The organism is Vicinamibacteria bacterium (assembly GCA_035570235.1).
GTDB lineage: Bacteria > Acidobacteriota > Vicinamibacteria > Fen-336 > Fen-336 > DATMML01.
In genome coordinates, this window is sequence record DATMML010000073.1 from 1 (window position 1) to 106,839 (window position 106,839).

The following is a 106,839-nucleotide window of genomic DNA, read 5'->3' on the forward strand; positions in this document are numbered from 1 at the left end:
CTGCCTGGGTCGAGAGGAACGCCTTGAGGTGGTCCACGTCCCTCTTCGACCCGACCATCTCTGCTGCCTCCGCGATCCACACGCCGGTCGTGTGCTCTATCGTCTCCTTCGAGGACTTGTCGAGGGTCAGGGTCTGGGAGAACCACTCGCCTTTAGGGCAGAGGGCTTGGACGGCGTTGCTCTTGTCGAGACCCTGCTCGGACTCCAGGACGACCAGCTCGTCGAACTTGGAGCCGGGCCTGCGGATCCGCCTCACCGCGGCCACGAGGAACAGCAGCCCCACGGCGCGGACGTACTCCGTGTCGGCGGCCTTGCCGTAGGTGACCAGCCACCTCTCTGCGCGCGGCGTGCCGTCCCACGTCAGCGAGTCGAGGTAGTCGCGGACCGGGTGGAAGTCGTCCGTCGCGGCCATTAGGTGGACGACGTCTGAGAACAGGCTCTTGTCTGGCCGGAACTTGAGACCGTCGTCGAAGCCGAGCCAGAGGCGGAGCATCATCTCGTCATCGAGTGGGACTCTCTTGCCGTCCCCGGTCTCCACGATCCTGCGGTTCGAGAATCGGTCGAGGCGGGGCCGCGTCTGGACGATCCTGAACGCCCGGCGGATGTTCTCGGGGGACTTGCTGATCTTGCCGTCATCGCCGGCGAGCAGCTTCTCCTCGGGCGCCTTCTCGACCGCGCGCCTCGCGAGGTCCTCCAGGTCCCGCTCCCCCCAGGGCTCGCGGCCCGGCTCGTCCGGGCACCGGAGCACGTCCACGCGGAGCTGGGCGAGCACGTCCTCGTACTGGAGTCCTCGGCACGCGTGCATCCACGCGCGGTTCCGGAGCCACACGTCCTGGTGTCCGGGCCGGATCGGGGCCCCGTCCTCTGGCAGCGCGGCGGTCCTCGTGCGGTCCTTCGGCTTCTCTTGCGGTTCCTGCCCGAGGAGTCCCAGCACCGCATCCGCTAGCCCCGGCAGCTCCTTCGTGGGGTCCCCCTCGGCCGCCGTCCCGGTCAGGGTGACGAAGAGCCCGAGGCTGGAGACCTGGGGCGGGGAGTGTTTGAACGACACCTCCAGGGACCGCGGGCCGCGGAAGAGGGCGCGGAGTCCTCTTCCGGAAGGGGACGTGTCGGTATAGCATCCCGCCGACGTTACGAGGTCGACAATCTTCTTGGCGTCGTCGGAGACCGGGGTTCCGCCGTCCTCCTGGAAGCACCCGTCGAGGTCGAGGGCGGCGTATCCTTCTCCAAGTACGAGGACGAAGCCGATCCCGCCGCCGATCTTCGAGGCAACCTTCCTGGCCTCGTCGAGGGTCAGGTACGGCGGTTCCTGCCAGGCTTCGAGCTTGCGGCCCTCCTCCCCGGTCGGCGGTTTTCTACCCGGCTCGTCGTCGTGACGCTTCCACGCGAGGAACCGCGCCGGGAGTTGGGAGAGTTGGGGGAGGGCTGCGGCGGTGGGGTCCGGAAAGGTCTCTAACGGCCCGGACCGTTTTAGTTTAGCACGAGGCGCGACCGGATTCGCGGGGACTTGCGCGGGGTGCGGGGCGCTCACCGGCCTCCCGGGGGTAACGACAGGGTTCGGGATCATGACCCGAGGCACTTCAGCTTCCGGTCAGTAGTCTTCGTTTCCGGCACGTTCCACCTCTTGTGTGTTGGGGCGCGCCTGCGCCCGTGTTTTAGCGGTTCGCCTCGACGCGCGGCACGAGCCGCACCGCCGTGGCAGTTGGTACTCCAGCTTCGCCATCCGCAGCTGTTCTCCCAAGTTGATCGAGAACGCCCGGCCGCAGTCGAGGCACAGGCGCACGAGGTCCAGGGGCCGGGCGCACTTCTCGCAGCACTCGCTCACGGCCTCTCCCTCAGCGCCTCCCGCGCCCGGGCGACCGCGTCCTCGAGGCTGGTGCGGCGGCGCGTCCCGGAGAGCGCGTAGCCCCTCATGGCCTCGCGCCACGCCGAGGCGCAGCGGCCCCGATGCACGACGTACGAGCGCGCGAACGTGGTCCATGCCTCTTGGTCGGCCGGGGATGTCGGCCGGTCGCAGACGAGGCAGCGAGGTTGGCGCGCGGTCACGACTTCACCGGCGCCCTGCCGCCCCCGACGGGGCGTGACGCGACCCAGGCCGTGAGCTCCGACTCCAGCCAGGCCACGCGGTTCTCGGTGACGAGCCTGCGCCTGGGCGCGAGGCCCGCCCTCTCCAGGAGGTGCCAACGGGTACGCGACACGGAGGTGATCCGACGCCGCTCTGCCTCCGGCACGAGGCGGTCAGGAGTCATCGGGCGTCCTCGGGCTTCCGCCGGGCGGCGACGTACTCGTCCGCCGACTCGGCGTAGAGCGTGAGGAGCGGACCATCGTACGAGACGTACTTCGCGAGGGTGGCGAAGTTGATGAGGGTCGCCTCCGTCAGGCGGAAGGCTCTCCCCATAAAGGCCTGAGCGAGTGGTCCGGCACCGAGCCGGGAGGCGAGGGTCCCTTCGCCTACGAACTTGAAGTCGAGGACCGCCTGCTTGAAGGGTCGTGCGACCTTGACGAGTGGGGAGAAGACCGGATTGACGGAGCCTTCGGCCACGTGGCGCGCCTCCAAAACAAGTGCGACGTTTCGGTTAGCGCGTGGCCGAACGGGGTTACGCGGCGACGCTTTAGAGAGGCGGTCGAGCCAATTTTACCCTTGCCCCAGGCGTACGAAAGGCTAGGTCTACTGTGCCGCTTTTTTCAATGCGACCGTAGGTTGCTAGCCCCGCCGGCCTCTCTACGACTCTTCCCCGGGCGCTGCACCCGGGGTTAACTACATTATATAACCTCTGGGCGGCGTGCGGGGTCTTTCTTGCCGGTTACGCGCGCCGGAGGGCCTCTGTACCCAAACACCTCCTCCTTCTCCTTCCTCGAAACGGCCGGCGGGGTAAAAAACGGGCCCGCAACCGGCTGAGCCCTAGAGTTCCGTTAACGAAACTCTGTTACACTCGCCCGCATGGGGACGGGCAGGCCGCGGCGGGACGAGACGCCGACGCTGGTCCTCGGGGTCAGGCTCAACCGGCGGGAGCGCGAGGTCCTAGAGCGACTCAGGGCCGCCCGGCGAGGCACCCGCTCGCACCTGGTCAGGGAGGCGATCGCGCGGGGCGTCGCGGCGATCTTGGAGGACGAGAGCCACCCCGGGGCCGTGCGGGTCCCACTCACCGCGCGCCAGGTGGAGAGCCTGAGGCGGTTCGCCCGGGGCCGTCCCCTGGCTGACGTGGCCAGGCGCGCGGTCCAGCAGGGCCTCGTTGAGATGAGGGCCACGGAACGCAGGACCCGGGGCGCGTTCCGGGGGAAGAAGAAGCGCCGGAGATTGCCGGGGGCATGAGTGGGTCGTCTGGGCTCCGTGTCCAACGATTCGCGGCCGTAGCCTACCGGTACGCGCGCGCGAGCGCCTCCTGGACCAGGGCCACGTCGACGATGGCGTAGCGGCGGAACGTCTGCGCCGACTTCCAACCGCAGACGGCCATCACGACGTGCTGGGGAACGCCGAGCCGGACCATCCTCCGCGCGGACGACCGCCGGAGGTCGTGGACCGTCTTCCCCGGCTGCCCCGCGGCCCGGCACGCGCGCGCCCAGGCCCGGTGGCCGATCCGGGCGGGGGTCCCGTCCTCCCGGGAGAAGACCCAGGGTGAGACCACGCCCCTCGCCCTCAGGTCGTCCCTGGTTCCCTGCCGCCGCCGGATCAGGGCGACCAGGCCGGGGATCGGGCCGTAAGGCACGACTCGGGCGGTGCCCGTCTTACTCGTCTCGATCCTGACCGTCTGCGCGGCCGGGTCAACCCCGTCCCAGGTCAGGCCCTCCGCCTCGCTCCGGCGCCAACCCGACCACCAGAGGAACTCCACCAGGTCCGCCGCGTCCTCCGGCAACCGGGAGCGCACGGCCTCGAACTGCTCCTCGTCGAAGAACACCCGCCGCGCGTTGTCCAAGCGGAGCGACTCGAAGTCGGGGACCACCGGGAGGAGGCCCCGGCGCCGGGCGAGGCGCAGCGCGCGACGGAGCCACGCCAACTCCAGGTTGACGGTCCCCCTGGCCGCTCCTTCCCCGAGCCGAGCGGCGGCGTACCGGGAGACCGTGTCGGCGGTGACGTCCCGGACCCTGGTCTTCGCGCCGAGGCCTCGCTCTAGGGAGGTGAACCGGGGGCCGACCTTGGAGGACGCGCGGCCGTTTGCTGTGTGGTCCTCCTCGACCAGGCGCCGGAGGTCGGACACCAGGAGGGGCGCCCCGGAGAGGGCCCCCTGGCCCGACGCGCGGACCCGTTCGAGGAGCAGGTCCCCGGCGTGCTTCTTGACGGAGGTGCGGGCGGACTCCCGGACGGTCCGCCCCCCGGCCCGGTACGCCATCCACCAAGTTCGGCCCCTCTGGTAGAGACCGCCCGTCCCACGAGGTCGCCTCACCGCTCACCTCCCTAACCCTATTCTAGCACTAGTTTACAGGTAGGTTACGTGAGCGTCTCTAAACTGTTAAAATCAAAGGTATTATATCTATAGACAGATTATGAATTATACACTACCCCGGACGCAAGCCCTCTCTTCCGACCCTCGCTCCTGGCCGGGGAGGATCGCACCCGGGCCCGGATCTTCCTGTGCCACCTGGGTTTGGTCTGCCCCCCTCGAGTCGGTGTCATCGACGAGCCTCTGATGATTCCCGCGCCGCGTCCGCCAAAACTCGGGGCGCATTCCCTACGCTTCACGTGCTTGTGCCACCGGTCCAGCGCCCGCCAAGTGTGGACGAGTCCGCGTGGGAAGGTACTACGAACGCACGCCGAGCCAGGTCCCAAATTGCCCCGGCGAGCTGGTGCTCGGCCAGAGCTGCCGGGGTTCGGGGGTGGTCGGGCGATCCCACGAGTGCATACGGGAATCGGGAGGGCCGCCCGTATGCCAAGGCCGCTCTGCGAGTATCTCCTCGAATTCAGCACCTCGGGAGCGCCCTGGTCGTTCCCACCCAGAGTAGCCTGGAACGCCTCCTCGGGGAGCAGAGCCCGGGCCGTGATACTCTGGCCACTGAGCATGCGCGGGAGGGAGTGCGGGAGCAAGCGCCCCGGCGCGGGCACGGAGCGGCCTCCGAGTTGACGCGGCGGAACGCGGTCTTGGGGGGCCTGTTGGTCCTCGTCTTGGCCGCCGGGCTCACCCTCTGGCTGCGCGACACCTCTCCCCCCCCTCCCCACGCGTCCACGCCTCCGTCCGGGGAGGAGCTGCCGCTCATCGATCTCGCCCGCCTTCAGGCCGACCGCCCGGCGCCGCGCGTGCGCCGGCGCGACCTCTTCGAGTTCGGTGCGCCCCCCACACCCCCCCCGACTCCCCGCCCGGTGGCCCCGCCCACTCCGGAGACGCTGGGCCCCTCCTCGCCCACCGCGCCGCCCTCTCCGCGCCTCCCGCCCTTGAGCCTCCGCTACATCGGCTCCCTCGAGAACGCGCGGGGGCTGAGAGTCGCAGTCCTCCTCACGGATCGCAACGAGGTCCTGACCGGCCAGGCGGGGGAGGTCCTGGCCAACCGCTACCGGATCGCCCGGATCGGCTTCGAGTCCGTGGACCTCGAGGAGGTGGGCACGGGCCAAGTGCGCCGGCTGCCCTTGCGGGGGAACTGACCTCGGTATTTGAAGCCTAGATCTCGATCGTCCCTTCCAGATAGGGGACGACCCTCCCCGCGATCTTTACGCGGTCACCCCGGTCCTCGCAAAGCAGCTCACCTCCCCGCGGTGAGACCTGCAGAGCATGAAGCCGCGGCTTGCCCAGGCGCCGGGCCCAATAGGGCACCAGAGTGCAGTGAGCCGAGCCCGTTACCGGATCCTCGGGGACGCCCTGACGAGGGGCGAAGAAGCGCGAGACGAAGTCGACCTCCTGGCCGGGGGCCGTCGCGATCACCCCGAAGTACTCGAGCTCGGCCAGCTGGTCCTGGTTGGGCCGGAGGGCACGGACCTCCTCCTCCCCATCGAATACCGCCATGACGTCCCGCGCCTTCCACACCTCGCGCGGCTTGCGGCCGAGGGCCATAACCACGGCCTCGGGAGCGGGAAGGGACTGGGGGGGCCGGGCCGGAAAATCGAGGGCCAGGAGGTCCTCGTCCCGGGTCACCATGAGGGGCCCGCTCTTGGATTGGAACGAGACGGCCGTCGACCCAGGCTCGAGGGAGGTCATGACAACGTGGGCCGAAGCCAGGGTGGCGTGCCCGCAGAGATCCACTTCGGTGGCGGGGGTGAGCCACCGGATCTCGTACTGACCGCCCCCTCCCACCAGAAACGCGGTCTCCGAGAGGTTGTTCTCCGCCGCGATGGCCTGCAGAGTGTGAGTGTCTAGCCAATGTTCCAGGGGCACGACCGCCGCGGGATTGCCGGCAAAGACCCGACTGGTGAAAGTGTCAAGATGGTACAAGGCGAGCTTCATTTCTCTATTGTGCCCCCGCTCACGATGCTTTCGCCCATGTTCAATTCCAAGAAGAGCGCTCCTTCGATGGGGTTCGGCCGGTAGGGCGCGATCCGCCGAAAGCCCAGGCTCTGGTACAGGCCGATGGCTCCCTTCATCGACGGCACGGTGTCGAGCCGCATGCGGGCATAGCCGATCCTTCTCGCCTCCGCGATGATCGCGAGGGCCAGGCGCCGGCCGATGCCGGAGCCGCGGGCCTGGGGGCGCACGTAGAGACGCTTCATCTCCGAGGTCTGGCCGTCGAGCCGGCGCAGAGCCACGCAGCCCTCCGCCCCCCCCTCGCCCACGGCGAGAAGCAAGCAGCCGGTGGGCGGAGCGTACTCCCCTGGTAGGTCGCGGAGTTCCCGCTCGAAGTCCTGGAAGGCAAGGTCAAACCCCACGGTCGCGGCATACTCCGTGAACAGAGTGCGCACCTCCAGCAGTCGGTCGCCCCCGTGCGCGGACAGGATCATGCCCCAGTATCTCACCGCCGGATCGGGGGGTCGTAGATAATACGTGCGTCATGAACCAACCCCCGCTCAAGGAAGCCGGCGATGCCTTCGCCCGCTTCGTGCAACTCATCGCCCGCCTGCGGGCCCCCGGGGGCTGCCCCTGGGACCGGGAACAGACCCACGAGAGTCTGAAACCCATGACTCTGGAGGAGGCTTACGAGGTGGTGGAGGCCATCGACCACCGCGACGACCAGGAGCTGGCGGGCGAGCTCGGAGACCTCCTGCTCCAGGTGGTGTTCCACGCCCAACTCGCCACCGAAGGAGCTCGTTTCACGATCGCAGATGTCATCGAACGGGTTTTCGAGAAGATGGTCCGCCGCCACCCCCACGTCTTCGCCGACCATCCCGCGGCCACCCCGGGTGAGGTCCTCCGCAACTGGGAAGCCATCAAGGAGGAGGAGCGCGCGGGCAAAGGCAAGGGCAGCGACGCTTCGATGCTGGATAGCGTTTCCCGAGGCTTGCCCGCGACGATGGAGGCCTTCCAGATGACGACCAAGGTCTCCCGGGTGGGCTTTGATTGGCCAGACGCCACCTCTGTCCTCTCTAAGCTGGAGGAGGAAGTGGGGGAACTGAAGGAGGCGGTCGCCGCGGGGGAGGACCCGGCCGCGGTGGGAGAGGAGATCGGGGACCTGCTGTTCGTGATCGTGAACCTCTCCCGCCGCCTGGGGGTGGACCCGGAGAGCGCCCTCAAGGCCGGCAACCGGAAGTTCCGTCGCCGTTTTCGGTATGTGGAGGAGCAGCTGCGCGCGCGGGGCAAGAGACCCGCGGATTCCAGCCTTGAGGAGATGGACGGCCTTTGGAACGAAGCCAAAGGGCTGGAGGAAAAGCGAGCGGGCGACCACAGCGGGGCGAGGCCCCGCGGGGCAGATTAGGAGGTCGAGCTCCTCGGCGTGGCTAGCCTCGCGTCGTCCACGCCCGAATCCGCTCCTCCAGGCGCTGCCGGAGATCGGCGGGCAGCTTCGGCGGGTCACACTCCCGACAGAGACGGGCCAGATCCGCGAGGTCCCGATCGAGCTCGGAGCAGGGCGAGCAGTCCTTGAGGTGGGACCGGATCTCCTCGCACAGGTTCGGGGGCAGAGCGCCCTCCGCGAATTCGGTCAGCCGGCGCAGCAATTCGTCACAGCTCATGTCCGCCCCCGCCGGAAATGCTCACCAAGAAGGGACCGCAGCTTCAGGCGCGCCCGATGCAAGTGGACACGCACGGTGCCCGGCGGCATCCCCAGGATCGCCGCCACCTCCTCCGTCGGCCTCCCTTCCGCCTCCTTGAGCTCGAAGATCGCCCGCTGCGCGGGGGTGAGCGCGCCCAGGGCCTTTTCCAAGGCGACGCGGGTCTCTTTCCCTAGCAGGAGCGCGTCCGGCGGGCGGGCCCAGGAGGGCGCGCGGCCCATGTCCCCACCCTGGGGCGGCCGCGCCTCCGGATCATCCTCCGGCAGGGGGCCCTCGCGACCGCGCCTGCGAAGCAGGTCGATAGCCTTCGTAAAGACGATCCGGTGGAGCCAGGTGGCCAGGCTCGACTCACCACGAAAGCCGCTCTCCCGTTCGAGAGCCGTGGCAAAGGCCTCCTGAACGGCGTCCGCGGCCAGGTCAGGGTCGCGGGTGACGCGTAGGGCAAGGGCGTACAAGCGGTCGCCTTCCTCGAGCAGTGCCTTGGACAGGGCCTCCCGCCGAGAGGTCTCGGGAGCGGCCCCGCCCGGATCCATCAGCCGCGGACCGGCGCGGCGGCGAGCTGGCGGTCGAGGAGAGGGACCAGCTCCGATCGCGGCAGCGCCCCCACTCGTTGATCCACCACTTTCCCCTCCCGGAAGACGAGGAGGGTGGGAATCGATCGGATGTCGTAACGGGCCGCCAGCTCTTCGTTATCGTCCACGTTCACCTTCGCAACCTTGACCCGGCCCGCATACTCCACGGCCAGGGCGTCGATGGTGGGAGCGATCATCCGGCAGGGGGGGCACCAGATGGCCCAGAAGTCCACCAGCACTGGCTCCTTGGACCCGAGGACTTCCGCCTCCCAGTTCTCGCTCGTTAGCACGCACACATTTTCGCTCACCTTCAATACTCCAAGGGGAGCCCGAAAGCTCATGCCTTCGGCGGACTTCCCCCTACTTGGACGGGGACGGCCGCCCGTCGTTACAGTCTCCCGAGTCCGTCTGCGTCCCCCGGGCCTCGGCCCCGCCCGGAACGGGGCGCCGCCGAGCCCGCCTCCCCCACCCCATAGGCTGAGGGTCCGTCCTCCCCTGTCGGCCGTGCCCGAGTTCACCTTTGGAGGCTCTCCACTTCGCGGAGAGCCCCCTCCCGACCGGCCGCCCGTCCATTCGCCGGCGTCCCAGGACTCTTGACGCAGGGTAAGATCGTGCGGGAGGTAGCCATGGCGAAAGAGTTCACGACCGACATCAAGACCTTGCGCGAGCGGGCTCGAAAGCACATCGAGAACGGGGCGGTGACCGAGGGGTACAAGGCCGACCGCCAAACCGTCATCCATGTCCTCAACGAGTCCCTAGCCACCGAGATCGTCTGCGTGCTCCGCTACAAGCGCCACTACTTCATGGCGGTAGGGATCCATGCCCAGGCTGTCGCCGCGGAATTCCTGGAGCACGCGAACGAGGAGCAGGGCCACGCCGACCAGATCGCCGAGCGTATCACCCAGCTGGGGGGCGCGCCCAACTTCAACCCGGAAGGGATGCTCACCCGCAGCCACTCCGAATACAAGGAGGGAGAAACGCTGGTGGACATGATCAAGGAGGACCTCGTCGCGGAGCGGATCGCCATCGACTCCTACGCGGAAATCGTGCGGTACCTGGGCAACGACGACGTCACCTCCCGACGGATGATGGAGGGAATCCTAGCCATGGAGGAGCAGCACGCCGACGACCTGGCCAAGCTCCTCGTTACCCTCGACCCCACCAAGCAGGGCTGACCCTCAACCGCCGCACGGCGTCAGACTCCGGCGGGTTGCGCTACTCGACGTCCGTCGCCAGGCGATTCGCGAGGATCGGCGCCAGCGGCGGAAATCCAAGTCCAGGGAACAGCGCGATTCTTAGCCCGGGGTCCTGCTTCATAGCCCCTGCGCCTCTCCTTCGGACTCGCGTGGATGGGCCGCGAAGTCGGTGCGGATTGGCCATCCCGCTCCGTGCCGGGGGGCGGCACTAGGCCAAGCGTCGGAGCCTGCCGCTATACTCTGGCTCGTGGCCCGTTGGATCCAAGACCCCCGTCAACTCTCTGCGCTAGTCTCCTCGCTCGGGGAGTGCCGCGCGCTGGCCCTCGACACGGAGTCGGACAGCCTCCACCACCACTTCGAGAAGGTGTGCCTTATCCAGCTCGCCACCGACAAGGGGGAAGCGTGCCTCATCGACCCCCTGGCCTTGCCCCAACTCGCGCCCCTGGGGGCCATCCTGGCCGACCCCGCCGTCGTGAAGGTCCTCCATGGTGCCGACTATGACGTGACCACCCTCAAGCGCGACTTCTCCTTTTCCTTTGCCTCCCTATTCGACACCATGATCGCGGCGCGCTTTCTGGGCCTCCCCGAGATCGGCCTCCAAGCCCTCGCCCGGAAAGAGCTGGGCGTGGCCCTGTCCAAGGAGAGTCAGAAAGACGATTGGTCGCGACGGCCGCTCACCCCCCAGCAGGAGGCTTACGCCCTGGCCGACGTCCAGCACCTCTTGATCCTGCGCGAGCGGTTGGCGGAGCGTCTGCGCGGCCTCGGCCGCCTGGACTGGGTGGACGAGGAGTGCTCGGCGGTGGCGGCGCTGCCCCCCGCGCGCCGGGGCCCGGAGCCAGAGGGCTACCTCAGGATCAAGGGGGCACGACGTCTGCCTCCCCGGGGGTTGGCCGTGCTCCGCGAGCTCGTGGCCTGGCGTGAGGGGAGGGCCGCGTCCACCGACATCCCCGCCTTCAAGATCTTGGGCAACGAGACGCTGCTCTCCCTCGCGGAAAGGGTCCCGCACACGCCCGCCGAGCTCGGCGAGGTGCGGGGGGTTCTCCCGCGCCTGCGGGATCAGGCGGGCGCCCTGCTCGCGGCGGTCGGCCGGGCCCTTGAGCTCCCGGAGGGGGAACTTGTCGTCCTGCCTCCCACCCGGCGCCCGCTGGTCCCCGACGAGGTCCGACGGCGGGTGGAGCGCCTCAAGGCCTGGCGGGCCCGCGAGGCGGTGCGCGCGCAGCTCGATGTCTCGGTCATCCTGCCCCAGCGACTCATCGACCGCCTGGCGGAGGCCGCCCCTCGCGAGACCGCCGACCTCGAGGTGGTGGCGGGGTTGCGGCGCTGGCGGATCCTGGCCTACGGGGCGGAGCTGGTGAGCGCCCTCCGGGCCTGAGGGCGCGTCCAACGCGCGGGCGCCCAAGCGTTTATCATAGGCACCCGTCGGGAACGCTCTCGGGAGGATGCCTGCTGACCACCATCGGCAAGTTTGAGATCCTGGCCGAACTGGGCCAGGGTGCCATGGGCAAGGTTTACCGCGCCCGTGATCCCGTGCTCGACCGTTTCGTGGCCCTAAAGACGGTGGCCCCGGGGCTGCTCGCCAACCAGGACACCCTCGCCCGCTTCCAGCGTGAGGCCCGGGCCGCGGCCAAGCTCCAGCACCCGAACGTGGTCACCATCTTCGAGCTGGGAGAGACGGGCTCCACGGTGTACATCGCGATGGAACTGCTGGAGGGCATGGACTTGTCCCAGGTCATGGTCCCCCCGGACCGCTTCTCCCTGGAGCAGAAGATCCGCATGATGGTGGACGTCTGTCGCGGACTGGACTATGCCCACAAGCAAGGGGTCATCCATCGCGACGTGAAGCCGGCCAACATCCGGGTGGGGGGGGACGGCACGGTGAAGATCCTGGACTTCGGGATCGCCCGCCTGGTGGACTCCACCATGACCCAGACCGGCCTCGTCCTCGGCACCCCGAGCTACATCGCGCCCGAGGTGCTCCAGGGCGGCCGGGTGGACCACCGCACGGACATGTGGGCGGTGGGCGTGATCCTCTACGAGATGCTCGCGGGCCGACGGCCATACGAGTCGAAGACGATCACGGGCCTCGTCTACCAGATAGTCCACGCTCCCCTCCCCCCCATAGACGCCAAGGGCTTGCCCGAGGCCCTCCTGGGCGCGGTGACGAAGGCGCTGGCGCGGGACCCGGGGGCAAGGTTCCGGGACATGGCCGAGATGGGTCGCGCACTCCAGTCCGCGATAGGGCTCTCGGGTCCGGTCGAGCCCGACCTCGACCCCGCGGTCCGGCAGCGTGCCTACGAAGTGAACTACGAGGATGCCCGACGGCGGTTGGCGGAGAACGACCTGACGGGGGCGCTGGCGGCGGCGCGGCGCGCCCAGTCGCTCGATCCCACCCGCACCGCGATCGTGGCCCTGATCGAGGCCATCGAGGGCCTCCTCCTCTCCGGGGAGACGATGTCTCACGCCCCACCCGACCGCGACGCCGCGGCTACGCGCCTCTCGGACGGGACCCTCCTGGCGGGAGCGGCGCCCCTCGCCCCGGCCTACCCCGCCGAGCCCCTCGCCGAGAAGCCGCCGCCCACCGCCGCCCTCTCCGAGCTGCGGCTGCGGGGGGCCGCGGTCTTCCGTGAGCTCGCCACATTCGGCGAGCCACCGGCCACCCAAGCCGTGGCCCTCTCCCCGGTCAAGGACGTGCTCGCGATCTCGGGCTCGGACGGGGCGATTCGCCTATGGGACCTTTATTCGCGCACGAAGGCGCTCACGCTGCGCACCGAGATGCACCGTCGCAACGGCCATGACGCCCTCGCCCTCTCCTTGGCCTGGTCTCCCGACGGCGCCCTTCTGGCCTCGGGCCATGTGGACGGGGGCGTCCACGTTTGGGATATGGAACGGGGTGAGGAGGTCCCGGTGAAGCTGCGCCATGACGCGCTGGTGGGGGCCCTGGCCTTTTCCCCTGATGGCTCCACCTTGGCCACGGGCTGCATGGATTCGAGCCTGCGCCTTTGGGACGTGGGCGCCGCCCTCGCCGGTGAGGCCCGGCGCGAGTTGCTGCGCCAGCCCGCGGGCGTGACCGCCCTCGCCTACGCGGGGGGTGGCGAGTGGCTGGTGACCGGCCACGTCAACCGCATCCTGCGGATGCTGGATGCGACCACGGGCCGGCTCCTGGCCACCCTGCGCGGGCCCGAAGCCCTGGTGAGCCTGCTCTGCCTATCCCCCGACGGCCACCACCTGGCGGTGGCCAGCCACGACCGCTCGATCCGGCTCTTCGACCTCGCGACCCGGGAACAGGTGGCGGTCGTGGCCGGCCACCGCAAGCCGGCCACCTCCCTCTCCTTCTTCGCGGACGGGACTCACCTCGCCACCGTGGCCCAGGACAACAGCGTCCAACTCTGGGACCTGGAGGCCCACGCCCCTCTGGCCGCGCTCTGGGGGCCGGCGGAGGAGAGCTTCACGGGTGTGACTCTCTTCGGAGGCGGTCACCACATCGCGGTAGCCCTCGGCGACGGCCGCATCCGCGTTTGGGGCCCCACGGCCTGAGCGGCTTTCTGCCCCCTTACAGGGGCGCCTTGGCCTCCAGGGGAGCGGGTGGTGGTGAGGGTGGCCAGGGCGGCACGCCTCTCCAGTACGATCACCCGCAGGCCGGGGCGGGAGGCGAGGAGGGCGGTGGCCGCGCCCACGATTCCTCGCTCACGATCACGATGTCAGCCGGGAAGTCGACGGCCGAGGGCGGGCGATACGGGCGCCCACGCGGCTATTCTGTCTTCCCCCCGCGCCGGAAGACCAAGGATCGGATCTCGCCCTCTCTCTTCCAGAGGCCCATGCGGTGAAAGGCGAAGTCGTACTTCACGGGATCCTCGGGGTCCAGGCGTCGGAGCCGGCGGGTGATGTCCGCGGCCATGGCCCAACCCGGTGACTTGTAGCGGGTGAGGCGCACGCGGCGGGCAATCGCGTAGACGTGCGCATCCAGGGGGATGACGAGGACCGAGGGCTCCAACGTTCGCCACACCCCGAGGTCCACGCCTCCGCGGCGCACCATCCAGCGCAGGTAAAGGTTCAAGCGCTTGCAGGCGCTGCCATCCTCCGGGGAGGGGAAGAAAAACCGCACCCCGGCCCGAGCCGGCAGCCCGCGCCCGCGGTAGAGGCCGCCGTGGTCAAGGGCAAGGGCCCGGGCCGAGAAGGAGGCCAGGGCGGGACCCACGTCGGGGTGGGCGGCATAGCCCTCCGCGAAGAAGGCCTCCACCGACCCGTGCGACTCGATCATCTGGCGGGCGAAGAAGAGCAGGCAGGCCACGTCCCGCCCGTCGTTGAAGCGGTGGCGAAAGCCGGAGAGCCGTCGCGCGGAGGCGAGCGGGTCAAGGTGGCGTACGGCTTCCGCGGGCCGGGGGCCCAGCAGGGCGAGGACGGCGGCAATGCTCTTCTTGATCTGGGCTACGTTTCCATAGGCCAGGGAGGAGGCCAGGAGCCCGACCACCTCTTGGTCCGCCGGGGTCTTCTGCGCACGCACAAACTGCAAGGGATCGGGATCCACGAAGCGCGGGTCGTATTGTAGGTAGAGGGCTTCGAGTCGCCGGCGCAGGTCGGCCTCCCGCATGAACTCAATTCTAGGCTCCCGCCGAGGGTCACCACCACCCGAAGCCGCCGCTCTTCCGCCGCGGGGAACGGCTCCTTGCGCACCTCCCTCCCCCCGCATACCATCGCCTCCATGACGCAGTCACGCCAGTTCCACGACGGTCGTGCGGACGGCCTCATCCCCTTGGAGAGCTTGGACCTTGATCAGGTCACGTCGTTCGCGTCCCTGCTGCGCGGCATGTCCAGGACCGCCTTCAGCGGCCGCGCGCTGGGCGAAGCTTTGGACGTGACCCTGGCCATGGTCCGAGACCCCGAGTGCAAAGTGGTGCTGACCCTCTCCGGGGCCATGACCATCGCCAAGATGGGCAAAGTCATCGCCAAGATGATCGACACGGGGATGGTACAGGCGGTGGTCTCCACCGGCGCCCTCATGGCCCACGGCCTTTCCGAGGCCGTGGGCATGGTCCACTACCGTCACGACCCCCGCCTGAGCGACGAAGAGTTGTTCGACAAGGGCTACAACCGGGTCTACGACACCCTGGAGATGGAGGCCAATCTCAACTACGTGGAGGAGTTTTCGTCCCGGGCCCTGGAGGGCGTGCCCCCGGAACGGGAGCTGTCGAGCGAGGTCGTGTGCCGCGCTCTGGGGCGCGTCCTGGCCGCGGAGCCGGAGGGCACGGGCGTCTTGCGCAGCGCTTACTTGAAGCAGGTGCCGGTGTACGTTCCCGCTTTCACCGACTCGGAGCTCGGCCTCGACCTCTCCACCTGGGCCATGAAGCAAGCCCAGGCCCGCGGGGTAAAGGACCCCCTGGCTCTGCTCTCCCACACCCCGCGCTACAACCCCTACCTGGACCTCAATAGCTTTGCCCGCTTCGCGTTGGACGCGAAGCGGCTTGGTATTTTCACCATCGGGGGCGGGGTGCCCCGCAACTGGGCCCAGGAAGTGGGCCCCTACATCGACATCACCAACCACCGGTTGGGCCTCGATCTGAAGCCGCCCCGCTATCAGTATGGAGTGCGCATCTGCCCGGAGCCCGCGCACTGGGGCGGGCTCTCCGGTTGCACGTATTCGGAGGGCGTGTCCTGGGGGAAGTTCGTGCCCTTGTCGGAGGGGGGACGCTTCGCCGAGGTCTACGCGGACGCCACCACCGTCTGGCCGTTGCTGATCAAAGGCGTGCTCGAGGAGCTGGACGCGCGCTGATCCCTAAACCGCGCCACGCCCGGAAGCGGCCAGGGGCGCTCCTCACGGAGCGCCCCTGCCCTTGCCCTCACTTCTGCTTGGCGATGATCTGGTCCTTGATCTTGTCGTAAGTGGCCTGGGGAATGATCTTCTTGTCCACCAGCTCGTTCTTGCCCCGGTAGGGACGCCCCTCGACGATCTTCTTCGAGTAGGCCTCGCCGATCCCGGGTAGCGTCTGCAGGTCCTTGGCGCTGGCGGAGTTGATGTCCATCAGCTCCTTCTTGTCCGCCGCCTTCTTCTCGGTCGCCGCCGACTTGTCCGTCTTCGGATTGTCGGCCCGTACGGGAATGGCGGCCAGGGAGACCACGGCCAGAGCCGCCAGGAGCGGCAGGAGCCTCTTCAGAATTCGCATAGCGATCATCTCCTCGTCTAAGGAAAAACAGCCGGAGTCTAGGTCCACCATACCCTTCCTCCGCTCAGCCGTCCAGCCCGCGCCTTGCGGCTCCGCGGGGGCCCCCATAGAATGCCCGCGACCATGGCCAGCCAATACGACGCCATCGTGGTGGGCGGAGGGCACAACGGCCTCGTGAACGCGGCCTACCTGGCGCGGGCGGGCAAGAAGGTGCTGGTGCTCGAACGCCGGCACCTCCTGGGGGGGGCGGCGGTGACGGAGGAGGTATTCCCGGGGTTTCACTTCTCGGTCTGCTCCTACGTGGTCTCCCTGCTGCGGCCCGAGATCATCCGTGAACTGGACCTGCCCCGCCACGGCCTGGAGATCCTTCCCCTGGACGGCACCTTCACCCCCATGCCCGATGGCGACTACCTCTGGCGCATGGGCGACCACGCGCGTACTCGGCGCGAGATATACCGCCATTCTCCATTGGACGCGGAAGCCTACGATGAGTACGCGAAGGCCATGGTAGACATGGCCCGCTTCGTGAAGCCGATCCTGTCCATGGTCCCGCCCGATCCTCTCTCCTTTGACTTGGCCGGGCTGGGGCGCCTCTGGCGGCTGGGCCAGCGCTTCCGAGGGCTCTCCCGCGGGGACCAGCACAACCTGGTCCAGCTCATGACCATGAGTGCAGCCGACCTCTTGGACCAGTGGTTCGAGACGGACGTGCTGAAGGCCACCATGTCCGCGAGCGGAATCATCGGGACGTTTCTGGGGGTACGCTCGCCGGGCACCGCCTACGTGCTCCTCCACCACTACATGGGAGAGATCGACGGCGCCTTCCGCTCCTGGGGCTTCTCCCGGGGGGGCACGGGGGCTATCAGCCAGGCCATCGCGGGGGCGGCCCGTGAGGCGGGAGCGGAGATCCGCACCGAGGCTTCGGTGGTCCGGATCAAGGTAACGGGCGGGCGGGCGGTGGGGGTGGTCCTTGAGGGGGGAGAGGAGATCGCAGCCCGCGCCGTGATCTCGAGCGCGGACCCCCACGTGACCTTCGTCAAGCTCTGCGAGCCGGGCGTCTTGGACGCCGAGTTCCTGGAAGAGGTGCGGCGCTACAAGTTTCGGGGCTCGTCGGGCAAAGTCAACCTGGCCCTGGACGGCCTCCCGGACTTCAAGAGCCTGCCCGGGCGGGGGCCCCATTTGCGGGGCGCCATCTCGATCTCGCCCAGTGTCGAGTACATGGAGCGGGCCTACGACGACGCCAAGTACGGCGCCTTCTCACGGCGGCCCTACATCGACGTCGTGATCCCTTCCCTGACCGATCCTTCCGTGGCTCCCCCCGGCAAGCACGTGCTCTCCTGCTTCGTGCAATACGCCCCCTACAAGCTGAGGGAAGGGACCTGGGACCAGCAGCGAGACGCCTTCGGGGACACCGTGATCGAGACCCTGGCCGAGCACGCCCCCAACTTGAAGAAGCTGATTCTGCACCGGCAAGTGCTCACCCCCCTGGACTTGGAGCGGGAGTGGAGCCTTACGGAGGGGAACATCTTCCAGGGCGAGCTGTCCTTGGAGCAGCTGTTCTTCCTGCGGCCGGTGGCAGGCTGGGCGCGCTACCGGACGCCAGTGCGCAACCTCTATATGTGCGGGTCGGCGACGCACCCCGGGGGCGGGATCATGGGCGCGCCAGGGCGGATCGCCGCCTTGGAGATCCTGAAGGACTGGAGGCGCGGGAAGGTGGCATGAGGGCGGACGTCATCGTGGTGGGGGGCGGGCCTAATGGACTGACCGCGGCCGCCCTCCTGGCTAAGGGCGGCCTGAAGCCCCTCGTGCTCGAGCGCCGCCACCTGGTGGGGGGCGCTGCCGTCACCGAGGAGTTCCACCCCGGTTTCCGGGCCTCCACCGTGGCCCACACCCTCGGCCCCTTCCGTGGCTCCCTCCTCGCGGAGCTGGGGCTCTTCCCGCAGGGGCTCACGCTCATCGAGCCGGAGCCACGCCTGTTCGCGCCCCGGCCGGACGGACGCGGCCTTCTCCTGTGGGGCGATCCCGAGAAGACCGCAGCCGAGATCGGCCGCTTCTCGACCGCCGATGCCAGGAGCTATCCTGAGTTCCACCGTTCCCTGGGTCGGATCTCCGCCCTCCTCGCACGGCTGCTCACCATGACCCCGCCCGACCTCGACTCCCCCCGGCCGCGCGACCTCTGGCCGCTGCTGGGCCTGGGCCTCGGCTTCCGGCGGCTCGGGCGCAAGGATGCGCACCGGCTGCTGCGCTGGGGCCCCATGGCGGTTGCGGACTTCGTGCAGGAATGGTTCGGCAACGAGCTTCTGCGCGCCGTGGTCGCCGCGCGGGGTCTTAAGGGCATGTTCGCCGGGCCCTGGTCCGCGGGCACCACGGCCAACCTGCTGCTGCAGGCAGCGGCAGGGGCCGGCAACGGCGCCGGCGACACCGTGCTCGTCAAGGGCGGGCTGGGGGCGCTCACAGGGGCCGTGGCCGCGGCCGCGCGGGGCTTCGGGGCCGAGATCCGCACGGGTGCGGAGGTGGAACGCATCATTACGAAGCAGGGGCGAGTGAGCGGCGTGCTCCTGGCGGGGGGGGAGGAGATCCCAGCCCCCACGGTGGTGTCGGGGCTCGACCCCCAGAGCACCTTCCTGAGATTGGTGGACCCTGCCCTCCTCGACCCCGACGACCTCCGTCGCATCCGTAACTATCGCCAGGGGGGCATGGCCTCCAAGGTTAACCTGGCCCTTGCCCGCCTCCCCGCCTTCGGGCTCGATGCCGGGGAGGCGCCCGCGCTCCTGCGGGGGCGGCTCCACATCGGACCCGAGCTCGACGCTCTCGAGCGAGCCTTCGACGACGCCAAGCACGGCGGCATCTCGCAGCGTCCTTACCTGGACGTCACCATCCCCTCCCTGGTCGACCCCGACCTGGCCCCGCCCGGAAACCACGTCATGTCCGTCTACGCGCAATACACCCCCCGCAAGCTGAGAGCGGGAGACTGGAAACAGCGCACCCCGGAGGTGCTGGAGGCGGTGCTCGCCACCCTCGAGGACTATTCGCCCGGTCTCCGCGGCCTCGTCGTCGGCCACCAGGTACTGACTCCTCTGGACCTAGAGGAGACCTACGGCATCACGGGGGGCCATCCCTTTCACGGGGAGCCTTCCCTCGACCAGCTCTTTCTGGCCCGGCCGCTTCTGGGCTGGGCCCGCTATCGCGGGCCGGTTGAGGGCCTCTACATGTGCGGCGCGGGCACGCACCCCGGGGGCGGCGTCACCGGTGGCCCGGGAGCCAATGCCGCGCGCGAGATCCTGCGCGATCTCCGCTGATCACCGAGGGCGAGGGCAGCCTCTCTGAAGGCCGGCAACTACGAGCTACGGTCCCTCTCTAGGAGTTGGAGGACGATAGCACCCCCAAGCCTCAGCCTCGGCGATTCCCGTCCATGGCGACCGCCGTCCTACTCGCTCAGGTCGATCGCATCGACCTTGTCAGGATAGAAGGCGATCATCTCCTTTAGGGCGGACATCTCGTCGTACGGCTGCTCGTAGCTCCATACGGCGTTTTCTGGTCCATTCACGAAGGAAAAATAAGACGCATCGCCTTTGAACGGGCAGTGCGTGGAATGTGTTGTGCGCGTGAGCCGCTGCATCTTCACGTCCTTGCGGGGCAAGTAGTAGACAGGAGGATAGCGGCTCTCCTGGAGCGCGATCGCGTCGCGGGTATCGGCGATGACTTCGCCCTTGAACGTTACCCGTACGCGCACGCCCGCGGGCTTCGTGGTAACGCGGTGGTCGGGGTGCTCTTTGAAACCCGGGGCTGGGTTAGGGAGCGACTCTTTCATCGAATCCTCCGCACGTGGCGGGAAAGCCCCCTAACCGCGCAGGAGCCCCCCACCACCTGGACGGCAACCATCGAAGTGAACGGCCCGGCTGCAGGCGGCACGCCAGAACGACGCTTGCCTTCACCTTCCCGGTATTATCGTCGCTTAGATCACCGGGCCAAAGGGAACCGAGCCGGCTGGGCCGAGGGAGCGACCCAACCACGGAATGTTCGGCCTCCCGATCCATTATTGGACCCCGTACCGGCCGGCCCCCGAGCGTTGACAGCCGAGCCCCTGCCCTCTAAGATCATCGTTTGTTCGCCAGCCTCCGTGCCGGAGTGGTGGAATTGGCAGACACGCACGTTTGAGGGGCGTGTGGGGAAACCCGTGCGGGTTCGAGTCCCGCCTCCGGCACCACTGCTTCAGGCCTCGGCCAGCGCGCTGAACGCCAGCAGGACAAGGGGCAGGGCTACGGCCTCGGCGGAGACGCCCCGCGACAGGAAGAGGCCGAGCCCTACGGCCAGGCCCGCGAGGGCCAGCGGCGACGGCTCTCCCCGGGACGCCAGCAGCAGGGCCCCCATCGCCAGCACCGCCGCCAGCGGGGCCAGGGCAAAGACGGCGAGGGCGAGGGTACCGTCGGGCGCGCCCCAGTAAAGGAAGAGGTTGGCCAGGCCCAGGCCCGGGCCCACTCCCCCTTCCGCCCACATCGCGGCCGCAAACGCCCCCGCGTCGGGCAGGACCGTAGGCAGGACCAGGACCAGATAGCCCGCCACGACCCCTCCGAGGGCGCGCGGCCAGAGAACCCGGCCCCCGCGGGCCAGCGGCGCGAGCAGGAAGGGCACCCCCAGCCAGGCTCGGTGGTCGAGGGCGCCGGCCGCACCCGCCACGGCTCCGGCCAGGAAAGCCCGGCCACCAGTCGCCAGGGCCAGACTCCCGAGAAGCGCCACCAGGGGCAGGGCGGCGGGCGATCCGAACACCGTGCCGAGGGCGAGAGGAGGGGCCAGACCGGCCAGGGCCAGAGCGAGCGGGCGCTCCGCGGGTCTGCCCAGGCCGGCCGCGAGCGCCATGAGAAGGCCGAGAGCCAATAGCGTGATGATGCGCGGGTCGCGGGTCCCGGCGACGAGGGCGGCCAGCGTGGTGGAGCCGGGGGGGAGAACGGGGTCCTCGGGGACGAGGGCACCGGGCGGATCCATTCGGAAGCTGGTCGTCCAGGCCTCGCGGCCGGCCCCCGACCCCGCAGGGGGTGCGTCCGCGAACGGGCTCCGGCCGTGGGTGAGGCGCTGAGCGTCGGACGCTACTCGGACCACCCAGTCGTCCTGGGCGCGCGGCGTGCCCGTCCACCGGCCAACCGAGATGACGACCAGGGTCGGTACCACGACCACCGACACCACGGCCAGAACCACCAGCCCCGCCCGCAGGCGGGCGGAGGCTCCGAGGGCAAAGAGCAGGAGGTAAACCAGGGCCAGGCCGGCGGCGGTCGCGCTCAGCAAGAGCCCCAAAGGATCGGCGGTGAGATGGATACCCGCGCGGGGGGCGAGGATCGCACAGAGACCCTTGAGCCTCAGGGGAAGGCCTCCGGCCACCGCGTCCTCCCAAGTCGTGCGAAAGACCGCGTGCTCCGCCATCTCGACGGCAAGGGCCAAGAGGAGGAGGGGAACGGCCGCCACGTCCGCCTCCCGGCGAAGGACGAGGAACGCCAGGGGCAATAACACCGCCACCGGAATCAGGTAGTTCGGATGCACGACCCGGGAGAAATAGAGCGAGGCCAGGAGTGCCCCGCTGCCCGTGATGAGGGCGGTGGCGGCTCCGCCCCTGCGCAGCTGCACGTGCAGCAGGAGGAGGCCCCAGGGGACGAGCAAGAGGTAGAACAGGCTGAACGGAAAGTAGTCGCGCAGGCTGGCCACGCGGCCGAAATAGATGAGGAAGTTGGCGAAGCCGAACCCCGGCGTCCCCCCGAGCGGATAGTTGTCACCTCCGGGCAGGCCGACGTTGTAGACGAAGATGTCACGGTAGAAGGCCCGGAGGTCGAGCGCGGCCACGGGCGCCACCACGGCCACGAAGACGAGGGTGGCGACGGCGGCCGGACGTGCCATCCGAAGGAGCGCGGAGCGGCTCCCCAGACCACGCCAGTCTCGGGCCCCGGAGAGGTGGACGAGCAAGAACGGGGCGAAGGGCCAGGCCAGCTGCTTGGTCGCGCAGGCGAAGCCCAGGGCGAGGGCGCAAAGAAGCGGTCGATCCGCGCGCGCGAGGCGGACGGCGCCCAGGATCAGAGCTACGAAAATGATGTCGTTGGCCCCGAAGATTTGGTGCCAGTACGCGAGGGGGTTCAGGGCGACGAGGGCAGCGGCGGCGAGCCGCGCCGACGCTCCCTCCGCGTAGCCCACCGCCAGCCACACCGCCAGCCCGTAGGCGAGCAGGGTCACGAGGCGGGGGTCGAAGAACCCGAAGAGCGCCCGGCCGGCCAGATAGAAAGGCATCATCACGAGGTGCGTGCCGGGCAGATACGCGTGATGGTGCAGGATGGGATTCCCCCCGAAGGCCTCCCAGAAGCGGGAGACCCTCGCCTCCTTGCCCAAGATCGAGTCCGAGTAGTCCGCGCCGTAGGGACTCTGGCCGGCCAGGATCTTGTCGAGGGCGAGGGGAATCTGGACCACGCCCCCGTCCTGGCCGTAGGGTCGGTCCATCCACCGGCCCATGGCCACGAAGGCGAGGCTCGGACCCACGACCAGAGCCGCGCTGGCCGCGGCGATCACTGCCGCCCGCAGCCGCGGTCGCGCTCCGAAGGTGGCCAGGGCGAGGTACACGAGGGCGAGACCGGTGGCCACCGCGCCCAGGACCAGGGCTATGGGGTCGCGGTCGAGACCGGACCCCGGGCGGGGAAGCCAGGGGGCGATCCACTCCGGCAACGCCGCCAGATGCGGGTCGTGGAGCAGCCGCCAGGCCAGAACGCGTGGGGGATCGTGCAGGAGCAGATCCCGCGCGATCAGGAGGAGAAGCGCGGGGACGATGGCGGCATCAAGGCTCGGGAGGCGGGGCTTCGCCGGGGCCTGGGCCTCTGCTTCCAGCCTACTTCCCGCTCACGGGGGTGACCGTGACCCGCGCCCCGCATGAACAGACAAGGCTTCTCACCGCCCACTCGATCTTCAGCAAGCGGCCACAGGCGGAGCAGGCGATGTATGTCCCCGCCCCGTAAGTGCCGCGGGGTGTGCGGCGGGACGGAGGCGCGGACTCTCTCATCAAGACCCCCTTGCCGCCGGGTCACGCGCGGGATATCGACGACATCAGCTTACGCCCGCCTTCCGGGAGCGGTCAAGGGGTCCGTTTGCGTGGTCAGGAGCCTGACCCCCTTCCGGGTCCGGGCAGGGTCCGGGTCAGAGCGCACGCAGACGCCCACTTCGGAAATAGATCGAGAGCACGAGGGCGACGAGCACGGCGCAGAACGCACCAAGGACGACGGGGGCGCCCAAGGGCCTGACCAGGGCCCCCGCGGCCAAGCTGCCGAGCGGCATCCCGCCCCGAAAAGCGAGCCCGTAGATGCTCAGCACGCGCCCGCGGAAGACATCGGGGGCGTTCTCTTGGACGAGGGAGTTGAGGGTAGAGAAAGCCGTGACGAGGCTGGCCCCCGAGATCAGGAGCAGGATCATGGCCGGTAGCTGTTGGTGGGAGAACAAGGCGCCGATGGTGGCCAAGCCGTAGACCACGAAAGCGAGAAGCAGAGCCCGACCGCGGCCCTCCACCTTTCCGCGCTGCGCGGTGGCGATCGCGCCCGCGATGGCCCCCACGCCAAAGCTGGCGAGGAGCAAGCTGTAGCCGGCGACTCCCGTGCCGAGAACGTTGCCCGCCACCACGGGCAGGTAGGTGATCAAGGGGAATGAGAGGAAGCTGCCCGCCGCTCCCAGGAGGGCCAGCACGGACAGGAGGGGGCTGTCGAGGACGTGGCGGATGCCCGCCTTCAGGCTCTCGGCCAGGCTCTCCTTGGGAACGGACGCAGGGGCGGGCAGCTCGATACGCAGGAGGGCCACGATCACGGCTAGGAAGGAGAGCGCGTTGGCGGCGAAGCAGGCCCCGGTGCCCGCCCGGGCCAGAAGCAAGCCCGCGATCACCGGCCCAATCGCCCGCGACAAGTTGAACTGGAGAGAGTTCAGGGCCACCGCGTTGGGGATCTTCTCCGCCGGCACCAGGCTCGTGAGCACCGCCTGGTAGGTGGGGGCCGACTGCGACTGGGCGAGGCCGGTGAGAAACGCGATGAGGAGGATGGCGCCGATTCCGAGGGCGCCCGTCCAGTAGAGCAGGCCCAGGACCAACGCCATCGCCATCTGGAACGTCTGGGAGGCGAGGAGGATCCGTCGGCGGTCCACCCGGTCCGCCACCGCGCCCCCCAAGAGCATGAAGGTGAGGAGCGGCAGGTCGGAGGCGAAGGCCCGCAGGCCCAGGTAGAAGGGGTCGCCCAGGCGCGTGAAGATCAGCCAGGACAGGGCAACGTCTTGGGTCCAGGTCCCGATGCTGGACAGGAACGCCCCCGTCCACAGAAGCCGGAAACTTCGGAAGGCGAACGCGGAGAGGAAGCCGGGAAGCTTCCCCGCCGAACTCACCGGAGGCCCCAGGCCTCGAGTGCGGCGATGGCTCCCCGGTCATTCACCTCGATGCGCAGAGGGGTCACCGCCACAAAGCCTTCGCGGATGGCCCCGACGTCTGTCTGGGGGTCGGGGTCCACGGGCTCTGCCCAGAGGTTCCAGTAGTAGACCTCGTGGCGAGGGCTCTCTCGCCGCTCGTACCGGTCGACACCCGCCTTCAGGCTATGGGGCACGACCTTGATGCCCCGGATGGGCACGGCGGGCACGTTGACGGAGAGGAAGGTGCCGGGGGGAAGGCCCCGCTTGAGGACCTCGGACGCGATGCGCGCGACGACCGCCGCCCCCGGAGCGTAGTCCATCCGCGTCGAGCTGACCAGGCTGGCGGCAACGGCGGGAATTCCGTCGAAGGCTGCCTCCCGGGCCGCGCCCAGGGTGCCCGAGATGTAGATGGTGAGCCCGGCGTTGTCCCCGCGGTTGATTCCGGAGACTACGAGATCCGGTCTCTGCGGGAGGAGAGAAGTCAGGGCTAAACGCACGCAGGTGGCGGGCCGGGCCGCGATTCGGTACCAGGGCCCCTGCCCTCCTTCCCCTCGGACCAGAGGCTCGATCACGTTCACCATGATCGGCTCGACATAGGTGATGCCGTGGCCGACCCCGCTCTGGTTTTCGGCGGGAGCGGCCACCGTCACCTCGCCCACCCGGGCCAGCTCCGCGTAGGCGGCCAGGAGACCGGGGGCCTCGATGCCATCATCGTTGGAGAGGAGGATGCGCGGCCGCCGATCCGCGGCTTCGGCAGCCGTCACGAGCAGAAGCAACCCGATCACGACCGCCTGTCGCCGCATCTCCACCTCCTATACTGTGGCCATGCCCTTCCCCTGCCCCGCCTGCGCAGCCCCCGTCCTGCGCTCCCCCCCGCGCTGGGCCCAGCGCTGCCAGGCCTGCGGAGCGATGCTCCGTGCGCGACCGGTAGATGGGGACGGACCCCACCCCGCTTACCAGGTGGAAGTGGCGGGTCGTCCCGAGACCCGCCGCCGGGTCGAGATCCCCTGGGACGAGGCCCAGGGCCGCCGGCTGGCCACGTGGCTTCTCTGGTCCTCCCTGCTCACCTTGGGCCTCGTCCTGGTGCTGTACGTCCTCGCCCGCTTTGTACCCTAACCCTGTTTCCGGCCGGGCTTCTTGGCCGCGGCCGCGATGGTCGCCTTCTTCTTCGCTTTCCTGGCCTTCTCCCGGCGCTTCCTTCGGCGACGGATCTCCCTCATTCTTTCGATCATTCGATCTCCTTGCTCTCGGCGCCGGGCTCGCCCCCGGAGGCCTTCTGGGTCTCCGCAATCCGTTTGCGGATGATGCGTAGGTAAGCGCGGGGGACCTTCTGGATGAAGACCATCAGCTCCCCCAGCTCCGCTTTCACGTTTCCGGCCGCGCCCTGGTCTCCGTAGATCAGGTTGACCACCCGCCCTTTGACCACCACCGGAAAGAGGGCGATGTTGGTGCCCGGGCGCTTGGCCAAGGTCTTCAGGAAGCTCTGGTTCTCCTCCTCCAAGCCAAGCCGCCCGATGAAAACCGTCTTCGCCCCCGTCACGGTACGGAACACGGAGGGTTTCTCGAGCGGGATGCGCAGGCTGGTGGCCAGGCTCCGGTCCATCCCCTCTCCCGTTCCATTCCAGCCCAAGACCCAAGGCTCCCGCACGATGAAGAAGATCACGCGTCGGAAGAAACGCGCGCACAAAGCAATGAGGGCCTCCACGACTTCGTCGCGGGTGGTGGCGGCATCGATCTGGGCGGCCGCGGTGGCCAGGTCCGGGAGCTCCCGGGCGGGGGGCGACGGCGGGTGGTGGGTGTCGGTGTAGCGCCAGCGCTCGTCCACGCCGTAGTGGTCGCGTAGGAGCTGAATCATCCGGAACTCAGGAACGACCAGGGGCTTGACGATGTAGCCCAGGGAGTAGCCTACTTGGGCCACCGCGGTGTGATCGCTGGGGTCGACCATGAGCAGGAAGAGCGTCTTGCCCCGAATCCGGTAGGGGAAGACCTTGTGACGTGCGGCCAAGGCCTTGGGCACCAGGGCCACCGCCTCCTCCTCTCGGTCCGCGAGACCCACGCCGGGGGCGGGCACTCCGTGGGCCCGGGAGAGGCCCTCCTGCAGACGTTGCTCGGTTATGAAGCCCAACTCGTGAAGGTTGGTGCCCAGGCGACCCCCGTAGAGAACCTGGTGTTGGACGGCCTCTTGCAGCTGTCGTTCCGTCACGATCCCGCGGTCACGCAGGATCCGGGCAAGGATGGACAGGTAACCCTCCGCAGAACTCGTTATTCTAGACCGGTTTCTTTGCCGCTTCGCTCGCGGTGGGCTATGATCCGAGTCGTCTTCTCCCGCGCCGAACACCCTGGATCATGAAGAAGAAAATCCTGATCGTGGACGACGAGGACGATATCCGCCATTTTCTGGAGCTCGTGCTGCGACAAAGCGGCTACGAAGTGTATGCGGCGGGGGGGGGCGAGGAGTGCCTGGCCCGGGCCGGCCAGTTGCGCCCGGACCTGATCCTGCTCGACATCATGATGCCCGTCATAGATGGCTGGGAGGTGCTGCGCCAGCTCAAGGGGCGGGCCGACACCGCTCCCCTCCCCGTGGCCATCCTCTCCGCGCGCACCGAAGCCAAGGACCGGGCGCGCGGGATGGGGGCGGGGGCGGTGGACTACATCGGCAAGCCCTTTGCCCTCCACGAGCTCTTGAAGAGGATCGAGACCATCTTCAAGTCGGTGGGCGACGGGGCCAAGGTCGGCGGAGATGCCTAGGTCGATCGTGGAGCCCTTCCCCCCCTACCAGGACCGCCTCCCGGAGCTGCAGAAAGAGCTCACGGAGCGGGGCAGCCTGGGCTTGCTGGTCCTAGACGCCTCTGCCCTCGCCGCCATCGAGGACCAGTACGGCACCGAGGCCTACGAGGAGGTGCGTCAGCGGGTCTTCAAGATCCTCGAAGAGCAACGGGGCAAGGACTATCGGGACGGCGATATTCTGACCACCGACCGGCCTAGGGGGCTGCGCTTCCTGTTCTTTCTGGAGCGCAAGCGACGCCGGGACGTGCCTTTTTCCATCTCCGACCTGAAGGCCGCCCGCGGCCGGTTGCTCGCCTCCCTCCTTCCCAACCTGTCCCGGGCCTCCTTTCCGTACTTCAAGACCCCCCCCCGCCTGGAGGTCGGCTGCGGAATCGCCGTCCACAACCCCCTGCTGCACCCGGACCGCGTCGTGCGGCGTGCTCTCCGGGAGGCGCTCGACCTCGCCGCCCACGAGCGGAAGAGCAGCAGCCTCCAGGTGCTGGAGCGCCTGCACGACATCATCCTGCGCGAACGGGTGGTGACGGCCTACCAGCCGATCCTCAGGATCAAGGAGGGCACCGTGCTGGGCTTCGAGGCCCTCTCCCGCGGGCCCCGGGGGACGGGCCTCGAGACCGCGGACGCCCTCTTCGCGGCCGCCACCTCCCATTGCCTGCTGGTGGAGCTGGACCGCCTTTGCCGGCGGTGCGCCCTCCTCGCCTCGGGCCGGATACCCTCCAGCGCTAAGATCTTTATCAACACCCTCCCCGCCACCATGCGCGACCCGCAGTTCCGGGGAAAGCCCCTGATCGACTTCCTGGACAAGGCCCAGGTCGCACCGAACCGGATCGTCATCGAGATCACGGAGAAGCTGGTCATCGAGAACTACGCCCTGTTCCGCGAGACCATGGCTTACTTCACGGATCTCGGCATGTCGTTTGCGGTCGACGACGTGGGGGCGGGGTACTCCGGCCTGGAGTCCATCGCCAAGCTCAAGCCGACCTATCTCAAGATCGACACCGCGCTCGTGCGGGAGGTGCACGTGAGCGTGGTCAACCGCGCGATGTGCAAGGCCATCATCTCCTTAGGCAACAGCGTCGGGGCCACCGTCATTGCAGAGGGCATCCAATCTGAGGAAGAAACACAGGCCCTGAAGGCCATGGGGGTGGACTACGGGCAGGGATACTACCTGGCCCGACCGGACCCCGGCAACGAATGAAAGAGGATTCCTCCCTTCCGATCGGGGGCCTCGCCCGCGGCGACCCCCAAGGCGGGAGTCGCGCTCCCCGGTGATCCCCGCTGAGCCTGTGCCTCCCCGGCGTCGCGGGGGCCCGGTCAGGGTGGAGGGGGGAGCGGCGTGGGGAGGGGCGGGCGATTTGTCGGGCCCGAGCGCGGGAGGAAATGAGCGGTGTTCAAGATCGCGGTCGACGAGAAGACCTACCTGCAGCTCCTCGAGGAGCACCACGCGGAGGAGCTCTTCGCCCGCGTTGAGGAGAACCGGCGTTACCTAAGGACCTGGCTCCCCTGGCTCGATCGCAACTCGACCGTCGAACACACGCGGGCTTTCATCCGGGCGAGCCTCGAGCAGTTTGCGAGCCGCAACGGTTTTTCCTGCGGGCTGTGGCACGAGGGAGCCCTCGCCGGGGCGGTCGGGCTTCACGCCGTCGACTGGGCGAACCGGAAGAGCGGGATCGGCTACTGGGTCGGGGAGTCCTACCAGGGACGCGGCCTTATCAGCCGGGCCTGCTCCCGCCTCTTGGATCACCTCTTCGGCGAGCTCGGACTGAACTGCGTGGAGATCGCGTGTGCCCCCGGGAACCGGAGGAGCTGTGCCATCCCCGAGAGGCTGGGCTTCACGCGGGAAGGCGTGCTCCGGAAGCGGGAGTGGCTCTACGACCACTTCGAGGACCACGTCGTCTACAGCATGCTGGCCGAGGAGTGGCCGGCGCGGCGCACCCCCTCTAAGGACTAAACTCCGCCCGCCACCGGATCCGGGCCCGCCGCGGTCAGGAACCAGCACCGCGCTCGCCCGAACCGCACTTCGTCCCCATGCCGCAGCTGGCGCTCCCTCACCACTTCCCCGTTGACCCGCGTAAGGTTGGTCGATCCCAGGTCCAGGACGAAGAAACCCGCCCCGCGGCGCTCCACGCGCGCGTGCGCGCGCGAGACCAGCGGCTCGTCGACGCAAATGTCCGCCGTCTCGTCGCGGCCCACGAGCATGACGTCGGCCTCGAGGGGAAAGTCGACCCGGGACCCGTCGCGCCGCTCCCAGACCAACCGGGGCGCGCTCAAGGCCCGGTGAGCCCGCCCCGGCGCGCGGCCAGCGATGCCACCCCCGGCCCGTCATTGTTGATGAGGGTCGCCTCCTTGAAGGCGGCGGCCGCGCGGTAGGCCTCCAGGGCCTGGGGCTTGTAGTTGAGCCGCTCCAAGGCCACCCCGAGGTAGTAGAGGGCCGTTCCCTGGGAGAGGCCGGGACGCTGCGGCAGCTCCGCCTTGGCCTTGGACAAGTACTCGTGGGCGGCGGCAAAGTCCTGGAAATGCATGGCGCAAAGGCCCAGGTTGAGCCGCGCGAATGCGGCCTCCTCCGTCCCCGGGTAACCTTCCACCACCTGCCGCAGGTCCATCATTACTTTGTTGTACAGAAGGTTGGGATCGAAGAGGGGGATCTCCTGGGCGGTCTGGTCCAGGGTCAGGTCCGCGGTGTGCGTGCCGCCCGCTCCCCTCAGTTGGAGCGAGAGTTTCTCTTTTGGCTTCTTCTGCTCCAGCAGGGCCAGAAGGTCGGCCGTACGCTTCACAGGCTTGCCCTCCGCCGCGTAGACCACCTCCCCCACCTGCACGCCCGCCCGGGCGGCCGGGCCCCCGGGCACGACGCGCAGGATGGGCACGCCCTCGTGCAAGAGCGTGTCGACGGTGATGGCGCCGCTCCAGGGGCGGTAACTGGTGATCCTCTGGTCGACCTTGGCGATGACCCGCGCATAGGAGGCCGACTCCGCAAAGGTGACGTCCAGGGCCTCGGCCTGCGTGTTACCCGCAGCCAAGAAGTGCAGGACGGCGGTACGCTGGAGCCTCTCCTCCGGCAACTCCGCCACCAGAAAGCCCTGGACCTCCAGGGTCGTGGCCAGCCTCTCCGTCACCTTGCGCACGAGGTCAGGGTCGGTACCCCCCGTCACCAGGGCGCGGGGGGTGATCTTCTCCTGCTCGAGGATGCGGTCCACGATCTCGCGGGGGGCGGGAATGAAGTTGAGGGTGGTGATCTTGCCCAAGTTCTCGCGGATCTTCTCGTCGGCGTCGACCAGGTTCCGCTCGCCGGCGGAGCTGTCGGCCACCACGCCCAGAAAGGCGAGGGTGGGGCGGATCGGGCAGTCCAGGCTGACCGCCTCATCCTTGCCGAGCACGATCTCCTTGACGAACTTCCCGGAGGCGTGCTTGACCTCGATCCGGCGCCGACCCGAGCAGACGCCCTCCAGCTCCGCCGGGGTCACGCCCTTGGCCTCGCCGTCCAGGAAGATCTTGGCCCCCGGGGGGTCCGAGGTCAGGCGCAGCGAGGCCAGCGACTCCTCCATGCGCACGGGTTCCGCGTCGTAGTCCTGGGCCAAGGGCGTGTCGAGGGTGCGGCGCACCGTCTCGTGGCAGCGCTTCCGAAGCTCGATGCTGTGGTTTCCCAAGGAGAGGTTGCCAACCTCGACGCGGGCGGAGGCCCGCGCGGGGTCCAGGCCCTTGGTCCGGGTCGTTTCTATAAGGTCGGGGGCGAGGGTACCCGCAGTGGTGGCGCGGAGTTCCCCGTCCACCCAGATCTCCACCCCCGCGGGCTCGGTGATGAAGTAGGTGCTGGCTAGGGTTCGGGTCAGCTCGACCTGCAGGGCCTCGGTGGCCCGGGGCCCGATGCCCAGGGTGCGGGTCTCCGTCCGGTAGCCCTCCTTGGCGATTTCCACCGTGTAGTCTCCGGCCAGTACCTCCAGGGGGAAGAAGTCTGTGAGGCCCAGCTCGAGCATGCTCTCGCCGCCCCCCGTCAGCCTTACCTTGGCCCCCGCCGGCTTGGAGGAGACGGCCAAGTAGCCCACCAGCCCCTTCTTCACGGAGGCGAACAGGTCCGCGATCTTGGGCGAGACCTTCTCCCGGCTCAGTGTGTAGGAGGGGTTGATTTGGATGAGGAGTCGGAAGTTCTCGGAGGCTTTCTCCTGCAGGCCGATGTTGAAGTAAGCACGGCCCCGGTACTCGTAGGCCTGGATCAGGATATCCCGGCCCCGGGCGGACAGCGGTCCCTGCCGCCGCAGCCCCTCTAGACGGCCGATGACCTCGTCGAAGAGCACGATGGAGCGGCTCTGCTGGGGCCCGTCGAACTCCACGATGGCCCGCGCCAGCTGGTCCTGAGCGGACTGGATCTCCCTCTGCGTGGCCTCGGGACCGGGGGGGGCAGCCCCGGTCTGGGCCAGCCCCGCCCGGCTGAGGGCGATAAGGGCGAGCGCGATCGCTCCCGGATGTCCGCGTCCCCTCCGTCGCCTCATGGTCTCACCTCGAAAACCGCTGCTTTTAGCGGTAGCGCAGGACCTTCTCCGCCCGCTCGTCCCAGACGAGGACGGCGCCCGTGGGATCCAGGGTTAGGGCCCGCGGCTTCTTAAGTTCCGGCCCCGTGAGGCCGGCCAAGAGCTGGCCCGAGGGGGAAAAGATCTGGACCGCCCCTTCCTCGTCCGCCACGTAGGTGTTCCGGAAAGGATCCACCGCCACGTCCACGGGCCGGCGGAGGCCTGCGGGACCCACCGTGCGCAGGAGCCGGCCGGTCTCGTCGAAGACGCGGATCGTCTTTTCCTCGCGGTCGAGAAGGACGATGCCCCCCTCCCCGTCCACGAACATCCGCGAGACCACGCGCTCTTTCGCGTCCTTCTCTGGGAAGAGGCCCTGGTATTCGAACTTGCCGTTATAACGGTAGACCCTCTTCCGCTTCTCGTCCGAAACGAGAACGCTGCCCCCGGGGGTGATGGTGGCGGCCAGGATCCTGTCGAGCGCCTCCGGAATCCCCGGCTTGTCGGAGGGGATGGCGTAGGACTTCAGGTCTTTGGGCCCGATGCGCACGGCCAGTCGAGCGGCCACGACGATCTCTCCGCGCGGAGAGAGGGAGAGGCTGCGCAGGTCCTCTCCGGGGAGGCCAGGGCCCGCCTTGCCTCCGGGGTCGATGGGCACGGCGGTTTTTGTCTTGTCGGACGCAATCCAGAGGGTGCCCGTGGGCGTCATGAGGACGGCCCGCACGTCCTTCAGGAGGTCGCCCGAGCCCACCGCGTAGCCGGCGTCCACCGTGAACGCGGGCTTGGCGAAGCCGTAGAGGCGATAGAGAGCGGTGATGCGCTCCAGCGCCCGGGGCGCCCACTCGCTCTCGGGAAAACGATTACGGACCTGCTGGAACTCCTCCATGGCCGAGAGGGCATCGCCCTTCAGGGCCAGGCAGTGTCCGACCTGGAACTGGGCCGCGGCCGCGGCCTCGCTGCTCGGGTATTCGAGGGAGACCCGGCGGCTCACGTCGACCGCCTCCGACAGCCGACCCGCCTTGCGGTGAACGAGTCCCGAGGCGTAGAGGGCGCGCGAGACCCACTCCGTGCTCCGAGGGTAGAGGTTCTGCACGCGCGTGAACTGGGCGAGGGCGTCGTCCAGCTCCGCGGCGCTAGCGGCGCGGCTCATGGTCAGGTGCCCGAGCCAGTAGTAGGCACCAGGGGCGGCGTCGCTCTGGGGAAACTGCTTTGCGACCTGGTCGAATGAGGTGCGCGCCTTGTCGGGGTCTCCTTCCACCTCTAATCGATAGCGGCCGATCTCCAGCAGGGCCTGGCCCACGGCCTCGGCGCGGGGGAAGCTGTTGACGATGATGTTGAAGTTGTCCAGGGCCTGCTTGAGCTTGCCCTGGGCCCAGTAGGCCCGGCCGTCCTCCAGCAGACGCCGCGCCTGCTGGTCCGGAGATTCTTGGGGGTGGGCGGGGGCCGGAATTGCCACCAGGGCGACGGCCAGGATCCAGCGCCGGGACAAAGCCTATTCCTTTCGGCCGGTGACGAAAGCGGCCCCGCCAGGGACGACCTCGGCGGTCTCCTGCCTCTTCGTCCCGTCCGCCCACCGGAAAGAGACGGCGTGGACCCCCGCCGCCGCCGCCTTGTCCAGGATGGGGGGGTAGTCCACGAAGGCACCGTCGATGAAGACCTGACAATTGTCGGGGTTGGCGCGGATGCTGATCTTGCCGAGGCCCGGCGCCTCCACCACCGCCTGACCGCCCGCTCCCACCGTCACCGCGACGTCGGTTCGAAGGAAATAAGGACTCGAGACCAGGGTCAGGACCTGCCGGCCCGCGGGCAGCGAGACCCGCGGCGCCACCTGCTCGCGCGCCAGCGGCTTCCCCCGCCAGAGGACGTCCAGGGGGTAGGTCGAGGCCACCGTGACCGTGCCCAGGGGGCCCACGGGCTCCAGCTTCGTCCGCACGTCCGTGGGCACCTGGCCCGGGATGAGACGCACCTCCTGCGGCGCGTAGCCGTCGAGGACGATGTTGAGGCGGTGCTCCAGGCTGGGATCGAAGGGCACATCGATGGGCGTGGTTCCCGCGAGCCTTTGGCCGTCCAGGGCCACAAAGGCGCCCGGGGGATCGCTCATCACGGGCAGGGCGACCGAGGCCGCGGCCAGGGCGACAGAGACGGCCTCCCCCGCGGGCAGCGGCAGCTTCACGGTGCGGACCTCGTCCTTGTGACCCTCCTTGCGGAAGGTCAGGACCAATCGCGGGGGAAGGGGCGGCGAGAGCACCAGCTCCCCGTTGGTCTGCACCCCCGTCTCCTTCCCATCCAGGAGCACCGCGGCCCCCACCGGCTGGGAACGCACGGGGATGTGGACGGCGGCCGACGGCGAACGGCTAGCCACCAAGGCCAAGACCACGGCCGCCGTGACCGCCACCCCCAAGAGGGCTCCCCACAAGAGCCCCCGCCCCTTCCCCCCCGGGGGGGGGACCTCGGCGGGTTGGACGGTGGTGGGGGGGAGCAGAGTCTCGGGCGCGCGGCGAGTAGCCGGCGCGTGAAAGGTGGTATCCAGCTCCGGGAAATCGTCGGGCTCGGGGGCGGGGGGGTGCGCGCGACGCTGGAGGTCACGGTTGGCCGTGCGCAAGGCACGGCGGACTTCCACCGAGTGGGGGCTCTCCTCCTTGAGCTCGCGCAGCCGCCGCAGGCTCTCGTCGACACCGCCTTCCTTCAAGAGGCGGCGCGCCGCCTTCACCGCCTCCTGGGCGTCGCCGGAGCGAGGCACCCCTCGCAGCGTGCGCGAGTAAGACTCCAAGACGTCGGCCAGATCGTCGGCCAGGCCGCCCGCCGAGGGGTAGCGCCGGTCGGGGTCCTTGGCCAGAGCGCGGTCCAGGACCTCCTGCAGGCGGGGGGTCAGCCCCCCGATCTCCGTGTTCAGAGGAGGCGGAGGATCGTGCACGATCTTGTAAAGCACCTCCGTGGCCCCCTCCCCCGTGAAGGGTCGCCGGCCGGCCAGGAGCTCGTAGAGGATCACCCCCAGCGAGAAGACGTCGCTGCGACCATCCAAGGGCTTGCCGCGTACCTGCTCGGGGCTCATGTAATGGACGGTACCCACCATCATCCCCGCCTTGGTGAGCTGGGTCCCCCCCAGCTTGGCGATCCCGAAGTCCATGATCTTGGCGGTGCCGTCGTCGAGAAGCCGGATGTTGCTGGGCTTGATGTCGCGGTGGATGATCCGGTGCTCGTGGGCGTAGGCCAGCCCCCGGCAGACCTGGATCACGATATTCAGCTGCTCCGGCAGGAGCAGGGTCTCCCCCGAGCGCAGAAGGGCCTCGAGGTCGACCCCGGGCAGGAGCTCCATGGCGATGAAGGACATCCCGCGGTCCGCGCCCAGCTCGAAGACGGTCACGATGTTGGGATGCTGTAGCTTGGCCGCGGCCTTGGCCTCGACCTCGAAGCGCTTCCGGCTCTCCTCGTCGAGGGACCCCTCTAGGGTCAGGGTCTTGACCGCCACCTCGCGCTCCAGGGTCTCGTCCAGGCACCGGTAGACCATCCCCATGCCCCCCCGGCCGATGCGGCTGATCACCCGGTACCTGCCGATGCGTCGACGCGAGCGCAGCCCCGCCTGGTCTGGGAGCACGGGCTATTCCTGGAACTGCAAGAGGACCACGGTGATGTTGTCCTCACCCCCGTGGGCATTGGCCTCCGCCACGAGGTCCTTGGCCGCCTTCTCGATGTCGCCCCCCGCGCTCCCCAGGATCCGGGCGATGTCGTCGTCGGAGACCATGGTGGTGAGCCCATCCGAGCAGAGGAGCAGGATCTCCCCCGATTTCATCTTCCGGGTCTGCATGTCCACCAGCAGGTCGGCCTTTCCCCCCAGGGCTCGGGTGACCACATTGCGCAGCGGGTGCCCCCGGGCCTGGTCGGCGGAGATGACCCCGCTCTGGATCTGCTCGTTGACCCAGGAGTGGTCGCTCGTGAGTTGGGTGAAGGCTCCCTCGCTGAAGAGGTAGATGCGGCTGTCCCCCACGTGCCCGATGTTGGCGGCGTCACCGTCCACGAGCACGGCGGCCACGGTGGTGGCCATCCCCTCGTACTCGGTCTTTTCCTTCGTGGTCTCCAGTACCTTCCGGTTGGCGTGCCTTATCGCGGTCTTGAGCCGGTTGCCATCGTAGGAGATGTTCTCGTCCAGGCCGAAGGGCCAGGTGATCTCCTCGTCCCCGCTGGTCAGGCACACGAACTCGTTGATGGAGTCGACGGCGACCTTGGAGGCCACCTCCCCCGCGGCGTGGCCCCCCATCCCGTCCGCCACCACGAAGAGCTTCTGCTCGGGGTTCAAGAAGAGGGCGTCCTCGTTGCCCTTGCGCTTGCGCCCCACGTCGGTGACGGCCTGGTAGACGATCTTCATCGGGCGGTCAGGAGCGATGGAGGCCAAGTTCCCCCGCAATCTTCTGCACCCGGGGATCCCGGGGGGCCAGGCGGAGGGCGGTCTCCACCGATTTCTGCGCGCGCCGGGTCAGGCCCTGATGGTGGAGCAGGGCGGCCAGGTCCACGAAGAAGGCCGCGTTGGAGGGAGAGAGCTGGGTGGCCTTCTCCATCGCCTGAATGGCCTCCCGCATGGACGCGGAGTGTCGGCTCAGGGCCCGACCCAGGGCGTGATGGTAGCGGGCCTCGCCCGGCATATGGTGCACGGCCGTGCGCAGCAGGGTGACCGCGTCCGCGTGTTGTCCGGCCTCCAGCATCTTCGCTGCCCGCTCGAAAGCGTCCTTGGCCATCTCCACCGGACCCACGGGGTGGGGGCGTTCCCGCTCGGCATCGTACTCCCTTCGGCTATTCTCGTTGAAAAGCGTGTTGAAGGCCGCGGTCAGGTCCTTGAAGAAGGATTGGGCCCGCTCCTTCTCTGTGGGATCCGAGAAGCGGTCCGGGTGCCGCTCCTTGGCCAGTTGCATATAAGCACGGCGGATCTCGGCGGGGACCGCCGTCGAGGACACGCCGAGGATCTGGTAGTAGTCGGTCATGACCCGCTCAGTGCTTCCCCCCGGGCTGCTCGGCGTTCTTGATGAAGCGCTGGGCGTGCTTGCGGATCGCATCCGGAACGTTCCGGTCGAAAGCCAGGCTCTTGATGTCTCGGGGGTTCAAACGCGTCACCATGCCCAGGGAGATAGCCAGGGGGGTGCGCGGGTTCCGCACCAGATTCGCGACCACGCTGTACTTCTTGGTCCACTCCCGGTGGCTTCCGATCTGGCGCAGGATCTCGTCGGAGATGTTTTTCATGCCCGAAAACGCCTCCACCTCCGACTCCGTCAGCCGCGGGCTGCCCAGCACGGCGGTGGACACGATGCGGTTGGGGTCGCGCACCAGGATGGCCCGATCCTCGCGGGTTCCTTTGAGGGCGGTGATGACCTTCTCCGCCGTGTTCAGGCGGTAGATCTTCTGGACCGCGCTGACCTTCTCGATATCCTTGCGCTCCTCGTCCGAGAGGATGCGGACGACCGCCTCGTCCGGGGAAATGGGGGCCTCGGCAACGACGGGTTCGGGCACGGCCGGAGTCGGATGGGGCTCGGGGACGGGCGCGGCGGGGGGCGGGGGCGCTTCCGCCGGCTGTTGCCCGATGCGGAACGTCTCGCGCAGCTCGCGCAAGCGGCGCCGCTGGTCGTTGTTGAGGCTGGGGTTGGCTTCCAGGGCTTCGAGCAGAGAGGTGCGGCGCAGGAGGCGGACCTGGTTGATCACGACCAGCTCCGCCAGCTCCTGGGAGAGCGAGCTGGCCAGGGCCTCCACCGCCTCGTCCGTGAGCGACGTGTTCTGGAGCGCTGCCTCGCGCAGCTCTCGCTCGCTGCGGTAGGTGACCCCCCAGGCCAGGATGGCGGGCGGGGTCTCGCGGCTCTTGAGGATCGGCAGGAACTCCTCGCGCGGGAACGCGGCCAAGGACGCGCCGGCCGTGTCCCGAATCTCCTTCTCCGCGTCGTGGAGGAGATCGGTCAGCAGCTCGAGCACGTCCTCCGGCTTGAGGGGCAGAGCGCCCTGGGCGGCCAAGAGGCGGAGCTCCTTCGGGACCCCGCCCCTGCGAAACTGCTCGACCAGGGGGTTCGTGACCCGGGCTTCGGACATGGACCCTCAGCTGCTGTGGGACGCGTGTCCGCCCGGCGCGTCCTCCACGAGAGAGGGCAGGTTCTTCCTCGTGATCACGATGTTTCGCCGCACCTCGCCGCTCTTGCCGAGCGGCACTCCGGGGCGGTCATTCACGCGGAAGGCCAGGCCGCCCGCGTTGCCGACGCTGAGCACGAGCTCACCGTGGGCCTCCAGGGTCTCCGACTCCCCTTGGCTCATGACGCGGTCGATCACGGTCTGGCCGTCCGCCTGCACCTGCACCCAGCAGTTCTGCTGGGCGGTCAGGGTGAGCACCAGGCTCTCCGGCGGGGGGCCGGGAGGGCCGGGGTCGGCGGGCGGAGGGTAAACGCGGTCCGCGGGCAGGACGACGCCGGTGGCGGCGGCGGGGAGCGGGGAGACCCGCCCGCCGTGGTCGGATGCGCCCTTGCGCAGGGAGAGGGCGGCGGCCGCAACCGCCAGCGCGCCCACAAAGAGAAGGCCGCGCGGGGGCGTCCGACGGCGGGGCGGCGGAGGTTTCTTCTCCACCGCCTGGTCCCCATGCACGTAGAGGAAGTCGGCCACCAGGCGTTCCTGGTCCAGTCCTAGGTGACGCGCGTATTGCCGCACGAAGGCGCGGGGGAAGAGACCACCGGGGAGCACATCGACGCGGTCCTGCTCGAGGGCCTGCAGGAAACGCACGCTGATCTTGGTGGCGTCGGCGATCTCCCGAAGGCTGATCCCGCGAAGCTCCCGCTCTCTACGAAGGTTCTCGCCGAACGAAGCCATATCTGGAGCCCGCCGCTCCCTCTGCTCCCCAAGGCTTCCGAAAAAAGGTGATCGCGAAGCGCGTGCGGATTCTACGCGAGCCCGGTGAAGGCTGTCAAATCCTATGTGGCTGAGCCCCTGAGGGTTCGGCCACTATCGGGGGGTTGCGGAGTCTCCGCCACGCGCAGCGCCGCCGCTTGGACCAGGGGTCGCAAACCGGGGGTCTCGGCCACGCGCAGGAGGTCTCTTCGGGTGAGGGAACTGAGCTGGAGGAGCGCCAGGGGGAGGGGCGTGCGGGGCTGCAAGGCGAGGGCCAGCCGGACGCCGTAGCACTCCGACCAGCGCGGGGAGGAGACCGCGGCCTCGATCAGGGCGCCGGAAACCTCGGGCTGCCGAAGCGCGAGCAGGAAGTCCTCCTCCCTCAGCCGGGGGTTGATGAGGGCCGCGCGGGCCACCTTGGGCCCCGGGTCGGAAAGCAAGGGGCGGAGGACGGCGGGGGTCGCGATCTTGGCTAGCGTCACCCGTTCGCCCAGCCGGAGGTCGGGGAGCAGGTCCTTCAGAATGGCCTCGCTGCGCACCCGCACCGCGCCCGGCACGTGGGGGCTGGCGGCCACGTCCGCAAGGTCGCGCCAATAGAGCGAGGGCAAGAGCCGGAGCGAGAGGGCGCGGGGCGCGTTCGGGTTCAACACCAGCTTGCCGAGAACGTGGGCACGCTCGGACCAAGGGGGGGTCGTGCCGACGAGTTCGAGGAACCGAACGGGCAGGGCCCGTCGGAGCAGGCTGATGAGCACGCTGTCCTCGGGATCGTGGCGGGTGAGCGCCTCTCGCAGCCGCTCCCCGTGCGGCCCGGCCTGGAGGATCTCCGCGTGGAGGGCCTCCATGGCACCCTCGGGGGCCGGCTTGGCCCTCACGGTCGCGCCCCCCTACTCCCCGGCCCTCCTCTGCCGGGCTCAGCCACGGCCACCGGGGGGGGAGAGGTGCTGGCGGACATCGTGGAGCGCCAAAACGATGTTGACCAGCCCAAGGCCGGTCACCGCTCCCCGGGTGAAGGCGCTCAGCAGCACGGCCCGCACCGCGGGATGCGGCTGCAGGAGGTAGTTGGTGTCCCAGAGCGAGGTCCAGGGCGCCCAGGCCAAGATGAGTCCCACTAGGAGCGAGCTAAAGATGGAGAGGAAGGGGGCCATGGGTTGACGACGTTCTCCCGCCGCGGGGGCCGGCCTAGCGCAGGGCCGCCCGCAGGTCGCGGACCTTGGTGGCCACGTCGCGGAAGTTGGCGTCCTGGCCGTAGAGGTCGGTGAAGACGTGCAGGGCCTTGTCCGTATCCCCGGCCGCCTCCAGCGCGCTGGCGAGATCGTAGCGGAGACCTTGGTATTCCTCCTCGCTCCGGTCAGGGGCGGTCAGGCCTTTCTCAAACCACTTCACCGCCAGCTTGGCCATGCCCTTCTCCAGAAAGCAGATGCCGAGCATGCTGCTGCATTCAAGGAGGCGGTTCTCGTCCTTGGCCGCCAGCTGGAACTCGGCGATGGCCTCGTCGATGAGCCCCATCTCCTTGTAGGCGATGCCGAGGTTGTAGCGGGTGTCGTAGTCCTCCTTGCCCAGCTGCTTGTCGACGCCCTTCTTGAACTCCTTGAAGATGTCGGCGAGGCCGGCGTCGCCGAGGTCCGTCCCCGAGGCCGGGACCGGCTCCTCCACCGCCGACTGGGCGCCGAACAGGCCTCCGAGCTCCGCCCCCAGGTCCAGTCCGCCCTCCTCCGCCGGCGGAGGGGCCGGCTCGGGTTCGTCGAGACCGAGCTCGCCCAGCGGGTCGTCGAGCAACGAATGCGGCCGGACCTCCGCCCGCAGCGGCGGCTCGTCCACCAGATCGGCGGCTTCGTCGGGAGGCGGAGCGCTGGGGACCCGCGGTCGAGACGGCGGCGGCGGAATTTTAGCCTCGTCGAGGCCCAGCTCCGCCATCTTGCGCGCGATCGCGGGATGACCGGAATACCGTTCCCCGATCTCGCTCAGGGCCTCTTTGGCATCGTCGACGAAGCCCAGGGAGATGTAGGACTCGACCTCGTCCAGGACCTTCTGCAGCTCGGCCGGGATCCCGCCGCTGGGCGGGGGGGCGGGCGGCGCCTTCGGGGGCGGGGCCGGCTTCTTCGCCGTCGGCGGCGGCATCGGCAGGGCGGCGGGCTTGGGGACGATCCTTGAGGGCTTGGGAGGAGGAGCGACCGGCCGGGGAGGGGGCGCGACGGGCCGGGGGGCAGCGGCGACCGGTGGCGGAGGCACGGGGGCGGGACGCGGCGGCTCAGGGGCGGGGCGCGCCGGGGCTTTCTTGGCCGGCGCCGGGGGGGGAGGCTCCAGCAACGGCGTCTCCTCCTCGATGCCCAGCGAAATCTCCTCTTCGAGCTCCGCCCCCCCCTCCACGTCGACCGGAACGTCGATCTCCGTCGCGGGCTCCGCGGCTTGGGAAGGCTCCTCCTCCAAGAAATGGCCGGTCAACTCGCCCTCCGCCCCCGACTCCATCCCGAGGTCCAGAGCCTGGAGATCAGGCTCGGGGACTTGATCCAGAGCCGGCGCGTCCAGCCCGCCCTCTTCCACTTCCAGCGGGATCTCTTCTTCCACCGGATCCGGGGGCGGAGGGGCGGGGGCGGGAGCCGGCTCCTTCCGCGGCGCGGCTTTGGGGGCGGGAGGGGCGGCGGCGGGGGCGGCGGCGGCCGCGGGGGCGGGGGCCGGCGGCGGCGGAGAGAGCTGGCGTGCCTCGGCCGCGTGGGTCTCCGCAGCCGCCGCATCCCCTTTCAGGCGGAAGATCTCGGCCAGGAGCCGGGATTGCTCGGCCGCCTTCTCGTTCTCGCCCTTCTCCTTGAAGACGTCGCGCAGCTCCTGTCGAGCCTCGACGTTGTCCGCGAAACGGACGATCACCGCCTCGAGCTGGTCGCGGGCCTTGTCCACGAGACCGTATTTCCGGAACACCCTCCCCTCGGCCAGGTGCTCGTTGATGAACTCCTGGTCCTCTTCGCTGAGAGGCCCGGAGAGCTGGATCGCGGCGCGGGGGCCGGACGCGGGGGCGGCCGGGGCCGGCGCGCTCGGGGCGGAGGTCGCCTCGGGGCCCGCGAGCTCGAAGTCCTCTTCCACGACCGGGGCGGGGGCGGCGGGGGCAGTCGGCCGGCCGCCCTTCTTGGAGCGCACGAACTCCAGCTTGTTCCGGTGCTGCTCGTTCTGGGGCTCGAGCCCCACCAGGATCTCCAGGACGGAAGCCGCCTGGTCCATCTGCCCCTGGTTGATGTAGGCCTCGACGATCTGCGAATAGGTGCCCGGGACCGCGCTGTCCTTGCGCAGCTGGCGGTAGACCTCGACGAGCTTGAGCAGGCTCTTGACGTGGGCGGGGTTCCTCTGGACGATCTGCTGGAGCAGGCTGGCCGCGCGCTCCCCTTCCTTGCGCTCCAAGAGCCGGTCCACGACCGGAAGCAGCTGCTCGTAGGCCCGATCGAACTGCCCTTGCATGAGGCACATGCGCCCCATGAGGGTGCGCGCCTCCTGATCCTGGGGATCCTGCTGCAGGAGTCGGCGGAAGATGCCGTCCGCCTCCTCCACGCGCCGAGCCCCCAGATAGGCCTCGCCCAGACGGAGCGCCACATCCTTGTCCTTCGGAGACTGCCGGCTGGCCTCCTCCAGGAAATGGATGGCCTTGTCATAGTTCTTCTGAACGAGGTGTATGCGGGCCAGCTCCACCCGGAGGCGGCTGCTCTTGGGGTCGATCTTCAGGCCCTTCTCCAGGACCTGCAGCGCCTCCGCCAGGTGGCCCTTCTTGTTCAACTCGTCGGCGATGGCGATGTGTTCCTCGACGGCCTTGGTCGCGTTCCCGTCGCGAGTGTAGAGGTCGGCCAGCTTGCTGCGGACCTTGAGGTCGGCGGGGTCGATCTCCGCCATCTTCTTCAGGGCGTCGCCCGCCTCCCGGACCCGCCCGCGCTTGATGTACTCGTCGAGGACGATCTGGTACTGGCCCTTGGCCTCCACCATGAGGCCCTGCTTCGCGTAGAGGTCGGCGAGGTTGAGGTACGGCTCGAGGGCGGAGGCGTCCAGCTTGTTGATCTGCTTCCAGAGGGCGATGGCCTTCAGGAGGAAGCCGTCCTGGGCCAGGTAGTTGGCCACCTTCGCGTATTCGCTCGCCGCCTCCTTGACCTTGTTGAGCCGGGTGTAAAGGTCCCCGATCTTCTTGACCGTGTTCCAGTCGCGCGGGTTGTCGTCGACGAGCTGGCGATAGAGGGTGATGGCCTTGTCGAAACGCCCGGCCTTCTCCTCCTTCTCCGCGTCCTGCTTGACCTTGACGGGGTTGATCTTGGCCACGCCCGCCCTACCTAGTCCCCTTGGCGGTCGGCCCGGGGAGCAAACCGCCGCCCACGCTCAGAACAGCCACGGCTGGGTCCCCTGGAAGGAGCGGCGGTGGATTGCGGAGGGCCCTAGGCGCCTTAGGGCAAGCCGGTGGTCTTCGCTCGCGTAGCCCATGTTGTGAGCCAGGCCGTAACCGGGATGGCGGAGGTCCCACTCCCGCATGATACCGTCCCGGGCCACCTTGGCCACGATGGAGGCGGCGGCGATGGAGACGGAGAGGGCGTCCCCCTTGATGATGGGACGCTGGGGCAGGGCGAGACCGGGAACGGTGAGCGCGTCCACGAGAAGCAGGCCCGGCCGGACGCTCAAGCTCTCCACCGCCCGCCGCATGGCCAGGTAGGTGGCGCGGAGGATGTTGAGGCAGTCGATCTCCTCCGGTTCCGCGCAACCGAGGGCCCAGGCTCGAGCCTGGCTGCGTATACGGGCGGAGAGCGACTCGCGCTGCCTCTGGGTCAGGCGTTTGGAGTCGTCCAGTCCTTGGGTGTCGAAGGCCTCGCCCAGCACCACCGCCCCCGCCACCACCGGACCGCAGAGGGCACCCCGGCCCACCTCGTCCACTCCCGCGACCAGCGCGTGGCCCTCGGCGTAAGCCTCCTCTTCGAAACGTGCGTCGCAATGAAGTTCCTCGCCCCGGTAGACGAGGGGCCGCCGGCCGCGGGCAGACCGCTTCCTACGCGCCGTCATGACCCCATCCGGACCCCGCCTCGCGCAAGCCGCCACCTCCGGTCCGCGGTGCGCCCCTCCCCGCCCCGGAGCTAGGCCTCCGCTCGCTTCTCTTTCATGCGTCCGGCCTTCCCCTTGCGGTCTCTCAGGTAATAGAGCTTGGCCCGCCGCACCCGGGCCTGCTTGACGACCTCGATCTTCTCGATGGTCTGCGCGTGCAACGGGAAGATCCGCTCCACCCCCTGTCCGAACGAGACCTTGCGGACGGTCATGGTGGCGCGGGCTCCGCTGCCCCGGAGGCCGATCACCACTCCCTCGAAGACCTGAACCCGCTCCCGCTCCGTCTCCTTGGGCTTGCCTTTGATCTCCTCCTTGACGCTCGTCTCCTTGACCCGCACGTGCACGCGCACGGTGTCGCCGGCGCTGAGTCGGGGGAGGGCCTTCTTCAGGTCGGAGGCCTCGATACTGTCGATGGGATTCATTTCTATCTTCCTATTCCGGTAGTGCGAACGTTTCCTTCTTTGGGGTCTCCCCCGCCTCTTCCCCCCGCCCATCCTCGAGCTCGCGCAGGAGACTCTCGTCCTCCGCGGAGAGCCGGGCCGCCTTCAGCAGGTCCGGGCGTCGCTCGCGGGTCGCGCGCAGGGCTTGCTGGCGCCGCCAGCGCCGGACCCGCTCGTGGTCGCCCGAGAGGAGGACCTCCGGAACGGCCCGTCCCCGCACCACCGCCGGTCGCGTGTAGTGGGGATGGTCCAGAATGCCGTCCGCGAAGGAGTCGGCCTCCGCCGAGCCAAGGTCGCCCAGGGCCCCCGGCAGCAGCCGTACCGTGGCTTCGATGACGGCCAGGGCCCCGACTTCGCCGCCCGTGAGCACGAAGTCGCCCAGGCTCATCTCTTCCGTGGCCAGGCCTTCCCGGACCCGCTCGTCGATCCCCTCGTAACGCCCGCAGAGCAGGAGCAGCCGGTCCAGGCCGGCATAGCGCTCGGCCGTCCGCTGGTCGAAGGGGCGGCCACGGGGAGAGAGCAGCACCACCCCCCTCCGCTCCCCGGGCGCGGCCGGGATGGCCTCCGCTGCCCGGAAGAAAGGCTCCGCCTTCATGACCATGCCTGGACCGCCCCCGAAGGGAGCGTCGTCCACGGTCCGGTGGCGGTCGTCCGTGTAGTCCCGGAGGTCGTGCACCCGTATGTCCACGAGCCCGCTCTCGCGGGCGCGCTGCACGATACCCTCGGCGAGGGGGGCCAAGACCAAACGGGGAAAGATGGTGAGCACCTCAATCCGCAGCATCGACCAGCTCCGGAAGGACCGCCACCAAGCGACCGCGGGAGAGGTCCACCCGCGTCACGAAGGGCGCGGCCAGGGGGATGAGCGATTCCCCCCCCGCCCCCCGCACGACCAGCACGGGAGCGGCCGCTCCCGTCTCCAGCAGATCCACCACCGTGCCCAGCGGGCGCCCGGCCGCGTCTTCTGCGCAGAGGCCCCGGAGCTGGTGATGGTAATACGAGCCCTCCGGCAACGGAGTGAGCTCGTCCTCATCGATGCGGATCTCCAGGCCCCGGTAACCTTCCGCCTCGTCGATCGAGTCCACGCCCTCCAGCTTGAGTACGAAGCGCCCCTTGTGGGGCCAGCAGGAGGTCACCGTCACCTCGCGGGCTCCGCCTCCGGGTCCGGGCACGAAGGCCCGGCGAAGGGAGGGGAAGCGATCGGGCCGATCGGAGAGGGACTGGGTCAGGACCTCACCCTTCCGGCCCTGGGGCTTCACGACCCGGCCGATCACGACCAGGTCGCTAAAGGTGCGGGGGGCGGTCAATCCCGGATCTCCAGCTCGCAGGGCCGACCCCGGCGCCGGCCCACTGCCTCCAGGACCGTGCGCAGGGCGTCGGCGGTGCGGCCCCGGCGGCCGATGACCCGGCCGCGGTCGCCGGGGGCCACCTCCAGCTCCAGCACCGACACCCCCCCCTCCACGCGCTCCTCAACGAACACGTGCTCGGGCGCCTCCACCAGGGCCCGCACGAGGGTTATGAGCAGTGTCTCCACCGCTTCTAGCCCGCGGCCTCGGCCTTTCGCTTGAGCAGGCTGCGGACGGTGTCCGAAGCTCGAGCTCCCTTGCCGATCCAGTACTGCGCCCGCTCGGCGTCGATCTTCACCACCGCCGGGTTGCGCCGTGGATCGTAGTGCCCCAGCACCTCCACGAATCGCCCGTCCCGCCACGCCTTGGAATCCGCGACCACCACCCGATAGTAGGGTCTCTTGGTAGTCCCCGTCCGTCTCAGTCTGATCGAGAGCATCCTCGTGCCTTCCTTTACCGAAAATGGGGCAGGCGTGCGGCCATGCGCTTCATGGCCTTGGCTCCTCCCCCCAGGCCCTTCATGAGCCTCCGCGCCTGCGCAAACTGCTTGAGAAGCCGGTTCACGTCCTCGACCGCGTTGCCGCTCCCCCGGGCAATCCGCTTCTTGCGGCTGCCGTTGATGATCGAGGAGTCGCGACGCTCCTTGGCCGTCATGGAATCGATGATGGCGATGGCCCGCCCCATCTCCGCCTCCCCCGCGTCCACGTCCACGCCCCGCAGAGAGCCGGCTCCCGGGATCATGGACAGCACCTCATCGAGCGGTCCCATCCGCCGGAGCTGCGTCATCTGGTCCCGGTAGTCATCGAGGGTGAACTCGCCCCGGCGGAGCTTGCGGACGAGCTCCTCCCCCTTCTCGTGGTCCGCCGCTTGCTCCGCCCGCTCGATGAGGCCGAGCACGTCCCCCATGCCCAGGATGCGCGCCACCATCCGGCTGGGCAGGAACGGCTCCAGGCCGTCCACCTTCTCCCCCACCCCCGCGAACTTGACCGGGCAGCCGGTGACCGCGGCCGCGGAGAGAGCCGCCCCTCCCCGCGCGTCTCCGTCCAGCTTGGTGAGGACGATGCCGGTGATGCCGATGCGTCGGTGGAACTCCTCCGCGCTGCGGACGGCATCCTGGCCGGTGAGCGCATCCGCCACGTAGAGGACCTCGCTGGGCTCGGCGATGGTCTTCAGCTCCTGGAGCTCCGTCATCAGCGCCTCGTCGATGTGGAGCCGGCCCGCGGTGTCCACGATGACGAAGTCGTGGCCGAGGTCCCCGGCCTCGCGGAGGGCCGAGCGCAGGAGTTCCCGGGGGTCCGAGCTCTCGAGGGGGTGATGCACCTTCTGGTCCGCCTGCGCTCCCAGCGTCCGGAGCTGCTCGCGGGCGGCTGGGCGGTTGACGTCCGTCGACACGAGGAGGGGGTGGCTCCCCCGCGCGGAGAGCCAGCGTCCGAGCTTGGCCACGGTCGTGGTCTTGCCCGAGCCTTGGAGTCCGGCCATCAGCACCACGGAGGGAGGGCGGGCCGAGGTCAGCACCCGCGGCGGCTCCTCGCCGCCCAGCACGGCCACCATCTCGTCCCGCACCACTCGCAGCACGGCTTGGTCGGGGGTGAGGCTCCTCAGCACCTCCTGGCCGGTGGCCGCCACCCGGACACGGTCCAGGAGCTGCTTGACTACTTTGAAGTGAACGTCCGCTTCCAGCAGGGCGAGCCGAACCTCACGCAGGGCTGCGTCCACGTGCGCCTCGGACAGCGCACCTTGACCCCGGAGCGACCGAAAGATCCCCTGGAGCCTTTCGCTCAGTGCTTCGAACAAGAAAACGTCACCTCGATACGCGGATTCGTGCCAGATGTCGTACCCCGATGCCGCAGCGCCGCCCGGGGCAACCCAAAGCAATAGTTGATCTTATGGCACAACGGTCGGTTTGTCAAACCCTAAAGCCCACTCCCGCCGCGGGTTAGGCCCCCCTCCCCCGATCTAGAACGTCCGGGCAATGGCCAGCAGAGCCGCCATCTTCTGGTTCGTGTCCCGAAGGCGGCTGGCCAGGGTCCGTCCGAAGGCCCAGAAGAACTTGGAGGTCAGGTCCGGGCGGTTCGCCATCAGGGTCGCTACCTCCTGGTGGGGGAGGGCCAGGACTTCGCAGTCGGTGTGGGCGATGGCGTGGGCCGAAGCCGGGCCCCCGTCGAGGAACTCCATCTCCCCGAAGAACTCCCCCGGCCGCAGGATGGCGAGGGCCTCCTCCCCCCCGCCGGGAACGGCCTTGCTGATCCGGACCTGCCCCTGGTGGATCACCTGCAGCTGTCCACCGGGAGAGCCCTCGGTCAAGATGACGGCCCCTTCCCCGTAGCGCTTCACCAGGCCCACCATGAGGACCTGGGCCAGCTCCTCGTCATCGAGCTCCCGAAAGAGGGACACCGTCTTCAGAAACTCTTGGATCATGGTTGGCGCGGGCCAGCCCCCAAGAGGCGCGACCCCGCGCCCGGAAGGGGTCGTTAGACCTTGGGACGGCTATACCCTCCGCAGCAGGTGGCCCAGCTTCTCCTTCTTGGTCCTGAGATAGCGGCGGCTCGCGTCGGTGGGAGGGATCTCGATCGGTAGCCGCTCCACGATCTCCAGCCCGTAGCCCTCGAGGCCTACGAACTTCCGGGGGTTGTTGGTCAGCAGCCGGATCTGGTGCACCCCGAGCTCCACCAGGATCTGGGCTCCGATTCCATAGTCGCGCTGGTCGGGCTTGAAGCCCAACACCTCGTTGGCCTCCACGGTGTCCTTGCCCTGGTCCTGAAGCTGGTAGGCCATGATCTTGTGGGCGAGCCCGATGCCGCGGCCTTCCTGGCGGAGGTAGAGCAGCACTCCCTTGCCGGCGGCGGAGATCATCTCCAGCGCCTTGTGGAGCTGATCGCCGCAGTCGCAGCGCGAGGACGAGAAGATGTCCCCCGTCAAGCATTGCGAATGCACCCGCACTAGGACCCGGTCCTCGGGCCGGATCTCTCCCGTCACCAGGGCCACGTGATGCTGCCCGTCGATGAGGCTCTCGAAGGCGTGGATGCGGAAGGGGCCGTAGCCGGTGGGAAGGGCGGCCTCGGCTATCTTGCGTACCAGGCGCTCGTGGCTCATCCGGTACTGGATGAGATCCTTGATGGTGATCATCTTGATCCGGTGGCTGCGGCAAAAAACATCCAGCCCGGGCGCGCGCATCATGGTTCCGTCCTCGTCCATGACCTCGCAGATCACCCCCGCGGGGTAGAGGCCGGCCAGGCGGGCCAGGTCCACCGCCGCCTCCGTCTGGCCGGAGCGGACGAGCACCCCGCCCGGGACCGCCCGCAGGGGGAACATGTGGCCGGGGCGGGCCAGGTCGGAGGGGCGGGTCCCGGGATCGATGGCCGCGAGCACGGTGCGGGCACGGTCCCCGGCCGAGATGCCGGTGGTGGTTCCCTGCTTGGCCTCGATGGGGACGCAGAAGGCGGTGCCGAAGCGGGCGCTGTTCTCCTCGTCCTGGACCATGAGGGGGATCCGCAGCTCGTCCAACCGCTCGGGGGTCATGGGCAGGCAGATCAAGCCCCGCCCATGGCGGGCCATGAAGTTGATGACCTCGGGCGTGACCTTCTCGGCCGCGATGGTGAGGTCGCCCTCGTTCTCGCGGTCCTCGTCGTCCACGACCACGACCATCTTCCCGTCGCGGATGTCTTCGATCGCTTCCGGGATGCTGGCGAACGGCATCATCGCTCCCCAAGCGCGGTCCGAAAGGAGCGCGGGAGCGCTCCCCGCGCGACCCCTAGAGGCCGCCGCGCGCGGCCAGGAGCCTTTCCACGTACTTCGCGATCACGTCCACCTCGAGGTTCACGGGGTCGCCCAACCGCGCGTCCCGGAGGCTGGTAACTTCGAGTGTATACGGGATCAGAGCCACTGTGAAGGCGCGGGAGCGGAGGCCGGCCACGGTCAGGGATACGCCATCCACTGCCACCGAGCCCTTCTCGACCAGATAGCGCTCCAGCTCCGGGGGAGGCTCCACCGTGAGCTCGGCGGACTCGCCCAGAAGGCGCCATTCGCGCACCCGTCCCACGCCGTCCACGTGCCCCTGGACGATGTGGCCGTCGAAGCGACCCTCGGCGCGGAGCGGGCGCTCCAGGTTCACCCTCACCCCGGGCTGGAGCCGTTCCCCAAACGCCGTGCGTTTCAGCGTCTCCTCCGTGAGCTCGCAGGAGAATCCCGAGGGATCCGACCGGACCGCGGTCAGGCAGCAGCCGTTGACGGCGATGGATCCCCCCGGGGCCGGCCCGAGAAGGCCCCCGGCATCGATGCGCACCTCGAGCACATCCCCCCTCCGCTCCACGGCCGTGACCGTCCCCGTGACCTCGACGATTCCCGTGAACATGTTCGACGCCTCGCCCGGCCGCGCCCGGGAGGGCCGGTCTCGCGGGTGCCATTTGACCTTTCGGCTCGACGCCCGTCAATCCCGGGCGCCCTCCCGCCGCGGGTACCAGAGCTCGAACAGGCGGGGCTCGGGCCAGGGGCCGGGGAGCGAGGGATCGACCGTCCGCCCGCGCCGGAGGGGGCTCTCAGGGCTCAGCCGCAGGGCCTGCCGGAGCCTCGTCGGGTCGGGGCCCCCGAAGGCGGGCCGGCCGTGGCGCCCGCCCAGCAGGAGGGGGGCCCGGAAGAGGGCGACCGCGTCCACGCTCCGCGCGGCCAGGAACGCGCCCAGCACCTCGGAGCCGCCCTCCACCATCAGGCTTCGGATCCCGCGGGTCCAAAGGGTGGCCAGCGCCCAGGGGAGGGAGACCCGGGAGCGCGCTCCGGGCTGGGAGACCACCCTCACCCCCCGGGCCTCCAGCCGGCGGCGGCGACCCGGGTCCGCTTCGCGGCAGAGAACGAGAAGAGGGAAGCGCCGCGCGGAGCGCACGAGCCGGCCGGCGGGGGGCAGACGCAAGTGCGAATCCAAGACTACGCGAAGAAAGGGCCGCTTCACCCCCGGCACGGGCAGAAGCAGGGGATCGTCGGCGAGGACGGTGCCGATCCCGACCAGGACCGCGTCGTGCAGGCGCCTCAGGCTGCGGGCCTGCCGCCTCTGGGCCGGACTCGTGATCCACTTGGATTCGCCGTTAGCGGTGGCCAGGCGCCCGTCGAGGGTGAGACCGCTCTTCAGGAGGACGAAGGGACGGCCGGCCCGGGCGGAGACCACGAAGCGCTCGTTCAGGAGTAGGGCCTCCACTCCCAGCACTCCCGTGGTCACCTGGAGCCCGGCCCTCCGCAGCCGGGAGAGCCCGCGCCCGTCCACGCGGGGATCGGGATCGGGCAGAGCCGCCACCACCCGTCGCACGCCCGCGGAGAGGATCTGGGGCACGCAAGGTGGCGTGCGGCCCTGATGCGCGCAGGGCTCTAGGGTGACGTAGAGGGTGGAGCCCCGTGCCCGGGCCCCCGCCCGGGCCAAGGCCACGACCTCGGCGTGGGGGCCCCCCGCGCGGGCATGGTGTCCCTCCCCCACCACCCGGCCCTCCCTCACCACCACGCAGCCCACGACCGGGTTGGGGTTGGTCTCGCCCAGGCCGCGCGCGGCCAGGCGAAGGGCGCGGGCCATGAACCGTTCGTCCGTGTGTGTGGGCGGGACGCCCGGGAGCGCGGTCTTCATTCCCAGCCCAGGAGGCTGTCGGTGAAGGCGGCGGCGTCGAAAGGCAGGAGGTCCTCCGCCGACTCCCCCACCCCCACGTAGCGGATGGGGATCCCGAGCTCGCGCACCACCGCCACCGCCACCCCGCCCTTGGCCGTCCCGTCGAGTTTGGCGAGGACGAGACCGGTGACCCCCGCGGAGCGGGCAAACTCCCGGGCCTGGGCCAAGCCGTTGGACCCCACGGTGGCGTCAAGGACGAGCAAGGTCTCGTGGGGAGCCCCCGGCACTTCACGGCCGGCAACGCGCACCATCTTGGCCAGCTCCGCCATCAGGTTGCCCTTGGTGTGGAGGCGTCCCGCGGTGTCCACCAGGACGGCGTCTTGTCCCCGCGCCTTCGCCGCGCGGAGGCCGTCGGTGAGGACCGCGGAGGGCTCCGCCCCCTCTGACCCCCGGTGGAAGGCGGCCTCCGCACGCTCCGCCCACACCGCGAGCTGCTCCGCGGCGGCGGCCCGAAAGGTGTCGGCGGCGCAGAGCAGGACGCTGCGGCCCTCGTTCTTCCAGGCCCGGGCCAGCTTGCCGATGGTGGTCGTCTTGCCGGCCCCGTTGACCCCCACCACGAAGACCACCCAGGGCCTCGAGAGGAAGGGGGCGGCGGGATCGGGCCGCTCGAGCGCGCGGCGGATCTCGTCCCTTAGGGCTGCGCGCAGGGCGGAGACCCCGCCCCCCGAGAGAGGACCGTGCCGCAGGCGCTCCATGGCCTCCTGCACCGCGGGCAGCCCGAGATCCGCCACCAGGAGGGCCTCCTCCAGCGCCTGGAGAGCGGCCGGATCGAGGGGCCGCCGCCCGCTCAGGAGGTCCCCCACCGGGGTCTCCAGCACCTCCCGGGTGCGGGCCAGGCCTCCGCGCAGCCGATCGAGGAGGGACGCGCTCACAGAGCAGCGTCCAACTCTTCCTGGGTCTGCGCGGAGTGCCGGATGCCCTGGGCCAGGAGGACCTCGGGGCCGAGGGACACCACCAAGTAGTAGCCGTCCTTGAGGGGACGCAGGATCACGGTGCCGAGGGCGTAGCGGCACAGGATGTGGTGGATCCCCCCCCCCGCATAGCGCTTCATCGTCCGCTGGGCGACGGCGAGGCCGATGCCCTGATAGGCCCCGATGAGGCGGTGGCGGTAGTCGCGGGCCCCCGCCTCCACCACCACCTCGCCCACCCCGTCGATGAGAAGCGCCGCTTGGGCCCCGGTCACCGCCCGGAGCAGCCGCTCGAGGGCTGCGAGGTAGGGCAAGCGGTCCTCAGCGTCCCGGGGAGGGACAACGACGGAAGGGGAGCATGCCGATGCTACTTGGGAAGCTCCTTGAGCAGCTCCCCTGCGCGCCGGCCGGAGGGGCCCCCGGGGTCCTTCTTGAGCGCACCCTCCAAGCAGGTGCGCGCCTCCTTGAAGCGTCCCACCCGGTTGTAAAGCTGTCCGAGGCTCAGGAGCAGCCCCGGATTTTCGGGCGCCTCCTTGGCCCCGATCTCCAGCTGAGCGATGGCCTCCTCCACGCGGCCCAGCCCCACGAGGGCGTCCGCGAGGCCGAGGTAGGGGTCGGCGTAGGACTTGTGGCGGTTGACGCTGGTCCTAAACCAGTTGGCGGCCTCGCCATAGTTCTTTTCCTCGAGGAACGCCTCCCCCAGGTTGCGGGCGGAGATCTCGGGGGTGGGGTTGGTGGGGTCGTTGAAGGCGGCCAGGAACTCCTTCTTGCCCTCCTCCCGGTTGCCGGCCAGGATCAGGGCCGACCCCAGGTCATTGCGCACGTCCGTGTAGTAGGGGTTGAGCTCCAGGGCCTTCTTGAAGGCCTCGGTGGCGTCCGCAAACTTCTGCTTCTGGGCAAGGGCCTGGCCGAGCCCCTTGTAGAAGTACGGGTTCTTGGGGTCGAGCTTGATCGCCTTCTTGAACTCGTCGATGGCCATGTCCGCCCGACCCTCGCGCAAATGCATGAGGCCGGCGGCGAAGCGGCTCTCGGGGTCGGCCTGGGCGGCGGCCGCGCCCGCGAGGCCCACGGCCAGGAAGAGGACGAGGGCGGTCCTATGGAGCAGTCGCTTGCGGAATGGATTCATGATTCGGGACCTCAGGCGCTAGGGATGGAGGGAGCCGGCTCCGCGACGGGAGCGGCCGGGACTTGCCCCGCTTCCGCCTGGCGGGCGGCCACGGAGGCGCGGCGGGCCTTTGCGGGCGTCAGTTCCCCCGCGGCGGCGGCCCGTTCGAAGGCCTCCACACAGACGAGGTCGAACTTCTTCCCGGCCAGAAACCGCAGGCGGGCGAGCGCGGCTTCGAAGGTCATGGCCTTGGAGTAGGGGCGATCGGTGGTCATGGCGTCGAACGCGTCGGCCACGCTCACGATCCGGCCCAGGAGAGGGATCTCCTCCCCCTTGAGCCCGTCCGGGTAGCCGCTGCCGTCCATGTTCTCGTGGTGCATGAGCCCCGCCCCCGCCATCTCCTTGAGGAGGGGAACCGCCTCCAGGATGTGGGCCCCCCTGGTGGGGTGCTGCTTCATGATCTCGTACTCGTCCTCGGTGAGGGCCGCCGCTTTACGCAGGATCTTGTCCTCGATCCCGATCTTGCCCACGTCGTGGATGATGCCGGAGAGGTGCACCCTCTCCACCTCTTCGGGAGTCATGCCCAGGTGCTTGGCCGTGATCATCGAGTAGTAGGCCACGCGTTCGGAGTGGCCGCGGGTGTAGGGGTCCTTCTCGTCGATGGCGTTGGCGAGCATGCGTATGGAGCCCATGAAGAGCTCCTTGTTGGTGGTGGCCGCCCTTTGGATCTCCTCGATGGACTTCTGGATCTCGTCTCCCATCTGGTTGAAGGCGTCCGCCAGCAGCCCCACTTCATTCTCGCTCTTGATAGAGACGCGGGTCGCGTAGTCACCCCCGGCCAGCCGGCGGGCCCCTTGGGCCAGTTGCTGGATAGGCCGGCTGATCTGTCCCGCGAAGGTCACCCCCAGAACGATGGCCAGCACCGTCACCACCGCCACCAGGGCCAGGGACTTCCGTCGCATGTCGAAAGCCGTGAAGTACGCCTTGCCCTCCTCCACCTGGACGATGACCCCCCACCCGGAGTCGTCGGGGACCCGGGTGTAGGTCCCGAGCATCTTGATCGCGCCCCCGGGGGCGGGGATCGCGAAGGGGCGGGTGGCGGCGATGCCCTTGGACTCGAGGAATTCGCGCACGATCTCGATGTTCGACATGTCGGTTCCGAGGCCCACCGATCGGTCGGAGTGGGCGATGATGTGGCCGCGGCCATCGACCACGTACACCGCGAACAGCTGCTCCCCCGTCTGCTCGGTCATGCGCCAGACGGGCAGCAGGCTGGCCACGGCGAGGACCACCCCCTGCACCGCGCCCCCGTACTTGACCGGCTCCGTGATCACGAGCACGGGCTCCTGGAGCGAACTCGAGACCAGGGGCTGCCCGGTCATGGAAGTCCCCTGCAGGCCGCGGTAGAAGCCCTCCCGGAGCGCCTCCTGGATGGCGGGCTCCTGGAGCTGGACCCCGGACTGTGGCCCCTGCCCCGCCCGATCCACCACGCTCACCGAGTTGAAGCCGGTGTTCTCCCCCAGGTAGCGCTCCAGCGCCTTCTGATCGCGGATGTGGGCCAGCCGGGTGGGGAAGGGAATCATCCCCCCGTCCACTTCCATCGTGCGGGCGATGGCCGTCACCTGGGCCCGGAGGCTTTCCACATAGATGGCGGTCTGCTGGGACAGACTGCGCGCCATGTCGAGCTGGGTCGCCTTCTGGCTGAACTCCAGGCTCTCGCGGCTGGTGGAGACGAGCTTGTAGGAGGTCCACAGGAGCGGCACCACCCCCACCGCAAAGAGCAGGGCCAGCAAGTAGACGAGGATGCGTCCGCGACGCCTTCGCGGCCCGGTGCCGGGCACCCCTCAGGCCTCCCGAGCGGCGGCCCCGCGGGCCGGAGTCGCTTCGGAGCGGGTTTGGGCGACGACCTCGTAGACCGCGACCTCTCTCTCCTTGCCCTTGAGAGTGAAGGTGCCCAGGCTCCGGCAGTCGAAGAGGTCGGCCACGCTGGCCCGCGTATTCTCCCCGATGACCACCATGCCCGGCTTGGCCACCGAGCTCTCCAGGCGGCTGGCCGTGTTCACGGTGTCGCCGAGCACCGTGTACTCCTTCTTGTTGACGCTCCCGATCTCCCCCGCCACCGCCTTGCCGCTGTTGATGCCGATGCGGACGCGCACGGTGGGCCCTTCTTTGCGATCGGCGTTGAACTCGGCCAGGCGTTCCTGCATCTCCAGGGCGGCGCGGATGGCGCGGGCCGCATGGTCGGGCATGTCGAGGGGGGCCCCGAACACGGCCATGATCGCGTCCCCGATGTACTTGTCGAGCGTCCCCTCGTACTTGAAGATCACGTCCGTCATGCGCGAGAGATAGTCGTTCAGGAGCAGCGCCACCTGGGAGGGGCTCATCTTCTCGGACATGGTCGTGAAGCCGACGATGTCCGCGAAGAGAACCGTGACCTCCTTGACCTCCGGCACCCCCAGGGCCGCTCCCTGGGAATCGGAGGTGGCGAGGATCCGGCTCGTGACCTGGGGAGAGAGGAATCGCCCCAGGCGCTCCCTTTTCTTCTCCTCGGCCACGATCTTCTGGTTGAGTCGGGCCCGCTCCACAGCCACCGCCGCGTAGTTGGCGAGAGCGGTGAGAAGATCGAGGTCGTTGAGGGTGAAGCAGTTGGTGAGCATGGGGGAGTCCACGTGGATGATCCCGATGACCTGGTCCTTGTTCCAGAGGGGAGCGCACATCGCGCTCCGAATCCCGTGAAACCGGATGGAGTCCCCGGCCCCGAAGCGGGGGTCCACCATCGCGTCGGAGGTCAGGATGGAGACGCGGTCCTTCAGCACGCGGTCGGCGATGGTCTTGGAGATCGTGATCTTTCCGGTGTCGCTGCCCGCGCCCGGCGTACGGTGCTTGATCACCATGGGTACGAGCTTGTTGTCCGGCTCCTCCTGCAGCATGAGGAAGCCGCGGTCAGAGGGAATGTGGTCGAAGACGATATCCATGACCTGTTGAAGCACCTCTTCCACGGGCCGGACCGCGATCAAGGTCTCCGCCACCTTGGTGAGGACCTTCAGGATGCGGTTGGACTTCTCGATCTCCTGCAGGTCCACGGCCGGGGTGGCCTTGCGGGGATCGGCGGGCGTGGGGATGCTGCCCGCGGTGTCGCTCGTGGAGAGAAGCCGGGAGAGCTCGCCCACGCTGCGGATGATGGTGCCCGCCTCCTCGGAGAGCGGCTTGGCCTCGTCCAGGATGACCTTGCCTTCGAGCGTCTTGCTCAAGGTCATCAGGAACTTCCCGAGCAGGATCCGGTCCCCGTCCTTGAGGGGGGCCTCCACCACGGGCACTCCGTTGACCTGGGTGCCGTTCTTGGACTTGAGGTCGGCGATCCGCACCCCGTCCTCGTCCACTGTGATGCGGGCGTGGGTGCGGGAGATGCCGAAGTCCTTGAGGACGATCTGGCAGTCGGGTGAGCGACCGATCACCACCTCGCCGGTGGTGAAGGTATACGCCTGCGGGGTGTCTCCGTCCTGATAGACCAGGCGATACATGACCCTGAGCGGCCCGAGGCCGCGCCCGTCCCGGAAGTCCTTATTCTACTCCCTTTTCAAGCTCCTGAGCATCAGCTCGTCCACCGCCTCCCGGGGCGGCTTACCCTGGTAGAGAACCGCGCGCATCTGTTCGGCAATCGGCATCTCGATCCCCGCCCGGGCGGCCAAGGCGCAGGCGGCGAGTGTCGTACGGACTCCTTCCGCCACCAGCCCCGCCGTAGCCTCGCCCAGGCTCCGGCCGGACCCCAGGGCTTCCCCCACCCGCCGGTTGCGCGAAAGAACGCCCGTGCACGTGAGCACGAGGTCACCAAGTCCGGCCAGCCCGGCCAGGGTGTCCGGCCGACCCCCCAGGCCCACCGCCAAGCGGGACATCTCGGCCAGGCCGCGGGTGATGAGGGCGGCCAGGGTGTTGTGGCCATAGCCCAGGCCGCTCACGATCCCTCCCGCGATCGCGATCACGTTCTTGAGCGCCCCCCCGAGCTCCACCCCCACCACGTCGTCGCTGGAATAGGCCCGGAAGGTCCGGCTGGAGAGGGTCTTCTGCACCGCCTCCGCCACTCTGCGGTCAGCGGAGGCCACGACCACGGCCGTGGGCTGCTCGCGGGCGACCTCGAGGGCGAAAGAGGGCCCGGAGAGGACAGCCAGGGGAAGCCCGGGCACCTCCTCCTGCGCCACCTGCGTCATGCGCTGGAGAGTGTCGATCTCGAGTCCTTTGGTGGCGGAGACGAGAACCGCCTCCTTGGGCGCCAACCCCTTGAGCGCGCGGTACACGCCGCGGCAGAACTCGGACGGGATCACGACCAGGAGGACCTCCGCCCCCTCGACCGCCGCGGGGAGGTCGTGGGTGGCGGCGATGCCCGCGGGTAAGGCCACCCCCGGCAGATGCCTGGGGTTCCCGCCGCCCTCGGCGATGTCGCGGGCGACCTCGGGCTCGCGGGCCCAGAGGCGCACGCGGTGGTCGGCGCGCACGCAGTGGGCGGCGAGGGCGGTTCCCCACGCTCCTCCTCCGAGGACGGTGACCCTCACCGTGCAGGCGCCCCCAGCCGGCCCTCCCGGCCTTGGGCCAGGCGCACGATGTTGCCGCGGTGTCTCCAGATGACCAGGGCCGCGGCGCCGGTGGCGGCCCAGGCCACGGGCGGTGGAGAGCCGAGGATGAGGGTAGCCGCTGCCAGGGCGACCGCTCCCACCATCGAGCCCACCGAGACGTAGCGGGTCATGGCCACCACGAGCGCGAACGCGCCCACGGCCAGGAGGGTGGCATAGGGAGCCAGGAGCAGAAAGGCCCCCGCCCCCGTGGCCACGCCCTTGCCCCCCTGGAAGCCGAGCCAGGGGGGATACATGTGCCCGATCACGGCTCCCAGGGCGGCCAGGGCGGGGAGGACGCTCGAGGTCGGGGCCAGGGAGGACACGACCAGGGCCGCGGCCGCGCCTTTGCACGCGTCCAGCAGGAGGGCCAGCAGCCCCGCCGCCTTCCCCGCGCTCCGCATTACGTTGGTGGCCCCCACATTGCCACTCCCCACCCGGCGGACATCGGCCACGCCGAAAGCGCGAGCCACCATAAAGCTGAAGGGGACGGAGCCGATGAGATAGGCGCCGGCCAGGAGAGCGAGATGCCAGGGCATTCCGCCCAGTCTACGCCCCGAGGAGAAAGCTCGCGAGGGGGGTGTAGAGCGCGCCTTCCCGCCCGACCTCGCTCCTGTAGAGGACCAGGCTCTCGAGGGAGACCTTGCCCAGGTCGGCGGGGGGCAGCTCAGGCGAGGGGGCCCGCTCTCGCCAGCGTCCGAGGGTTAGGTGCGAGCGGAAAGGCCGGGTCTCGCGCGGGAAGCCCACTCCCACCGCAGCCTCTTCGCAAGCCGCCTGAAGGGCCAGGACCGGGGGCGCCAGCGAGACTCCGAGCCAGAGCACGCGCGGGCTGCCCCGGGGGGGGAACAGGCCGAGACCAGAGATCTGGGCCTCGGACGGTGGGCAGGCGGCGGCGAGCCCCTGGAGCCGCGGCCCCAGCTGCTGGATCTGCGCGGGGAGCGTGGATCCGAGAAAGCGCAGCGTGAGGTGGATCCCCTCCGGGCGGACAAAGCGCACGCCGGGCACGCGGTGTCGGATCTCCCCCATCAGCTCCGCGATCCGCGCGCGCAGGCCCGACCCGATGGCGAGGGCCACAAAGGCCCGGACGTGGTCGGGTGGGTCCCCGCCCCGCCTCACCAGTGGGCGAGGCCGAGCAGGCCGCGCCGCATCATCTCCAGAGCCGCCTGCGAGGCCTGATAGCGGACGCGCTCGCGTCCGCCGGGAAAATGGACCTTGCGCACGCGTGTGCCCGCCGCCCCATCCAAGGCGAGGAAGACGAGGCCGACCGGCTTCTCCGCGCTCCCCCCGTCGGGGCCTGCGATGCCCGTGATACCCACCCCGATCGCGGTGCCCGCCGCCCGGCGCACTCCCGCGGCCATGGCCGCCGCGACCTCTGCCGAGACCGCGCCCACGGAATCAAGGAGAGCCGCCTCCACCCCCAGAAGCTCGGCCTTGGCGCGGTTGGAGTAGGTCACGTACGCCCGCTCCAGGAAACGACTGGCCCCCGGCACATCGGTGAGGCGCGCGGAGAGAAGGCCCCCCGTGCAGGACTCGGCCAGGGCCAGGGTCAGCCCCCGCTCGCGGAGGAGGTCGGCTACGACTTCCGGCAGCTCGCGCCCGTCCTCCCCATAGATGCGGCCGGGGAGGCTCTCGCGCAGCCCCGCGGCCAAAGCCTCGATCCGCGCTTGCGCCTCCGCCTCCGAAGCCCCGCTCGCGGTGAGGTGGAGCTCTACCTGGCCAGGTCCCCCCAGGATGGTCGTGCGCGGGTTGGTGAACGACTTGTAGACCGGCGCCACCGCCTGTTCGACGTCACTCTCCGACATGGAGGCGATCTTGAGCACGCGCGTCCGAAGCACGGTGCCCCCCGCCCGGTCCCGGATCAGGGGCGAGACCTGCTCCTCGAACATCGGCTCCATCTCGGTCGGGGGGCCGGGCAGGAGGATGAGCACCCGGGCTCCGCTCTCCACGCGCTGGCCCGGCGCCGTGCCCCGAGGATTGGGCAGGACGATGGCACCTTCGATCACATCCGCCTGCTTCTCGTTGACGGGCGCCATCTCCCGGAGATATCGGCGGAAGCGTTCCTTCAGCATCTCCAGGAGCCGGGGGTCCCGGTGAAGCCCGCGTCCGAGGGCGGCCGCCGCCGCCTCGCGGGTGAGATCGTCCTCCGTGGGACCCAGTCCCCCCGTCGCGATCACGATGTCGGCGCGGGCGAGCGCGGCGCGGAAGGCGGACTCAAGAAGGGCCGCGTCATCGGCGACCGTGACCCGCGACCCCACCTCCACGCCCAGCTCCCGCAGCCTTTCCGTCAGATAGAGGGCGTTGGTGTCGGAGCGGAGCGGGGTGAGGAGTTCGCTGCCCACGGCCAGGATCTCGGCCCGCAGGGTCATGTCAGGGGCCAGACGAGGAGCCCAACCCGGAGGATGAGGTTGGCGTAAATGCCGGCCATGACGTCATCCACCATGATCCCCCAGCCGCCCGGAAGCCGCTCGAAGTCGCGGGCGGGATAGGGCTTGACCACGTCCAGGAGGCGGAAGAGCACGAACCCGAAGATCACGATCCAGGGCCGGAAGGGCAGGGCCAGGAGAGAGACCCACATGCCGATCACCTCGTCCCAGACCACGATTGACGGGTCCTCCTGCCCCACCCGTCGGGCGACGTGGGAAGCGGCGGCCACCCCGACGAGGAAGAGGACCGCTGCCAAAGCGGCCTGCTGAGCAAGGGCGAGTCTCTGGAGGGGCCAGAAGAGCAGCACTCCGAGGGCGGAGCCCGCGGTGCCGGGGGCGAAGGGCGCGTATCCCGAGCCGAAACCCGTGGCCAGAACCGTGGCGCAGGCGGTGATGAAGCGGGAGCGCGGGGCCGCGGGCGGAGCGGGATCGGCCATGGACGGGGATCATATCCTAGCGCCGGCGGAGCCGGCCCTCGGGATCGCGGGGGGCCACGCGCACGGTCTCGGAATGGGCAATGGCGACGCGGCCGCGCCCTCCGCGGGCGGGGCGCAGGTGCTTGCGCCGTGTCACGTGGACGTCCACCTGGGCCGCGGCCCGGGCGTCGCTGAAAAAAGCCGCCACCTCTGCCGCCTCCCTGAAGTCCTCTCCCCCCGCGCGGCCCTCCGGGTCCCGGAGTATGACTTGGGCCCCGGGCACGTCCCGGGCGTGCAGCCACACGTCCTCCGGACGCGCCACGTGAAAGGTCAAGTGATGGTTCTCTTTCGCCCCCCTCCCCACCAGCAGCGAGAACCCGCGCGCGGTGAGGTAATGGCGAGAGCCGGGCCTGGCCGTCGTACCCGACTCCCGTCCACCCCCGCCTCCTTCCGCTCCCCGCGGCGGCTCGAGGTCGGCGACGTCTCGGGCCTCGTGGAGGCGGGCCTCGCGGGCCCGCTCGGCTTCCAGGGCGACCCGCGTCTCCCCCAGGCGCGTCTCCACTTGGCGCCGCGCTTTCTCGATGCGCCGGGCCTTCTGGAAAAGGCGGTCCGCGTTGCCGGGGGCGGAGAGGGTCGGATCGACCGCCACCAGCAGGTGCCGATCGGGGGCGTAGGGATCGGGGACCTCCGCTTTTCCCGCCACGGGAGCGAAGCTGCCCGGGGAGGCGAGGAGGGCCTCCGCTTCCCTCCGCAGCCGTGCCGCCTCGGGCAGGCCCTGGAGGTCCCCGAGGAGATGGGCCTCGAGCTGGGCGAGACGGCGCCCCTTACGACCGGCCTCCTGAAGGGCGCTCTTCCTCGCCCGCTCGAAGCGCGTCCCCCGCGAGCGAGCGAGCAGAAACAGAGAGGCGGCTTCGAGCCAGGAGGCAGGGTGAAGGGCCACGCGCTTATGCCCCTCGAGGGGAAAAGGGGCGAGGGCCACAGCCTCGGGGGGAGCGAGGTCGGCGTCGTGCCACGTCGCCATCGGTCCGGGAGCGAGCAGGGTCGGGCGCGGAGAGGCCAGCCGGGTCCGCAGGGCGGCCAGTGACTCCGGCTGCCCGTCCAGCTCCCGCGCCAGAAGCGGGCCCAGGCCCGGGCAGACGCTGAGCAGCGCCCGGGGAAGGCTGCGCCCCGTGGCCGCGGCGGTGGCGGCCGCCGCGGCCAGGAGCCGCGGATCGACGCGGTCCCATTCTCGCTCCCCCGCCGCCGCCGGCAGCGGCCAAGCCGGTGGCCCCGCCCCCACCGTGGCGAGGGCGGCTCCCTCCACGATGAGCGTGAGGGCCGGCACTCCGGAAAGCCGAAGGACGAGGAGGGCCCGCCCGACGTCCATCACCACCGTCCTCTCTCCGAGAATGCGATGGAGCGCCGTGAGCCGGACTCCTCCCAGGTGCTTGCGGAGGAGCAGCAGGGCTTGTCGGGCGCCTCCCGGGGCCTCGTCCTCCGCCCCCTGGGCGAGAAAGCGGGCTTGGGTGCGGGGGAGACGGTAGAGACCGGCCGTGCCGGGGGCAGCCTCCAGCCAGAGCCAGTGATCCCGGTCCCCGGAAACCTCGAAAGCGATGGAATGCGGGCCGCCCAGGTGCGGCCGTCCCAAGTGTCGGCCCCGGACAAACGGCTCGAGTTCGGCGATCACGTGATCGAGGGTCAGGGAGTCCATGCGGGGACGGCGCGGAAGGAAAGCGGGCCTCAGCCCTTAATGACGCGGGTGTGGAGGATCCGATCGTGTAGGGCCCGCCGCGCGGGGTCGAAGAGCATGGGGACGAGGCCCAAGCCGGCAACGAGCACGCAGAGCGCCCCGAGGGCGGTCCTCAAGAGCGCCCGGAGGTAGCCGGCGGGACGGCCGGCCACGTCGACCACGCGCAGGCCAACCCAGATCTTGCCCAGGGTCTGGCCGGTGGTCCCTCCGAAATAGCCGCCGTAAAGGACGCCCAGAAAGGCCAGATAGGCGACAAGATAGGGCCAGGTGGGACGTAGCCCCCGAATCGGCACGTGGGCGGCGCGGCTGGCGAAGTAGACGACTAGGGCCCAGAGGGAGCCCAGGAGGCCGAGGTCCGCGGCTGCCGCCTGGACCCGCTCGCGGAAGAAGGCCGGCCGCTCAACCGGGCGCACGCCGGGCGGGGCGGCGGGCACCTCCAGGGACCACTCGCGCGGTCGCCCTTCCTCGGGGCGGGGCTCGAGGCTGGGCGGCTCGCGGAGGAACTCTCCGCCCATTTCCAGCTCCGCCCCGCGGGAAGTGCCGCGGTGGAAATCGGTCTCCGGGGGACGAAGCGGGAGGTCCAGAGGGGGGGGCGGGAGGGAGTGGAAGTCGTCCCCGCCGTGGCTCCGCTCTCTTGCCGGCGCTTCGACCTCGGCGGGGGTGACGGGGGGGATCCCCTTCGCCTCCAGCGCGGGGGGCTCCGGCGGCGTCGCGGCTGGCTCCTCGCTGTCGAAGAGGGGCAGCCCCGCGTCCTCCGCCCTCTTGCGCTTGCGATGGCGAATCCGCTCCTTGACCTCATCCTTCCACGTCTTCTCTTTCTTGCGGAGGCCGGGGATCTCGCGCAGCGGCTCCGCCTTGCCCCGGGCGGGCGGGGTCAGGGGATCGGGGGCGAGCGCGCCCTCCACCGCGGGGGCCACCACCGCCCCGCAGTAGAGACAACGCTCTTGGCCGGTCGCCAGGGCCTGACCGCAGGCCGGGCAGGTCACCGGCGCGAGCCTCCCTCCCGGAGCATCGTCTCCGCCTGGCTCCGGAAGCGGAGCGCGAAAGGATAGGCGGGATCCTGGGGGGTCACGCGGTCGATGGCGGCGAGGGCGCCCTCGGCATCGCCCTGCTCGATGAGCCGGCGCGCCTCCGCGAGCGCCGGGTCAGCCGCGCTCATCGGCCCCAGGGGGGACGTCGGAAGGGCCATAACGCGCGGGGAGGGGACGCCGGCCAGACCGTCCACGAGGCGCTCCCAGGTGGAGGCGACGGTGCTGGCGAGGAGGGCAAAGCCAAGGGCCCAGAGGGCGACGAGGGCGTGACGGTGCCATCCCTCCCCCCGTCGAAACTCCGTCTCGGCTCCCGGAAAAGCAACCTCCGCAGCGGCCGAGAGTCTCCGCGCCCCGTCCTCCCGATCGGGGAGTTCCCCCGCTCGCTCGTGGTCGTCCAGGGGGGGCACGGCCCCAGCGGGAAGATCGCCCGCGCGCGCGCCATGGCCGGCCAGAACCGCGCCCTTGGACTCTTCGAGGCGGACGAGAGCGCGGCGCTCCTGCTCGGCGTCGGCGGCCTCCGCTTCCCGTCGTCCCTGGCGCGCACCCGCGTGGCCCCGGTCCTGGACCAAGATGCGCCCGAAGACGAGCCCCGCCTCCTGGCTTCGGCCACGCCGGAGGAGGCGCCGCCCCTTGGACAGCCAGCGCTGGGTCCCGTTCGGGGTGAGCCGCTTTACCAAGTAGCCCGCATCCTCCTGATCTGCGCCTCATTATGAGGAAAGCCCCTGGGGGATTCAAGGCGAAAAACGCTGGCCCTCGGCCTCAAGGCGTGGGCGAGCACCACCCCGGAACCCCCGTCCGCCGCCCCCTTCGAAAAGCCCGGAGGGAGTCGCCGGCGCGGGGGGTCGTCGGAAGGGTCTCCTAGGCCGAGCCCACGGGCTCCCCGCGGCGAGCGGAGATGAGGCCGTAGCCCTTCATCTTCCGGTAGAGGTTGGAGCGCTCCACGCGCAGGGCCTCCGCCGTCCGGCTCATATTGCCTCCACACTCCTGATACTTCTTCCAGATGTAGCGCTTCTCGAAGTCCTCGCGGGCTTCGACCAGAGACGGGAAATCGGCGGGCCCGGCGGGGGCGGCGCTGCCCGCGGTCAGGGGGCCCGCCCCCCCCAAGGGCGCGGGCAGGTGAGAGGCCTCAATCCGCTCCCCGGGCGTCATGATGACGAGTCGCTCGATGATGTTGCGCAGCTCGCGGACGTTGCCCGCCCAGGGCAGGCCCGTGAGGTGGGCCAGCACCTCCGGGGATAGCTCTTTCGGGCGCTTGCCGTACTCGGCGGATAGGGTGGCGATGAAATGGCGGGCGAGGAGCGGGATGTCCTCACGCCGCTCCCGCAAGGGCGGTACGTGGAAGGGGATGACGTTCAGCCGGAAGAACAGGTCCTCGCGGAAAGTCCCCCGCTGGATCTCCTCCGCCAGATTCTTGTTGGTGGCCGCGATGACCCTGACATCCACGGTCAGGGGGGAGGCCCCGCCCACGGGTTCCACCCTCTGCTCCTGGAGGACGCGCAGGACCTTGGCCTGCGTCTTCAGGGTCATGTCCCCGACCTCGTCGAGGAAGAGCGTTCCGCCGTCCGCCAGCTCGAACTTGCCCTTGCGCGAGGCCAAGGCCCCCGTGAAGGCGCCCTTGGCGTGGCCGAACAGCTCGCTCTCGATCAACTCCTCGGGAATAGCCGCGCAGTTGACCTCCACGAAGGGGCCCTGGGCGCGGAGGCTTTGGTGGTGGATGGCGCGGGCCACCAACTCCTTGCCGGTTCCGTTCTCGCCGAAGATGAGCACGCGCCCGTTGCTGGGGGCGGCCTGGGCGATCTCCCCGCGCAGGACGCGGATGGGCGGGCTCTCGCCCACCATCACGAAGCGCTGCTCCACCTGCTCCTTGAGGGAGCGGTTCTCGCTCTCCAGCCGCCGCTGGCGCAGGGTGTTCTTCACCACCAGCAGCGTCTTCTCGAGGGAGAGGGGCTTCTCCACGAAGTCGCGCGCCCCCATCCGGACCGCCTTCACCGCGGTCTCGATGTTGCCGTGGCCGGAGATCACCACCACCGGCAGCTCGGGATCGAGGGCCCGCACCCGGCCCAGGGTCTCGAGCCCGTCCATCCGCGGCAACCACACGTCCAGGAGCAGGAGGTCGAAGCGCCTCCCCTCCAGCGCGGCCAGGCAGGCCTCGCCGCTCTCCACCGCCTGCACGGCGTAGCCTTCGTCCCCCAGGATCCCTGCCAGGGAGGCGCGCACGCCGCTCTCATCGTCGACGATCAGCACCGCTTCACGCATCAGCACCTCATGCCGGCAGCTCCACCACGAAGCGTGCGCCCTGGGGAGGGTTGTCCTCGACCCGGATCGCTCCGTGGTGCTCCTGGACAATGCGGCTCACGATGGCGAGGCCCAGGCCGCTCCCGCGCTTCTTGGTCGAGAAATGGGGGACGAAGAGACGGTCCCGGTCCTCGGGGGCGATACCCGGCCCGTCGTCCGACACGGAGAGGCGGGCGCGACCCTGCAGCCGGTCGAACTCGGTGGCGATCACCACCGTCCCTTTCTTGTCCGTGGCCTCGATCGCGTTGTCGACCAGGTTGATGAGGACGCGCTTCATCTGGTCGGCGTCGATGCGCAGGCTGGGCAGATCCGGAGCCAGGCGGCGGTCGATCCTCACCCCGCCGAAAAGGCCGTCGTAGAGGGACAAGGCCTGGTCGATCACCTCGTGCAGAGAGCCGGGGGCCAGGTGGGCGGCGGGGAGGCGCGCAAACTGGGCAAATTCGTCCACCAGGTTCTTGAGCGCCTCCACCTCATCCACGATCGCCCCCGTGCATTCGGTCAGGATCTTCTCGAAGTCGGGGGCGGACTTGAGGTAGGCCTTCCGCACGCGCTGGGCCGAGAGCTGGATGGGGGTGAGCGGGTTCTTGATCTCGTGGGCCAGCTTGCGGGCCACCTCGCCCCAGGCCGCCACCCTCTGGGCCCGCATCAAGGGAGTCAGATCGTCGACCACGAGCACCGCCCCCGGGGGCGAGCCCAGAGGCCCCGGCAGCGGAACCACGGTCACCGCCAGGTGCCGGTCCCTCCCCCGCGCGGGGACCTGGATCTCACGCTCCTGGCGCGTCACCCGCCCGGAGAGGAGGCGCTGAACCAGTTCCAGGATGTCCCCGCGACCCCGCCCCTTGAGCGTGCCCTCCAGACCGAGGCCCACGATTCCCGCTTCCAGGTCGAGGAGCCGACCGGCGGCGGCGTTTACGGCAATGATCGTACCCTCATGGTCCACGACCACTACCCCCGTGCCCACCGTCTCGAGCACGGTCTCGGTCAGGCGCCGCCGTTCCTCCAGCTCCTGGTTCTTGCGGGTGAGCCCCGCCCGGTTGAACTCGACCTCCTCTTCCGTCCGCGCCAACCGCTCCGACATGCGGTTGAAGGACGCGATCAGGGCCGTGAACTCGTCGCTGCCGGAGGGGAAGTCCACCCGGACCCCGCGCTCCCCGGCCGCGATCCGCTCCGCGCCCTCCGCCACCAGGTGCAGGGGGGTCGTGATTCGGCGGGCCAGATATAGGGAGAGCCACACCGCCCCGAAGAGGATGAGGAGGGCGGGGAAGAGGTAGAGAGACAAGTAGACGGCCTTGATCGGTCCTTTGAAGGTCTCCGCTTTGCGGAACTTTGTGTAGCGCTCCTGGACCTCCCGCGCCTCCGCCGCCACCCCGCCCGGGAGATAACTCGAGACCAGCACCGCCCCCGTGACCCGCCGGCGGGCGTCCCTCACCGGCACCGCCACCCTCATCAGCTCCCCCGCCCCGAAGGGCACGACAGCCTCCGCCTCCCGCCCGGAAAGGGCGGCCTCGGCCAGGGTCTCGCCGGAGGCGGTGTCGTAGGAGGCAGGGGGGGGCAAACGGGGGTCCATCACCGCCACCAGCTCGCCCTCCCGGCTGAAGACGTTCACCAGGTCCATCTGCAGCTCGCGCGAGCGCACCTCGACCGTGCGCCGGAGCCGCCCCTGACCCGCGGTCTCCAGGAGGCCGCGGGCTTCGAACTCGCGGGCCAGGGCCCGGGCGTCGACCCGGGCCCGGTCCGTCACCGACTCCCGGAGGGCGGTGGCCAGGGCCTGGGATGAGGAGAGGATGCGCTCCACGTCCACGTTGAACCAGCGGTCCACGGTCTGCTGAATGAGGTCGCTGCCCACCACGATCAGGAGGAGAGAGGGTGCGATGGCCATGAGGAGAAAGACGAGGAGGAGGCGCATCCGGAAGCGGGCACCCAGCACGCCGCGGCGCCGGTCCAGGACCACCCGCACGAGGTTCCGACCCAGCACGAAGATCAGGATCAGGAGGAGAGTGAGGTTGAGGACGGTGAGACCGTAGAGGAGGACGGAAGCCAGGAAGTCGGGCGAAAAGTCCCGGCTCTTCCGCAGGAGCACCTCGATGGTCAGGAAGAGGCCGAGGGCGCCCGCGGTGAGGAGGAGGATCAGGGGGGCGTTGTTGCGAAACTTCGGGCGGGGCATTCTCAGCCACCTGTGCGCGTGCGCCGGGTCACTCGACGCCGGTCAGCGACCGTGAGACGCTAGCGACTGATTGTAGCGTGGCGGCCACACCTTTCCCAAGGCCGACTCGCGGAACGATGGCGCGGCCAGGCCCTTGACCAGGAAAGAGATATTGCGACGACCGACGTCGTTCATAGGCGGATGGGCGGGAGGCCTGGTCCTGACCGCTCTGCTCTTGGCGCCGGCGGCGGCCAAGGAGCCACCGGCCCTAGTGGCCCTGGTCCTGGACACGTCAGGAAGCATCCCCCGGACGGAGCTCGCCCACATGCGGGAGCTGGTCCTGGGGGTCCTGATGAGCCTACCCGCAGGGAGCGAGGTCGCGGTCTTCTCCTTCGCGGACCAAGCCCTCCTGGTCCAGCCCCGTACCTCCGACCCGGAGGTGGTGCGGCGGGCGGTGGACGGTCTGAGCATCTCGGGTCGGTACACCGCTCTCTACGACGCGCTCTACGACGCCAGCCGCTATTTGCGCGACGCGGGCGGGGGGCACCGGGCCATCCTGCTCATCACCGACGGCAAGGACGAGAACAGTGCCCTGAACCTCGAGGACGGGCTGAAGCTGGCCCAGGAGACGAGGATCCCCGTCTTCTGCGTGGGGGTGGGGCGGGTGGAAGAGAGGATCCTGCGGAGGATCGGCAAGCTCACGGGTGGCGATTACCTCGCCTCGCCCGCGGCCACCGGCCCTGGCCTCGCCCATCGCATACAGGGTGAGCTGGAGGCGGGCGGCGATCCCTCCCCTCTCCCCGCGGCCCGGACCAACCCCCGCGCCCTCCCCGCAGCCGGGCCCGCCCCGGGGGGGGCCACTCGTTCCTTCCCTCTGCTGTGGGCCGGGCTGGGCATTGCCGTGGCCGTCCTCGTGGCCGCGGCCACCGCGCGGGCGCGCCGCCGGCCCTCCCGGGCCCGCTGCCCGAGCTGCGGGGCAGCGCTGGCCACCCCCTATTCAGTGTGCGCACGCTGCGCTCCAGCCCCTGCGCCCACCCTCGTCGAGACCCCCCCCGCGAGCGCCCTATCAAGCACGGTGCTTGCACGCATGAACACCACCGAGGAGTACCTAGAGAAGACGGTGACCTTGCGCGAGAAGTCGGTGCTGGCCGTCACCCGCGGGCCCGGCCTGGGCAAGGTGTTCGCTCTCGCGCGGGAGACCACCACGTCTTTGGGGCGGGCCCGGGCCAACGACATCGTCCTGGAGGACGTCGCCGTCTCCAGCCAACACTGCCGGATCCGCCTGGAGCAGGGGCGCTTCGTGCTGCACGACCTGAAGAGCACGAACGGCACCCTCGTGAACGATCAGAAGGTCACCCGCCATGCCCTGTCCGAGGGGGACGTGATCAGGATCGGCGAGACCAGCCTGCAGTTCAGGCTCGAGAGTCTGCGAGACTGACGCCCCCTTAGGCCCTCACTCCCGCGTCTCCAAGAGCCCCTTGAGGGTGGCCATGAACTGGTCCACATCCTTGAAGTCGCGGTACACGGAGGCGAAGCGGACGAAAGCCACCTTGTCCAGCTCGCGCAAGCGCTCCATCAGGAACTCGCCGATCTGGTCGCTCGGCACCTCCCGATCGGGGCTCTCGTGGACCTTGGACTCCACCCGGTCCGCGATCGATTCCAGGGTCTTCACCGGCACTGGCCGCTTCTCGCACGCCTTGAGCAGCCCGGCCAGGACCTTCGCGCGGTCAAAACGCTCCCGGCGCCCGTCCTTCTTGACCACCAGGTGGGGGATCTGGTCGATGCGCTCGTAGGAAGTGAAGCGCTTTCCGCAGCCAAGGCACTCCCGGCGGCGGCGGATGACCTCGCCTTCCTTGCTCTCCCGGGAGTCCACCACCTTGTCTTCCATGTGGGAGCAGAAGGGACATTTCATGGATTCAAACGCGGCGCGCCGCGTCCCCCCTTTCGGAGCCGGGCGGGACCGTACCCACCCGCCGCGCTCCGGCGTCTTCATCATCATCTTCACGATCCCGCCGCGCGGGGGGCCCGTCCCCGGGTTTCTCCTCCGTCAACTGCGCCACCCGTCCGAAGGTGAGGCCCTCCCGGCCCAAGAGCAGCAAGCCCAAGACCAGCACGGGCAGGTTGCTGAGGGCGTGGGCGGCGGTGCCCGCGGCGGCGGCCGTGTCCTTGTCGACGCCGAAGGCCTGGTTCATGGCCAGCAAGTAGAACACGTGGAACCCCCCCACCATGCCGGGGGTGGGGATGGCCACCCCCACGGTGAGAAAGGCGATGAGGAGGAAAGTCGAGTGGAAAGGAAGGGTCAGGCCGAAGGCCGCGTTGTTCCAGTAGAAACCGAGCGCGATCACTAGCCAGATCAGGAACGATTGCGCCTGTATGGCCAGCAAATGGGGGGCCGGGGCCTGGAGCACGGCCAGCCCTTCCCCGAAGGCGCGCAGGGCCTGGCTGAGCCAGGCCGCGAGCCAGCGCGGGAAGCGGAGGAGGAGCCGATCGATCACACCCATGGCCCGGTCGGCATGGAGATGGAAGGCCAGGAGCAGGCCGACGAGGGTGAGTGCCCCCACCCCGGTCAGGATGCCGGCCATCTTCAGGAAGCCGAGCAGGGGTCCCCGAGTCTGGGCCTCGGGTACGGGAAGGACGTACAAGTAGAGGACGAAAAGGCACAAGACCGTGATGAGGTCCACCAGACGCTCGAGGATGATGGTGGCAAAGGCGGCGGAGGTCGCGATCCCGTGACGCCGGGCCACGAGGTAGGGCCGCACGATCTCTCCTGCCCGGGGGACGAGTTGGCCCGACATGAAGCCAACCATGGTGGCGGAGAAGAGGCGCGGAAAGGGTACGCGAGCGAGGGGGGAGAGCAGGTAGCCCCAGCGCCAGGCTCGGGCCAGGTAGGTGAAGACGGTGGCGAGCACGACGCCCGCCAGGTAGGTGGGGTTGGCTCCCCGCAGCGCGCGCAGAAGACCTGTCCAGTCCACCCCGCGGAAGAAAACAAAGAGCAAAGCGACGGCCACAAGGCCGCCCGCGGCCAGCCGCCAGCGCTGTCCCGAGCTCAAGAGCTTCTCACAAAGCCTTTTTCTTCATAGACTTGATAGCGGATCGGGACTTTACTACACTGCCGGACGGAGCGTCAAACTCAGGGAGATCGCTCGGGGCCCGGTCGGGAAGGGTTCTCGCCCGCTCCTTTTTCGAACCCCGAAACCGCCCGTTTCGTTCCCTTCTGTTGGCAGGGGTAGGATCCTGGAGACACCGGCGACCGTTGACTGAGAGCGACCACGATCTCCTACCCGCGTGCCGGCGGGGTGATCAGGCGGCCTGGCGGGAACTCGTGGCCCGCCACACCCGCAAGGTCTTCGGACTGGCCTACCGCTTCACGGGGCGCGTGGACGAGGCGGAGGACCTGACCCAGGAGGTGTTCATCAAGGTGTATCGGACCCTCGACCGCTACCACATGGGCGACGGCTCTTTCTCGGCCTGGCTCATGGCCGTGGCGCGTAACCAGGCCATCGATCACTATCGCCGGGGACGACAGGAGCACCGGCACCGGGTCGAGCAAGACCCCGCATCTCTGGAGGCCGTGGCTTCCCGGGAGGAGGGGCCCCTCCGCATCCTGGAGCGGGACGAGCGGGTGAAGTTCGTGCACCGGGGGCTGCGGGCCCTCCCCCCGGAATTGAGGGAGCCCCTCATCCTCTGCGATCTGCAGGGGCTGCCCTACGAGGAGATCGCGGAGACCCTGGAGATCCCGCTCGGCACCGTGAAGAGCCGCATCAACCGGGGGCGTCTTGAGCTCGCCAAGCGTCTCCTGGGGCGCGGCAGCGAGTACCGAGAACATGCGTGAGGAATAGTATGGACTGCCGCCGAGCGGAGGAGCTTCTTTCCGACCACTACGAGGGAACCTTGGATCCCCTGCGGCGGGCGGACCTCGACGCCCACCTGAGCGGCTGCGCGGACTGCCGCGCCCTCCGCGCCGCCCTCGGGGACGTGGTTGAGGCCTTGCGCACCTTCCCCGTCCTGGAGCCGCCGGCGCGGCTGGCGGAGCGGGTCGCCGCCGCGGCCCTGGCCCCGCGCGTCGCCGCCCCTTCCCCTTTCGCCCCGCGCGGGGTGCGCATCCCCGCCTGGTTGCCCGCGGCGGCGGCCGGCCTGGCTCTCGTCACCACGGGAGCGGCGCTGCTCGCCACGGGGCCCGAGGGGCCTACCCGCGCCGCCACCCGTCTCCTGGACCGCACGGTGAACGCGGGTGTCTACCTCATCGAGCGGAAGGACCGCCTGGTGGAGGACGTCCGCATCCTGCGCGTTCTGATCGGAACCGCCTTCGAAGGACGACTGGACAAGATGAACGATCGCGTAGATGACTACCGGCGTCTGCTGGAACGTCGCCGCAACGCGGAAGAGGATCAGAAGAAGAGCCGGGGCAGTGCCGCCACCGGGTCCTCGATCCTCACCGCCCGCCTCCGGACTTTTCGAACGGGGGCGGGCCTCGGCTCGTAGACGCCTTTGAACAAGGACGGCCACAGGGGGGGCGCGACGCGGTTCCCCGGCCGACATTAAGGAGCACTCGATGAGCAGTGACCTCACCGATCCGAAGTACGCCTCCCCGCCCGGCGCCCCCGCGACGCCCCTGCCCTCCCCCGTTCCGTACGCGAGGCCACCCAAAAGCCCCGGCTTGGCCCTCTTCCTCTCCCTCTTCCCTGGCCTCGGCCAGATCTACAACGGCCAGCCCGCCAAGGCCGTCGCCTTCTTCTTCGCCTGGGTGGGGAGCATCTACGGGACCGCCGCCGTCAACCCGTTCCCGTTCGCGTTCCTGATCCCTTTCGTCTACCTCTACAACCTGGTCGACGCATTCCGTACCGCGACCCTCATTAACGACCGGCACGCCGGGGGCACAACCGAGGTCGAAGAGACGGGCCGGGAGTCCCCGGCTTGGGGCGCCTCACTGGTGCTAGGCGGCCTCCTGCTCCTGGCCAACAACCTGGGCTGGCTGGACCTCATCTCGCTCCAGCGGTTCTGGCCGCTCCTCCTGATCGCGGCCGGTGTTCTCTTCATCTACGCGTCGATCCGAAAAGGCAAAGAAGGAGAAGGAAGCAGTGGCGGGCGGCTTTAGGGCCGAAGGGCTGGTCCTCGGCCTCCTTCTCGTGGCGGTGGGCGTTCTCTGGACGCTCTCCAACCTGGGCCGGATCGAGCTTCTGACTACCCTCCGCACCTGGTGGCCGCTCGCCCTCGTGGTGTGGGGCGTGGTGGAGCTGGTCGCGATGGCGGTCCGGGGAAAGGGGGCGGAGTGAGCGCGCGCAAGATCGGCCTTCTGGCCCTCATCCTGGGCCTGGGGGCCGCGTTCGAGACCACCTACACCCTACGCCGCCACATCGACATCGGCCCCGCCGGCTGCCGCGTCCTCGGGGGCAAGTTCTACGGCAAGTCCTTCCGCTTCGAGGAGCCGAGCCACCACGAGACCCCAGCGGGGACGCGGGTCGAAGTGGTCAACGCCTTCGGCGCGGTGCGCCTAAGAGCGGGGACTCCGGGTAGAGTCGAAGTCGTGCTCACGAAGACCGTCTACCTCGAGAGCGAAGAGCGCGCCCGCGCGTTTGCGGCCCGCATTGTCCTGAGGGCGGAGCGGGAGGGTCCCGTCCTCCGGCTCTTCACCAACCGCAACGAGCTGGAGCGACGCGACGACGTGGGCTTCGAGACTAGCTTCGACATCGAGGTGCCGCCAGACACCCCGGTGGGCGTGCGCAATGAGCACGGGGGAGTGGTTGTCCGGGAGGTGGCCCGGGCGGAGGTGGAAAGTTCCTTCGATACCCTCGAGGTGGCGCAAATCGCGGGACCCGTCAGTCTCAAGAACCGCCACGGGGACGTGCACGTCTCCGGGGTAAAGGGGACCCTCGACCTCAACGCCCGCTTCGGGGACGTGGAGTTGGAGGACGTCGAGGGCCGGGTGACCCTGGACCTCCAGCACGGGAAAGCCTCCGGGTCGCGGCTGGGCGGCCTCCACGCCACCGTGGCCCACGGCGATCTGTCGGTGGAAGGGGTTGGCGGCGACCTCGAGGTCAAAGGCGAGCACACGGGGGTCACGGTCTCGGACGTGAGCGGCGGGGCATCGGTGCAGACCTCGTTTGAGGGAGTCACCCTCACCCACGTGGGGGGCGATGCTCGCGTCAGGGCCGAGCATGGCAGGGTGAAGGCGACCGGGGTCAAAGGAGCGCTCTGGGCGCAAGCGAGCTTCGGGGGCGTCGAGCTCGTGGATATTGGCGGCCCGGCCGAGGTCACGGTCGAGCACGGCGGTCTACAAGGTCGAGATCTCCAGAAGGGGGCGCGCGTCAAGGCCTCCGGCGACGACGTCGACCTCGAGGGCTTCCGGGGGCCGCTGGCCGTCGAGGCGGACCGGGCCAGCGTGCACCTCATCCCCCAGGGTCCCCTCGTCGATCCCATCTCCGCCAGCACGCGGCATGGCGGCATCCACTTGGAGGTCCCCGCGGGCAGCCGCTTCGATCTGGAGGCCCGTACCCACCGCGGAGAAATCCAGGTGGACGTGCCCGGGTTCACCACGACCCACGCCGCGGCCGGGAGCCTGACGGGAAGGCTGGCGGGGGGCGGCAGCACGGTCCGGCTCGCGGCCGAGGGCGGGGACCTGAGCCTGACCGCGCGGGTCAGCGCCGCCCAGGGTCCCTGACCGCGAACCGGCGACGAAAATTGGCCCGCCGTCGCACCGCGCTTTCTTTCTTGCGTCGCGGTCGCCCCTTCCGGTAGACTCCCGGGTCTCCGCAAGACCACACCCTCGTGGGACTGTAGCGGGGGGCATCCGCGTGGCAGCCAACCTCCCTCTCAAACTCGGCGACACCCCGCTGCTCGAAACCCGGATTCCGTCCCTCCCCTTGTGGCGACGCGGGAAGGTCCGCGATGTCTACGATCTCGGGGACCGTCTCCTGATGGTGGCCACCGACCGCTTGAGCGCCTTCGACGTCGTCCTCCCCACCGGTATTCCCGGCAAGGGCGTGGTGCTGACCCAGCTCTCGCTCTTCTGGTTTCGTCTCCTTGGGGACGTGGTCGGGCACCACGTGCTCACGGCGGAGGTTGAGGGCTACGGCGCGGAGCTCGCCCCCTACCGCCAGCAGCTCGAGGGGCGGTCCATGCTGGTGCTGAAGACCGAGCCCTTGCCCGTGGAGTGTGTCGTCCGAGGCTACCTCACGGGCTCGGGTTGGAAGGACTATCGATCCACGGGCGCGGTCTGCGGAATACCTTTGCCCGCCGGCCTCAAAGAGTCGGAGCGGCTGGATCCGCCCATCTTCACCCCCGCCACCAAGGCCCAGACCGGACACGACGAGAACATCTCGTTTGCGGTCATGGAGAGCATCGTCGGTGCGGCACGGGCGCGGGAGGCGCGGGAGGCGAGCCTCGCCCTCTACCGGCGAGCGTGCGTGCACGCCGAGGCGCGGGGCATCTTGCTGGCCGACACCAAGTTCGAGTTCGGCCTGCGCGACGGGGCCCTGGTCTGGATCGACGAGGCCCTGACGCCCGACTCCTCGCGCTTCTGGCCCAAGGCCGGCTACACGCCGGGTCGATCCCAGCCCAGCTTCGACAAGCAGTTCGTGCGCGACTATCTCGACGCGGCGGGCTGGGACAAGACACCGCCGGGACCTGAGCTACCACCGCAAGTGGTGGCGCGCACTCGCGACACCTACCTGGAGGCTTGGCAGCGACTGACTCGCCCCGAGGAGAGTCTGCGGTGATGAAGGTCACGGCGCCTCCGGTGAAGCGGGGGCATCTTCGGGGTCTTCCGCAGCTTGGCTGCGATCGATGGTCCTCGGGCCCGAGGTTTCGGGGCCGAGAAAGAAGGAGCAGTATCCGGTGAAGCAGCTATTGGAATCACTTGTCTCGGAAATGATCGATAAAGGTATTCTGTTCGTTGACGCGCGCCGGGAATTCGAGAAGAGATTCATCGCCCGGGTTCTTCAACGTCATCGGGGCAATCTCTCGCGGGCGGCCAAGGATCTGCGGATCCACCGGAACACGCTGGGCAAGAAGATCGAGGAGTACAAGCTCCTCTAGCTGAGCGCCCCGGGCCCCTCCCGGGGGCCCCTAGCACTCACCTTGACAGAGCGCCAGAGCGAGATCTATACTGGCGATCGTCGGGGGTGAGTGCCAATTCCTCCCCCCAAATAGTTCTAGAGAGGAGACATACGCATGAACCTGAAAGTGCAACCGCTTCACGACCGACTGCTGGTGCGCCGTATTGAAGAGAAGGAGACGGTCAAGGGTGGGATCATCATTCCCGACACCGCCAAGGAGAAGCCGCAGGAGGGCGAGGTGCTCGCCGTCGGCAACGGAAAGATCCTGGAGAACGGCACCAAGATTGCCCTGGACGTGAAGGTCGGCGACAAGATTCTTTTCGGGAAGTACTCGGGCACGGACATCAAGATCGACGGGGAGGAAGTGCTCATCCTCCGGGAGGACGAGGTTCTGGCCCGCCTCGGGTAGCGGAGGGTCCCATCTCTTTCTTATCCCCGCGCGCCCGCGGAATTGAGTCCGGCTCAGGGTGCGTGGTTTGCGAGACCGGCGCCCTTGGGCGACGCGGTTAGGCTAGACAGTCAAGACATAGGAGATTCCGTTACATGGCGAAACAGATTACATACGGCGATGAGTCGCGACAGGCGATCCTTCGCGGTGTCAACCGACTCGCGGACGCGGTCAAGGTCACTCTCGGCCCCAAGGGCCGCAATGTCGTCCTCGACAAGAAGTTCGGCTCCCCCGTCATCACCAAGGACGGGGTCACGGTGGCCAAGGAGATCGACCTCAAGGACCCGCTCGAGAACATGGGTGCGCAGATGGTGCGCGAGGTCGCGAGCAAGACCAGCGACGTGGCCGGCGACGGCACCACCACCGCTACCGTCCTCGCCCAGGCCATCTACCGCGAGGGTTCGAAGAACGTGACCGCGGGAGCCAACCCCATGGCCTTGAAGCGCGGGATCGAGACCGCGGTGGGCGTGGTGGTGGAGGAGTTGAAGAAGCTGAGCAAGCCGGTCAAGGGCAAGATGATCGCCCAGGTAGGCACCATCTCCGCCAACAACGATCACACGATCGGCGGGATCATCGCCGAGGCCATGGAGAAGGTGGGTAAGGACGGCGTGATCACGGTCGAAGAGGCCAAGACCCTCGAGACCTCGCTGGAGGTGGTGGAGGGAATGCAGTTCGACCGCGGCTACCTCTCCCCCTACTTCGTGACCGACCCCGAGCGCATGGAGGCGGTTCTGGAGAGCGCCCTCGTGCTCATCCACGAGAAGAAGATCTCGAACATGAAGGACCTCCTGCCCGTGCTCGAGCATGTGGCCAAGCTCGGCAAGCCCCTGGTCATCATCGCGGAGGACATCGAGGGCGAGGCCCTGGCCACCCTGGTGGTCAACAAGCTCCGCGGCACCCTGCACGTGGCCGCGGTCAAGGCCCCGGGCTACGGGGACCGGCGCAAGGCCATGCTGGAAGACATCGCCATCCTCACCGGGGGCAAGGCCATCACCGAGGACCTCGGCATCAAGCTCGAGAACGTCAAGCTGGATGACCTCGGCCGCGCCAAGAAGATCACCATCGACAAGGACAACACCACCATCGTCGAGGGTGGGGGCAAGCCCAAGGACATCGAGGGCCGGGTCAAGCAGATCCGCACCCAGATCGACGAGACCACCTCCGACTACGACCGGGAAAAGCTGCAGGAGCGTCTGGCCAAGCTGGTCGGTGGAGTGGCGGTCATCAAGGTAGGAGCGGCCACCGAGACGGAGATGAAGGAGAAGAAGGCCCGGGTGGAGGACGCCATGCACGCCACCAAGGCCGCGGTCGAGGAAGGCATCGTGCCCGGCGGTGGCGTGGCCCTGCTCCGCTCCGTGAAGGCGGTCGAGGCCATCAAGGCCGACGGCGACGAGGCGGTGGGCGTCAACATCATCCGCCGCTCGCTCGAGGAGCCCCTCCGCCAGATCGCGGGCAACGCCGGCTTCGAGGGCGCGGTCGTGGTGGCCAAGGTCCGGGACCTGAAGGCGGAAGAGGGCTTCAACGCCCTGACCGAGGACTACGAGAACCTCGTCGAGGCGGGCGTCATCGATCCCACCAAGGTCGTCCGGTCCGCGCTGCAGAACGCGGCGTCCATCGCTTCCCTCCTGCTCACCACCGAGGCTCTCATCTCCGAGATCCCGGAGGAGAAGGAAGACAAGGCCCCGGGCGGCGGCGGCATGCCCCACGGCGGCGGAATGTACTAAGGGTCGCTAGTAAACAAACAAGCTGCGAAGGGAGGGCGTTACGCCCACCCCGGGCAGCGGACGCAGAGGGGGTGCGAAGCCGCACCCCCTCTTCTTTGGGGAGGAGGCGCCTCACCTCGCGCCGAAGGCCAAGGCCGCAGGAGAGCGCGGGCCGGCCGCCCCTCACTTCTTGTTCTCGCCCCCGTTTGCACCCTGGTAGTCCCGGATGAACTCGTCGCAATGCCGGCCCAGCGCCTCCAGCATCAGCTGGGGTCCACCCCTGCCCACGCTGCCCGCATGCCAGGTGGAGGCGTTGACGATGATCGCGGGTTTGCGGACCAGGGAGGCGGCCTGCCGGAGGTTCAAGGTGGTGCCGTAGACCTGGCCGCCCGGCTTCAAGGGCTCGACCTTTACGCCCACGTGCAAAGAGGGAAACCCGGGCGGGCTCAGCCGGCCCTTCGGGTCGTCGACCAACGGAATCCCTCCCTGCCGCAGGCGTCCCTCGACCGCGGCCCGGATGGTCTCGGCCGTGATGCCGGCTTTCTGGGCCTGAGCATCTGGAGGCTCCACCACCAACCGCACGCCGGTCAGACCGACGAGGGGGGCGCGTCGGGCCTCCTCCGGCGAAGGGCCTTGGGCCAGGGCCCCGCCCGCTAGGGCGAGCACTAGGACCAGGGGCAGGGCCCCCCCCCGACGTCGGTCCCCTGGAGCGCGCATGCTCACCCTTTGCCGGCCCGGGAACCGATCCCGGCTACTTGGGAAGCTCGAACCTGACCCGGACCGACATCCACACCTTCACGGGGACGCCGTCCTTGGTGGCGGGGCGGTAGTGTCGCCGTTTGACGTTCTCGACCGCGGCCTCGTTCAGTCCCGCCTTTCCGCCCGCGGCCTGGACGACCTGAGCGTCGCTCACGTTCCCCCGCTCGTCCACGAAGACGTTCAGCTCGACGGTGCCCTCCACGCGCTGTCGGAGGGCGATGGGCGGGTATTGGAGGGGCGGGCTCTTCTCCGCCACCGGCGCGATCACTCCGGAATCGCTGAGGTTTACGAGGGTCCCCGGGCGGATGGGGGCGGGCGGCGCGGGCGTGGGCTCCGGGGTCGCGGCGGGGGCCGACGGCGGCGGTGCCTGCTCGGCGGCGCGCACCTGCTCCGCCCGGGCCAGCTCCTCCGCCTTGCGCCGCTCTTCGGCCAGGCGCGCTTCCTCGGCCTTCCTCTGCTCGGCCAGATTCCGGAGCTCCTCCCGCTGTTTGGCTTCCTGTTCGGCCTTGGCCTGCTTCCGCGCGTCGTCCTGCACCTGCTGGAGGGCGGTGGGGTCCACGGCCTGGCCGCGCGCCTTGGCCTGGGCCTCCAACTTCTTTTTCGCCTCCTCCGCCGCCTTGCCCTCGGCCGCGACCCTCTCCGCCTCGATGCCCGCTAGCTTATCCTCCAGCTCCTTCACACGTTTCTCGGCCGCCACCGCCTCCGCGCTGAGCGTGGGGGGAGCCTGGACGGGGGGCGGGGGGGTCGTGTGGGATAGGAAGTAGTAACCGACGCCCGCGATCAGGAGGATGGCGGCCGCGCCCACGAGGAGGGGCGTCTGGCTGCGACTCGCTCCCTTGTGGAACGTGAAGCCCGCTGCCGCCTCCTTGGGGCTATGCCCGGGACTGACCTCGAGGGGAGCGGGCGCGGCGGGCGGAGGAGCGGTGACGGGCTCCGGGTGCAGGTTGGCTTCCGCCCGCGGCGGGGCCGGCGCCTTGGCCTCCACGCTCTCCGTCCGGGCCGGGGACGGCTCGGGCGTGAGGGGTCGGGCTTGGGGCTTGGCCTCCTCGGCCACGAATTCGTGGTAGCTGGCCTCCCGGTCCTCCTTGACCGCCTTGGCCTCCTGCTCGATGTCGTCCCGATAGAGCGAGTGCATGAAGAAGGCGAGGTTGAATGTGGTGGGGGTGAAGTCGCCCGAGAAGAGGAGGGCGTCGATGGCCTTCCTCATCTCCTGCACCTCGGAGTAACGCGTGGACGGCTCCGCACCCAGGGCCTTCTGTAGGATCTCGACTAGGGGCGGGCTCAGGGAGTCGTCCTCCCCCGCTGGGCTTTGGAGCTTGGCGACCGGGATGCGAGCGGCCAAGTCCGCGCCCGCCGGGGATTGTCCGGTGAGCATCTCAAAGAGCACGGCCCCCAGCGAATAGACGTCCGAACAGCCATCCCCGGCCCCCCCCGCTGCCTGCTCGGGGGCGAGGTAGGCCAGGGTCTCCTCCGGGAGGGCATCGCGGAGGCGGCTCGGCCAGTAGCCGAAACCTTTGACCCGGACCTCTCCCTCGTAGGACACGAGGATGCACCCGGGGTTCAGGAGGCCGTGAAAGTATCGGTCGCCGGACTCCAGTCGGCGGGCCTGGGCCCCCTCCAGCGCCGAGCAGACTTTGCTCGCGATCAGGAGAGCGTGCTCCACCGAGAAGGGGAAGGCCTCCTGTCGACAACGCTCCAGGATGGCCCGCAAGTTCTTGCCCTCGATGAACTCGTAGGAGATGTAGTAGGTCTGGTCTACCTTCCCGATGCCGAAGATCCTGAGGATGTTGGGGTTCTGGAGCTGGGCGGCCAACTTCGCCTGGTCCATCAGACTCCGCGCCGTCTCCGCGTTCCCGGAGATGGCGGGCTTGAGGCGAAGAATGGTGACAAGCTTTTCAAGGCCCGCCGGGCCCAGCTTGGCCGCACGGTACTCGGGACCCAGACCGGTGCTGTCGGTCTCCTCGAGGAGGACGAGCTTCCCGAACCTTTCCCTCTTGGCCATGGACTTGAGCTCGCCTTCGCGAGCTCGGGTGGTTCGAAAATTTAGCACGCGGCGTAGAGACCCGTCAACGCAGGGTCTCCCCGGGCCCACGTGTGGCCGCGGGCGGGGCTGCGGGAGGCGAGCCCGCCGCGGTGGGCAGGTTCTAGGGGCGCTGCAGAGTCACCGCCAGCTGGCGGGTCTCACCCTTCTCGATCTCCACCTCCCGCTCCTGGGGGCGGAAGCCGGGCCGCACGACCTCGATCGTGTGGTGGCCGGGGCTAAGATGGAGGAGCGTGACGTCGCGGGCCGTGCCCTGGAACTGGCCGTCCACGTAGACGGTCGCATCGCGGGGCCAGGCCCTCATTCGAAGCTCACCGGAGTCGGGGTCTTCTGCGGCTGGCTCACGTTCCCGGTCGTCGTACCGCCGGCGATCAAGGCTGCCGTCGTCCGTCATCTCCGGGCGGGGATCCTCGGAGCGGTAACCCAAGTCAGAGTAGGGAGCGTAGTAGCCGGAGCCGGAGACGCCGTAATAGAAGGGGTCGTAGAAGGTGTCGTAGTAGTAAGGCCACCCGAAGTACAGGGACCCATAGAAGGGGGAGCCGTAGTACCCGCCGTAGTATCCGCGGTTGTACGGGTAGCGGTAAGGATACCGGCCTCTTCCCGTGCCGGCCGGAGGGTGACGCCGCTCGGCCAGGCCGAGGCCTGACCGCGATTGTGCCCACTCCGAGCGGTGGCCGCTAGAGTGGCCGATCGCAGAACTTGTGGAGGCCGAGGAGTGCCCGCCGTGGGAGAAGGAATGGGAACTAGAAGAACCCCCACTTTGACTGTGGCCGCTTCCCCCGCTGTGGCCACCTCCCCCACCGTGGCTGCCACCCCCGCTGTGGCCACCGCCCCCGCCGTGCGAGTCCTTGGCCAAGGCCGGTTGACTTACCAGAGCCAAGGCCACCGCGACTGCCAAATGTCGGGTCATCGACCCCTCCGCACTCCCCCGGGCTTCGGGCGTACCCTCCGCGGTCGCTCCCGCGGGCCCCCCTGGGACCGGACGGAACCCGGGCGTGCACCTTCCACGGTAGCGGGAAGTTTGGGGGGTGGCAAGTGGTTTTATTGGCCAGGCCAAAAGACCCTTCCTATCAATGAATTATGCTCACTGCCTGACCCAGCGCGGCCCCAGGCCTCTCGGGACGGGCCAACGACCGTCGATCTTCTTATCCTCGTCGAGCGCTTAGACGAACGCGACCCCGCCGATTGCGACAAGCAGAGGCTGCCCAAGGCGACTACGACCGAGCCGACGTCGGTTCGTGGTACCGTGGAATCCTGACTGGTTCACATGAGAGGCCCTCCGGCCAGGAGGGCCGGAGGCAAAGGCGCGTGGAGCGACGAGAGCCCCCCGACGCTTGGCGGACTCGGCAGGAAGCGTGAACGGTACGTCGAGGGCGCCGACTCCGAATAGTCGCCCCGCGCGACGTCTCGCCCTTGCCCTCGCCCTGGGCGCCGCGGCCTGTTCCCCGTCTCCCAGCCCACCCGGCCCTGCCGCGCCCCTGCCCACCGCGGCTCTGCCCTGCGGCACCGAGGTCCAAGGGGCCCGTAACCTCGCCGTGCTCCACCGCTACTGGCAGCAGACCAGCCCACCCAGCACGAGCGCGGCCGGGGCTTTGGACCGCGATGTCAATAACGTGGCTCTGCTTCTGGACCGCGGGGACCTGGTCGTGCGGCGCAACCCGTTTGATCTCGACGCCGCATCTCTGCGCTTTGCGCCCAACCGCGGGGGCGGCTACGACGTGGTCCGCCTGAGCCTCCCCCTGGATTCAGGGGGGACGCCCCTGAGCATCGTCACCGGCGGGTCGGCCGCCGTGGGCCTTCCCTTTCCCTTCCCATTCTTCGGCACAACATTCACCCAAGTCTTCGTGAACGCCGACGGCAGCTTGACCTTCGGAGCGCCCGATACCGGGGAAGGCGAGCAGGGTCTGGCCCGGTTCCTGGCCGGGCCGCCCCGGGCCGCGGCTTTCCTCGCCGACCTGGACCCCTCCCGGGGCGGCACGATCGCCGCCCAAGTGCTTGCCGACCGCGCCGTCATCCTCTGGACGGGAGTACCAGGAGGGGGACAGATCAACCACAACACCTTCGAGATCACCCTCCACGCGGGAGGGGTCCTGGAGATGGTCTACGGCGAGATGCAGAGCCGCGAGGCCGTGGTGGGAGTGTCTCCCGGCTCGACGCGGGATGTGACCCCGGCCGACCTCTCCGTCGGACATCCGGCCGGGAGCACCGGGGCGCTGGCGGAGCGCTTCAGCGAGACCGAGAAGTTGGACCTCGTCTCCGTGAGTCGCCGTTTCTTCGCCCGCCACCCCGACGTCTTCGAGCAAATCGTCATGTACACCACCCGCCCGCTCAATCCCGTAGCGGGCACGCTCGCGTTCGAGCTGAACGTCAGGAACGACATCCAGGGCATCGGTCTGGAAACAGGCCTGGACGAGACGGGGCAGTGGGGCAGCGCGGGTGGCCTGGCCAGCGTGGTCTTCATGGACTCCATCGACCAGTACCTGGAGGTGGACGGCTTCGAGATCCTGGGTCATGAGGTCGGGCATCGCTGGCTGGCCCGGGTCCAATTCCGGGATGGCCGCGGGTCCCTGAGCAACGCGCTCCTGGGCCGGGGCCTCGTCCACTGGAGCTTCTTCATGAACTCCGATGCCTCGGTGTTAGAGGGAAACCGGATCGCGGACCGCGGGGGGGGCCATTTCGAGACAGTGGACATCACCCGAGGGTACAGCGCGCTGGACCAGTATGTGATGGGGATGCGACTGCCCGAGGAGGTGCCGCCCGTCTTCTACGTCGACGAGCCCGACAACTTTCGTCCCAACCGGTCCTTCAAGTTCTCGTCCGCGCCGGAAGCGGGCATCAGTTTCACCGGCACCCGGCGGGACGTCCGAATCGAAGACATGATCGCGGCCCTGGGCCCGCGCGTCCCGGACGCCCTCCACGCTCCCCGACTCCTCCGGCATGCCTTCATCCTGGTGGCCGACGATGTCGCTCCCGCCACGGCCGACCGTCTACAGGCCCTGGCCCGCATCCGCAGCCGTTTCGGGCCCTACTATCTCGAGGCCACCGGAGGGAGGGGGGCCGTGGACTCGACGCTGCCCTAGAGGCAGGGGGGCTTCACCGCCAGCGACCGAAGGTGAGGGCGAAGATGCCCTCCATGACGGCCCAGGTGAGGGCGGCCGCCAACGCGCAGCCCACCACCCCTGACAGCAGCTCAACCCCGACTTCCATGGCCCGCCTCCCGCCGGGTAGATGGCGAGGGGCGTGCCAGGCTTCCGGGCCTTGTCGGGCAAGGAGTTGCCGCCAGAGCGGAGCGCCCTCGTGGCCGGACGCGGACGCGAGCGTGTCCGTGCGAACACTCAAGGGGGCAGCAGGAGCGTCAGTTCCCGACCCTCGGGGTTGCGGAGGCGAACGCCGGACTCCTCGTCGATCGAAAGGACCTCGTGTCCTCCCACGCGCTCGCCGATCCTGGCCAGGGTCACCTCGCCGGAGAGCGCGAGTACGGCCTGCAAGGCCCCGCCCTGGTGCAGAATGCCGACCAGCCGCAGGGCAGCTTCGGCAGGGACCGGGGTTGGCGACCGGGCAGCGGCGACCGGCCGGTGGGGGCTCGGGGGGGCGGGCTGGTCGGCGTAACGAAAAATGTCACGACTGGCGGCCGGGCCGGCCTCCTCGGGGTCCGGGGCGGAGGGGCTCGCTTCCAGGGAGGGGACGGGGGGCGGGGATGGGGAAGGAAGCCCCACCGGCCCCGAACCACGACTCAAGACCACGAGCAACAGGACCAGGCCCCCGGCCGCGGCCAGGAGCCGCACCCCGCGGGCCATGGCCGTCACGGCCGCTCCGTCAGGCTGAAAGCGATGAGATCCAGGGAGAGGCCGGCCGAACCCGGCCTCAGCCGAACATTCTCCAGGACCAGGCCTGTGCCGGGCCGGACGAGGTGACCAACGAGGCGCAGGATCTCCGCGTAGCGGCCATCCGCGGAGACCTGGACCCGGGCCCCCACCGGGGGACGCCCCGCGGTGACAGCCAACCGCGCCCCGGAAACCGGGGCCCCCTCCAGTGATGCCACCACCGAGCGGCGCAGCCGCACCACGGGGTCACCAGGACCGCTGGTGGCGGCGGCCACGGCCGCGGTCGCCTTGTCCTCCGCCGCCGCCTGCCGCTGCTGCGCGGCGAGGCGGGCATGCAGGCCGGGACGCTCGGCGCGCGCCCGCCCCACCGCGGCCTCGGTATCCGCCGCCACCCGGTGGGCGGGAAGAGTGACCCCCGCGTAGAGTAGGCCCGCCCCCAGCAAAAGGAGTGCGGCGAGCACGCGCGCGCTCGTCCTCACTCGCGGAGGCTCCCCGGCGGCCTGTAGGTGGCGCGTACCGAGGCCCGCACCTCGCCGTCTCGGTTCTCGGTCCCCGGCGACACCGCGGAGATCCGGGGCGACTCGGTCAGCCGCTTTAGGAAGAGGTCGTAGGCCTGGGCCCGGCGGGCAACCACCTGCAGCTCCAGCTCGACCCCCCGGCCGTAGGCGAGCCCCACTCCGTCCAGCCGCACGTCCGGCGGCACAAGCGCGGCAAGGTCGGCAACCACCCGGGGGGGAGGCGCCTCTGTGGTGAGGAGGACGCGGGAGGCCAGACCCTCTTCCCTTCCCGAACGCGACTCGAGGGCACGCAGCCGGTCGCGGGCCCCCTCGCTGTCGCGCCGCGCCTCCTCGAGCCGGCTGCGCGCGATCTCGACCGCGGACTGCGCGCGACCGGCCGCGTATCCGGAGAGGGCAAACACCGCGACCGCCGCCGCCAAGAGCCCCGCGTCCCAAAAGGACAGGCCCGCCCGTCGGGGGTGGCCAGAGAAGTCGCGTCCCTGACTCATGCCAGGGCCGCTCCCAACCATGGGCGCTCCGCCGCCTCCGGCGGCGAGCCCACCCCCGGCAGCACCGCCGCCAGTTCCACCGCTTGCCCGGCCCCGGCGAGGTCATCCCGGAAGCTCCGCGCCCCCACCCCCGTGACCCGGAGGCAGGGCGGATCCCCCGCGCCCGAAGGCGCGGTGCGGGCAGCCTCCTCGCACACCCGCTCCGCTTCCCCCGGCCCGGGGTCGCGCCGCCGACTGCGGAAAGCGCTGAGCCTGCCACCCTCAAAGGCGGCCAGGGAGAGGGCGGCGTCCCCGAGCACGATCTCCACCGTCCGGGCCGGACGCGGTTGCCGCAGGAGGCCGGCGAGGGCGACCAAAGGCGCGAGGTCGACGCGGTCGGTCTTAAGGCCGGCGGCGGCAGCCGCGGCCTCGTAGCCCGCCACCACGTCCCGGCGCACCGCGGCCGCCAGCAGCCGCCGTCCATCCAGGGGTAGGAGGTCGACCGCGGCCTCCCCCACGGGATAGGGGAGGGCCGGCCCGAGCCGGAAGCGTGCGTATTCGTGCGGGTCGGCCCCCTTCGGCGCTTCCAAGAGGAGGACCCGGGCGAGGCCGTCAGGGAGGATGAGCGTCACCCCACCCGGACCCAAGGCCTCCCGGAGACGGACGAGCGCCGCCGACACCTCGGCCGGCCGGGCCAGGTTGGAGGTGAAGGCGGAAACGAGGAGCGCCCCGGGGGGTAGGGGCACTATCTCCAGGGAGCGCAGCCGGGGACCACGCAGGCCCCGCACAAGCCGGGCCCCCGCCACCGACGCCGCGTCGAAGGCCACCAGCCGGAGGGATGGAAACCAGGCCACGATCCTGATTATAGACCCGGCCCGCGCGGGCTTCCGGCGGCCGGGGGGCGCAGTGGTATGATCCGGCCCCGCGCTCCGGGGGCCCTCACGGGAGCATCCCGGGCCAGGGAGGAGAGGCATGAAGGTCTACGACGCCCCCAACATCCGCAACATAGCGCTCGTCGGTCATGGCGGATGCGGCAAGACCTCGTTGGCCTCAGCCATGCTCTTCGACATGGGGGCGGTGAACCGTTTGGGCCGCGTGGACGACGGAACGGCGCCCACCGACTTCGATCCCGATGAGATCGAGCGCAAGATCAGCCTCCAGACCGCCCTCGCCTGGGGGGAGTGGCGGAAGACCAAGATCAACCTCCTCGACGCGCCCGGATACGCGAACTTCCTGGCCGAGGCGCAGGCGGCGCTGCGGGTGGCGGACGCTGCCCTGGTGGTGGTGGATTCGGTGGCGGGGGTGGAGGTTCAAACGGAGAAGGTCTGGGCTTACGCGGAGGAGTATGGGATCCCCCGCCTGATCGTGGTCAACCGCATGGACCGGGACCGCGCCTCCTATGCCCGGACGCTTCAGTCCCTGGAGCGGGCCTTCGGCCGGGGAGCGGTGCCCGTGGTCATCCCCCTGGGCGAGGAGAAGGGCTTCGTGGGCGTGACCGACCTCCTCACCGAGAAGTCCGACGTGTACAACGACGACCAGAGCGGGAAGTTCCAGGCCGTGGAGGTGCCCCCAGAGTTCCGGGAGATGGAGGGGGCTCAGCGGGACCGACTCGTGGAGATGGTGGCAGAGAGCAACGAGGAACTCATGGAAGCGTTCTTCGAGAAGGGCACCCTGCCCCAAGCCGACCTCGTGCGGGGCCTGCGCCAGGCGGTCCTGGCCGGCCGCATCTTTCCCGTCCTCCCCGCATCCTCACTCCGCAACGTGGGCCTGCAGCCGATCCTGGACGCGATTGTGGACCTCCTGCCCTCCCCCGCGGAGCGGGGTGAGGTCGAGGGTACGGATCCCGTGCGCAAGACGGAGACCGCACGCAAGCCGGCCGCGGATGCGCCCTTTTCCGCGTTCGTGTTCAAGACCATCGCGGATCCCCATGCCGGCCGACTCAGCCTATTCCGTGTCTACTCCGGAACCCTGAGATCCGACAGCAACGTCCACAACGCCTCCCGCGATGCGAGCGAGCGGGTGGGAGCTCTCGAGTTGCTGCAGGGCAAAAACCAGACCCCCGTCCCGGAGATCCAAGCCGGAGACTTGGGGGCGGTGGCCAAGCTCAAGGAGACCCAGACCGGCGACACTCTCTGCGACAAGGCCAGCCCCATCAATTATCCTCCCCTCGTCTTCCCGGAGCCTGCAACCACCTTCGCCATCGAGCCCAAGACCCGGGGGGATGAGGACAAGATCTCGGCCGCCCTCCAGCGGCTCATGGAGGAGGACCGGGTGCTCCGCCTCACCCGCGATCCCCAAACCCACGAGATGCGGCTCTCGGGGATGGGCCAGCTCCATATAGAAGTGGTGGTCGGCAAGCTTCGCAAGCGCTACAAGGTCGAGGTCAACCTCAAGAAGCCCAAGATCCCGTACCGCGAGACAATCAAGGCACCGGCGGAGGGCCACGGCCGCCACAAGAAGCAGACGGGCGGGCACGGGCAGTTCGGGGACTGCAAGATCCGCATGAAGCCCCTCTCCCGGGGCGAGGATTTCAAATTCGTGGACGACATCTTCGGGGGATCGATCCCCAAGAACTTCATCCCCGCGGTGGAGAAGGGCATCCAGGAAGCGCGGCTGCGTGGCTTCGTGGCCGGCTACCCCATGGTGGACTTCCAGGTGGAGCTGTATGACGGCCAGTACCACGACGTGGACTCTTCGGAGATGTCGTTCAAGATCGCTGGCTCCCTCGCCTTCAAGGACGCGGTGGCTAAAAGCCGACCGACGCTCCTGGAGCCCATCATGAAGGTGGAGATCGCGGTCCCCGAGGAGTTCGCGGGAGCGGTGATGGGCGACCTCTCCAGCCGCCGTGGCCGGCCCCAGGGAATGGAGCCCAAGGGAAGCCTCCAGGTCATCCGCGCCGAAGTGCCCATGTCGGAGATGCTTTCCTACGACGCCGAGCTCACGTCGATGACCGGGGGCCGCGGCTCCTACCACATGGAGATGGGACACTACGACGAGGTGCCCGGGCACCTGCAGGAAAAGATCGTGGCCGCAGCCCGGGCGGAGCGGGGAGAGGTAAAGGAGGAGGAATGACTCTTGTCCGGCGGGGGCCCAAATGCGCTAGAGTGGAAGCATGATGCGTGTCCAGCCAGGAGCGGTCCTCCTCTGGGGTCTCCTCGCCGCCGCCGCTCCGGCCGCCTCCCAGGATGCCCCCGTGCAGGCGGGGAGCGGCGGCGTGCCCATCCCCAAGCGGACCAAGACCGTAAAGCCCGAGTACCCGGCCGAAGCCCAGGCCCGCGGCGTCGGGGGGATCGTGATCCTGGAGCTGGTGATCGACACCGCGGGAAAGGTGGCCGCGGTCCAGGTGATCCGGAGCGTGCCTCCCTTCGATGAGGCGGCGGTCACCGCGGCCCGTCAGTGGGAGTACGAAGTCATCAAAATGAATGGAAAGCCGGTGAGCGTCCGCCTAACCGTCCCCATCAGCTTTCTCGTGAAGCTGCCGGAGATCAAGCGGCAAGCCGGCATCCCTGAGCTGCGGCAGGGGGCAAGTCCGGTCTTCCCCCCCGACGCCCACGAGTCGGCCTCCGTGACCGCCGAGTTGACGCTGGATGCGGATGGCCAAGTGGCCGACGCTCAAGTGGTGACGGGCACCATGCCCTGGTCGGCAGCCCTGGAGCAAGCCCTGCGCACCTGGCGCTTCGCGACCGACGGCACGAACGCCATCGTCTCGTTCCGCGTGGAGGCTGACTTCGTAGCCGGGAGCAAGGGCAACCCACCCCGAGTGGACCTCCGCCTCACCGGCCTCCGCCGCAGCGAGTCACTGCCCCCCGGCCAAGCGTCCCCCCCGGCGGCGCCGCCCGCGAGCGCGGCCGTGCCCGGGGAGGTTGCGGCCGCGCCCGCGGCGGGGGCGGCCGGGCCCCTGGCCAGCCCCGCTCCGAGCCCCGCCCCGGTGACCAGCGGCGAGGCAGGCGCGGCGGCCAAGGCGGCGCCCACGGCCGGACCGAGCCCAGGGCCATCCCCGGCCGCGCCCGCCCCCGAGCCCAGCCCCGTCCCCCGACCGTCTCCCGCGGCCGGTTCCCCGTCCACAGAGACGATGACCGCGCCCCCTCCCGATACGCCTCCCGGGGCCGCCACCCCCGCCCCCGTCACGGAGTCAGGCGTCTCCGCCATCCGGGACGTCGTCTTGTCCGAAGGGGTGCCCGATCTCGCCAAGGGCCGGCGGCCGTCGCCGCCCCCCTTGGCTCGGATGGCGGGGGCCTCGGACACGGTGGAGGTCCGCTTTGCCGTCAATGCCGCCGGGATCACGACCGTGCAGAGCGTGACCGGTCCCGATATCCTGAAGCCGTCGGCGGAGCAGACCGCGGCCTCTTGGGTGTTCCGGCGGACCAGTGCCATGCGCCTGCACCTGTTGGCCGTCTTCACCTACAGCCGGGACGCCGCCTCCGCCGCGGTGCGACCGGAGTAGGTCGGGGCCGCCTCTACTCCGCGGCCGCGCCCTCTTTGGGCTTGCCCTTGGCCTTCTTGTCGCTCTTGGGTTTGCTCTCGCCCTTGGCCTTGGGGGGCGCCGCCTCCTTGGCTTTGCCCTTCTCGTCCTTCTTCTTGGGCTGATATTCCGAGCCCAGCAGCTCCAGGATCGCCATCTCCGCCCCGTCTCCCTTGCGGGGACCGAGCCGAAGGATGCGCGTGTAGCCCCCGGGCCGGGTGGCGTAGCGAGCGCCTAGGCTGTCGAAGAGCTTCTTGACTACTCCCGGGTCCTGGATGTCCCGGGAGACGAGCCGGCGGGCGTGCAGCCGGTCGTCCTCCCGCTTGGCCAGGGTGATCAGGCGCTCCGCGTAAGGCCGAAGCTCCTTGGCCTTCATCAGGGTGGTGCGGATCCGCTCCCGCTCGAAAAGGGCGGATGCCATGTTGCGCAGGAGGGCGATCCGGTGGGGTGTGACCCGTCCCAGCTTACGGTGCGCGACTCGATGTCTCATAGTTTCCGGCGCTCGCTGCTTTTGGTCGTGCCGACCTGGCCTAGCGCTCCTGTTGGGGCTGGGGGTAGTTGTCGAGCCTCATGCCCAGGGAGAGCCCCATGCCGGCCAGGATCTCCTTGATCTCGTTCAGGGATTTCCGGCCGAAGTTCTTGGTCTTGAGCATTTCGCTCTCCGTCTTCTGAACCAGCTCCCCGATGGTGCGGATGTTGGCGTTCTTGAGGCAGTTGTAAGAGCGGACGGAGAGCTCCATCTCGTCCACGCTCTTGTTGAGTTTCTCCCACCAGACCTCGCGGTCCTGCTCGGAGAGCTCCACCGGCGTGCCCTCCACTTCTTCTTCGTCCTCCTCAAGGTTGATGAAGATGGTCAGGTGGTCCTTCATCAGCTTGGCGGCCAAGCCCACGGCGTCGCGTGGGGTGACGGCACCGTTCGACCAGACCTCGAGGGTGAGCTTCTCGTAATCGGTGGCTTGGCCCACGCGCGCCGCGTCCACGAAGTAGTTGACCTTCTTGATCGGCGAATGCACGGAGTCGACGGGAATCCAGCCGATGGAGAGGTCCTCGTCAAAATTCTTGTCCGCGGAAACGTAGCCCCGGCCCTGCTTGACCCGCATCTCCACGGAGAGGGTCGAGCCCTGGCCAAGGGTCGCGATGTAGGCCTCGGGGTCCAAGATCTCGACGTCGGGGTCGGGTGTGATGTGCTTGGCCCGGATCTCCCCTGCCTCCGAGGTCTTGAGAATGAGGCTCTTGGGGTGCTCCACGTGCATCTTCAGGGGCACCCGCTTGAGGTTGAGGATGAGGTCGGTCGTGTCCTCCATGGCCCCGGGGATGGGGGAGAACTCGTGCAGCACGCCCTCCACCCGCACCGCGGTAATGGCCGCCCCTTCGATGCTCGAGAGCAGCACCCGCCGCAGGGCGTTCCCTACGGTGGTGGCAAAGCCCCGCTCGAAGGGCTGCGCGAAAAAGCGTCCGTAATGGTCGGTCAGGCTCTCCCGCTCGACCTCGAGGCGCTTCGGCTTCTGGAACCCTTTCCACAGCATTTTCTGAGAGTCCTCCATGGCCCGGATGACCGCGGGCGGTTCGCCCGCTTCCCCGGGCCGCGGTTCTTACTTCGAGTACAGCTCGACGATGAGCTGCTCCTGGATCGGGAAGTTCACGTCGTCCCGTGCGGGCATCGACAGGACCTTCCCCTTCATCCCGGCGGCGTCCAACTCCAACCACTTAGGGACGCCCCGGCCCTTGACCGCCTCCACCGACGCGGCCACCAGCCCGTTCTTGGCCGCCCGCGGGGCTAGGGCCACCACGTCGCCCACCCGCACCTGGAACGAGGGCACGTTCAGCTTCTTCTCGTTGATGCGCACGTGCCCATGGCGCACGAGCTGCCGGGCCTGGGCCCGCGAGCTCCCGAAGCCCAACCGGTAAACCACATTGTCCAACCGCCGCTCCAACTTGCTGAGCAGGGTCTCTCCCACCACGCCCTTCTCCTGAGCGGCCCGGTCGAAGGTGAGTGAGAACTGCCCTTCGAGCATCCCGTAAAGGCGCTTGGTCTTCTGCTTCTCGCGGAGCTGGAGGCCGTAACCCTGCAACTTGCTCTTCACGCGGCCCCCCTTGCCATGCTGGCCGGGAGCGTAGTTGCGCTTCTCGATCGCGCATTTCTCGGTGAAGCACCGGTCGCCCTTCAGGAACAGCTTCATCCCCTCGCGGCGGCAGAGGCGGCAAACCGAACCAATGTATCGAGCCATATTGCGTCCTTAAACCCGACGCCGCTTGGGGGGGCGGCAGCCGTTGTGGGGGATGGGGGTCACGTCCCGGATGGACTTGATCTCCACCCCCGCCGCCTGCAGGGCGCGGATGGCCGACTCCCGGCCGCTGCCCGGACCTTTGACCCGGATGTCCAGGGACCGCAGCCCCGAGTCCTTGGCCGCGGTGGCGCAGGCCGCGGCCGCCTGCTGGGCGGCGAAGGGGGTCCCCTTGCGCGAACCCTTGAAGCCCAGCGTCCCCGCGCTGGACCAGGTCACCACGTTGCCTTCCAAATCGGTGATGGTGACGTGGGTGTTGTTGAAGGAGGCGTGTACGTGGGCGATACCGTGCACCACGTGCTTCTTCTCCTTCTTGGCTTTCTTAGCGCCGACGACTTTGGTCATCTCGTGTCTCCTAGACCTTCGCTGCGGCCTTGGGGCGGATCATGGCCCGGCGCGGGCCCTTGCGGGTGCGCGCGTTGGTGTGGGTGCGCTGGCCGCGCACGGGCAGGTTCCGGCGATGGCGCATGCCCCGGTAGGAGCCGATCTCCATCAGCCGCTTCACGTTCATGGCCACGTCCTTGCGGAGGTCGCCCTCCACCCCGCCCTCGCTGTCGATGATCTTGGCGATGCGGCTGGCCTCCTCCTCGGAGAGGTCCTTCACCCGGACGTTGCGGTCGATCCCCGCCCGGCCCAAGATGCGGTTGCTGCGGGTCGGCCCGATGCCGTAGATGTAGGTGAGCGCCACCTCGACCCGCTTCTGGCGCGGAAGATCGACGCCTGCGATGCGTGCCATTCCTTACCCCTGCCTCTGCTTGTGCTTCTGATTGCTGCAAATGATCCGCACCACTCCCCGGCGGCGCACCACCTTGCATTTGGCGCAGATCTTCTTGACCGACGACCTTACTTTCACTTCGAATCCCTCTCCTTGGCCGCCAGGGCGCCAACCGCTCCTGACGCCCGCCGGCGCACGATGCGGCCGCGACCCCGGTCGTAGGGCATCAACTCCACCACCACCCCGTCCCCCGGGAGCAGGCGGAGGAGGCTCGACCCCCCGGACACGTGGGCCAGGGCCTGGCCGCGACCCTCGTTCTCCAACTCGACCCGGTAAAGGGCGTTGGGTAAGGCTTCCCGCACCGTCGCGTTCACCTCCATCTCGCCCCGCCCCGTCTCAGGCATGCCTCGCCTCCGTCTCCTCGGAAGCGTACGGGTATGGCTCGGAAAGGATCCAGGGCCCGTGCCGGGTGATGGCGATCGAAAGCTCGAAGTGCGCGGACAGGCTTTGGTCCGCGGTGACCGCCGTCCAGCCGTCCTTCAGGACCCGCACCTCGGGTCCACCCGCGTTCACCATGGGTTCGATGGCCAGGCACATCCCGGGCACCAGCCGCTCCCGGCGCCCGGGCGGACCGTAGTTGGGGACCTGGGGTTCCTCGTGGAGGCTGGTCCCGATCCCGTGCCCCACGAACTCGCGCACCACCGAGTAACCCTGGGCCTCCGCGTGCTGCTGCACCGCGTGGCCGATGTCCCCCACCCGCATCCCCTGACGGCAGACCGTGATCCCTGCGTGCAGGGCTTCCTCGGTGGCCTTCATGAGGCGGCGGGCTTCATCGCTGATCTTCCCCACCGCCACCGTACGCGCCGCATCCCCGAAGAAACCGTCCACCACGCACCCGAGGTCGAGGCCCACGATGTCCCCCTCCCGGAGCTTGCGCTGTCCCGGGATCCCGTGCACCACCTCCTCGTTGATGGAGATGCAGAGGGTGGCCGGATAGCCGCGGTAGCCCAGAAAGGCCGGCCGCGCCCCCGCCTTCTCGATCCGCTCCCGGGCGATCCGGTCCAGCTCCTTGGTGGCCACGCCGGGCACCGCCGCCTCCTTCAGCGCATCCAGGGTGTCGACCACGATTCCGCAGGCGCGGTGCATCTTCTGCAGCTCGGCCCAGGACTTCTGGACGCTCATGACCGGGCCTCCAAGATCCCCCGGAGGTCATCGAACACCCGGTCCACGTTCCGGTCGCCGTCGATGCGGTGCAGACGCGATCGTTGCCGGTAGTAGTCCACGAGCGGAGCCGTGCGCTCGTCGTACTCGGCCAGCCGGCGCGCCACCGCCACTTCCTTGTCGTCCTCGCGCTGGATCAGGGGCGTCCCGTCGCGGTCGCAGAGGGAGTCGTTCTTGGGCAGGTTGTAAGTCACGTGGTAAGTGGACTGGCAGGTGGGACACCAACGGCGGCCCGAAAGCCGCAAGAGCAACTCCGGCCGTGGCACCTCCACGTCGAAGATCATGTAGTCGGCGGTGGCCTGCCCGTCCACCATGGAGGCCAGGCGCTCGGCCTGGGGCAGGGTCCGGGGGAAGCCGTCCAGGATGTAACCGCGGGCACAGTCCGGCTGACGCAACCGTTCACCGATGAGGGCGATGAGCAAGTCGTCGGGCACAAGACCACCCTTTTCCATGAGGGGCCCCGCCTTCCGGCCCAGGGGTGTCCCCTGTGCGATGGCCTCGCGCAGCATGTCCCCGGTGGAGATGCGGGGCACATGGAGATGGGCAGCCATCCGCGCGGCCTGCGTCCCCTTCCCGGCCCCGGGGGGGCCGAGGAAGATCACGCGGACGCCCGGGGCGGGCGCGGCCCGGGGGCTAGCGTCGACCACGGACTCTCCGCCCTCCTTTGCCGCTGAAACCGTCGTAGTGCCTCATGATGAGCTGGGCTTCGACTTGGGCCACTGTGTCCATGGCCACCCCCACGATGATGAGGAGCGAGGTCCCGCCGAAGTAGAAGTTCAGGTGGAGGCCCTCCGTGATCCAGCCCAGACCGTTCTCGGTGAGGAACAGGTCCAGGGGCGGGCCGATCACGGGGATGGGGGCCACCTTGAAGCCGGTGATCAGGAACTCGGGAAGAATCGCGACCAGGGCCAAGTAAAGGGCTCCCCCGAAGGTGATCCGGGAGAGGACGTGGTCCAGGTATTCCGCTGTTTTCTTGCCGGGCCGGATGCCAGGGATGAAACCCCCGTACTTCCGCATGTTCTCGGCCACGTCGTCCGGGTTGAAGACGATCGCGGTGTAGAAGTAGCAGAAGAAGATGATGAAGGAAACGTAGAGCAAGTTGTAGAGGGGCATTCCCCAATGCAGCTGCTCGGAGACCGCCTGCATCCAGGGGTTGTTGGCCTGGAAGAAGGAGGCGATGGTCTGGGGGAAGGCGATGATCGAGGAGGCGAAGATCACAGGGATCACGCCGCTGGTGTTGACGCGCAGGGGGAGGTGGGTGGACTGCCCTCCGTACATCCGCCGGCCCACCACCCGCTTGGCGTACTGCACGGTGATGCGCCTCTGGCCACGCTCCACGAAGACGATGGCTCCCACCACCCCCATCATCATGGCCACGAGCACGAGGGTAGCGATGAGCCCGAGCTCTCCCCGTTCGATCATGGTGAAAGTGTCGATCAGGCCGCGCGGGAACCCCACCACGATCCCCGCGAAGATGATCAAGCTCATCCCGTTTCCGATCCCCCGCTCCGTGATCTGCTCCCCCAACCACATGATGAAGGCGGTCCCGGTGGTGAGGGTCAGGACGGCCATGATCTTGAAGCCCAGGCCGGGGCTCTCGACGATCTTGAAGGAGTTGTTGAGGGTCATCCGCTCCAGGTACACGGCGATGCCCAGGGACTGCACGATGGAGAGGGCGACCGTTCCGTAGCGGGTGTATTGCGTGATCTTGCGCTTGCCTAGCTCCCCTTCCTTGCTCAGCTTCTCCAGGTAGGGCCAGACCACGGTGAGGAGCTGAAGGATGATGGAGGCCGAGATGTAGGGCATGATCCCGAGGGCGAAGACCGTGACCTTGGCCAGGTTGCCCCCCGAGAACATGTCCACCAGCCCGAACCAGTTGGCCTTGTTCTGCTCGAAGAAGTCGATGAGGGCCTGGGGGTTGATCCCCGGGGTGGGGATGTGGTTGCCCAGGCGGTAGACGGCCAGGATCCCCAGGGTGAAGAGCACCCGCTTGCGGAGGTCCGGGATCTCCCAGATGTTTCTGAGGCTTTGAAGCATCGCTCCTATCTCTCGAGGATCTCGGCTTTGCCGCCCTGAGCCGCAATCCGTTCCTGGGCCTTGGCGCTGAACCGGTGGGCGCGCACGGTCAGGGCTTTGGTTACATCTCCTTTGGCCAGGATCTTCACCCCGTCCCGCACCTTCTTGATCAGCCCCCGCTTAAGGAGGACATCGGGGGTGACGATGGTGCCGGTCTCGAAAATCTCCAGCCGATCGAGGTTGACCTCGGTGTACTCCTTGTGGTTCCGGTTGTGGAAACCCCGCTTGGGCACACGCCGGTGGAGCGGCATCTGGCCACCTTCGAACCCGTCTTTGTGGCTGAAGCCGCTGCGGCTCTTCTGGCCCTTCTCGCCACGGCCCGAGGTCTTGCCGAGGCCGCTCCCCGGCCCCCGCCCGACCCGCTTCCGGCTGTGGGTGCTCCCCTTGGCCGGCCTAAGATTGTGCAGACCCACGCTCTCCTGCCTTCCTTACTCGACCACGGTCACGAGGTGGGGGACCTTTCGGACCATCCCCCGCACCATCGGCGTGTCTTGGCGCTCCACCACCTGGTGGAGGCGGCGCAAACCCAGGCCGCGCACGGTGGCCCGCTGCTTGGGCGGGCAGCCGATCACGCTACCGATCATCTTGATCTTGATCATCCCTCCCGCTTTGGCCGCTCTGGCGGTCTTGGCCATGGCTGTCCCCCTACTCCTGGGCGGGGGCGGGGGCAGGCGCGGGCGGGGGTGCGGCCGGCTTCCTCTCCTCCGTCCCCAGTATTTCGGCGACCGACTTGCCGCGCAGCCGCGCCACCCGCTCCGGCTCCTTGAGACGGAGCAGGGCATCCACCGTTGCCTTCACCACGTTGTGGGCCGTGGTCGAGCCCAAGCTCTTGGTGAGGATGTTCTGGATCCCGGCCGCCGTGATCACCGCTCGCACCGGCCCCCCGGCAATGACCCCCGTGCCCTCGGCCGCGGGCTTGAGCAGCACGCTGCCGGAGCCAAAGTTCCCGGTGACGGTGTGGGGGATGGTGGCCCCCTTCTCCGTGATCGGCACCCGGACCACGTTCTTCTTGGCCGCCTCCACCCCCTTCTTGATGGCGGAGGAGACCTCGCGGGCCTTGCCCATGCCGTAGCCCACATGCCCGTGCCCATCCCCCACCACGACCAGGGCGCTGAACGAGAGGTTCTTACCCCCCTTGACGACCTTGGTCACGCGGTTGATGGAGACCACCTGGTCTTTGAGCTCCAGGCTTTGGATGTCGATCTTGTCCATAGTTCGCGTCCTCGCTCCGGCCTCGCCAGGCCGGGTCCGGACATTCCCTTCCTCAGAACTGGAGTCCACCCTCCCGGGCGGCATCGGCCAGCGCCTTGATTCGTCCGTGGTACTGAAAGCCCCCGCGGTCAAAGACCACGGCGGTGACCCCCTTCTCCTTGGCCCGGTTCGCGATGAGCTGGCCTACCGCCTTGGCCGCCGCCACATTCGAGCCCCGCTTGACACTCTCCCGCATCTCCTTGTCCAGGGAGGAGGCGGCGCACAGCGTCCGCCCGCTGTCGTCGTCGATGACCTGGACGTAGATGTGGCTCTGGCTACGGAAGACGGCCAGGCGTGGTCGCTTGACGCTGCCCGCCACTTTCTTGCGGATGCGGGCCCGGATCCGCTGCCGGATGTCCTCTTTGGTCTTGACCTTCATTCTGCTCTCAAGGTCGAGGGCTGAAGCTTCCCCCGCACCCCTCCTGCCGCTTGCGCCGTCATGAGTTCAGCGCTCGTCTCTGTTCTCACTTTGCCGCCCCTGCTCCCGTCGCGCCCGCCTTACCCGCCTTCTTCTTCAGGACCTCGCCCACGTAGCGGATCCCCTTCTGCTTGTACGGGTCCGGCTTGCGCAGGTTGCGAATCTCCGCCGCCACCTGACCCACGCGCTGACGGTCGATCCCGGAGATCGTGAGGCGCGTCTGCTTGTCCACCGCGACCTTGATCCCCTCCGGAATCGGAAACACCACCGGGTGTGAGTAGCCTAGGGCGAACACGACCTTGTTGCCCTCCACCGCCGCCTTGTAGCCCACCCCTACGATGTCCAGGTCCTTGGAGAAGCCCTCGGTGACGCCCTTGATCGCGTTCTGGGCCAGGGCCCGGGCCATGCCGTGGAACGCCCGCTGCTGGCGCTCGTCGTTCGACCGCTGGCAGGCGAGCTCGCTGTCTCTGAGCACGAAGGAGATCCCAGGGGGAACCGGCGTCTCGAGCTTGCCCTTGGGCCCCTGTATCTGCAGAGAGGTCGCGGACACCTCGACCTTCACCCCCTTGGGTACGGCGATGATCTTGCGTCCTACCCGAGACATCGCTGCTCCTTGCCTCCGCGTCCTCGTCGTGAGAGACGCGTTACCATACGTTGCAGAGAATCTCGCCGCCCACGCCCTCGCGGGCCGCGCTGCGGCCGGTCATGAGCCCCCGGGAGGTGGACAGGATGTTGATACCGAGGCCCCCGTAGACGCGGGGGATCTGGTCCTTGCCGCAGTAGATGCGGCAGCCGGGACGGCTCACCCGCTGGAGGTCGGTGATCACCCGCTCCATGCCCGGCCCGTACTTCAGGTAGATCCGGAGCATGCCTTGCTTCTCATCCTCGATGCTCTTGAAGTTCGCGATGTAACCCTCGTCCTTGAGGATACGCGCGATCTCGGCCTTGAGCTTGGAGGCGGGCACGTCCACCTTGGGCAGCTTGGCCCGGACCCCGTTCCGGATCCGGCTGATCATGTCCGCGACAGGATCGGTCATGTTCATCTGTTTACCTCCCGGGCCCCTTCACCAGCTCGCCTTGATCACGCCGGGGATGTCCCCGGACAGGGCCAGCTGGCGGAAGCAGATGCGGCACAGCTCGAACTTCCTCAGGTAGCCACGGGGCCGGCCGCAGCGGCGGCAGCGCGTGTATCGGCGGACTTCGAACTTCGGCTTCCGCTTGGCCTTGGCAATGAGAGACAGCTTCGCCACTACTCCTCCCTCCTCACTGGTGCCGGAACGGCATCCCCAAGTAGGCGAGGAGGAGCTTCGACTCCTCGTCCGTCCGGGCCGTGGTCACAAAAGTCACGTTCATGCCCCGGAGCTTGTCGACCTTGGCATAGTCGACCTCGGGGAAGATGATCTGGTCCTTGAGGCCCAGGGTGTAGTTTCCCCGGCCGTCAAAGGAGTTGCCCGGCAGACCCCGGAAATCGCGCATCCGGGGCAGGGCAACGTTCACCAGGCGGTCCACGAACTCGTACATGCGGTCTCCGCGCAGGGTGACGGTGGCCGCGATGGGCATCCCCTGGCGCAGTTTGAAGGCAGCGATGGACTTGCGGGAGCGGCGGATCGCCGGCTTCTGGCCCGTGATCTTTCCGAGCTCCTCCATGGCCGCGTCCAAGAGCTTGATGTTCTGGGTGGCCTCTCCGACCCCCATGTTCACAACCACCTTCTTGAGGCGGGGCACCGCCATCACGTTGGGGTACTGCCGCTCCTTCATCAGACGCGGCACGATCTCCTTCGCGTAGGCTTCCTTGATTCGGGCGCTCATTTGTCCAGCACCTCACCGGTGCGACGGCTGACCCGGACCTTGCGGCCGTCGGTCAGGATCTTGAAACCGATTCGCGTCCTCTTGTCGTCGTCGGGGGAGACCACCATCACGTTGGAAACGTGGATGGGGGCTTCCCGTTCCGCGATACCGCCCTTGATGTTCCGCTGGGGGTTGGGCTTGGTGTGCTTCTTGATGAAACCCACCCCCTGCACAATGACTCGGCTCTTCTCCCGGAAGACCTTCAGGATCTTCCCTCGCTTCCCCGCGTCCTTCCCGGAGAGAACCTCCACCAGATCGTTCTTCTTCAGCCGGATCCGCACGCGGGGGCTCGGCTTCCTCATGCTCACAGCACCTCCGGAGCCAGGGAGATGATCTTCATGAACCTCTTGTCCCTCAGCTCGCGCGCCACCGGTCCGAAGACGCGCGTCCCCACCGGCTCCCCCGCTTCGTTGATGAGCACGGCTGCGTTGCGGTCGAAGCGGATGTAGGAGCCGTCGCGCCGGCGCTGCTCCTTCCGGCAACGCACGATCACCGCCTTCACCACCTTGCCTTTGCGCACGGGTTCGGGGGCGTCGGGGGCCGACTCCTTGACGTTGGCCGTGATGACGTCGCCCAGGCCCGCATAGCGGCCCGTGGAACCGCCGATAGGCAGGATGCACGAGATCTTGCGGGCGCCGGAGTTGTCGGCTACCTCGAGAATCGTGCGCATCTGGATCATGTTGTTCTCTCCCCCGCCCTCAGACCTCGGCTGTTCCGGCCGCGTCCTCTTCGGGCAAGATCGCCTTGCCCAGGATCTCTTCTACGCGCCAGCGCTTGTGCTTGGAGAGGGGGCGGGTCTCCACGATGCGTACCCGGTCGCCCCGCGCGGCGCCCTTTTCGTCGTGGGCCATGAAGGTCGAGGTGCGCTTGATGGTCTTGCGGTAGACGGGGTGCCGAACCAAGCGCTCCACCGCCACCACGACCGTCTTCTGCATCTTGGCCCGCACCACCACCCCCACCTGCTCGCTCCGCCGCCGGAGAGGGGGCTGGTTCTTTTCCGTCATCGTGTCACCTGCTTCTCCTTGAGGACGGTCTTGACCCGGGCGATGTCACGCCGGGTAGCCCGGAGCTTCAGGGCGTTGTCGAGCTGGCCGAGCGACTTTTGGAAGCGCAGCCGGAAGAGCTGCTCCTGCAGCTCCTTCTCCTTGTGGCGGAGCTCGTCCAACCCCATCTCGCGGATCTGGTCGGGTTTCACCCTGCCACCCCCTCCTGACGGGTGACGAAGCGGGTCTTTATCGAGAGCTTGTGGGCGGCCAGGCGCAGGGCCTCGCGGGCGTCCGCCTCCGGCACCCCCTCCATCTCGTACAGGATGCGACCCGGCTTCACCACCATCACCCAGGACTCGGGCGCGCCCTTACCCTTGCCCATGCGGGTCTCCTGGGGCTTCTTGGTGACGGGCTTGTCCGGGAACATTCGGATCCAGATCCGGCCGTTCCGCTTGATGAAGCGGGTGATCGCGATGCGGCCCGCCTCGATCTCCCGCTGGCTCACCCATCCGCACTCCATGGCCTTGAGGCCGTAGTCCCCGAAATCCACCCGGGACCCCGACCAGGCCTTGCCCTTCATCCGGCCCCGCTGCTGCTTTCTGAACTTCACCTTCTTGGGCATGAGCATGGCGAACCACCCTACCTACAGCCCCTTCGAGGGCTTTAGCGCGTCCAGCTCGCCCTTGTAGATCCAGGTCTTCACCCCGATCTGGCCGAAGCTGGTCCGGGCCTCGTGGAACCCGTAGTCGATGTCCGCCCGCAGCGTGTGCAGGGGAAGCTGGCCGTGCAGGTACCACTCCGAGCGCGCGATCTCCGCCCCATTGAGGCGGCCGGAGACCCGCACCTTGATCCCCTTGGCCCCGAAGCGTAGCGCGGCGTCCACCGCCTTCCGCATGGCGCGCCGGAAGGCGATGCGCTTCTCCAGCTGGAGGGCCACCGACTCTGACACGAGCTGGGCGTCGAGCTCCGGCTTGAGGATCTCCTGGATGTTGATGAAGACCTCCTTGCCCGTCTTCTTCTGGATCTCCTGCTTCAGCTTGTCCACTTCCTGACCCTTGCGCCCGATGATGATCCCGGGCCGGGAGGTGTAGATGCTGATCTTGAGCTTGTTGGCGGCCCGCTCCACCTCCACCCGGGAGACCCCAGCGTGGCTGAAGCGCTTCTTCAGATCCTTCTTGAGGACCAGGTCCTCGTGCAGGAGGTTCGCGTAGTCCTTCTCCGCGTACCAACGGCTCCGCCAGGTCTTGTTGAATCCCAGCCGGAACCCGATGGGATGGACTTTCTGACCCATGGGCTACTTCTCCTTCTCGGCCACGTGGACGGTGACGTGGGCTGAGCGCTTGATGACCTGGTAGGCCCGGCCCATGGGGGCCGGCCGGACCCGTTTCTGGGAGGGTCCCTGGCCCGCGTAGCAGGCCCGGACCACGAGGTCGTCCTCGTCCAAGCGCCGCTTGTGGTTCTTGTCCGCAACGTGCACCGCGTTGGCAATGGCCGAGCGCAGAGTCTTCTCGATCTCCCGCGCCACCGATTTCTTGGTGAAGCGCAGGATGGAGAGGGCCTCGCTCGCCTTCTTGCCCCGGATAAGGTCCAGGACGAGCTTCGCCTTCTGGGCCGATGTCCTGACGTACTTGGATGTGGCGCGTACCTCGAGCATGGTCTTTTCCTAGGGCTTGGCGGGGGCGGGGGCCGGGGCAGCCCCGGGCGCGCCGGGACCACCCGCCAGCTTGGCGACCTTCTCCACCTTGGAGGAATGGCCCTTGAACTGACGGGTGGGCGAAAACTCCCCCAGCTTGTGCCCCACCATGTTCTCGGTGATGTAGACGGGGATGAACTTCTTGCCGTTGTAGACGGCCAGGGTGTGGCCCACCATCTCGGGGGTGATGGTGGAGCGCCGCGACCAGGTCTTCACTACTTTGCGGTCGTTGGCAGCGTTCATTTGCTCGATCTTCTTGAGGAGGTGATCGTCGACGAACGGGCCCTTCTTCAGCGATCGTGCCATGTCTACCTGCGCCTCTTGACGATGAACTTCTGGGTCCGCTTGTTGTTGCGGGTCTTGTACCCCTTGGTGGGCTTGCCCCAGGGCGTCACCGGGTGTCGACCACCGGAGGTCTTACCCTCACCGCCGCCGTGGGGATGATCCACGGGGTTCATCGACACTCCCCGGTTGTGGGGCCGACGGCCCCCCCAGCGGGTTCGCCCGGCCTTCCCCACGGAGACGTTCTTGTGGTCGATGTTGCCCACCTGACCCACGGTGGCCCGGCACTCCACGTGGACGTTGCGCAGCTCGCCGGAGGGGAGCTTGACCTGCGCGTAGTCCGCCTCCTTGGCCACCAGCTGAGCGGCCGCCCCCGCGCTCCTCACCATCTGGCCGCCCTTGCCCTGGCGGAGCTCGATGTTGTGGATCATGGTGCCGGCGGGGATCATGCGCAGGGGGAGGCAGTTGCCGGGAAGGATGTCCGCGCCTTCCCCCGCCACCACCGTCTGCCCTACCTTCATGCCCTCCGGGGCCAGAATGTAGCGCTTCTCGCCGTCCTGGTAGTGCAGGAGGGCCAGGCGGGCCGAACGGTTGGGGTCGTACTCGATGGCCGCGACCCGGGCCGGGATGTCCTGCTTGTCCCGCCGGAAGTCCACAATGCGGTAACGCTGCTTGTGGCCCCCCCCGATGAAGCGGACGCTGATCCGCCCCCGGTTGTCCCGGCCCCCCGTGCGCCTCTTGGGCTCGGTGAGGCCCTTCTCCGGGTGGTCCTTGGTGATCTCCTCGAAGGTGAGGGTGGTCATGAAGCGACGACCGGGCGAAGTCGGATTGTATTGCTTGAGTGCCATGTCTCCGGTCCTCAGGCCTGCTCGAAGAACTCGATCATCTTCTCGCCCTTCTTCAGGACCACGTAGGCCTTCTTCCAGTCGGGCCGCTTGCCCGCGGAGCGACGCTGACGCTTCACCTTGCCGTGGACGTTGGCCACCCGCACGTCCGCGATCTTGACGCTGAAGAGAGCCTCCACCGCCTTCTTGATCTCGGGCTTTGTGGCATCCCGGTGCACTTCGAAGCAGAGCGTGTTCTGGGTCTCCTTCAAGTTGGTGGACTTCTCGGTGACAAGGGGACGCCGGATCACCTCGTAGATCGATTTCATGGCGTGAGCCGCTCCTCCAACTTGTCCAAGGCCTCCTGGGAGACGAGCACGTGCCGACAGTCGAGGACGTCGTAGGCGGTGAGATGGGTGTCCGCCACCACCTTGAGGCCGGGAATGTTCCGCCCGGAGAGCACGAGGGCGTCGGCCGGCTGGTGGTCCACGAGCACCGTCTTGCCCACCGCCCCCAACCTGTCCAGCAGCCCCTTCAGCTCCTTGGTCTTCGGTACCTCGATGGGGAAGGCCTCGACCACGCGCAGCGCACCCTCTTTGACGCGCTGGGTGAGCGCGGAGCGCAGGGCCGCCGCCCGTGCCTTCTTGGGCATCGAGTACGAGTAGTCGCGGGGAACGGGTCCGAACACGGTGCCCCCGTGGCGCCAGAGGGGGGTCCGGATCTCGCCCACCCGGGCCCGGCCCGTGCCCTTCTGACGCCAGGGCTTGCGCCCGGAGCCCGAGACCAGGGCCCGGTTCTTCGTCATGTGGGTTCCGGCCCGCCCTCCCGCCCGGTACTGCTTCACCGCCTCGTAGATGAGGTGGGAGTTGACCTTCACCGCAAAGACCTGGGGGGAGAGCTTGACGTCACCCACCTTCTTGTTCTCGGCGTTCACGACCTCGATGGTGGAGTGGTCGGCAGGGGCCGTCTTGGGCGCGGCCGCCTCTGGAGCTCTGGCCTTCGTCTTCGCCTTCGCCTTGGCCGCCGGTTTTTGCTTTTTCTCGGCCATGGTTGCTATGCCTTCTTCTTGTGGATGACCAAGTAGCCGCCGCCTGCCCCCGGCACCGACCCGTTCAGGACCATGATGTTGTTCCCGGCGTCCACCCGAACCACGGTGAGGTTGCGTACCGTGACCCGGTCCGCGCCCATGTGCCCGCCCGCCCTCATCCCTTTCAGCACGCGGGAGGGGAAAGCGGAAGCCCCGATAGAACCGGGGGCACGGTGGAACATGGAGCCGTGGGTCGCGGCGCCGCCCCGGAAGTGGTGGCGCTTCACCACGCCCTGGAAGCCCTTCCCCTTGCTGAGCCCGGTCACGCTCACGCTGTCCCCGGGGGCGAAGAGCTCGACCGAGATTTTGTCTCCCACCTTGACCTCGGCCCCCTCCTCCACCGGGAACTCCTTGACCACCCGGCAGGGCGGGATCCCCGCCTTGTCAAAGTGGCCCTTCATGGCCTTGGTCACCTTCTTGACCTTGCGCCGCTCCACGAGCCCGACCTGGACACCGGAATAGCCGTCCTTGGCCTTGGACTTGCGCTGCACGACCACGCAGGGACCGGCCTCGATGACGGTGACGGGGATGGCGCGGCCATCCTCCGCGTACACCTGGGTCATGCCCACCTTGCGCCCGATGATTCCCTGCACTGACATCTCTCTTGCCTCTTCTTCTGCGCTCGCGGCCGCCCGCTAAAGCGCCTCGGGCCGCCGCTACTTGGCGTGCTCCTTGCCGAAAGCCTTGATCTCCACGTCCACGCCCGCGGGCAGATCCAGCTTCATGAGAGCGTCCACGGTCTGCGGAGTGGGCTCGAAGATGTCGAGGAGCCGCTTGTGGGTGCGGATCTCAAACTGCTCCCGGCTCTTCTTGTCCACGTGGGGCGAGCGGAGGGCGGTCCAGCGGTTCTTGACCGTGGGCAGGGGGATCGGTCCCGCCACCCGCGCCCCCGTCCGCTTGGCGGTGTCCACGATCTCGCCGGTGGATTGGTCCAGGATCCGGTAGTCATAGGCCTTGAGCCGGATCCGGATCTTCTCGTTCAGCATCATGAGTGGTTTACCCGCTTACCTTTTAGGTCCGCCCTACTCCAGGATTTCGGTCACGGTGCCCGCGCCCACCGTCCGCCCGCCCTCCCGGATCGCGAACCGCAGCCCCTTCTCCATCGCAATGGGGGTGATCAGGTCCACCGCCATCTGCGTGTTGTCCCCCGGCATCACCATCTCCACTCCCTCCGGCAGCGTCGCCACCCCCGTCACGTCCGTGGTCCGGAAGTAAAACTGCGGCCGGTAGCCCGTGAAAAACGGCGTGTGCCGTCCCCCCTCCTCCTTCGTCAGTACGTACACCTCACCCTTGAACTTCGTGTGGGGCGTGATCGAGCCGGGCTTCGCCAACACCATCCCCCGCTCAACCTCTTTCCGCTCCGTCCCCCTCAGCAACACCCCGATGTTGTCCCCCGCGACCCCCTCGTCCAAGAGCTTCTTGAACATCTCCACGCCCGTCACGACCTTCTTCGGGATCTCCTTCTGGAGTCCCACAATCTCCACTTCCTCCCCAACCTTCACCTTCCCGCGATCCACACGCCCCGTCGCCACCGTCCCCCGTCCCGATATCGTGAAAATGTCCTCGATCGGCATCAGAAACGGCTTGTCCACTTCCCGCTGCGGCAGGGGCACGTACTTGTCCACCGCCTCCATCAGCGCCAAAATCGGCTTCGCCGCCTCGTCCTTACCGTTCCCCTCCAGGGCCTTGAGCGCGCTCCCCCGTACCACCGGAATCTCGTCCCCCGGGAACTTGTACTGCTTCAGCAGATCCCGAACCTCAAGCTCCACCAGATCCAGAAGCTCCGGATCGTCCACCATGTCCACCTTGTTCAGGAACACCACAATGTAGGGAACCCCTACCTGCCTCGCCAAAAGTATGTGCTCCCGCGTCTGCGGCATCGGCCCGTCCGCCGCCGACACCACCAAGATCGACCCGTCCATCTGCGCCGCCCCCGTGATCATGTTCTTGATGTAGTCCGCGTGCCCAGGACAGTCCACGTGCGCATAGTGCCGGTTCGCCGTCTCGTACTCCACGTGCGAGGCGTTGATCGTCACCCCCCGCTCCCGCTCCTCGGGCGCGTTGTCGATCGAGTCGTACGCCCGAAACTGTACCCGCGGGTTCAGGGCCGACAACACCTTCGTGATCGCCGCCGTCAACGACGTCTTCCCGTGGTCCACGTGCCCAATCGTCCCCACGTTCACGTGCGGCTTCGACCTGTCAAACTTCTCCTTGGACATGCTGTTCC

General features: G+C 68.8%; 121 protein-coding genes and 1 tRNA gene. 28 read left to right on the forward strand and 94 right to left on the reverse strand.

All coding sequences use genetic code 11. The annotated features are described in order from the left end of the window. The 3 genes from VN461_12930 to VN461_12940 form a co-directional block, all read right to left on the reverse strand. Positions 1 to 1,528: VapE domain-containing protein (locus VN461_12930; GenBank protein HXB55685.1), on the reverse strand; the 1,528-nt coding region annotated here is incomplete at its 3' end. A gap of 511 nt (positions 1,529 to 2,039) precedes the next feature. Beyond that, positions 2,040 to 2,246 (reverse strand): AlpA family phage regulatory protein, encoded by a 207-nt coding sequence (locus VN461_12935; GenBank protein HXB55686.1) that lies wholly within the window; start codon positions 2,244 to 2,246, stop codon positions 2,040 to 2,042. Next, a complete protein-coding gene (locus VN461_12940) occupies positions 2,243 to 2,539 on the reverse strand; it encodes a hypothetical protein (protein ID HXB55687.1) in 297 nt (98 codons plus the stop codon). The genes VN461_12935 and VN461_12940 overlap by 4 nt, the downstream gene beginning before the upstream one ends. A 399-nt stretch (positions 2,540 to 2,938) precedes the next feature. Here VN461_12940 and VN461_12945 point away from each other — a divergent pair, with 399 nt between their 5' ends. Beyond that, a complete protein-coding gene (locus VN461_12945) occupies positions 2,939 to 3,310 on the forward strand; it encodes a hypothetical protein (protein ID HXB55688.1) in 372 nt (123 codons plus the stop codon). Positions 3,311 to 3,353: 43 nt separating this feature from the next. Here VN461_12945 and VN461_12950 read toward each other — a convergent pair whose 3' ends face one another. Then, complete coding sequence (locus VN461_12950) at positions 3,354 to 4,379, reverse strand: tyrosine-type recombinase/integrase (GenBank protein HXB55689.1); 1,026 nt, start codon at positions 4,377 to 4,379, stop codon at positions 3,354 to 3,356. 671 nt (positions 4,380 to 5,050) lie between these two features. Here VN461_12950 and VN461_12955 point away from each other — a divergent pair. Next, positions 5,051 to 5,569, forward strand: coding sequence for a hypothetical protein (locus tag VN461_12955; GenBank protein ID HXB55690.1), 519 nt, complete (start codon positions 5,051 to 5,053; stop codon positions 5,567 to 5,569). A 16-nt stretch (positions 5,570 to 5,585) separates the two neighbouring features. Here VN461_12955 and VN461_12960 read toward each other — a convergent pair whose 3' ends face one another. Together VN461_12960 and VN461_12965 are read right to left on the reverse strand one after the other, a co-directional pair. Next, positions 5,586 to 6,365 (reverse strand): PhzF family phenazine biosynthesis protein, encoded by a 780-nt coding sequence (locus tag VN461_12960; protein ID HXB55691.1) that lies wholly within the window; start codon positions 6,363 to 6,365, stop codon positions 5,586 to 5,588. Beyond that, positions 6,362 to 6,856 carry a GNAT family N-acetyltransferase gene (locus VN461_12965; protein ID HXB55692.1) on the reverse strand — a complete coding sequence of 165 codons (495 nt, stop codon included), beginning with the start codon at positions 6,854 to 6,856 and terminating at the stop codon, positions 6,362 to 6,364. The genes VN461_12960 and VN461_12965 overlap by 4 nt, the downstream gene beginning before the upstream one ends. 50 nt (positions 6,857 to 6,906) lie before the next feature. On the opposite strand from VN461_12965, the gene mazG reads away from it, so the two are divergent. Further along, positions 6,907 to 7,767, forward strand: coding sequence for a nucleoside triphosphate pyrophosphohydrolase (gene mazG / locus VN461_12970; GenBank protein HXB55693.1), 861 nt, complete (start codon positions 6,907 to 6,909; stop codon positions 7,765 to 7,767). A 22-nt stretch (positions 7,768 to 7,789) separates the two neighbouring features. On the opposite strand, the gene VN461_12975 is transcribed toward mazG, so the two are convergent. The 3 genes from VN461_12975 to trxA are packed head-to-tail and all read right to left on the reverse strand — an operon-like array spanning position 7,790 to position 8,942. After that, positions 7,790 to 8,023 carry a zf-HC2 domain-containing protein gene (locus VN461_12975; GenBank protein HXB55694.1) on the reverse strand — a complete coding sequence of 78 codons (234 nt, stop codon included), beginning with the start codon at positions 8,021 to 8,023 and terminating at the stop codon, positions 7,790 to 7,792. Beyond that, positions 8,020 to 8,595 (reverse strand): RNA polymerase sigma factor, encoded by a 576-nt coding sequence (locus VN461_12980; protein ID HXB55695.1) that lies wholly within the window; start codon positions 8,593 to 8,595, stop codon positions 8,020 to 8,022. The genes VN461_12975 and VN461_12980 overlap by 4 nt, the downstream gene beginning before the upstream one ends. Continuing rightward, complete coding sequence (trxA, locus tag VN461_12985) at positions 8,595 to 8,942, reverse strand: thioredoxin (protein ID HXB55696.1); 348 nt, start codon at positions 8,940 to 8,942, stop codon at positions 8,595 to 8,597. Before trxA ends, VN461_12980 begins: the two co-directional genes overlap by 1 nt. Before the next feature lie 318 nt (positions 8,943 to 9,260). Here trxA and VN461_12990 point away from each other — a divergent pair, with 318 nt between their 5' ends. From VN461_12990 to VN461_13000, 3 genes are all read left to right on the forward strand, one after another. Then, positions 9,261 to 9,809, forward strand: a complete 549-nt coding sequence (locus tag VN461_12990) for a ferritin-like domain-containing protein (GenBank protein HXB55697.1) — start codon at positions 9,261 to 9,263, stop codon at positions 9,807 to 9,809. Between the two features lie 268 nt (positions 9,810 to 10,077). Then, on the forward strand, positions 10,078 to 11,202 hold the full coding sequence (locus VN461_12995) for an HRDC domain-containing protein (protein HXB55698.1): 1,125 nt from the start codon (positions 10,078 to 10,080) through the stop codon (positions 11,200 to 11,202). A gap of 101 nt (positions 11,203 to 11,303) precedes the next feature. Then, the gene (locus VN461_13000; protein ID HXB55699.1) at positions 11,304 to 13,364 is read left to right on the forward strand and encodes a serine/threonine-protein kinase; all 2,061 of its coding nucleotides are present in this window, start codon (positions 11,304 to 11,306) and stop codon (positions 13,362 to 13,364) included. Positions 13,365 to 13,578: 214 nt separating this feature from the next. Here VN461_13000 and VN461_13005 read toward each other — a convergent pair whose 3' ends face one another. Then, complete coding sequence (locus tag VN461_13005) at positions 13,579 to 14,418, reverse strand: TIGR02757 family protein (GenBank protein ID HXB55700.1); 840 nt, start codon at positions 14,416 to 14,418, stop codon at positions 13,579 to 13,581. Positions 14,419 to 14,529: 111 nt separating this feature from the next. On the opposite strand from VN461_13005, the gene VN461_13010 reads away from it, so the two are divergent. After that, a complete protein-coding gene (locus VN461_13010; GenBank protein ID HXB55701.1) occupies positions 14,530 to 15,597 on the forward strand; it encodes a deoxyhypusine synthase family protein in 1,068 nt (355 codons plus the stop codon). Between the two features lie 67 nt (positions 15,598 to 15,664). On the opposite strand, the gene VN461_13015 is transcribed toward VN461_13010, so the two are convergent. Continuing rightward, positions 15,665 to 15,988, reverse strand: a complete 324-nt coding sequence (locus tag VN461_13015; GenBank protein HXB55702.1) for a helix-hairpin-helix domain-containing protein — start codon at positions 15,986 to 15,988, stop codon at positions 15,665 to 15,667. A gap of 123 nt (positions 15,989 to 16,111) precedes the next feature. On the opposite strand from VN461_13015, the gene VN461_13020 reads away from it, so the two are divergent. Then, positions 16,112 to 17,707 carry an NAD(P)/FAD-dependent oxidoreductase gene (locus tag VN461_13020; protein HXB55703.1) on the forward strand — a complete coding sequence of 532 codons (1,596 nt, stop codon included), beginning with the start codon at positions 16,112 to 16,114 and terminating at the stop codon, positions 17,705 to 17,707. Next, entirely contained in the window at positions 17,704 to 19,284 is a 1,581-nt protein-coding gene (locus tag VN461_13025) for an NAD(P)/FAD-dependent oxidoreductase (protein HXB55704.1), read from the forward strand. Before VN461_13020 ends, VN461_13025 begins: the two co-directional genes overlap by 4 nt. A gap of 128 nt (positions 19,285 to 19,412) precedes the next feature. Here the strand turns inward: VN461_13025 and VN461_13030 are convergent, their stop codons facing one another. Next, the gene (locus VN461_13030) at positions 19,413 to 19,796 is read right to left on the reverse strand and encodes a DUF427 domain-containing protein (protein HXB55705.1); all 384 of its coding nucleotides are present in this window, start codon (positions 19,794 to 19,796) and stop codon (positions 19,413 to 19,415) included. Between the two features lie 311 nt (positions 19,797 to 20,107). Between VN461_13030 and VN461_13035 the strand changes: the two genes are divergently transcribed. After that, a tRNA-Leu gene (locus VN461_13035) sits at positions 20,108 to 20,192 on the forward strand. 5 nt (positions 20,193 to 20,197) lie between these two features. On the opposite strand, the gene VN461_13040 is transcribed toward VN461_13035, so the two are convergent. After that, positions 20,198 to 22,681, reverse strand: a complete 2,484-nt coding sequence (locus tag VN461_13040) for a glycosyltransferase 87 family protein (GenBank protein HXB55706.1) — start codon at positions 22,679 to 22,681, stop codon at positions 20,198 to 20,200. Positions 22,682 to 22,699: 18 nt separating this feature from the next. On the opposite strand from VN461_13040, the gene VN461_13045 reads away from it, so the two are divergent. Further along, positions 22,700 to 22,864 carry a hypothetical protein gene (locus VN461_13045; GenBank protein ID HXB55707.1) on the forward strand — a complete coding sequence of 55 codons (165 nt, stop codon included), beginning with the start codon at positions 22,700 to 22,702 and terminating at the stop codon, positions 22,862 to 22,864. A 282-nt stretch (positions 22,865 to 23,146) separates the two neighbouring features. On the opposite strand, the gene VN461_13050 is transcribed toward VN461_13045, so the two are convergent. Both VN461_13050 and surE read right to left on the reverse strand, forming a co-directional pair. Beyond that, a complete protein-coding gene (locus VN461_13050) occupies positions 23,147 to 24,367 on the reverse strand; it encodes an MFS transporter (GenBank protein HXB55708.1) in 1,221 nt (406 codons plus the stop codon). Beyond that, positions 24,364 to 25,191: a 5'/3'-nucleotidase SurE gene (gene surE, locus VN461_13055; GenBank protein HXB55709.1), complete on the reverse strand. Its 828-nt coding sequence runs from the start codon at positions 25,189 to 25,191 to the stop codon at positions 24,364 to 24,366. The genes VN461_13050 and surE overlap by 4 nt, the downstream gene beginning before the upstream one ends. 22 nt (positions 25,192 to 25,213) lie before the next feature. Between surE and VN461_13060 the strand changes: the two genes are divergently transcribed. Then, the gene (locus VN461_13060) at positions 25,214 to 25,504 is read left to right on the forward strand and encodes a hypothetical protein (protein ID HXB55710.1); all 291 of its coding nucleotides are present in this window, start codon (positions 25,214 to 25,216) and stop codon (positions 25,502 to 25,504) included. 112 nt (positions 25,505 to 25,616) lie between these two features. On the opposite strand, the gene VN461_13065 is transcribed toward VN461_13060, so the two are convergent. Next, the gene (locus tag VN461_13065; protein HXB55711.1) at positions 25,617 to 26,591 is read right to left on the reverse strand and encodes a hypothetical protein; all 975 of its coding nucleotides are present in this window, start codon (positions 26,589 to 26,591) and stop codon (positions 25,617 to 25,619) included. A 143-nt stretch (positions 26,592 to 26,734) separates the two neighbouring features. Between VN461_13065 and VN461_13070 the strand changes: the two genes are divergently transcribed. The 3 genes from VN461_13070 to VN461_13080 all read left to right on the forward strand — a co-directional run bounded on the left by VN461_13070 (position 26,735) and on the right by VN461_13080 (position 29,123). Continuing rightward, the gene (locus VN461_13070) at positions 26,735 to 27,136 is read left to right on the forward strand and encodes a response regulator (protein HXB55712.1); all 402 of its coding nucleotides are present in this window, start codon (positions 26,735 to 26,737) and stop codon (positions 27,134 to 27,136) included. Next, positions 27,129 to 28,370, forward strand: a complete 1,242-nt coding sequence (locus VN461_13075) for an EAL domain-containing protein (protein HXB55713.1) — start codon at positions 27,129 to 27,131, stop codon at positions 28,368 to 28,370. The genes VN461_13070 and VN461_13075 overlap by 8 nt, the downstream gene beginning before the upstream one ends. 189 nt (positions 28,371 to 28,559) lie before the next feature. Beyond that, positions 28,560 to 29,123, forward strand: a complete 564-nt coding sequence (locus tag VN461_13080) for a GNAT family protein (protein ID HXB55714.1) — start codon at positions 28,560 to 28,562, stop codon at positions 29,121 to 29,123. On the opposite strand, the gene VN461_13085 is transcribed toward VN461_13080, so the two are convergent. From VN461_13085 to VN461_13265, 37 genes are all read right to left on the reverse strand, one after another. Then, a complete protein-coding gene (locus tag VN461_13085) occupies positions 29,120 to 29,443 on the reverse strand; it encodes an FHA domain-containing protein (protein ID HXB55715.1) in 324 nt (107 codons plus the stop codon). The two genes, VN461_13080 and VN461_13085, sit on opposite strands and share 4 nt — an antisense overlap. Further along, on the reverse strand, positions 29,440 to 31,656 hold the full coding sequence (locus VN461_13090) for a PEGA domain-containing protein (protein HXB55716.1): 2,217 nt from the start codon (positions 31,654 to 31,656) through the stop codon (positions 29,440 to 29,442). Before VN461_13090 ends, VN461_13085 begins: the two co-directional genes overlap by 4 nt. Before the next feature lie 25 nt (positions 31,657 to 31,681). Then, entirely contained in the window at positions 31,682 to 33,160 is a 1,479-nt protein-coding gene (locus tag VN461_13095) for a tetratricopeptide repeat protein (protein ID HXB55717.1), read from the reverse strand. A 3-nt stretch (positions 33,161 to 33,163) separates the two neighbouring features. Further along, positions 33,164 to 35,266 carry a serine/threonine-protein kinase gene (locus VN461_13100; GenBank protein ID HXB55718.1) on the reverse strand — a complete coding sequence of 701 codons (2,103 nt, stop codon included), beginning with the start codon at positions 35,264 to 35,266 and terminating at the stop codon, positions 33,164 to 33,166. Between the two features lie 3 nt (positions 35,267 to 35,269). After that, positions 35,270 to 36,061, reverse strand: coding sequence for a Stp1/IreP family PP2C-type Ser/Thr phosphatase (locus tag VN461_13105; GenBank protein ID HXB55719.1), 792 nt, complete (start codon positions 36,059 to 36,061; stop codon positions 35,270 to 35,272). Continuing rightward, entirely contained in the window at positions 36,042 to 36,644 is a 603-nt protein-coding gene (locus tag VN461_13110) for a DnaJ domain-containing protein (GenBank protein ID HXB55720.1), read from the reverse strand. Before VN461_13110 ends, VN461_13105 begins: the two co-directional genes overlap by 20 nt. Positions 36,645 to 36,651: 7 nt before the next feature. Next, positions 36,652 to 37,734, reverse strand: coding sequence for a hypothetical protein (locus VN461_13115; protein HXB55721.1), 1,083 nt, complete (start codon positions 37,732 to 37,734; stop codon positions 36,652 to 36,654). Positions 37,735 to 37,740: 6 nt separating this feature from the next. After that, positions 37,741 to 38,499: a helix-turn-helix domain-containing protein gene (locus tag VN461_13120; protein ID HXB55722.1), complete on the reverse strand. Its 759-nt coding sequence runs from the start codon at positions 38,497 to 38,499 to the stop codon at positions 37,741 to 37,743. Between the two features lie 101 nt (positions 38,500 to 38,600). Beyond that, positions 38,601 to 39,389 (reverse strand): hypothetical protein, encoded by a 789-nt coding sequence (locus tag VN461_13125; protein ID HXB55723.1) that lies wholly within the window; start codon positions 39,387 to 39,389, stop codon positions 38,601 to 38,603. A gap of 39 nt (positions 39,390 to 39,428) precedes the next feature. After that, positions 39,429 to 39,662: a hypothetical protein gene (locus VN461_13130; protein HXB55724.1), complete on the reverse strand. Its 234-nt coding sequence runs from the start codon at positions 39,660 to 39,662 to the stop codon at positions 39,429 to 39,431. A gap of 34 nt (positions 39,663 to 39,696) precedes the next feature. Continuing rightward, entirely contained in the window at positions 39,697 to 42,804 is a 3,108-nt protein-coding gene (locus VN461_13135; GenBank protein HXB55725.1) for a tetratricopeptide repeat protein, read from the reverse strand. A gap of 57 nt (positions 42,805 to 42,861) precedes the next feature. Then, a complete protein-coding gene (locus tag VN461_13140) occupies positions 42,862 to 43,533 on the reverse strand; it encodes a ribonuclease HII (GenBank protein ID HXB55726.1) in 672 nt (223 codons plus the stop codon). Positions 43,534 to 43,604: 71 nt separating this feature from the next. After that, positions 43,605 to 43,994, reverse strand: a complete 390-nt coding sequence (gene rplS / locus VN461_13145; protein HXB55727.1) for a 50S ribosomal protein L19 — start codon at positions 43,992 to 43,994, stop codon at positions 43,605 to 43,607. Positions 43,995 to 44,004: 10 nt separating this feature from the next. Next, positions 44,005 to 44,790, reverse strand: a complete 786-nt coding sequence (trmD, locus tag VN461_13150) for a tRNA (guanosine(37)-N1)-methyltransferase TrmD (GenBank protein ID HXB55728.1) — start codon at positions 44,788 to 44,790, stop codon at positions 44,005 to 44,007. After that, positions 44,780 to 45,316: a ribosome maturation factor RimM gene (gene rimM / locus VN461_13155; protein ID HXB55729.1), complete on the reverse strand. Its 537-nt coding sequence runs from the start codon at positions 45,314 to 45,316 to the stop codon at positions 44,780 to 44,782. Before rimM ends, trmD begins: the two co-directional genes overlap by 11 nt. After that, positions 45,313 to 45,543, reverse strand: a complete 231-nt coding sequence (locus VN461_13160; GenBank protein ID HXB55730.1) for a KH domain-containing protein — start codon at positions 45,541 to 45,543, stop codon at positions 45,313 to 45,315. The genes rimM and VN461_13160 overlap by 4 nt, the downstream gene beginning before the upstream one ends. Positions 45,544 to 45,548: 5 nt before the next feature. Continuing rightward, positions 45,549 to 45,794, reverse strand: coding sequence for a 30S ribosomal protein S16 (gene rpsP, locus VN461_13165; protein HXB55731.1), 246 nt, complete (start codon positions 45,792 to 45,794; stop codon positions 45,549 to 45,551). 14 nt (positions 45,795 to 45,808) lie between these two features. Further along, the gene (gene ffh / locus VN461_13170) at positions 45,809 to 47,149 is read right to left on the reverse strand and encodes a signal recognition particle protein (protein HXB55732.1); all 1,341 of its coding nucleotides are present in this window, start codon (positions 47,147 to 47,149) and stop codon (positions 45,809 to 45,811) included. Between the two features lie 162 nt (positions 47,150 to 47,311). Then, positions 47,312 to 47,773: a cyclic nucleotide-binding domain-containing protein gene (locus VN461_13175; protein ID HXB55733.1), complete on the reverse strand. Its 462-nt coding sequence runs from the start codon at positions 47,771 to 47,773 to the stop codon at positions 47,312 to 47,314. A gap of 69 nt (positions 47,774 to 47,842) precedes the next feature. Further along, positions 47,843 to 49,051, reverse strand: a complete 1,209-nt coding sequence (locus tag VN461_13180; protein ID HXB55734.1) for a bifunctional 3,4-dihydroxy-2-butanone-4-phosphate synthase/GTP cyclohydrolase II — start codon at positions 49,049 to 49,051, stop codon at positions 47,843 to 47,845. A gap of 55 nt (positions 49,052 to 49,106) precedes the next feature. Next, entirely contained in the window at positions 49,107 to 49,706 is a 600-nt protein-coding gene (locus VN461_13185; GenBank protein ID HXB55735.1) for a riboflavin synthase, read from the reverse strand. Between the two features lie 75 nt (positions 49,707 to 49,781). Then, positions 49,782 to 50,957, reverse strand: a complete 1,176-nt coding sequence (gene ribD / locus VN461_13190) for a bifunctional diaminohydroxyphosphoribosylaminopyrimidine deaminase/5-amino-6-(5-phosphoribosylamino)uracil reductase RibD (GenBank protein HXB55736.1) — start codon at positions 50,955 to 50,957, stop codon at positions 49,782 to 49,784. Then, on the reverse strand, positions 50,954 to 51,868 hold the full coding sequence (gene ftsY, locus VN461_13195) for a signal recognition particle-docking protein FtsY (protein HXB55737.1): 915 nt from the start codon (positions 51,866 to 51,868) through the stop codon (positions 50,954 to 50,956). The genes ribD and ftsY overlap by 4 nt, the downstream gene beginning before the upstream one ends. Beyond that, complete coding sequence (locus VN461_13200; protein ID HXB55738.1) at positions 51,865 to 52,218, reverse strand: hypothetical protein; 354 nt, start codon at positions 52,216 to 52,218, stop codon at positions 51,865 to 51,867. Before VN461_13200 ends, ftsY begins: the two co-directional genes overlap by 4 nt. Before the next feature lie 53 nt (positions 52,219 to 52,271). Then, positions 52,272 to 53,030: a tetratricopeptide repeat protein gene (locus tag VN461_13205; protein ID HXB55739.1), complete on the reverse strand. Its 759-nt coding sequence runs from the start codon at positions 53,028 to 53,030 to the stop codon at positions 52,272 to 52,274. Positions 53,031 to 53,041: 11 nt separating this feature from the next. Continuing rightward, positions 53,042 to 54,850: an HD domain-containing phosphohydrolase gene (locus VN461_13210; GenBank protein ID HXB55740.1), complete on the reverse strand. Its 1,809-nt coding sequence runs from the start codon at positions 54,848 to 54,850 to the stop codon at positions 53,042 to 53,044. Between the two features lie 3 nt (positions 54,851 to 54,853). Beyond that, on the reverse strand, positions 54,854 to 56,530 hold the full coding sequence (locus VN461_13215) for an adenylate/guanylate cyclase domain-containing protein (GenBank protein HXB55741.1): 1,677 nt from the start codon (positions 56,528 to 56,530) through the stop codon (positions 54,854 to 54,856). A gap of 45 nt (positions 56,531 to 56,575) precedes the next feature. Further along, on the reverse strand, positions 56,576 to 57,556 hold the full coding sequence (locus tag VN461_13220) for an NAD(P)H-dependent glycerol-3-phosphate dehydrogenase (protein ID HXB55742.1): 981 nt from the start codon (positions 57,554 to 57,556) through the stop codon (positions 56,576 to 56,578). After that, on the reverse strand, positions 57,553 to 58,152 hold the full coding sequence (gene plsY / locus VN461_13225; GenBank protein ID HXB55743.1) for a glycerol-3-phosphate 1-O-acyltransferase PlsY: 600 nt from the start codon (positions 58,150 to 58,152) through the stop codon (positions 57,553 to 57,555). Before plsY ends, VN461_13220 begins: the two co-directional genes overlap by 4 nt. A 10-nt stretch (positions 58,153 to 58,162) precedes the next feature. Beyond that, a complete protein-coding gene (thpR, locus tag VN461_13230) occupies positions 58,163 to 58,729 on the reverse strand; it encodes an RNA 2',3'-cyclic phosphodiesterase (protein ID HXB55744.1) in 567 nt (188 codons plus the stop codon). Next, positions 58,726 to 59,979 (reverse strand): competence/damage-inducible protein A, encoded by a 1,254-nt coding sequence (locus VN461_13235; protein HXB55745.1) that lies wholly within the window; start codon positions 59,977 to 59,979, stop codon positions 58,726 to 58,728. The genes thpR and VN461_13235 overlap by 4 nt, the downstream gene beginning before the upstream one ends. Then, positions 59,976 to 60,473 carry a phosphatidylglycerophosphatase A gene (locus VN461_13240; protein ID HXB55746.1) on the reverse strand — a complete coding sequence of 166 codons (498 nt, stop codon included), beginning with the start codon at positions 60,471 to 60,473 and terminating at the stop codon, positions 59,976 to 59,978. The genes VN461_13235 and VN461_13240 overlap by 4 nt, the downstream gene beginning before the upstream one ends. A 16-nt stretch (positions 60,474 to 60,489) precedes the next feature. Then, on the reverse strand, positions 60,490 to 62,142 hold the full coding sequence (locus VN461_13245) for an NFACT RNA binding domain-containing protein (protein ID HXB55747.1): 1,653 nt from the start codon (positions 62,140 to 62,142) through the stop codon (positions 60,490 to 60,492). A gap of 29 nt (positions 62,143 to 62,171) precedes the next feature. Further along, complete coding sequence (locus tag VN461_13250) at positions 62,172 to 63,167, reverse strand: RDD family protein (GenBank protein HXB55748.1); 996 nt, start codon at positions 63,165 to 63,167, stop codon at positions 62,172 to 62,174. After that, the gene (locus VN461_13255) at positions 63,164 to 63,889 is read right to left on the reverse strand and encodes a hypothetical protein (GenBank protein ID HXB55749.1); all 726 of its coding nucleotides are present in this window, start codon (positions 63,887 to 63,889) and stop codon (positions 63,164 to 63,166) included. The genes VN461_13250 and VN461_13255 overlap by 4 nt, the downstream gene beginning before the upstream one ends. A 181-nt stretch (positions 63,890 to 64,070) precedes the next feature. Next, entirely contained in the window at positions 64,071 to 65,468 is a 1,398-nt protein-coding gene (locus VN461_13260; GenBank protein HXB55750.1) for a sigma-54 dependent transcriptional regulator, read from the reverse strand. A gap of 7 nt (positions 65,469 to 65,475) precedes the next feature. Then, positions 65,476 to 67,671 carry an ATP-binding protein gene (locus VN461_13265; GenBank protein HXB55751.1) on the reverse strand — a complete coding sequence of 732 codons (2,196 nt, stop codon included), beginning with the start codon at positions 67,669 to 67,671 and terminating at the stop codon, positions 65,476 to 65,478. Positions 67,672 to 67,804: 133 nt separating this feature from the next. Between VN461_13265 and VN461_13270 the strand changes: the two genes are divergently transcribed. Beyond that, positions 67,805 to 69,088: an FHA domain-containing protein gene (locus VN461_13270; GenBank protein ID HXB55752.1), complete on the forward strand. Its 1,284-nt coding sequence runs from the start codon at positions 67,805 to 67,807 to the stop codon at positions 69,086 to 69,088. Positions 69,089 to 69,103: 15 nt separating this feature from the next. Here the strand turns inward: VN461_13270 and nrdR are convergent, their stop codons facing one another. After that, complete coding sequence (gene nrdR / locus VN461_13275; protein ID HXB55753.1) at positions 69,104 to 69,562, reverse strand: transcriptional regulator NrdR; 459 nt, start codon at positions 69,560 to 69,562, stop codon at positions 69,104 to 69,106. A gap of 4 nt (positions 69,563 to 69,566) precedes the next feature. Next, positions 69,567 to 70,700 (reverse strand): lysylphosphatidylglycerol synthase transmembrane domain-containing protein, encoded by a 1,134-nt coding sequence (locus VN461_13280; GenBank protein ID HXB55754.1) that lies wholly within the window; start codon positions 70,698 to 70,700, stop codon positions 69,567 to 69,569. A 203-nt stretch (positions 70,701 to 70,903) separates the two neighbouring features. Between VN461_13280 and VN461_13285 the strand changes: the two genes are divergently transcribed. The 9 genes from VN461_13285 to groL all read left to right on the forward strand — a co-directional run bounded on the left by VN461_13285 (position 70,904) and on the right by groL (position 77,876). Then, positions 70,904 to 71,482: a sigma-70 family RNA polymerase sigma factor gene (locus VN461_13285; GenBank protein ID HXB55755.1), complete on the forward strand. Its 579-nt coding sequence runs from the start codon at positions 70,904 to 70,906 to the stop codon at positions 71,480 to 71,482. Positions 71,483 to 71,490: 8 nt separating this feature from the next. Further along, positions 71,491 to 72,132: a zf-HC2 domain-containing protein gene (locus tag VN461_13290; GenBank protein HXB55756.1), complete on the forward strand. Its 642-nt coding sequence runs from the start codon at positions 71,491 to 71,493 to the stop codon at positions 72,130 to 72,132. A gap of 70 nt (positions 72,133 to 72,202) precedes the next feature. Next, entirely contained in the window at positions 72,203 to 72,745 is a 543-nt protein-coding gene (locus VN461_13295) for a DUF5668 domain-containing protein (GenBank protein HXB55757.1), read from the forward strand. After that, a complete protein-coding gene (locus VN461_13300; GenBank protein ID HXB55758.1) occupies positions 72,729 to 72,923 on the forward strand; it encodes a DUF5668 domain-containing protein in 195 nt (64 codons plus the stop codon). The genes VN461_13295 and VN461_13300 overlap by 17 nt, the downstream gene beginning before the upstream one ends. Next, positions 72,920 to 74,308 (forward strand): hypothetical protein, encoded by a 1,389-nt coding sequence (locus VN461_13305; protein ID HXB55759.1) that lies wholly within the window; start codon positions 72,920 to 72,922, stop codon positions 74,306 to 74,308. Before VN461_13300 ends, VN461_13305 begins: the two co-directional genes overlap by 4 nt. Before the next feature lie 172 nt (positions 74,309 to 74,480). After that, positions 74,481 to 75,365 carry a phosphoribosylaminoimidazolesuccinocarboxamide synthase gene (locus VN461_13310; GenBank protein HXB55760.1) on the forward strand — a complete coding sequence of 295 codons (885 nt, stop codon included), beginning with the start codon at positions 74,481 to 74,483 and terminating at the stop codon, positions 75,363 to 75,365. Positions 75,366 to 75,516: 151 nt separating this feature from the next. Continuing rightward, entirely contained in the window at positions 75,517 to 75,684 is a 168-nt protein-coding gene (locus tag VN461_13315; protein ID HXB55761.1) for a helix-turn-helix domain-containing protein, read from the forward strand. Between the two features lie 141 nt (positions 75,685 to 75,825). Next, complete coding sequence (gene groES, locus VN461_13320) at positions 75,826 to 76,113, forward strand: co-chaperone GroES (protein ID HXB55762.1); 288 nt, start codon at positions 75,826 to 75,828, stop codon at positions 76,111 to 76,113. A gap of 134 nt (positions 76,114 to 76,247) precedes the next feature. Beyond that, positions 76,248 to 77,876: a chaperonin GroEL gene (groL, locus tag VN461_13325; protein ID HXB55763.1), complete on the forward strand. Its 1,629-nt coding sequence runs from the start codon at positions 76,248 to 76,250 to the stop codon at positions 77,874 to 77,876. 162 nt (positions 77,877 to 78,038) lie between these two features. On the opposite strand, the gene VN461_13330 is transcribed toward groL, so the two are convergent. From VN461_13330 to VN461_13340, 3 genes are all read right to left on the reverse strand, one after another. Then, entirely contained in the window at positions 78,039 to 78,572 is a 534-nt protein-coding gene (locus VN461_13330) for a hypothetical protein (GenBank protein HXB55764.1), read from the reverse strand. A gap of 34 nt (positions 78,573 to 78,606) precedes the next feature. Further along, positions 78,607 to 80,616 (reverse strand): TonB family protein, encoded by a 2,010-nt coding sequence (locus tag VN461_13335; protein HXB55765.1) that lies wholly within the window; start codon positions 80,614 to 80,616, stop codon positions 78,607 to 78,609. Between the two features lie 142 nt (positions 80,617 to 80,758). Continuing rightward, positions 80,759 to 81,565 carry a PEGA domain-containing protein gene (locus VN461_13340; protein ID HXB55766.1) on the reverse strand — a complete coding sequence of 269 codons (807 nt, stop codon included), beginning with the start codon at positions 81,563 to 81,565 and terminating at the stop codon, positions 80,759 to 80,761. Between the two features lie 445 nt (positions 81,566 to 82,010). Between VN461_13340 and VN461_13345 the strand changes: the two genes are divergently transcribed. After that, positions 82,011 to 83,735, forward strand: a complete 1,725-nt coding sequence (locus tag VN461_13345) for a hypothetical protein (protein ID HXB55767.1) — start codon at positions 82,011 to 82,013, stop codon at positions 83,733 to 83,735. Between the two features lie 255 nt (positions 83,736 to 83,990). Here the strand turns inward: VN461_13345 and VN461_13350 are convergent, their stop codons facing one another. Genes VN461_13350 through VN461_13365 form a run of 4 tightly spaced genes read right to left on the reverse strand, consistent with a single transcriptional unit; the run spans position 83,991 to position 86,318 of the window. Then, the gene (locus VN461_13350; protein HXB55768.1) at positions 83,991 to 84,461 is read right to left on the reverse strand and encodes a hypothetical protein; all 471 of its coding nucleotides are present in this window, start codon (positions 84,459 to 84,461) and stop codon (positions 83,991 to 83,993) included. Further along, positions 84,458 to 84,958, reverse strand: a complete 501-nt coding sequence (locus VN461_13355; protein ID HXB55769.1) for a hypothetical protein — start codon at positions 84,956 to 84,958, stop codon at positions 84,458 to 84,460. The genes VN461_13350 and VN461_13355 overlap by 4 nt, the downstream gene beginning before the upstream one ends. After that, a complete protein-coding gene (locus VN461_13360; protein ID HXB55770.1) occupies positions 84,955 to 85,485 on the reverse strand; it encodes a hypothetical protein in 531 nt (176 codons plus the stop codon). Before VN461_13360 ends, VN461_13355 begins: the two co-directional genes overlap by 4 nt. Continuing rightward, positions 85,482 to 86,318, reverse strand: coding sequence for a hypothetical protein (locus VN461_13365; GenBank protein ID HXB55771.1), 837 nt, complete (start codon positions 86,316 to 86,318; stop codon positions 85,482 to 85,484). Before VN461_13365 ends, VN461_13360 begins: the two co-directional genes overlap by 4 nt. A 118-nt stretch (positions 86,319 to 86,436) precedes the next feature. Here VN461_13365 and fusA point away from each other — a divergent pair, with 118 nt between their 5' ends. Together fusA and VN461_13375 are read left to right on the forward strand one after the other, a co-directional pair. Continuing rightward, the gene (gene fusA / locus VN461_13370; protein ID HXB55772.1) at positions 86,437 to 88,536 is read left to right on the forward strand and encodes an elongation factor G; all 2,100 of its coding nucleotides are present in this window, start codon (positions 86,437 to 86,439) and stop codon (positions 88,534 to 88,536) included. Between the two features lie 40 nt (positions 88,537 to 88,576). Beyond that, on the forward strand, positions 88,577 to 89,908 hold the full coding sequence (locus VN461_13375; GenBank protein ID HXB55773.1) for a TonB family protein: 1,332 nt from the start codon (positions 88,577 to 88,579) through the stop codon (positions 89,906 to 89,908). A gap of 13 nt (positions 89,909 to 89,921) precedes the next feature. Here VN461_13375 and rplQ read toward each other — a convergent pair whose 3' ends face one another. The 32 genes from rplQ to tuf all read right to left on the reverse strand — a co-directional run bounded on the left by rplQ (position 89,922) and on the right by tuf (position 106,831). Continuing rightward, positions 89,922 to 90,416 (reverse strand): 50S ribosomal protein L17, encoded by a 495-nt coding sequence (gene rplQ, locus VN461_13380; GenBank protein HXB55774.1) that lies wholly within the window; start codon positions 90,414 to 90,416, stop codon positions 89,922 to 89,924. Positions 90,417 to 90,456: 40 nt separating this feature from the next. Then, the gene (locus VN461_13385) at positions 90,457 to 91,452 is read right to left on the reverse strand and encodes a DNA-directed RNA polymerase subunit alpha (GenBank protein ID HXB55775.1); all 996 of its coding nucleotides are present in this window, start codon (positions 91,450 to 91,452) and stop codon (positions 90,457 to 90,459) included. Between the two features lie 66 nt (positions 91,453 to 91,518). Beyond that, positions 91,519 to 92,154, reverse strand: coding sequence for a 30S ribosomal protein S4 (rpsD, locus tag VN461_13390; protein ID HXB55776.1), 636 nt, complete (start codon positions 92,152 to 92,154; stop codon positions 91,519 to 91,521). Between the two features lie 9 nt (positions 92,155 to 92,163). Further along, positions 92,164 to 92,556 carry a 30S ribosomal protein S11 gene (gene rpsK, locus VN461_13395; protein ID HXB55777.1) on the reverse strand — a complete coding sequence of 131 codons (393 nt, stop codon included), beginning with the start codon at positions 92,554 to 92,556 and terminating at the stop codon, positions 92,164 to 92,166. 10 nt (positions 92,557 to 92,566) lie between these two features. Next, positions 92,567 to 92,947: a 30S ribosomal protein S13 gene (gene rpsM / locus VN461_13400; GenBank protein HXB55778.1), complete on the reverse strand. Its 381-nt coding sequence runs from the start codon at positions 92,945 to 92,947 to the stop codon at positions 92,567 to 92,569. A 3-nt stretch (positions 92,948 to 92,950) separates the two neighbouring features. Further along, the gene (rpmJ, locus tag VN461_13405) at positions 92,951 to 93,064 is read right to left on the reverse strand and encodes a 50S ribosomal protein L36 (protein HXB55779.1); all 114 of its coding nucleotides are present in this window, start codon (positions 93,062 to 93,064) and stop codon (positions 92,951 to 92,953) included. Then, on the reverse strand, positions 93,061 to 93,330 hold the full coding sequence (gene infA / locus VN461_13410; GenBank protein HXB55780.1) for a translation initiation factor IF-1: 270 nt from the start codon (positions 93,328 to 93,330) through the stop codon (positions 93,061 to 93,063). Before infA ends, rpmJ begins: the two co-directional genes overlap by 4 nt. Next, on the reverse strand, positions 93,323 to 94,108 hold the full coding sequence (gene map / locus VN461_13415) for a type I methionyl aminopeptidase (GenBank protein HXB55781.1): 786 nt from the start codon (positions 94,106 to 94,108) through the stop codon (positions 93,323 to 93,325). The genes infA and map overlap by 8 nt, the downstream gene beginning before the upstream one ends. Beyond that, entirely contained in the window at positions 94,105 to 94,794 is a 690-nt protein-coding gene (locus VN461_13420) for an adenylate kinase (protein HXB55782.1), read from the reverse strand. The genes map and VN461_13420 overlap by 4 nt, the downstream gene beginning before the upstream one ends. Further along, positions 94,781 to 96,184 carry a preprotein translocase subunit SecY gene (gene secY, locus VN461_13425; GenBank protein HXB55783.1) on the reverse strand — a complete coding sequence of 468 codons (1,404 nt, stop codon included), beginning with the start codon at positions 96,182 to 96,184 and terminating at the stop codon, positions 94,781 to 94,783. The genes VN461_13420 and secY overlap by 14 nt, the downstream gene beginning before the upstream one ends. A gap of 5 nt (positions 96,185 to 96,189) precedes the next feature. Continuing rightward, on the reverse strand, positions 96,190 to 96,636 hold the full coding sequence (rplO, locus tag VN461_13430; protein ID HXB55784.1) for a 50S ribosomal protein L15: 447 nt from the start codon (positions 96,634 to 96,636) through the stop codon (positions 96,190 to 96,192). A 15-nt stretch (positions 96,637 to 96,651) separates the two neighbouring features. Next, positions 96,652 to 96,858, reverse strand: a complete 207-nt coding sequence (rpmD, locus tag VN461_13435) for a 50S ribosomal protein L30 (GenBank protein HXB55785.1) — start codon at positions 96,856 to 96,858, stop codon at positions 96,652 to 96,654. A gap of 10 nt (positions 96,859 to 96,868) precedes the next feature. After that, complete coding sequence (gene rpsE / locus VN461_13440) at positions 96,869 to 97,435, reverse strand: 30S ribosomal protein S5 (GenBank protein ID HXB55786.1); 567 nt, start codon at positions 97,433 to 97,435, stop codon at positions 96,869 to 96,871. Between the two features lie 52 nt (positions 97,436 to 97,487). Then, positions 97,488 to 97,853, reverse strand: a complete 366-nt coding sequence (gene rplR / locus VN461_13445; GenBank protein HXB55787.1) for a 50S ribosomal protein L18 — start codon at positions 97,851 to 97,853, stop codon at positions 97,488 to 97,490. Positions 97,854 to 97,938: 85 nt separating this feature from the next. After that, positions 97,939 to 98,496 (reverse strand): 50S ribosomal protein L6, encoded by a 558-nt coding sequence (gene rplF, locus VN461_13450; protein ID HXB55788.1) that lies wholly within the window; start codon positions 98,494 to 98,496, stop codon positions 97,939 to 97,941. A gap of 40 nt (positions 98,497 to 98,536) precedes the next feature. After that, on the reverse strand, positions 98,537 to 98,935 hold the full coding sequence (gene rpsH / locus VN461_13455) for a 30S ribosomal protein S8 (GenBank protein ID HXB55789.1): 399 nt from the start codon (positions 98,933 to 98,935) through the stop codon (positions 98,537 to 98,539). 21 nt (positions 98,936 to 98,956) lie between these two features. Next, a complete protein-coding gene (locus tag VN461_13460) occupies positions 98,957 to 99,142 on the reverse strand; it encodes a type Z 30S ribosomal protein S14 (protein ID HXB55790.1) in 186 nt (61 codons plus the stop codon). A gap of 13 nt (positions 99,143 to 99,155) precedes the next feature. After that, positions 99,156 to 99,701: a 50S ribosomal protein L5 gene (gene rplE / locus VN461_13465; GenBank protein ID HXB55791.1), complete on the reverse strand. Its 546-nt coding sequence runs from the start codon at positions 99,699 to 99,701 to the stop codon at positions 99,156 to 99,158. Continuing rightward, positions 99,698 to 100,042 carry a 50S ribosomal protein L24 gene (gene rplX, locus VN461_13470; protein HXB55792.1) on the reverse strand — a complete coding sequence of 115 codons (345 nt, stop codon included), beginning with the start codon at positions 100,040 to 100,042 and terminating at the stop codon, positions 99,698 to 99,700. The genes rplE and rplX overlap by 4 nt, the downstream gene beginning before the upstream one ends. Before the next feature lie 2 nt (positions 100,043 to 100,044). Beyond that, positions 100,045 to 100,419 (reverse strand): 50S ribosomal protein L14, encoded by a 375-nt coding sequence (gene rplN / locus VN461_13475; protein ID HXB55793.1) that lies wholly within the window; start codon positions 100,417 to 100,419, stop codon positions 100,045 to 100,047. Between the two features lie 19 nt (positions 100,420 to 100,438). After that, on the reverse strand, positions 100,439 to 100,744 hold the full coding sequence (gene rpsQ, locus VN461_13480; protein HXB55794.1) for a 30S ribosomal protein S17: 306 nt from the start codon (positions 100,742 to 100,744) through the stop codon (positions 100,439 to 100,441). Further along, positions 100,741 to 100,935, reverse strand: coding sequence for a 50S ribosomal protein L29 (gene rpmC, locus VN461_13485; GenBank protein ID HXB55795.1), 195 nt, complete (start codon positions 100,933 to 100,935; stop codon positions 100,741 to 100,743). The genes rpsQ and rpmC overlap by 4 nt, the downstream gene beginning before the upstream one ends. Then, positions 100,932 to 101,354, reverse strand: coding sequence for a 50S ribosomal protein L16 (gene rplP, locus VN461_13490; protein HXB55796.1), 423 nt, complete (start codon positions 101,352 to 101,354; stop codon positions 100,932 to 100,934). Before rplP ends, rpmC begins: the two co-directional genes overlap by 4 nt. Before the next feature lie 15 nt (positions 101,355 to 101,369). Continuing rightward, complete coding sequence (rpsC, locus tag VN461_13495; protein HXB55797.1) at positions 101,370 to 102,017, reverse strand: 30S ribosomal protein S3; 648 nt, start codon at positions 102,015 to 102,017, stop codon at positions 101,370 to 101,372. Positions 102,018 to 102,020: 3 nt separating this feature from the next. Beyond that, entirely contained in the window at positions 102,021 to 102,380 is a 360-nt protein-coding gene (gene rplV, locus VN461_13500; protein HXB55798.1) for a 50S ribosomal protein L22, read from the reverse strand. 9 nt (positions 102,381 to 102,389) lie between these two features. After that, positions 102,390 to 102,725: a 30S ribosomal protein S19 gene (gene rpsS, locus VN461_13505; protein HXB55799.1), complete on the reverse strand. Its 336-nt coding sequence runs from the start codon at positions 102,723 to 102,725 to the stop codon at positions 102,390 to 102,392. Between the two features lie 2 nt (positions 102,726 to 102,727). Beyond that, a complete protein-coding gene (gene rplB, locus VN461_13510; protein ID HXB55800.1) occupies positions 102,728 to 103,549 on the reverse strand; it encodes a 50S ribosomal protein L2 in 822 nt (273 codons plus the stop codon). A gap of 11 nt (positions 103,550 to 103,560) precedes the next feature. Continuing rightward, positions 103,561 to 103,854, reverse strand: a complete 294-nt coding sequence (locus tag VN461_13515; GenBank protein HXB55801.1) for a 50S ribosomal protein L23 — start codon at positions 103,852 to 103,854, stop codon at positions 103,561 to 103,563. Further along, positions 103,851 to 104,573 carry a 50S ribosomal protein L4 gene (rplD, locus tag VN461_13520; GenBank protein ID HXB55802.1) on the reverse strand — a complete coding sequence of 241 codons (723 nt, stop codon included), beginning with the start codon at positions 104,571 to 104,573 and terminating at the stop codon, positions 103,851 to 103,853. The genes VN461_13515 and rplD overlap by 4 nt, the downstream gene beginning before the upstream one ends. A 5-nt stretch (positions 104,574 to 104,578) precedes the next feature. Further along, entirely contained in the window at positions 104,579 to 105,211 is a 633-nt protein-coding gene (gene rplC / locus VN461_13525; protein ID HXB55803.1) for a 50S ribosomal protein L3, read from the reverse strand. Positions 105,212 to 105,268: 57 nt separating this feature from the next. Next, a complete protein-coding gene (gene rpsJ / locus VN461_13530) occupies positions 105,269 to 105,598 on the reverse strand; it encodes a 30S ribosomal protein S10 (GenBank protein ID HXB55804.1) in 330 nt (109 codons plus the stop codon). Between the two features lie 36 nt (positions 105,599 to 105,634). After that, the gene (gene tuf / locus VN461_13535) at positions 105,635 to 106,831 is read right to left on the reverse strand and encodes an elongation factor Tu (GenBank protein HXB55805.1); all 1,197 of its coding nucleotides are present in this window, start codon (positions 106,829 to 106,831) and stop codon (positions 105,635 to 105,637) included. Positions 106,832 to 106,839: the final 8 nt, after the last annotated feature.

What these genes read in the sequence shown, in the direction of transcription:
- rplD (HXB55802.1), bottom strand. Translation starts at nt 104,573, where the DNA reads ATGGCCGAGAAAAAGCAAAAACCGGCGGCCAAGGCGAAGGCGAAGACG.
- VN461_13240 (HXB55746.1), bottom strand. Translation starts at nt 60,473, where the DNA reads ATGGCCGATCCCGCTCCGCCCGCGGCCCCGCGCTCCCGCTTCATCACC.
- rpsK (HXB55777.1), bottom strand. Translation starts at nt 92,556, where the DNA reads ATGACCAAAGTCGTCGGCGCTAAGAAAGCCAAGAAGGAGAAGAAGCAC.
- VN461_13205 (HXB55739.1), bottom strand. Translation starts at nt 53,030, where the DNA reads ATGAATCCATTCCGCAAGCGACTGCTCCATAGGACCGCCCTCGTCCTC.
- rplF (HXB55788.1), bottom strand. Translation starts at nt 98,496, where the DNA reads ATGTCTCGGGTAGGACGCAAGATCATCGCCGTACCCAAGGGGGTGAAG.
- VN461_13070 (HXB55712.1), top strand. Translation starts at nt 26,735, where the DNA reads ATGAAGAAGAAAATCCTGATCGTGGACGACGAGGACGATATCCGCCAT.
- tuf (HXB55805.1), bottom strand. Translation starts at nt 106,831, where the DNA reads ATGTCCAAGGAGAAGTTTGACAGGTCGAAGCCGCACGTGAACGTGGGG.
- VN461_12945 (HXB55688.1), top strand. Translation starts at nt 2,939, where the DNA reads ATGGGGACGGGCAGGCCGCGGCGGGACGAGACGCCGACGCTGGTCCTC.
- VN461_13090 (HXB55716.1), bottom strand. Translation starts at nt 31,656, where the DNA reads ATGAGGCGACGGAGGGGACGCGGACATCCGGGAGCGATCGCGCTCGCC.
- VN461_13120 (HXB55722.1), bottom strand. Translation starts at nt 38,499, where the DNA reads ATGGCTTCGTTCGGCGAGAACCTTCGTAGAGAGCGGGAGCTTCGCGGG.
- rplQ (HXB55774.1), bottom strand. Translation starts at nt 90,416, where the DNA reads ATGAGACATCGAGTCGCGCACCGTAAGCTGGGACGGGTCACACCCCAC.
- VN461_13245 (HXB55747.1), bottom strand. Translation starts at nt 62,142, where the DNA reads ATGGACTCCCTGACCCTCGATCACGTGATCGCCGAACTCGAGCCGTTT.
- VN461_13340 (HXB55766.1), bottom strand. Translation starts at nt 81,565, where the DNA reads ATGACCCGACATTTGGCAGTCGCGGTGGCCTTGGCTCTGGTAAGTCAA.
- nrdR (HXB55753.1), bottom strand. Translation starts at nt 69,562, where the DNA reads ATGAAATGTCCCTTCTGCTCCCACATGGAAGACAAGGTGGTGGACTCC.
- VN461_12935 (HXB55686.1), bottom strand. Translation starts at nt 2,246, where the DNA reads ATGACTCCTGACCGCCTCGTGCCGGAGGCAGAGCGGCGTCGGATCACC.
- VN461_13180 (HXB55734.1), bottom strand. Translation starts at nt 49,051, where the DNA reads ATGCCGTTCGCCAGCATCCCGGAAGCGATCGAAGACATCCGCGACGGG.
- VN461_13235 (HXB55745.1), bottom strand. Translation starts at nt 59,979, where the DNA reads ATGACCCTGCGGGCCGAGATCCTGGCCGTGGGCAGCGAACTCCTCACC.
- VN461_12980 (HXB55695.1), bottom strand. Translation starts at nt 8,595, where the DNA reads ATGGATCCGGGCGGGGCCGCTCCCGAGACCTCTCGGCGGGAGGCCCTG.
- VN461_12965 (HXB55692.1), bottom strand. Translation starts at nt 6,856, where the DNA reads ATGATCCTGTCCGCGCACGGGGGCGACCGACTGCTGGAGGTGCGCACT.
- rpsJ (HXB55804.1), bottom strand. Translation starts at nt 105,598, where the DNA reads ATGCTGAACGAGAAGATCCGGATCCGGCTCAAGGCCTATGACTACCGG.
- infA (HXB55780.1), bottom strand. Translation starts at nt 93,330, where the DNA reads ATGCCTGAGACGGGGCGGGGCGAGATGGAGGTGAACGCGACGGTGCGG.
- fusA (HXB55772.1), top strand. Translation starts at nt 86,437, where the DNA reads ATGAAGGTCTACGACGCCCCCAACATCCGCAACATAGCGCTCGTCGGT.
- rpsS (HXB55799.1), bottom strand. Translation starts at nt 102,725, where the DNA reads ATGGCACGATCGCTGAAGAAGGGCCCGTTCGTCGACGATCACCTCCTC.
- rplX (HXB55792.1), bottom strand. Translation starts at nt 100,042, where the DNA reads ATGAGGAAGCCGAGCCCCCGCGTGCGGATCCGGCTGAAGAAGAACGAT.
- VN461_13295 (HXB55757.1), top strand. Translation starts at nt 72,203, where the DNA reads ATGAGCAGTGACCTCACCGATCCGAAGTACGCCTCCCCGCCCGGCGCC.
- rplV (HXB55798.1), bottom strand. Translation starts at nt 102,380, where the DNA reads ATGCTCGAGGTACGCGCCACATCCAAGTACGTCAGGACATCGGCCCAG.
- rpsH (HXB55789.1), bottom strand. Translation starts at nt 98,935, where the DNA reads ATGAACATGACCGATCCTGTCGCGGACATGATCAGCCGGATCCGGAAC.
- VN461_12990 (HXB55697.1), top strand. Translation starts at nt 9,261, where the DNA reads ATGGCGAAAGAGTTCACGACCGACATCAAGACCTTGCGCGAGCGGGCT.
- VN461_13515 (HXB55801.1), bottom strand. Translation starts at nt 103,854, where the DNA reads ATGAAATCGATCTACGAGGTGATCCGGCGTCCCCTTGTCACCGAGAAG.
- VN461_13110 (HXB55720.1), bottom strand. Translation starts at nt 36,644, where the DNA reads ATGACCGACTACTACCAGATCCTCGGCGTGTCCTCGACGGCGGTCCCC.
- VN461_13315 (HXB55761.1), top strand. Translation starts at nt 75,517, where the DNA reads ATGATCGATAAAGGTATTCTGTTCGTTGACGCGCGCCGGGAATTCGAG.
- VN461_13010 (HXB55701.1), top strand. Translation starts at nt 14,530, where the DNA reads ATGACGCAGTCACGCCAGTTCCACGACGGTCGTGCGGACGGCCTCATC.
- rplB (HXB55800.1), bottom strand. Translation starts at nt 103,549, where the DNA reads ATGGCACTCAAGCAATACAATCCGACTTCGCCCGGTCGTCGCTTCATG.
- groL (HXB55763.1), top strand. Translation starts at nt 76,248, where the DNA reads ATGGCGAAACAGATTACATACGGCGATGAGTCGCGACAGGCGATCCTT.
- secY (HXB55783.1), bottom strand. Translation starts at nt 96,184, where the DNA reads ATGCTTCAAAGCCTCAGAAACATCTGGGAGATCCCGGACCTCCGCAAG.
- rpmD (HXB55785.1), bottom strand. Translation starts at nt 96,858, where the DNA reads ATGGCCAAGACCGCCAGAGCGGCCAAAGCGGGAGGGATGATCAAGATC.
- VN461_13015 (HXB55702.1), bottom strand. Translation starts at nt 15,988, where the DNA reads ATGCGAATTCTGAAGAGGCTCCTGCCGCTCCTGGCGGCTCTGGCCGTG.
- mazG (HXB55693.1), top strand. Translation starts at nt 6,907, where the DNA reads ATGAACCAACCCCCGCTCAAGGAAGCCGGCGATGCCTTCGCCCGCTTC.
- map (HXB55781.1), bottom strand. Translation starts at nt 94,108, where the DNA reads ATGAGCGTCCAGAAGTCCTGGGCCGAGCTGCAGAAGATGCACCGCGCC.
- rpsQ (HXB55794.1), bottom strand. Translation starts at nt 100,744, where the DNA reads ATGACGGAAAAGAACCAGCCCCCTCTCCGGCGGCGGAGCGAGCAGGTG.
- VN461_13375 (HXB55773.1), top strand. Translation starts at nt 88,577, where the DNA reads ATGATGCGTGTCCAGCCAGGAGCGGTCCTCCTCTGGGGTCTCCTCGCC.
- VN461_13025 (HXB55704.1), top strand. Translation starts at nt 17,704, where the DNA reads ATGAGGGCGGACGTCATCGTGGTGGGGGGCGGGCCTAATGGACTGACC.
- VN461_13175 (HXB55733.1), bottom strand. Translation starts at nt 47,773, where the DNA reads ATGATCCAAGAGTTTCTGAAGACGGTGTCCCTCTTTCGGGAGCTCGAT.
- rplP (HXB55796.1), bottom strand. Translation starts at nt 101,354, where the DNA reads ATGCTCATGCCCAAGAAGGTGAAGTTCAGAAAGCAGCAGCGGGGCCGG.
- VN461_13385 (HXB55775.1), bottom strand. Translation starts at nt 91,452, where the DNA reads ATGCTGTGGAAAGGGTTCCAGAAGCCGAAGCGCCTCGAGGTCGAGCGG.
- VN461_13335 (HXB55765.1), bottom strand. Translation starts at nt 80,616, where the DNA reads ATGGCCAAGAGGGAAAGGTTCGGGAAGCTCGTCCTCCTCGAGGAGACC.
- VN461_13260 (HXB55750.1), bottom strand. Translation starts at nt 65,468, where the DNA reads ATGCGTGAAGCGGTGCTGATCGTCGACGATGAGAGCGGCGTGCGCGCC.
- VN461_13185 (HXB55735.1), bottom strand. Translation starts at nt 49,706, where the DNA reads ATGTTCACGGGAATCGTCGAGGTCACGGGGACGGTCACGGCCGTGGAG.
- VN461_13215 (HXB55741.1), bottom strand. Translation starts at nt 56,530, where the DNA reads ATGTATCGCCTGGTCTATCAGGACGGAGACACCCCGCAGGCGTATACC.
- VN461_12975 (HXB55694.1), bottom strand. Translation starts at nt 8,023, where the DNA reads ATGAGCTGTGACGAATTGCTGCGCCGGCTGACCGAATTCGCGGAGGGC.
- VN461_13130 (HXB55724.1), bottom strand. Translation starts at nt 39,662, where the DNA reads ATGGCCCCCTTCCTCTCCATCTTTAGCTCGCTCCTAGTGGGACTCATC.
- rpsM (HXB55778.1), bottom strand. Translation starts at nt 92,947, where the DNA reads ATGGCACGCATCGCAGGCGTCGATCTTCCGCGCCAGAAGCGGGTCGAG.
- rplR (HXB55787.1), bottom strand. Translation starts at nt 97,853, where the DNA reads ATGAAGGTCAAGACCAAAGAGGACATCCGGCAGCGGATCCGGGCCCGC.
- VN461_13115 (HXB55721.1), bottom strand. Translation starts at nt 37,734, where the DNA reads ATGTCCGAAGCCCGGGTCACGAACCCCCTGGTCGAGCAGTTTCGCAGG.
- surE (HXB55709.1), bottom strand. Translation starts at nt 25,191, where the DNA reads ATGCGGCGACAGGCGGTCGTGATCGGGTTGCTTCTGCTCGTGACGGCT.
- VN461_12960 (HXB55691.1), bottom strand. Translation starts at nt 6,365, where the DNA reads ATGAAGCTCGCCTTGTACCATCTTGACACTTTCACCAGTCGGGTCTTT.
- VN461_13075 (HXB55713.1), top strand. Translation starts at nt 27,129, where the DNA reads ATGCCTAGGTCGATCGTGGAGCCCTTCCCCCCCTACCAGGACCGCCTC.
- rpsD (HXB55776.1), bottom strand. Translation starts at nt 92,154, where the DNA reads ATGGCTCGATACATTGGTTCGGTTTGCCGCCTCTGCCGCCGCGAGGGG.
- rplE (HXB55791.1), bottom strand. Translation starts at nt 99,701, where the DNA reads ATGAGCGCCCGAATCAAGGAAGCCTACGCGAAGGAGATCGTGCCGCGT.
- VN461_13030 (HXB55705.1), bottom strand. Translation starts at nt 19,796, where the DNA reads ATGAAAGAGTCGCTCCCTAACCCAGCCCCGGGTTTCAAAGAGCACCCC.
- rpsE (HXB55786.1), bottom strand. Translation starts at nt 97,435, where the DNA reads ATGGACAAGATCGACATCCAAAGCCTGGAGCTCAAAGACCAGGTGGTC.
- VN461_13020 (HXB55703.1), top strand. Translation starts at nt 16,112, where the DNA reads ATGGCCAGCCAATACGACGCCATCGTGGTGGGCGGAGGGCACAACGGC.
- VN461_13330 (HXB55764.1), bottom strand. Translation starts at nt 78,572, where the DNA reads ATGCGCGCTCCAGGGGACCGACGTCGGGGGGGGGCCCTGCCCCTGGTC.
- VN461_13290 (HXB55756.1), top strand. Translation starts at nt 71,491, where the DNA reads ATGGACTGCCGCCGAGCGGAGGAGCTTCTTTCCGACCACTACGAGGGA.
- rplN (HXB55793.1), bottom strand. Translation starts at nt 100,419, where the DNA reads ATGATCCAGATGCGCACGATTCTCGAGGTAGCCGACAACTCCGGCGCC.
- VN461_13060 (HXB55710.1), top strand. Translation starts at nt 25,214, where the DNA reads ATGCCCTTCCCCTGCCCCGCCTGCGCAGCCCCCGTCCTGCGCTCCCCC.
- VN461_13140 (HXB55726.1), bottom strand. Translation starts at nt 43,533, where the DNA reads ATGACGGCGCGTAGGAAGCGGTCTGCCCGCGGCCGGCGGCCCCTCGTC.
- rpsP (HXB55731.1), bottom strand. Translation starts at nt 45,794, where the DNA reads ATGCTCTCGATCAGACTGAGACGGACGGGGACTACCAAGAGACCCTAC.
- VN461_13360 (HXB55770.1), bottom strand. Translation starts at nt 85,485, where the DNA reads ATGAGTCAGGGACGCGACTTCTCTGGCCACCCCCGACGGGCGGGCCTG.
- rplC (HXB55803.1), bottom strand. Translation starts at nt 105,211, where the DNA reads ATGTCAGTGCAGGGAATCATCGGGCGCAAGGTGGGCATGACCCAGGTG.
- VN461_13265 (HXB55751.1), bottom strand. Translation starts at nt 67,671, where the DNA reads ATGCCCCGCCCGAAGTTTCGCAACAACGCCCCCCTGATCCTCCTCCTC.
- rpsC (HXB55797.1), bottom strand. Translation starts at nt 102,017, where the DNA reads ATGGGTCAGAAAGTCCATCCCATCGGGTTCCGGCTGGGATTCAACAAG.
- VN461_13005 (HXB55700.1), bottom strand. Translation starts at nt 14,418, where the DNA reads ATGCGGGAGGCCGACCTGCGCCGGCGACTCGAAGCCCTCTACCTACAA.
- rplS (HXB55727.1), bottom strand. Translation starts at nt 43,994, where the DNA reads ATGAATCCCATCGACAGTATCGAGGCCTCCGACCTGAAGAAGGCCCTC.
- ribD (HXB55736.1), bottom strand. Translation starts at nt 50,957, where the DNA reads ATGAAGACCGCGCTCCCGGGCGTCCCGCCCACACACACGGACGAACGG.
- plsY (HXB55743.1), bottom strand. Translation starts at nt 58,152, where the DNA reads ATGCCCTGGCATCTCGCTCTCCTGGCCGGCGCCTATCTCATCGGCTCC.